At 43.7% G+C, this 115,343-nt stretch carries 115 protein-coding genes, 11 tRNA genes, 2 rRNA genes and 1 riboswitch; of the genes, 20 read left to right on the top strand and 108 right to left on the bottom strand.

Features of this window, described 5'->3' with window-relative positions; all coding sequences use genetic code 11:
* Positions 1-333 precede the first annotated feature (333 nt).
* Both cydB and G400_RS0113665 read right to left on the bottom strand, forming a co-directional pair.
* A complete protein-coding gene (gene cydB, locus G400_RS0113670) occupies positions 334-1,332 on the bottom strand; it encodes a cytochrome d ubiquinol oxidase subunit II (RefSeq protein WP_017262696.1) in 999 nt (332 codons plus the stop codon).
* A complete protein-coding gene (locus tag G400_RS0113665; RefSeq protein WP_017262695.1) occupies positions 1,325-2,803 on the bottom strand; it encodes a cytochrome ubiquinol oxidase subunit I in 1,479 nt (492 codons plus the stop codon). Before G400_RS0113665 ends, cydB begins: the two co-directional genes overlap by 8 nt.
* 358 nt (positions 2,804-3,161) lie before the next feature.
* On the opposite strand from G400_RS0113665, the gene G400_RS0113660 reads away from it, so the two are divergent.
* Entirely contained in the window at positions 3,162-4,115 is a 954-nt protein-coding gene (locus tag G400_RS0113660; RefSeq protein ID WP_017262694.1) for an NAD(P)-dependent oxidoreductase, read from the top strand.
* An 81-nt stretch (positions 4,116-4,196) separates the two neighbouring features.
* Here G400_RS0113660 and G400_RS0113655 read toward each other — a convergent pair whose 3' ends face one another.
* A complete protein-coding gene (locus G400_RS0113655) occupies positions 4,197-5,609 on the bottom strand; it encodes an amino acid permease (RefSeq protein ID WP_017262693.1) in 1,413 nt (470 codons plus the stop codon).
* 153 nt (positions 5,610-5,762) lie between these two features.
* Here G400_RS0113655 and G400_RS0113650 point away from each other — a divergent pair, with 153 nt between their 5' ends.
* Entirely contained in the window at positions 5,763-6,464 is a 702-nt protein-coding gene (locus G400_RS0113650; RefSeq protein WP_017262692.1) for an ABC transporter ATP-binding protein, read from the top strand.
* A 6-nt stretch (positions 6,465-6,470) separates the two neighbouring features.
* Positions 6,471-9,083, top strand: coding sequence for an ABC transporter permease (locus G400_RS0113645; RefSeq protein ID WP_017262691.1), 2,613 nt, complete (start codon positions 6,471-6,473; stop codon positions 9,081-9,083).
* Positions 9,084-9,302: 219 nt separating this feature from the next.
* On the opposite strand, the gene G400_RS0113640 is transcribed toward G400_RS0113645, so the two are convergent.
* From G400_RS0113640 to rpsJ, 45 genes are all read right to left on the bottom strand, one after another.
* A complete protein-coding gene (locus G400_RS0113640) occupies positions 9,303-10,220 on the bottom strand; it encodes a hypothetical protein (protein ID WP_017262690.1) in 918 nt (305 codons plus the stop codon).
* Positions 10,221-10,359: 139 nt separating this feature from the next.
* Positions 10,360-11,874, bottom strand: a complete 1,515-nt coding sequence (gene gltX, locus G400_RS0113635; RefSeq protein ID WP_017262689.1) for a glutamate--tRNA ligase — start codon at positions 11,872-11,874, stop codon at positions 10,360-10,362.
* A 69-nt stretch (positions 11,875-11,943) separates the two neighbouring features.
* A complete protein-coding gene (locus G400_RS0113630; protein ID WP_017262688.1) occupies positions 11,944-13,359 on the bottom strand; it encodes a glutamate decarboxylase in 1,416 nt (471 codons plus the stop codon).
* Between the two features lie 54 nt (positions 13,360-13,413).
* Positions 13,414-14,937 (bottom strand): amino acid permease, encoded by a 1,524-nt coding sequence (locus G400_RS0113625; RefSeq protein WP_017262687.1) that lies wholly within the window; start codon positions 14,935-14,937, stop codon positions 13,414-13,416.
* A 164-nt stretch (positions 14,938-15,101) separates the two neighbouring features.
* Positions 15,102-15,680 (bottom strand): TetR/AcrR family transcriptional regulator C-terminal domain-containing protein, encoded by a 579-nt coding sequence (locus G400_RS15500; protein WP_017262686.1) that lies wholly within the window; start codon positions 15,678-15,680, stop codon positions 15,102-15,104.
* 171 nt (positions 15,681-15,851) lie between these two features.
* Positions 15,852-15,923 (bottom strand) — tRNA-Gln (locus tag G400_RS0113615).
* Positions 15,924-15,929: 6 nt separating this feature from the next.
* Positions 15,930-16,002: transfer RNA gene (locus G400_RS0113610), tRNA-Glu, on the bottom strand.
* A gap of 276 nt (positions 16,003-16,278) precedes the next feature.
* On the bottom strand, positions 16,279-18,792 hold the full coding sequence (locus G400_RS0113605; protein WP_017262685.1) for an AAA family ATPase: 2,514 nt from the start codon (positions 18,790-18,792) through the stop codon (positions 16,279-16,281).
* A gap of 26 nt (positions 18,793-18,818) precedes the next feature.
* Complete coding sequence (locus G400_RS0113600; protein ID WP_017262684.1) at positions 18,819-19,346, bottom strand: hypothetical protein; 528 nt, start codon at positions 19,344-19,346, stop codon at positions 18,819-18,821.
* A gap of 212 nt (positions 19,347-19,558) precedes the next feature.
* Entirely contained in the window at positions 19,559-19,951 is a 393-nt protein-coding gene (gene rpsI / locus G400_RS0113595; RefSeq protein ID WP_017262683.1) for a 30S ribosomal protein S9, read from the bottom strand.
* 13 nt (positions 19,952-19,964) lie between these two features.
* The gene (gene rplM / locus G400_RS0113590; RefSeq protein ID WP_017262682.1) at positions 19,965-20,408 is read right to left on the bottom strand and encodes a 50S ribosomal protein L13; all 444 of its coding nucleotides are present in this window, start codon (positions 20,406-20,408) and stop codon (positions 19,965-19,967) included.
* A gap of 108 nt (positions 20,409-20,516) precedes the next feature.
* Positions 20,517-21,299, bottom strand: coding sequence for a tRNA pseudouridine(38-40) synthase TruA (truA, locus tag G400_RS0113585; RefSeq protein ID WP_017262681.1), 783 nt, complete (start codon positions 21,297-21,299; stop codon positions 20,517-20,519).
* Positions 21,300-21,330: 31 nt separating this feature from the next.
* Positions 21,331-22,131, bottom strand: coding sequence for an energy-coupling factor transporter transmembrane component T family protein (locus tag G400_RS0113580; protein ID WP_017262680.1), 801 nt, complete (start codon positions 22,129-22,131; stop codon positions 21,331-21,333).
* Complete coding sequence (locus tag G400_RS0113575) at positions 22,131-22,994, bottom strand: energy-coupling factor ABC transporter ATP-binding protein (RefSeq protein ID WP_017262679.1); 864 nt, start codon at positions 22,992-22,994, stop codon at positions 22,131-22,133. Before G400_RS0113575 ends, G400_RS0113580 begins: the two co-directional genes overlap by 1 nt.
* Positions 22,970-23,812 (bottom strand): energy-coupling factor ABC transporter ATP-binding protein, encoded by an 843-nt coding sequence (locus tag G400_RS0113570; RefSeq protein ID WP_081495883.1) that lies wholly within the window; start codon positions 23,810-23,812, stop codon positions 22,970-22,972. The genes G400_RS0113575 and G400_RS0113570 overlap by 25 nt, the downstream gene beginning before the upstream one ends.
* Positions 23,806-24,330, bottom strand: a complete 525-nt coding sequence (locus G400_RS0113565; protein ID WP_017262677.1) for a hypothetical protein — start codon at positions 24,328-24,330, stop codon at positions 23,806-23,808. The genes G400_RS0113570 and G400_RS0113565 overlap by 7 nt, the downstream gene beginning before the upstream one ends.
* Positions 24,331-24,634: 304 nt before the next feature.
* Positions 24,635-25,018 (bottom strand): 50S ribosomal protein L17, encoded by a 384-nt coding sequence (rplQ, locus tag G400_RS0113560; protein WP_017262676.1) that lies wholly within the window; start codon positions 25,016-25,018, stop codon positions 24,635-24,637.
* A gap of 31 nt (positions 25,019-25,049) precedes the next feature.
* A complete protein-coding gene (locus G400_RS0113555) occupies positions 25,050-25,994 on the bottom strand; it encodes a DNA-directed RNA polymerase subunit alpha (RefSeq protein WP_017262675.1) in 945 nt (314 codons plus the stop codon).
* A 76-nt stretch (positions 25,995-26,070) separates the two neighbouring features.
* Positions 26,071-26,460: a 30S ribosomal protein S11 gene (gene rpsK, locus G400_RS0113550; RefSeq protein ID WP_017262674.1), complete on the bottom strand. Its 390-nt coding sequence runs from the start codon at positions 26,458-26,460 to the stop codon at positions 26,071-26,073.
* Positions 26,461-26,488: 28 nt separating this feature from the next.
* Positions 26,489-26,854 carry a 30S ribosomal protein S13 gene (rpsM, locus tag G400_RS0113545; RefSeq protein ID WP_017262673.1) on the bottom strand — a complete coding sequence of 122 codons (366 nt, stop codon included), beginning with the start codon at positions 26,852-26,854 and terminating at the stop codon, positions 26,489-26,491.
* A gap of 24 nt (positions 26,855-26,878) precedes the next feature.
* A complete protein-coding gene (rpmJ, locus tag G400_RS16200; RefSeq protein ID WP_081495882.1) occupies positions 26,879-26,998 on the bottom strand; it encodes a 50S ribosomal protein L36 in 120 nt (39 codons plus the stop codon).
* A gap of 33 nt (positions 26,999-27,031) precedes the next feature.
* Positions 27,032-27,247 (bottom strand): translation initiation factor IF-1, encoded by a 216-nt coding sequence (infA, locus tag G400_RS0113540; protein WP_017262672.1) that lies wholly within the window; start codon positions 27,245-27,247, stop codon positions 27,032-27,034.
* 161 nt (positions 27,248-27,408) lie between these two features.
* Positions 27,409-28,074 carry an adenylate kinase gene (locus G400_RS0113535; RefSeq protein WP_017262671.1) on the bottom strand — a complete coding sequence of 222 codons (666 nt, stop codon included), beginning with the start codon at positions 28,072-28,074 and terminating at the stop codon, positions 27,409-27,411.
* Between the two features lie 2 nt (positions 28,075-28,076).
* The gene (secY, locus tag G400_RS0113530) at positions 28,077-29,414 is read right to left on the bottom strand and encodes a preprotein translocase subunit SecY (protein ID WP_017262670.1); all 1,338 of its coding nucleotides are present in this window, start codon (positions 29,412-29,414) and stop codon (positions 28,077-28,079) included.
* Complete coding sequence (gene rplO / locus G400_RS0113525) at positions 29,415-29,849, bottom strand: 50S ribosomal protein L15 (protein ID WP_017262669.1); 435 nt, start codon at positions 29,847-29,849, stop codon at positions 29,415-29,417.
* A gap of 32 nt (positions 29,850-29,881) precedes the next feature.
* Positions 29,882-30,067, bottom strand: a complete 186-nt coding sequence (rpmD, locus tag G400_RS0113520; protein WP_017262668.1) for a 50S ribosomal protein L30 — start codon at positions 30,065-30,067, stop codon at positions 29,882-29,884.
* Between the two features lie 13 nt (positions 30,068-30,080).
* Positions 30,081-30,581: a 30S ribosomal protein S5 gene (gene rpsE / locus G400_RS0113515; RefSeq protein ID WP_017262667.1), complete on the bottom strand. Its 501-nt coding sequence runs from the start codon at positions 30,579-30,581 to the stop codon at positions 30,081-30,083.
* A gap of 18 nt (positions 30,582-30,599) precedes the next feature.
* Positions 30,600-30,956, bottom strand: coding sequence for a 50S ribosomal protein L18 (rplR, locus tag G400_RS0113510; RefSeq protein WP_017262666.1), 357 nt, complete (start codon positions 30,954-30,956; stop codon positions 30,600-30,602).
* A gap of 80 nt (positions 30,957-31,036) precedes the next feature.
* Positions 31,037-31,573, bottom strand: coding sequence for a 50S ribosomal protein L6 (gene rplF, locus G400_RS0113505; protein WP_017262665.1), 537 nt, complete (start codon positions 31,571-31,573; stop codon positions 31,037-31,039).
* A gap of 29 nt (positions 31,574-31,602) precedes the next feature.
* Positions 31,603-32,001: a 30S ribosomal protein S8 gene (gene rpsH / locus G400_RS0113500; protein ID WP_017262664.1), complete on the bottom strand. Its 399-nt coding sequence runs from the start codon at positions 31,999-32,001 to the stop codon at positions 31,603-31,605.
* 87 nt (positions 32,002-32,088) lie between these two features.
* Positions 32,089-32,274 carry a type Z 30S ribosomal protein S14 gene (locus tag G400_RS0113495; protein WP_017262663.1) on the bottom strand — a complete coding sequence of 62 codons (186 nt, stop codon included), beginning with the start codon at positions 32,272-32,274 and terminating at the stop codon, positions 32,089-32,091.
* 17 nt (positions 32,275-32,291) lie between these two features.
* Positions 32,292-32,834: a 50S ribosomal protein L5 gene (gene rplE, locus G400_RS0113490; RefSeq protein ID WP_017262662.1), complete on the bottom strand. Its 543-nt coding sequence runs from the start codon at positions 32,832-32,834 to the stop codon at positions 32,292-32,294.
* A gap of 27 nt (positions 32,835-32,861) precedes the next feature.
* Entirely contained in the window at positions 32,862-33,170 is a 309-nt protein-coding gene (gene rplX, locus G400_RS0113485; protein ID WP_017262661.1) for a 50S ribosomal protein L24, read from the bottom strand.
* A gap of 50 nt (positions 33,171-33,220) precedes the next feature.
* Entirely contained in the window at positions 33,221-33,589 is a 369-nt protein-coding gene (rplN, locus tag G400_RS0113480; protein ID WP_017262660.1) for a 50S ribosomal protein L14, read from the bottom strand.
* 46 nt (positions 33,590-33,635) lie between these two features.
* A complete protein-coding gene (rpsQ, locus tag G400_RS0113475) occupies positions 33,636-33,899 on the bottom strand; it encodes a 30S ribosomal protein S17 (RefSeq protein WP_017262659.1) in 264 nt (87 codons plus the stop codon).
* A 27-nt stretch (positions 33,900-33,926) separates the two neighbouring features.
* The gene (gene rpmC, locus G400_RS0113470; protein ID WP_017262658.1) at positions 33,927-34,127 is read right to left on the bottom strand and encodes a 50S ribosomal protein L29; all 201 of its coding nucleotides are present in this window, start codon (positions 34,125-34,127) and stop codon (positions 33,927-33,929) included.
* A 2-nt stretch (positions 34,128-34,129) separates the two neighbouring features.
* Entirely contained in the window at positions 34,130-34,564 is a 435-nt protein-coding gene (rplP, locus tag G400_RS0113465) for a 50S ribosomal protein L16 (RefSeq protein ID WP_017262657.1), read from the bottom strand.
* A gap of 2 nt (positions 34,565-34,566) precedes the next feature.
* A complete protein-coding gene (gene rpsC / locus G400_RS0113460; protein WP_017262656.1) occupies positions 34,567-35,229 on the bottom strand; it encodes a 30S ribosomal protein S3 in 663 nt (220 codons plus the stop codon).
* 12 nt (positions 35,230-35,241) lie between these two features.
* Positions 35,242-35,589 carry a 50S ribosomal protein L22 gene (gene rplV / locus G400_RS0113455; protein WP_017262655.1) on the bottom strand — a complete coding sequence of 116 codons (348 nt, stop codon included), beginning with the start codon at positions 35,587-35,589 and terminating at the stop codon, positions 35,242-35,244.
* Positions 35,590-35,605: 16 nt separating this feature from the next.
* Positions 35,606-35,884: a 30S ribosomal protein S19 gene (gene rpsS, locus G400_RS0113450; protein ID WP_017262654.1), complete on the bottom strand. Its 279-nt coding sequence runs from the start codon at positions 35,882-35,884 to the stop codon at positions 35,606-35,608.
* An 85-nt stretch (positions 35,885-35,969) separates the two neighbouring features.
* The gene (gene rplB, locus G400_RS0113445; RefSeq protein ID WP_017262653.1) at positions 35,970-36,803 is read right to left on the bottom strand and encodes a 50S ribosomal protein L2; all 834 of its coding nucleotides are present in this window, start codon (positions 36,801-36,803) and stop codon (positions 35,970-35,972) included.
* Positions 36,804-36,888: 85 nt separating this feature from the next.
* Positions 36,889-37,176, bottom strand: coding sequence for a 50S ribosomal protein L23 (gene rplW, locus G400_RS0113440; RefSeq protein WP_017262652.1), 288 nt, complete (start codon positions 37,174-37,176; stop codon positions 36,889-36,891).
* On the bottom strand, positions 37,176-37,802 hold the full coding sequence (rplD, locus tag G400_RS0113435; RefSeq protein ID WP_017262651.1) for a 50S ribosomal protein L4: 627 nt from the start codon (positions 37,800-37,802) through the stop codon (positions 37,176-37,178). Before rplD ends, rplW begins: the two co-directional genes overlap by 1 nt.
* A gap of 26 nt (positions 37,803-37,828) precedes the next feature.
* On the bottom strand, positions 37,829-38,488 hold the full coding sequence (rplC, locus tag G400_RS0113430) for a 50S ribosomal protein L3 (RefSeq protein ID WP_017262650.1): 660 nt from the start codon (positions 38,486-38,488) through the stop codon (positions 37,829-37,831).
* A gap of 68 nt (positions 38,489-38,556) precedes the next feature.
* Positions 38,557-38,865 carry a 30S ribosomal protein S10 gene (rpsJ, locus tag G400_RS0113425; protein WP_017262649.1) on the bottom strand — a complete coding sequence of 103 codons (309 nt, stop codon included), beginning with the start codon at positions 38,863-38,865 and terminating at the stop codon, positions 38,557-38,559.
* A 340-nt stretch (positions 38,866-39,205) separates the two neighbouring features.
* On the opposite strand from rpsJ, the gene G400_RS0113420 reads away from it, so the two are divergent.
* Both G400_RS0113420 and G400_RS0113415 read left to right on the top strand, forming a co-directional pair.
* Positions 39,206-39,772, top strand: coding sequence for a cysteine hydrolase family protein (locus tag G400_RS0113420; protein ID WP_017262648.1), 567 nt, complete (start codon positions 39,206-39,208; stop codon positions 39,770-39,772).
* Between the two features lie 161 nt (positions 39,773-39,933).
* Positions 39,934-41,355, top strand: coding sequence for a C69 family dipeptidase (locus G400_RS0113415; protein ID WP_017262647.1), 1,422 nt, complete (start codon positions 39,934-39,936; stop codon positions 41,353-41,355).
* 86 nt (positions 41,356-41,441) lie between these two features.
* Here the strand turns inward: G400_RS0113415 and fusA are convergent, their stop codons facing one another.
* The 3 genes from fusA to rpsL form a co-directional block, all read right to left on the bottom strand.
* Positions 41,442-43,547, bottom strand: a complete 2,106-nt coding sequence (fusA, locus tag G400_RS0113410) for an elongation factor G (RefSeq protein ID WP_017262646.1) — start codon at positions 43,545-43,547, stop codon at positions 41,442-41,444.
* 103 nt (positions 43,548-43,650) lie between these two features.
* Complete coding sequence (gene rpsG / locus G400_RS0113405; protein WP_017262645.1) at positions 43,651-44,121, bottom strand: 30S ribosomal protein S7; 471 nt, start codon at positions 44,119-44,121, stop codon at positions 43,651-43,653.
* Positions 44,122-44,141: 20 nt separating this feature from the next.
* Entirely contained in the window at positions 44,142-44,555 is a 414-nt protein-coding gene (gene rpsL, locus G400_RS0113400) for a 30S ribosomal protein S12 (protein WP_017262644.1), read from the bottom strand.
* A 308-nt stretch (positions 44,556-44,863) separates the two neighbouring features.
* On the opposite strand from rpsL, the gene G400_RS16705 reads away from it, so the two are divergent.
* The 3 genes from G400_RS16705 (at position 44,864) to G400_RS0113390 (ending at position 47,705) form a co-directional block, all read left to right on the top strand.
* Positions 44,864-45,397, top strand: coding sequence for a prepilin peptidase (locus tag G400_RS16705; RefSeq protein ID WP_081495881.1), 534 nt, complete (start codon positions 44,864-44,866; stop codon positions 45,395-45,397).
* Between the two features lie 268 nt (positions 45,398-45,665).
* Positions 45,666-46,019: an ArsR/SmtB family transcription factor gene (locus tag G400_RS0113395; RefSeq protein WP_017262643.1), complete on the top strand. Its 354-nt coding sequence runs from the start codon at positions 45,666-45,668 to the stop codon at positions 46,017-46,019.
* 6 nt (positions 46,020-46,025) lie between these two features.
* Positions 46,026-47,705, top strand: coding sequence for an oleate hydratase (locus tag G400_RS0113390; RefSeq protein WP_017262642.1), 1,680 nt, complete (start codon positions 46,026-46,028; stop codon positions 47,703-47,705).
* A gap of 253 nt (positions 47,706-47,958) precedes the next feature.
* Here G400_RS0113390 and rpoC read toward each other — a convergent pair whose 3' ends face one another.
* The 7 genes from rpoC to G400_RS0113355 all read right to left on the bottom strand — a co-directional run bounded on the left by rpoC (position 47,959) and on the right by G400_RS0113355 (position 61,483).
* A complete protein-coding gene (rpoC, locus tag G400_RS0113385; protein WP_017262641.1) occupies positions 47,959-51,615 on the bottom strand; it encodes a DNA-directed RNA polymerase subunit beta' in 3,657 nt (1,218 codons plus the stop codon).
* 41 nt (positions 51,616-51,656) lie between these two features.
* The gene (gene rpoB / locus G400_RS0113380; protein WP_017262640.1) at positions 51,657-55,289 is read right to left on the bottom strand and encodes a DNA-directed RNA polymerase subunit beta; all 3,633 of its coding nucleotides are present in this window, start codon (positions 55,287-55,289) and stop codon (positions 51,657-51,659) included.
* Between the two features lie 265 nt (positions 55,290-55,554).
* On the bottom strand, positions 55,555-56,145 hold the full coding sequence (locus G400_RS0113375; protein WP_017262639.1) for a TetR/AcrR family transcriptional regulator: 591 nt from the start codon (positions 56,143-56,145) through the stop codon (positions 55,555-55,557).
* A 201-nt stretch (positions 56,146-56,346) separates the two neighbouring features.
* The gene (locus G400_RS0113370; RefSeq protein WP_017262638.1) at positions 56,347-58,845 is read right to left on the bottom strand and encodes an ATP-dependent Clp protease ATP-binding subunit; all 2,499 of its coding nucleotides are present in this window, start codon (positions 58,843-58,845) and stop codon (positions 56,347-56,349) included.
* Between the two features lie 76 nt (positions 58,846-58,921).
* Positions 58,922-59,395, bottom strand: coding sequence for a CtsR family transcriptional regulator (locus G400_RS0113365; RefSeq protein ID WP_017262637.1), 474 nt, complete (start codon positions 59,393-59,395; stop codon positions 58,922-58,924).
* Between the two features lie 116 nt (positions 59,396-59,511).
* A complete protein-coding gene (gene tenA / locus G400_RS0113360) occupies positions 59,512-60,174 on the bottom strand; it encodes a thiaminase II (protein WP_035144078.1) in 663 nt (220 codons plus the stop codon).
* A 310-nt stretch (positions 60,175-60,484) separates the two neighbouring features.
* Positions 60,485-61,483 carry a D-2-hydroxyacid dehydrogenase gene (locus G400_RS0113355; protein ID WP_017262635.1) on the bottom strand — a complete coding sequence of 333 codons (999 nt, stop codon included), beginning with the start codon at positions 61,481-61,483 and terminating at the stop codon, positions 60,485-60,487.
* A gap of 222 nt (positions 61,484-61,705) precedes the next feature.
* Between G400_RS0113355 and G400_RS0113350 the strand changes: the two genes are divergently transcribed.
* Positions 61,706-62,092 carry a hypothetical protein gene (locus tag G400_RS0113350; protein ID WP_017262634.1) on the top strand — a complete coding sequence of 129 codons (387 nt, stop codon included), beginning with the start codon at positions 61,706-61,708 and terminating at the stop codon, positions 62,090-62,092.
* Between the two features lie 104 nt (positions 62,093-62,196).
* Here the strand turns inward: G400_RS0113350 and G400_RS0113345 are convergent, their stop codons facing one another.
* The 14 genes from G400_RS0113345 to G400_RS0113275 all read right to left on the bottom strand — a co-directional run bounded on the left by G400_RS0113345 (position 62,197) and on the right by G400_RS0113275 (position 72,370).
* Positions 62,197-63,114 (bottom strand): DMT family transporter, encoded by a 918-nt coding sequence (locus tag G400_RS0113345; RefSeq protein ID WP_017262633.1) that lies wholly within the window; start codon positions 63,112-63,114, stop codon positions 62,197-62,199.
* A 38-nt stretch (positions 63,115-63,152) separates the two neighbouring features.
* Positions 63,153-63,542, bottom strand: a complete 390-nt coding sequence (locus G400_RS0113340) for a hypothetical protein (RefSeq protein ID WP_017262632.1) — start codon at positions 63,540-63,542, stop codon at positions 63,153-63,155.
* Positions 63,543-63,744: 202 nt separating this feature from the next.
* Entirely contained in the window at positions 63,745-64,314 is a 570-nt protein-coding gene (locus G400_RS0113335; RefSeq protein WP_017262631.1) for a hypothetical protein, read from the bottom strand.
* A gap of 135 nt (positions 64,315-64,449) precedes the next feature.
* Positions 64,450-65,406, bottom strand: a complete 957-nt coding sequence (locus tag G400_RS0113330) for a DHH family phosphoesterase (protein WP_017262630.1) — start codon at positions 65,404-65,406, stop codon at positions 64,450-64,452.
* A 231-nt stretch (positions 65,407-65,637) separates the two neighbouring features.
* Positions 65,638-65,711 (bottom strand) — tRNA-Pro (locus G400_RS0113325).
* A 45-nt stretch (positions 65,712-65,756) separates the two neighbouring features.
* Positions 65,757-65,830, bottom strand: a tRNA-Arg gene (locus tag G400_RS0113320).
* A 23-nt stretch (positions 65,831-65,853) separates the two neighbouring features.
* Positions 65,854-65,925, bottom strand: a tRNA-Gly gene (locus G400_RS0113315).
* A 25-nt stretch (positions 65,926-65,950) separates the two neighbouring features.
* Positions 65,951-66,024 (bottom strand) — tRNA-Thr (locus tag G400_RS0113310).
* Positions 66,025-66,031: 7 nt separating this feature from the next.
* Positions 66,032-66,113: transfer RNA gene (locus G400_RS0113305), tRNA-Leu, on the bottom strand.
* A gap of 452 nt (positions 66,114-66,565) precedes the next feature.
* Complete coding sequence (gene serS / locus G400_RS0113300; protein WP_017262629.1) at positions 66,566-67,867, bottom strand: serine--tRNA ligase; 1,302 nt, start codon at positions 67,865-67,867, stop codon at positions 66,566-66,568.
* Between the two features lie 301 nt (positions 67,868-68,168).
* The gene (locus G400_RS0113295) at positions 68,169-68,816 is read right to left on the bottom strand and encodes a deoxynucleoside kinase (protein WP_017262628.1); all 648 of its coding nucleotides are present in this window, start codon (positions 68,814-68,816) and stop codon (positions 68,169-68,171) included.
* A 360-nt stretch (positions 68,817-69,176) separates the two neighbouring features.
* Positions 69,177-70,787 carry an amino acid permease gene (locus G400_RS15495; protein ID WP_017262627.1) on the bottom strand — a complete coding sequence of 537 codons (1,611 nt, stop codon included), beginning with the start codon at positions 70,785-70,787 and terminating at the stop codon, positions 69,177-69,179.
* 123 nt (positions 70,788-70,910) lie between these two features.
* A riboswitch (Lysine riboswitch) is annotated at positions 70,911-71,094 on the bottom strand.
* Between the two features lie 98 nt (positions 71,095-71,192).
* Entirely contained in the window at positions 71,193-71,717 is a 525-nt protein-coding gene (locus G400_RS15490) for an Rrf2 family transcriptional regulator (RefSeq protein ID WP_017262625.1), read from the bottom strand.
* 107 nt (positions 71,718-71,824) lie between these two features.
* On the bottom strand, positions 71,825-72,370 hold the full coding sequence (locus G400_RS0113275; protein WP_017262624.1) for a GNAT family N-acetyltransferase: 546 nt from the start codon (positions 72,368-72,370) through the stop codon (positions 71,825-71,827).
* 93 nt (positions 72,371-72,463) lie between these two features.
* Between G400_RS0113275 and G400_RS0113270 the strand changes: the two genes are divergently transcribed.
* On the top strand, positions 72,464-73,261 hold the full coding sequence (locus tag G400_RS0113270) for an alpha/beta hydrolase (protein WP_017262623.1): 798 nt from the start codon (positions 72,464-72,466) through the stop codon (positions 73,259-73,261).
* A 258-nt stretch (positions 73,262-73,519) separates the two neighbouring features.
* Here G400_RS0113270 and G400_RS15935 read toward each other — a convergent pair whose 3' ends face one another.
* Entirely contained in the window at positions 73,520-73,978 is a 459-nt protein-coding gene (locus G400_RS15935; protein WP_017262622.1) for a MarR family winged helix-turn-helix transcriptional regulator, read from the bottom strand.
* A 591-nt stretch (positions 73,979-74,569) separates the two neighbouring features.
* On the opposite strand from G400_RS15935, the gene G400_RS16365 reads away from it, so the two are divergent.
* The 6 genes from G400_RS16365 to G400_RS0113240 all read left to right on the top strand — a co-directional run bounded on the left by G400_RS16365 (position 74,570) and on the right by G400_RS0113240 (position 79,493).
* Positions 74,570-74,707: a hypothetical protein gene (locus G400_RS16365; protein ID WP_155817618.1), complete on the top strand. Its 138-nt coding sequence runs from the start codon at positions 74,570-74,572 to the stop codon at positions 74,705-74,707.
* Positions 74,708-74,780: 73 nt separating this feature from the next.
* Entirely contained in the window at positions 74,781-75,335 is a 555-nt protein-coding gene (locus G400_RS0113260; protein WP_017262621.1) for a hypothetical protein, read from the top strand.
* 229 nt (positions 75,336-75,564) lie between these two features.
* A complete protein-coding gene (locus G400_RS0113255; RefSeq protein ID WP_404825512.1) occupies positions 75,565-76,887 on the top strand; it encodes a C1 family peptidase in 1,323 nt (440 codons plus the stop codon).
* A 192-nt stretch (positions 76,888-77,079) separates the two neighbouring features.
* Positions 77,080-77,373: a hypothetical protein gene (locus tag G400_RS15930; protein WP_017262619.1), complete on the top strand. Its 294-nt coding sequence runs from the start codon at positions 77,080-77,082 to the stop codon at positions 77,371-77,373.
* Positions 77,374-77,454: 81 nt separating this feature from the next.
* Positions 77,455-78,141 carry a response regulator transcription factor gene (locus G400_RS0113245; RefSeq protein ID WP_017262618.1) on the top strand — a complete coding sequence of 229 codons (687 nt, stop codon included), beginning with the start codon at positions 77,455-77,457 and terminating at the stop codon, positions 78,139-78,141.
* The gene (locus tag G400_RS0113240; protein WP_017262617.1) at positions 78,138-79,493 is read left to right on the top strand and encodes a sensor histidine kinase; all 1,356 of its coding nucleotides are present in this window, start codon (positions 78,138-78,140) and stop codon (positions 79,491-79,493) included. The genes G400_RS0113245 and G400_RS0113240 overlap by 4 nt, the downstream gene beginning before the upstream one ends.
* Before the next feature lie 58 nt (positions 79,494-79,551).
* Here the strand turns inward: G400_RS0113240 and G400_RS0113235 are convergent, their stop codons facing one another.
* The 10 genes from G400_RS0113235 to G400_RS0113190 form a co-directional block, all read right to left on the bottom strand.
* Positions 79,552-80,229, bottom strand: a complete 678-nt coding sequence (locus G400_RS0113235) for a 2,3-bisphosphoglycerate-dependent phosphoglycerate mutase (RefSeq protein WP_017262616.1) — start codon at positions 80,227-80,229, stop codon at positions 79,552-79,554.
* A 150-nt stretch (positions 80,230-80,379) separates the two neighbouring features.
* Positions 80,380-81,489, bottom strand: coding sequence for a LysM peptidoglycan-binding domain-containing protein (locus G400_RS15925; RefSeq protein WP_017262615.1), 1,110 nt, complete (start codon positions 81,487-81,489; stop codon positions 80,380-80,382).
* Between the two features lie 243 nt (positions 81,490-81,732).
* Positions 81,733-82,680 carry an AEC family transporter gene (locus G400_RS0113225; RefSeq protein WP_017262614.1) on the bottom strand — a complete coding sequence of 316 codons (948 nt, stop codon included), beginning with the start codon at positions 82,678-82,680 and terminating at the stop codon, positions 81,733-81,735.
* A gap of 144 nt (positions 82,681-82,824) precedes the next feature.
* Positions 82,825-83,226, bottom strand: coding sequence for a DUF956 family protein (locus tag G400_RS0113220; RefSeq protein ID WP_017262613.1), 402 nt, complete (start codon positions 83,224-83,226; stop codon positions 82,825-82,827).
* A 155-nt stretch (positions 83,227-83,381) separates the two neighbouring features.
* Positions 83,382-84,317, bottom strand: coding sequence for a PTS system mannose/fructose/sorbose family transporter subunit IID (locus G400_RS0113215; RefSeq protein WP_017262612.1), 936 nt, complete (start codon positions 84,315-84,317; stop codon positions 83,382-83,384).
* Positions 84,318-84,338: 21 nt separating this feature from the next.
* Entirely contained in the window at positions 84,339-85,148 is an 810-nt protein-coding gene (locus G400_RS0113210; protein ID WP_017262611.1) for a PTS mannose/fructose/sorbose transporter subunit IIC, read from the bottom strand.
* A 30-nt stretch (positions 85,149-85,178) separates the two neighbouring features.
* Positions 85,179-86,171, bottom strand: a complete 993-nt coding sequence (locus tag G400_RS0113205; protein WP_017262610.1) for a PTS sugar transporter subunit IIB — start codon at positions 86,169-86,171, stop codon at positions 85,179-85,181.
* Between the two features lie 84 nt (positions 86,172-86,255).
* Positions 86,256-86,750, bottom strand: coding sequence for a PTS system mannose/fructose/N-acetylgalactosamine-transporter subunit IIB (locus G400_RS0113200; RefSeq protein ID WP_017262609.1), 495 nt, complete (start codon positions 86,748-86,750; stop codon positions 86,256-86,258).
* Positions 86,750-87,163, bottom strand: a complete 414-nt coding sequence (locus tag G400_RS0113195; protein ID WP_017262608.1) for a PTS sugar transporter subunit IIA — start codon at positions 87,161-87,163, stop codon at positions 86,750-86,752. The genes G400_RS0113200 and G400_RS0113195 overlap by 1 nt, the downstream gene beginning before the upstream one ends.
* A gap of 538 nt (positions 87,164-87,701) precedes the next feature.
* A complete protein-coding gene (locus G400_RS0113190; RefSeq protein ID WP_017262607.1) occupies positions 87,702-88,385 on the bottom strand; it encodes a Crp/Fnr family transcriptional regulator in 684 nt (227 codons plus the stop codon).
* Between the two features lie 195 nt (positions 88,386-88,580).
* Between G400_RS0113190 and rpsN the strand changes: the two genes are divergently transcribed.
* The gene (gene rpsN / locus G400_RS0113185; protein ID WP_017262606.1) at positions 88,581-88,850 is read left to right on the top strand and encodes a 30S ribosomal protein S14; all 270 of its coding nucleotides are present in this window, start codon (positions 88,581-88,583) and stop codon (positions 88,848-88,850) included.
* Between the two features lie 104 nt (positions 88,851-88,954).
* Here the strand turns inward: rpsN and G400_RS0113180 are convergent, their stop codons facing one another.
* The 4 genes from G400_RS0113180 to G400_RS15470 all read right to left on the bottom strand — a co-directional run bounded on the left by G400_RS0113180 (position 88,955) and on the right by G400_RS15470 (position 93,357).
* Positions 88,955-89,974, bottom strand: coding sequence for an LCP family protein (locus G400_RS0113180; protein WP_017262605.1), 1,020 nt, complete (start codon positions 89,972-89,974; stop codon positions 88,955-88,957).
* Positions 89,975-90,730: 756 nt separating this feature from the next.
* A complete protein-coding gene (locus tag G400_RS0113175; RefSeq protein WP_017262604.1) occupies positions 90,731-91,471 on the bottom strand; it encodes an SDR family oxidoreductase in 741 nt (246 codons plus the stop codon).
* Between the two features lie 60 nt (positions 91,472-91,531).
* The gene (locus G400_RS0113170) at positions 91,532-91,963 is read right to left on the bottom strand and encodes an HIT family protein (RefSeq protein WP_017262603.1); all 432 of its coding nucleotides are present in this window, start codon (positions 91,961-91,963) and stop codon (positions 91,532-91,534) included.
* A 35-nt stretch (positions 91,964-91,998) separates the two neighbouring features.
* Positions 91,999-93,357: an MFS transporter gene (locus G400_RS15470; protein ID WP_017262602.1), complete on the bottom strand. Its 1,359-nt coding sequence runs from the start codon at positions 93,355-93,357 to the stop codon at positions 91,999-92,001.
* Between the two features lie 172 nt (positions 93,358-93,529).
* On the opposite strand from G400_RS15470, the gene G400_RS0113160 reads away from it, so the two are divergent.
* Genes G400_RS0113160 through G400_RS0113150 form a run of 3 tightly spaced genes read left to right on the top strand, consistent with a single transcriptional unit; the run spans position 93,530 to position 96,157 of the window.
* The gene (locus tag G400_RS0113160; RefSeq protein WP_017262601.1) at positions 93,530-94,438 is read left to right on the top strand and encodes an AraC family transcriptional regulator; all 909 of its coding nucleotides are present in this window, start codon (positions 93,530-93,532) and stop codon (positions 94,436-94,438) included.
* 23 nt (positions 94,439-94,461) lie between these two features.
* Complete coding sequence (locus tag G400_RS0113155) at positions 94,462-95,691, top strand: multidrug efflux MFS transporter (protein ID WP_017262600.1); 1,230 nt, start codon at positions 94,462-94,464, stop codon at positions 95,689-95,691.
* 22 nt (positions 95,692-95,713) lie between these two features.
* Complete coding sequence (locus tag G400_RS0113150; RefSeq protein ID WP_017262599.1) at positions 95,714-96,157, top strand: hypothetical protein; 444 nt, start codon at positions 95,714-95,716, stop codon at positions 96,155-96,157.
* A gap of 92 nt (positions 96,158-96,249) precedes the next feature.
* On the opposite strand, the gene G400_RS0113145 is transcribed toward G400_RS0113150, so the two are convergent.
* The 21 genes from G400_RS0113145 to G400_RS0113040 all read right to left on the bottom strand — a co-directional run.
* Positions 96,250-96,334 (bottom strand) — tRNA-Leu (locus tag G400_RS0113145).
* Positions 96,335-96,416: 82 nt separating this feature from the next.
* A complete protein-coding gene (locus G400_RS0113140) occupies positions 96,417-97,463 on the bottom strand; it encodes an AI-2E family transporter (protein ID WP_017262598.1) in 1,047 nt (348 codons plus the stop codon).
* Positions 97,464-97,568: 105 nt separating this feature from the next.
* Positions 97,569-98,054 (bottom strand): SprT family protein, encoded by a 486-nt coding sequence (locus tag G400_RS0113135; RefSeq protein ID WP_017262597.1) that lies wholly within the window; start codon positions 98,052-98,054, stop codon positions 97,569-97,571.
* Between the two features lie 137 nt (positions 98,055-98,191).
* Positions 98,192-98,626, bottom strand: a complete 435-nt coding sequence (locus G400_RS0113130) for a hypothetical protein (protein WP_017262596.1) — start codon at positions 98,624-98,626, stop codon at positions 98,192-98,194.
* A gap of 125 nt (positions 98,627-98,751) precedes the next feature.
* Complete coding sequence (locus tag G400_RS16595) at positions 98,752-98,880, bottom strand: hypothetical protein (RefSeq protein ID WP_017262595.1); 129 nt, start codon at positions 98,878-98,880, stop codon at positions 98,752-98,754.
* Positions 98,881-99,037: 157 nt separating this feature from the next.
* Positions 99,038-101,665 carry a cation-translocating P-type ATPase gene (locus G400_RS0113120; RefSeq protein WP_042655446.1) on the bottom strand — a complete coding sequence of 876 codons (2,628 nt, stop codon included), beginning with the start codon at positions 101,663-101,665 and terminating at the stop codon, positions 99,038-99,040.
* 311 nt (positions 101,666-101,976) lie between these two features.
* Entirely contained in the window at positions 101,977-102,804 is an 828-nt protein-coding gene (gene nadE / locus G400_RS0113115) for an ammonia-dependent NAD(+) synthetase (protein ID WP_017262593.1), read from the bottom strand.
* A 47-nt stretch (positions 102,805-102,851) separates the two neighbouring features.
* Positions 102,852-104,330, bottom strand: a complete 1,479-nt coding sequence (locus G400_RS0113110) for a nicotinate phosphoribosyltransferase (protein WP_017262592.1) — start codon at positions 104,328-104,330, stop codon at positions 102,852-102,854.
* Positions 104,331-104,546: 216 nt separating this feature from the next.
* On the bottom strand, positions 104,547-105,248 hold the full coding sequence (locus G400_RS0113105; RefSeq protein WP_017262591.1) for a GntR family transcriptional regulator: 702 nt from the start codon (positions 105,246-105,248) through the stop codon (positions 104,547-104,549).
* Positions 105,249-105,306: 58 nt separating this feature from the next.
* On the bottom strand, positions 105,307-106,440 hold the full coding sequence (gene nagA / locus G400_RS0113100; protein WP_017262590.1) for an N-acetylglucosamine-6-phosphate deacetylase: 1,134 nt from the start codon (positions 106,438-106,440) through the stop codon (positions 105,307-105,309).
* Between the two features lie 126 nt (positions 106,441-106,566).
* On the bottom strand, positions 106,567-107,361 hold the full coding sequence (gene proC, locus G400_RS0113095) for a pyrroline-5-carboxylate reductase (protein WP_017262589.1): 795 nt from the start codon (positions 107,359-107,361) through the stop codon (positions 106,567-106,569).
* Positions 107,362-107,693: 332 nt separating this feature from the next.
* Positions 107,694-108,203, bottom strand: a complete 510-nt coding sequence (locus G400_RS0113090; RefSeq protein ID WP_017262588.1) for a methylated-DNA--[protein]-cysteine S-methyltransferase — start codon at positions 108,201-108,203, stop codon at positions 107,694-107,696.
* A gap of 15 nt (positions 108,204-108,218) precedes the next feature.
* The gene (locus tag G400_RS0113085; RefSeq protein ID WP_017262587.1) at positions 108,219-110,210 is read right to left on the bottom strand and encodes an alpha/beta hydrolase family protein; all 1,992 of its coding nucleotides are present in this window, start codon (positions 110,208-110,210) and stop codon (positions 108,219-108,221) included.
* Between the two features lie 107 nt (positions 110,211-110,317).
* Entirely contained in the window at positions 110,318-111,655 is a 1,338-nt protein-coding gene (locus G400_RS0113080) for a replication-associated recombination protein A (protein ID WP_017262586.1), read from the bottom strand.
* Positions 111,656-111,769: 114 nt separating this feature from the next.
* A tRNA-Gln gene (locus G400_RS0113075) sits at positions 111,770-111,841 on the bottom strand.
* A 5-nt stretch (positions 111,842-111,846) separates the two neighbouring features.
* Positions 111,847-111,927: transfer RNA gene (locus G400_RS0113070), tRNA-Tyr, on the bottom strand.
* 60 nt (positions 111,928-111,987) lie between these two features.
* Positions 111,988-112,818 carry a metallophosphoesterase gene (locus G400_RS0113065; protein WP_017262585.1) on the bottom strand — a complete coding sequence of 277 codons (831 nt, stop codon included), beginning with the start codon at positions 112,816-112,818 and terminating at the stop codon, positions 111,988-111,990.
* 87 nt (positions 112,819-112,905) lie between these two features.
* Positions 112,906-114,387 (bottom strand): peptide MFS transporter, encoded by a 1,482-nt coding sequence (locus G400_RS0113060; protein ID WP_017262584.1) that lies wholly within the window; start codon positions 114,385-114,387, stop codon positions 112,906-112,908.
* Between the two features lie 397 nt (positions 114,388-114,784).
* A tRNA-Thr gene (locus tag G400_RS0113050) sits at positions 114,785-114,857 on the bottom strand.
* 152 nt (positions 114,858-115,009) lie between these two features.
* Positions 115,010-115,126, bottom strand: a 5S ribosomal RNA gene (gene rrf / locus G400_RS0113045).
* A gap of 64 nt (positions 115,127-115,190) precedes the next feature.
* A 23S ribosomal RNA gene (locus G400_RS0113040) occupies positions 115,191-115,343 on the bottom strand; the annotation flags it as partial.

Genomic DNA, 115,343 nt, shown 5'->3' with positions numbered 1-115,343 from the left:
AACATCTCGGTCAGTTTCTACAATATTTCATCTATTACTATTAGTTTGGTTTGGATAAGATTACGCTCAAGTGATGGTACTGCCGTTTCGCTGGTGAGGGACGCCGTTTCATGGGACCGGTCTCAGCCTCCGAAAACCACGGAGTCTTCTACCTCGACTTCGAGCCCCCAAACCAGGTCTCGAAGGTCGTCCCGCAATATTCAGTGGCCTTCGCCACCGAATATTGCTTTCACGAAACTCTGTCCCTCACCCGCTACACTTCAGCACAGTTCAAGTTAAATAAGCAGTCGCCTCAAACTAAACAATAATGTTTTATTCACACCTTGCCTAAAACTAATTTGCCTTAATTCGTTTGTAAAAGACCCAGTAGCTCCAAATCTGGTAGGCCAAGACAAATGGCAAAATGCATAATGCAATCCACGTCATCAAGTTCAAAGTGTACGCTGAACTTGACGCGTTTTTAATCAGAATACTGTTAGCCGCATTGTTGGCTACCATGACGCGTGGGAACAAGCCCACGAATAGCAGCATGACAACAGCCGGTAGTGTCAACCCGCCACTGATGAAAGACGTTACTTCCCAATCTTTCAACGTTGCCACGTAAGCCAGAACACTCAACAATACAATGGCAGCTAAAATCAATAACGTTGAAATTGGTTTCTTCGTGAAGAAATCCGTGTAGACGTAAACCAAAATTGCAAAGACGACTTCGCCAGCGAATAGAACAGGATATAAAATCTTGCCCCATGCACGCGCCCGCTCACGCAACGTTCCTTCAGTCTTCAAACGGACAAAGTTTAATCCGTGAAGGTAACAGAGTAAGGCAACAGCAACGCCACCCACGATAGAGAACCAGTTGACGTAATCAGTGAAGTGACCGATGACATCACCCTGTGCATCGATTGGCATCCCCTTTACCATATCAGTAAAGATCATGCCAAGTAAGAACGGTGCAGCAAGCGATGAAATCGTCAGTGACCATTCCCAGAACCGACGCCAGAAATCAGTGCGCATTTCGTTTCGGAATTCAAATGAAACACCACGCATGATTAACGCGACCAACACTAGCAGAAACATCACGTAGAAACCGGAAAATAAGGAAGCGTACCAAGCACCAAAGGATGCAAACATCGCACCACCAGCGGTGATCAGGTAAACCTCATTTCCGTCCCAATGTGGTCCGATGGAACGGACTAACGCATTACGTTCGCTCTCATTGTTTGCCAAGGTGTTCACCGACATACCAACCCCGAAGTCGAATCCTTCGAGGAAGAAGAAGATGGCGAACAGCAGGCCAATGAGCAAGAACCAAACAAATTGTAAGCTACTCATGGTTGAAGGCCCCCTTTGCGTACGGATCAACACTCTCATCCGTATCCTGTTTGTCTTCGTCATTGACGCCATAACCACTTTGCAAATCAGCATCTGGTCCAGCGACTAGAACACGGTGGCTCAGAACAATCATGACCGCGCCCATGCCGGCAAACAGTAAGAAGTAAATAATATTACTAAAGAGCAATGAGCCAACCGTAACGTGCGGCGATACCGCATCGGCAATGGTCAATAATCCATAAACGACCCATGGATAACGACCCAACTCGGTGACAAACCAACCAGCCGTGTTAGCAATGAATGGTAGCCATAGAGATAATCCCAAAATGTACAAGAACCAACGATACCGCACAATTTGGTCAGACTTCTTGCGGTTCCAATACAATCCTAAGATGGCTAACAGAGCAAAGACCCCTGCAGAAACGGCCATGATCCGGAAGCTGTAGAACAAAGTATGCATCGGAACAAAGTAATTCATATTCTTGCCAAATTTCTTGTCATACTGTTTGTGCAACTGCTTGTTCAACGGATTAGCACCAGTAACGGCACCACTCGGCTTGTGATAGGACAACATACTCAAAACATAAGGAATCTCAATGCTCCAGGTAACTTTATGATCCTTGTTGTCCATCCCTTCAACAATGGCCCATGAAGCGTGGTCACCCGTCGTTTTATACAAACCTTCGGTAGCCGCAAACTTCATTGGTTGGTTCTTAATGATGTACTGCGTTTGCTGATCCCCAACGGCAGTGACACCGATAGCAGCAACTAAACCTACAATCAAGCTAATCTTGATACTCTTGCGCCAGAATTCGATATTCTTGCCTTTTAAGATCCGCCAAGCTGATGACCCAGCAATGACAAAGGCAGCTGTTAAAAATGCGCCAAACAGCACGTGAGGCAATTCTAGCCATAATTGTGGGTTCTTAACCACGTCAGCAAAACTAACCATGACAGCCTTAGTGTTACCATTAACCGTCTTCAATGCATATCCAACGGGATCCTGCATGAATGAGTTGGCGGCCAAGATCCAAACTGCTGATAGCATCGAACCAATGGACGTCAGCCAAATAAACAAACAGTGCCAAACTGGCTTAAACCGGTCCCAGGTAAACATCCACAGTCCAATGAATGTCGATTCCAGGAAGAATGCAGCCAAGGCTTCAATGGCCAGTGGTGCACCAAAAATATCACCCATAAAACGTGAGTACTGTGACCAGTTCATCCCGAACTGGAATTCTTGAATGATCCCAGTCACAACCCCAACCGCGAAGGACAGTAAGAAGATTTTGCCCCAAAACTGAGACATCTTCTTATAAATGTCCTTCTTTTGAATAACATAGTTCGTTTCCATGATGGCAACCACGAATCCTAAACCGATTGAAAACGGTACGAAGAAAAAGTGGAAGACGGTTGTCATCGCGAATTGAAAGCGAGCTAGCGAAAGAATGCTAAGACCTAATATTGACATCGCACTTCGCCCCTTTATGAAGAATAATTGCGAGTAACTTCACAAAATAAACTGAACCCACATCTCGGTGGACTAGCCAAAACGCTGTCAGCATTATCATGTGGCGGCCAATTCAATTGTAAGCAAGACATTATGTAAAAATACCATTGAATGAAACCGCTCTCTACAACAAATTATATCGACTGATAAATAAGTTTTCAAATTTAAGGACGATTTACTTTCATTTTCACATCTAATTTTCAGCATTTAAACAACGATACTGTTAAGTGACTTAACGAGCGTTTAAACTAACTTATCTTTGTTCAGTCACGTTATAATAAATTCGTGTAAGTCGCAGATTAAGAGGAGGACGGCATCGATGGAACAATTATTAGCAATAATGCCATTATCAGAACAACAACGCTCAACGGTTAGAAACATGGGTGTAAATATTGTCACTGCAGATGACATCGCCCGTAAACAAGTCGCACCGGACGATATCACCATTATGTACGGGTGGAATGCCGAAATCAGTCTGCCTGTTTTAAAAGCACCGCACAGTCATTTGAAGTGGATTCAGACGTTTTCTGCTGGTGTTGACTACCTACCACTGTCAGAAATTGCGCAACATCACATCGTAGTGACTAACGCCAGTGGGATTCATGGTCCAGCAATTGCCCAGGCCATCTTGGGATATATCTTCTACTTCACCCGTGGTCTCTGGACGGCTGAACAACGACGGCCTGAGCGTTTCTGGGAACAGTCCGCAGACGACTTGTTAGTAGCCGACGAAACCTCAGCCATTATTTTTAGCACTGGCCACATTGCCGTCGAAACTGCGCGTTTGCTACACCAAATGAATGTTTATGTCGCCGGTGTCAACCGAACCGGCCACCCAGCGGATAATTTTGACGAAACGTACGCAATCGATGACTATCAAAAAGGCTTGGCAAAAGCTGACATCATCATCAACGTGATGCCTGGGACGCCTGCCACAACCGGCTTCTTTAACCAACAGTTCTTTGATCAGCTAGACCATAAGCTTTTGTTTATCAACGTTGGTCGAGGATCTTCTGTCGTCAATGATGCGTTGCTGAATGCCCTAAAGCAGGGCCGTGTTAAGTACGCCGCGCTGGATGTTGTGGACCCAGAACCGTTGCCAAAGGATTCACCACTGTGGGCTAATGATCACATTCTGCTAACGCCGCATGTTTCCGGCGTTGTTGATCACTTAGATACACGTCTTTTTCCGATTTTGTATGACAATCTCAAAACGTTTGTCAGCACCGGATTGGTCAGTCGCAACCAAGTGGACCTGTCAGCTGGTTACTAATTAAATCGTGCATACAAAAAATGAGCTTATGTAAGATACATAGGCTCATTTTTTGTATGCACGATTATTATTCAGATAAAATCATTTATATAATCGTTGCCGCGCTAAACTATGCCGGTAACCATAGATCGCATAAATCGTTAGCCCAACTGCCTGCCAAATCACAAATGCAATCCATGTAAAGACTTGCAGCATCAGCATTAAGCCAATACAGAGAATGAATGACAAAATCGGCAAATATGGATATAACGGCACATGGAAAGCTGCCTTAACGTGGGCAAAATCAGGATTGCGTCGCAGGAACACGACCCCTAACGAAACCAGCGCAAAAGCGAATAGCGTCCCAATGTTAACCAGCTCTGACACTAAACTGATAGGAATAAAAGCGGCAAATACGGCAGCAAACAAACCAAACAGAATGGTGTTTGATACTGGCACATGTGTTTTCGGGCTCAGCTTGTGCAATCGCTGTGGCAACAGACCATCGCGAGAAATCGCAAAGATCAGTCGTGTGCCACCATAGGACATGACTAGCAAGACTGTCGTCATCCCCACAATCGCACCCAGTGAAATAATGCCAGACAAGTTTGTTAAGTGAAGGTACTGTAAAGCGAAAGCGACAGGATCAGCCACATTCAGTTTGGTATACTTCACGATGCCGACCAATACCGTCGCCAACGCAATGTACAAAATAGACGCAATTACCAATGACATGCTAATGCCGATGGGCATGTCGCGTTGAGGACGTTTAACTTCTTCAGCTGCTGAAGACACAGCGTCAAAGCCAACGTACGCGTAAAAGGCTAGCGCTGCCCCTTTAAAGACCCCACCAACACCGAACGGCATAAAGGGATGATAGTTTGCTGGCTTCACGTAGAAAACTGCAACGCCGATAAAAAGCAAAATAACCGCAATTTTCAGCACGACCATCGCCGTGTTGACACGTGCCGATTCATGCACGCCGCCCAGTAACAACACGGAAATAATCATGACAATTAAAAAGGCGATTAAATCAAAACGACCACCTGGTACACTGGCAGTCCCTGGAGCAGCCCGTAAAAAGACTGGTAACCGCCAGCCAAAGCCAGCCAGAATGTTTTGAAAGTACGCTGACCAACTCGTTGCCACTGAGGAAACAGAAAACATATATTCTGACACCAGTGACCAGCCCAGCACCCACGCGACCAACTCACCAAATACTGTATAAACATAGGTGTAAGCACTGCCGGCCAACGGAATGGTTGATGAAAATTCCGAATAGCACAGCGCCGCTAAGGCACAGACAAACGCCGCCAGCACAAATGACAGCATTCCCGCAGGTCCAGCGTGAAGTGATGCGATGACTCCGGGCGTAATAAAAATCCCGGCCCCAACAATGGCGCCTACTCCCATGGTCGTGAGGTTAAAAGCCGATAACGTTTTTTCCAAACCAGATTGTTTTAAAATATCATTGCTCGTATCTTTTTTGACGAACAAATCGCGAATCTGTGCCATTATTGGCGCCCCCTCTCATGAGTCACTGTAATAAACTCATTAGTAAAATGCAATTAGTAAAGTGTATCAATTTAAACAAACAATGGCAAAGCTTATTCTTGTCTCTATTTTATGACATCGGCATAATAAAGGTAATCATTACAGGAGGCACTTATGGCATATATTGATGTAAGACACGAATTCAAAACCTATCAAATGGGCGAAACGACCATTGACGCCAACCACGATTTGAATTTCACCTGTGAACAAGGCCAGCTTACTGTGATTCTAGGCCCAAGTGGCGCTGGTAAATCGACAGTCCTCAACATTCTTGGCGGCATGGATTCGCCAACTTCAGGTGAGGTCCTCATTGATGGTGTGAATATTGCTGGCTTCACCGATCAGCAATTAACACAATATCGACGCGACCAAGTTGGCTTTGTGTTTCAGTTTTATAACCTTGTGCCTAATCTTACGACTAAAGAAAACGTTGAGTTAGCAAATTCCATCGTGCCCGATGCGCTAGATGCTGAGACTACCCTGCAAAAGGTCGGCCTGGACAAACGTTTGGACAATTTTCCTGCGCAGCTCTCCGGTGGTGAACAACAACGGGTCGCCATTGCACGCGCATTGGCCAAAAATCCTAAACTCTTATTATGTGATGAACCAACAGGTGCACTAGATTTTCAAACTGGTAAGCAGGTGTTACAACTTCTACAAGACGCTTCTCGGCGTGACAATAAGACAGTCCTGATTATTACCCATAATGCAGCAATCGCCGCCATGGCTGACCGCGTCATCCACATTAACGATGCCCGCGTGCGCGAAGTGATTAACAATCCTGCACCGACACCAATTGCTAAGATTGAGTGGTGAGGGACGATGAAACCACTGACTAAAAACCTATTTCGTGAAGTAAAGGCCTCGCGTGGCCGTTTTATCGCCATCATCTTAATCATTTTGCTAGGTAGTCTCATCTTTGTCGGCGTTCGTGCTACCGGTCCCGTATTAAACGAGTCGATGACCACCACAGTGCAACGTAACCATTTGAGCGACGTCCAGCTGTTATCTAATACTGGTTTTACAAACGCTGATGTGCGTGCTGCTAACACCATATCTGATGCAACTGCTGAAGCCGCCAAGTTCACATACGCTACTGGTGGTCCCAACGACGCTGCCGTTGCGCTATACGGATATTCTGCCAAGACAAACCTTAATCGCCTTGTGCTTCGCGCCGGCCATCTACCAGAACAGGCCAACCAGATTGTGCTTGATAACAAGGCCAAGACGGATTATGGCTATCGACTTGGTCAGCACTTTACCTTCAGTAAAAACAAAGTCCTCCCGCACCGGACATTTACCATTGTTGGGTTCGTCGACTCACCTCAATACATTGATAATGGCCTTCGCGGCGTCACCAATGTCGGTGATGGCACAGTCCGTTTTTTTGCAGCCGTACCAAGTAGCCAATTAAAAATGCCGGCTAGTCTGCTATCCGTCCGGTTCAAAACCTTACAAGGCACCGACACTTATTCAAACCATTACGTCACTGCTCGTAACCGCAAGTTGAAGCAACTCAAAACAGTTTTAAATCCTCGAGCTAAACAGCGAAGCCATGCACTCTATGTTGATGGTACGAAACAACTTAATGATCAATTAACTAAGCTCACGACGGCTAAGATCCGTTTGCAAGCCGCTCAACAAGAAGTGACACGAACAAGTGGTGGCACAATGACCTCAACTCCTGAATTAACCACTCAACTAGCCTCGATTAATGCTGCCCAGAGCAAACTGACAAACGCTCGAAATAAAATCAAGCAGCAAACAAAAACCCATTATACCTGGCAGGACCGTTCAGATTTGCCGGGGTTCTCGTCGTATGGCGAATCCAGTGACCGAATTGCTGCAATCGCTAATGTCTTTCCCGTTTTCTTCTTTTTAATCGCGGCCCTCATTACCTTTACGACTATCACACGCATGGTTGAAGAAGCGCGTGCCCAGATTGGCACCTTTAAAGCATTGGGGTACGGCAAGTGGGCCATTGCACGGAATTATCTCGCTTATGCCTTAATGGCAGGTGCGATTGGTGGTGTCATCGGTTCCATACTGGGGAATGAAACGATTCCACGCTTCGTGTTGGCATTGTACAGCTCAACGATTTCCATGTCTGCAATAGTCCGTTTGGAATGGTCGTCAATTCTTTTAGCACTGTGTTTCTCCCTGGTTGCCACAGTTGGTGCAGCCGGTTTCGTTGTTTGGCGCGAACTGCAAGAGGGACCTGCCGCTTTGATGTTGCCTAAGCCGCCTAAGTCTGCCAAACGGATTTTACTTGAGCGCATTACACCACTGTGGCAACGGCTAAACTTTAATCAAAAAGTGTCCTATCGCAATTTGTTCCGCTATAAGAGTCGCATGGTAATGTCGGTCGTCGGTATCGCGGGGGGCTGCGCGCTCATCCTATGTGGCTTTGGCATTCGCGATTCAATCACAGCTGCAGGCGCCCGCCAATATCGTGATATCGTTCGTTATCAAGCTGTTGTATCGCTTCACGGTGCAGATACTGACATTAATAAGACACAACGTTTGTTGCAACAAAGTGAATCCTACCAAAAGAGCACCCCCATCGCAGCCACTACAGCTAGAATTCGCCATGGAGATGAAAGTGTCTCCTCAGTTAATGTCTTCATCCCCCAAACAGCTGACTTCGCAGATTATGTCCGTCTCGCAACACCAGGAGGCAGTAACATTGCGCTGCCGCAACGTGGTGCTGTATTATCACAGAAAACGGCGACTCTACTTGGAGCTCACGTAGGCGACAGTATCAACGTAAACCTTACGTCAGCTACCAATCGGTCGATAAAGGTGGCGGCCATTACAAAGAATTATATCGGCGACTACCTTTACCTAAGCCCCGCTGCCTATCAACGTGTCTGGCATAAAACCACCAACAGCAATGCGCTTCTTGTCAAACTGAATGCACAGTCGAGCAAACAACGAAATCGCCTTGCGCACCAACTGTTACAATCTGGTGCGGTTCGTGGCACAAGTTTCGTTGCGGATCAAAGAACCACAATTGATAACATGTCAGCCACGCTGGATCCTGTGGTCGTCATTTTCATTGTGATGTCAGGACTATTATCGTTTGTCGTGATGTATAACCTAACAAACATTAATGTTTCAGAACGAATTCGTGAGTTATCAACAGTAAAGGTTTTAGGCTTTTATGATCGAGAGGTCACGATGTACGTTGCCCGTGAAAACATTGTCCTCACGATTGTGGGTGTCATTTTAGGCTACGGCATCGGAAATGCCCTAACTTGGTATATTTTAAAACAGGCGACGACGGCCCAGGTGATGTTCCCACTAGTCATCCATTGGCCAGGTTATATCATTGCTGCCGTTCTAATGGCGCTTTTCACAGCAATCGTCATCTGGTTCACCCACCGACGCTTGAAGCACGTGGACATGGTATCGGCGTTGAAGGCTACGGACTGATTGCTAAACATTTAAACTTTAGAGATTGCATTGAGTCTATTCTGATTACAGCAAAGGGAACTTGCCAAGACGGCAAATTCCCTTTTTGTTTGTAAATATGCAGTTCTAAACTGATTTAGGAAAGAATGAAGTGAAATTCTTCTGTTCAAGAAAGAAGATCGAAACATCACCATATTAAGTGGCTCATTCATTTAACGGTGACGTAAAAACGTGGCATCATCAGTTTTCTTTTTCTTCTGCCTGCAACATTTGAGTCCAACCCTTTAACTCTTTCAAAGCATCCTTTCGATTTACCATTGCCCAAGTGTATGGGAAATATTCCTTCCACACCCCGGCATCAAATGCCTGTTGATACCTCTCTAATTGTGGCGTAACGGTGCGGTTTGGTCTCAATATGTCTGCCATCAACTCTAAACCTACTGTTGAAAATAAAGTTATAGTGACATTTTGAGTGTCCGATGCAGTCGTGTCTGTACCCAAAAAAGAAAATACATCTTTCTCAATTTCATGTAAGGCTCTTCTTTGTTTCATAACATATAACTGCCACTCATTTTGAGAAGGCAAATAAAGTGAGAAATAGTAATCTTGTAAAAACTTCGGGAATGTTCCAGCGTAGTCAATTGCCTGATAATAACTTTCATTCCCCGGCCGCGAATAAATAGATGTTTCAGTGATTCTATCTCGCAACAGAGGAAATGGATTAGGATCTTTTGTAAAAAGTGACAAATATTCCATCTGCCGTTTATATTTTTCAACCGCGTCGTTTCTAGTGACAGATTTTACCGTGGTCAAATCTAGAGATCTATCAACCTTATCTATAAATCGTACTCGACGATTTGACACCTGCCCACTTAACCGAAGACTATTCACTTCGCTCTCAAATTGCTTAAATAACTGCTTTCTTGTTTTTATTTCCGGCAATATATTCCTAGGATATCGATGAGAGTAGACAAACATTTCTCCTATGTCTTCATTCCAGGGGAGGCGTACACGACGGTATTCACGTATGGCATCCTCAGCAGACTTTGGATAACGTACTTCAGTCTGGTTCTTTTGTTCGAGCGATCCGGTCCTCTCAATACCCTGATAGACAAAAAGATAATAACCGATACCGGCAGCTAAAATTAATCCGTACATTTGTACCTCCTCCTTCTCTTAGAATTTAAAATAGAGTATCCATGCCTAAAACCACAGCACTCATTTAATACTAATCTATATAGTAATACTTAAACGTAAGAAAGCCAGATCTTTACCATCCGGCTTTGTCTGAGCTGTATTAAAGGCTTGACAGCCCCTTGTCAATTAATTGCTTAATTGTATTAAATGAATACAATTGTAAAATTTCATCAATTTGAGGAGCCGATTGAAAACCAGTAAAAACAACATTCAGCGGCATATATAGAGCACGCCCAGATACACCCGTTGTTAACCTTACCTTTTTTATCAATTCGTTATAATCAATTTCTGCGGGCATCGAAGATGTTGAAGTCAGCTTGTCTAATTCGAAACTAAATCCCTTAAGAACTTTTTCAACTTCTTCCTTATCAAAAAAATTCAATTGAGTGTAATCAATACTTTCATTTTGAATATTAGCATAAAAGTAGACCTTGCTGAGCAGCTCAGTTAACTTATGCAAATCATGCTGATATATTTTACCAACTTGTTTCACGAATTCCTTCAGGTTTGGCAATGCAAGAGACTGAACTCTTTTAGCAATCTCGCTTTGCCCTTCGCTGATTAACGACATTGATCTATTAGTCAAATCTTCGATACTAAGCGCTTTAATATATTCTGCATTCATCCAATCTAATTTCTGTTGATCAAAATAAGCAGGCGATTTAGACATTCTTGTTGGATCATATAATTTAATCAACTCTTCTTTACTAAAAATTTCTTTCTCTCCAACTGGGGACCAACCGAGAAATGTTATAAAGTTAAAAATTGCCTCACTCAAGTATCCTTCATTTTTATATTGGCTAATAAACTGTAGCGTTTCTTTGTCACGCTTACTCAGCTTTTTACGTGTCTTAGGATTGTAAATCAAAGTAATATGACCAAAGTTTGGATGTTCAATTCCTAAGGCTTCGTAAACGGCAATTTGCTTAGGCGTATTAGCAATGTGATCGTCGCCGCGCAGCACATCAGTGATGTCCATCAAATAGTCATCAATAACAACGGCAAAATTATACGTCGGTATGCCATTGCTTTTTTCAATGATAAAGTCACCACCCATGTTGTCCGAGTTAAATTCAACATGGCCTTTAACGATATCCTCCCACTCATAAACATGATTAGCTGGCAGATGTAATCTAATCGCCGGCTTTAACCCCTTGGCTTCAGCCTCTTTTTGATCCTCAACGCTGCGATTGTACCATCGACCGTCATAATGTGGTGCAATATTATGTGCTCGTTGATCATCGCGAAGAGTTGTTAACTCTTCTTCAGTTGTGTAATCCTTATATGCTGCCCCAGATTTTAACAGCTTTTCTATATATTTATGGTATAAATCGATGCGTTCCGTTTGGTGGTATGGCGCATATTTTGGATTGGGCTTATCCGGTCCTTCATCCCAATCAATTCCAAGCCAGTGTAAGTTGTCGATTTGACTGTCTTCACCGTGTGGAACATTCCTTTTTACATCAGTATCCTCAATACGTAGTACCATCGTTCCATTAAAGTGACGCGCATAAAGAAAGTTGAATAAGGCAGATTGCGCATTCCCAATGTGCAAAAATCCAGTAGGACTCGGTGCATATCTCACTCTGACATTTCTATGTGTTTCTTTTGGCATATTAAAGCCCCTTTCCTCATTTATGTATTGGACCTCTCATTTAGAGAGGCCGCTATTTAACTTAAGTGACTAATGTGACGCCACTGTATCAGTCATCTTAACTGTTTCTGGATCAGAATGAACCAATTTGGCTTTGTTAAGATTGTTGATAGCCAATTTCAAATCATCGATAAAATCATCCGCGATTGTCATGGTCATGGAAGGACGGACAACAATTCGGCTAATGATAACATCATCACGGTCCTTAGGAAGTGGATATGCCGGCACTTGCCAACCGTACTTAGCCAATGCGTCTTCCAAATCGTATAAGTCCCAATTTTGATCTAAGCCATCCTTTAACTTCCAACAATTAATTGGTAATTGGGAACCATCATTTAAAATTTCGAAAATTCCAAACTTTTTCAGTTCGTCAGTCAGCTTTAGGGAAACCTTGCGAACATTGTTCATGATTGCCTTGTATCCGGTTAGACCAAACCGAATGAAATTATAGTATTGACCGGTAATATGTGCGCCACTATGGGAGAAGTTGATTGCAATCGAGTCGACTTTATCACCTAAATATGCAACTTCAAATCGCATTTCTTTAGGCAAAACATCAGTGGTGTTTTCACGCCATACGACCCAACCAATACCAGGATAAACCATGCCATACTTGTGTCCTGAGACATTGATTGAGACAACATTCTTCAAACGAAAATCCCATGGTTTAAACCCATCAACAAATGGTGCGAACAAGCCCCCAAAAGCGGCGTCAACGTGAATTCGAACTGGAAGTGTAGCCGTTTTATTATATTCAGTAACCAATTGGTCCAACTTTTCAATGTCATCAACGGCCCCTGTGTACGTGATGCCTTGAATTCCGATAATTCCAATTGTGTTGTCATCAACGTAATCCATAACGTGATCTGTATCTAGTGACATGTGGTTTTGATCAATCGGTACCTGACGCATGTCTACATTCCAGTAAGTACAGAACTTTTCCCAAACAACTTGATAGCCAGACATAATAACCAAGTTAGGCTTGTGAACATGCAAGTCTTCAATATCAAAACCAGCAGCCTTGGCACGGTTTTTCCATGACATCAGTAAAGCCAATCCCCCAAGCATGCATCCTTCTGAGGAACCAACGGTTGATGTACCAATAAAGTCTTTATACATCTTCTTGCCTTCGCCGACATGCCATAAATGCGCAATCATGCTAACACAGTAACTCTCCATAGCCGCTGTCTTAGGATATTCTGATTTGTCAATTGCATTAGTATTGAGTGCATCAGTCATCAGTCTGTCTGCTTGTGGTTCCATCTGTGTAGTACAAAAGGTCGCCAAGTTTTGATTAGCCTTTGCTTCGTTCAAACGATAATGTTGAACCAATTGTTCGGCAATATCTGCATCCATCGGTTCTTCAGGTAATGTATCCGTTGGCAATGACTTTCCTGCTTCTACGCTACCTAAAAAGGATTCTTCAAGTTCAATGTTTTTATCCATAATTTGTCACCATCATATCTATTCAAGATATGATTTTCTCCTTTTCTTTTAAATCTAGTTGTTATGTTGTTCTGAAGTACCTGCGTGTTCGGTTTCCGTTGCTGTTGCCTTTGCGGATTGATTTTCAATATCAATACCAAGCTCTGATGCCCATCGTTTGTGATAAGCGTATAAAATGAACGGAATAAAGAACACAACGACAAACGCGCTTAGTAGCAACACCATGTACGTATGTTTCGAAGCCGCAGACAATGCTGCTGGTGGAAAGAACGTAACGACAAAACCAAATGCTGAAAGGACAAATCCTAAAGTTCCATAAATAAGGCGTAATGTCTTACTTCTAGAGGCAAAGAATGTTCGGTGTAAATCGTCATGTTTAAGCTGTAAGACGATGTAGCTGACAAACATCAACATATACATCAACGTATAGAGAGCAACCGTGAGACTCATAGCAGTTTGAAATGACAGGTTAGCTTTGTTGCCCCCAGCACCAAATGTCAACAAGGCTCCCATGATTGAAACAATGACTCCCTGTAAAATCATGACATTGGTTTCGATACCATATTTGTTAGCTTTTGAAAAACGCGGTGGTAGGAAGCCAGCTTTTGCGGCTTCAAACATCCCTGCATTGGGACCAACAACCCAACTACTAATTTCTCCAGTTACCCCTATGGCTAGTAGCAAACCAGTTAGCTTTTCAATAAACACAACACCAAAGCCGAAGCGTTTAACCAGCGCACCATAAGCGTAAACAATACCTGTACTTAATTGAATTTGCTTATTCGGAATGGTGCCCGCAATCGCCATAGATCCAATAATATCTGAAAGAATGGCTGCAAATGCTAAGGCAAGCATTACCTTGGGGTACACTTTTGGCTTATTTAGATCCTTAACATGCGGTGCAGAGCCTTCAGCACCGGCGAAGGCCAAAATAAATGGCACAAATCCAACTAATACGCTACCTGTCCAACTCTTAGGCAAAATGGTAGAAAAATTAATCCGAATCAACATTGGGTTTCCTTGCACCAAATAAGTTACAAACAAAATCAAAAGGAAGAATACTGGAATAATAACACCCAAGGAAAAACACCATTGCGCAATTTTCCCAGTCACCTTTGTCCCCCTTTGTTGCAATAGAATAAGGCCCCAAAGTAAAATCATCATTAAAATAAATTTAACTGCTGGATTATTATTGATAATCGGTAAATCTAAGGTTATTGATAAACATCCAATGATAAAGTACATCATGGTGTTCATGCCAACAGTGATATGAATCCATTGATAAAATAAAGCGGCCCAGCCTGTTTTCTCGCCCAACATTGTTCGAGACCAAGTAAAGATTCCTCCTTTACTCCATCCATCAATCGACGCCATTTCTCCGGCAGCTCTTGTAACTGGTAAAAACCACAAAATACCGGCAAGAAACAGGAAAAACAATGCTGTCGGCCCTTGCTTAGCGAAGGCCGCAAAACCGTAGACGGTCATAACCATCGACGTTGTCATCGAGAAAAGTTGAAAACCAGTTATCTGATTTGCCTTAGCAGTATCAACTGGCGTAACTTTTTCCTTACTTTCCACTTTAAGAACATCCTTTCTGTGTTTGTTTAAATATCCGGATAAATGTTGCTCCTTATCAACTGCCGAATATTTCAAAAGCACGTTAGATTGATTTCGTGCCCTTATTACACAGTGAGCATATTTCTGAAAGCGAATTCATAACATAGACATATCCGCATTTATGACTAACATCCAGACACTTTGTCGGATTTGTCTACACATTGACTATCACGCAACAGAATTTCCAATTGTTCTTCTGTAAAATTAGCCGCACCATCAATCAATAGCGTCGGATTTTCCCGAAGCCCATCTCTAAACCAATTCATGATGACGCCTTGGAGTCCATATTCTAATACTGATAAGTCCTTCCCTGATCCAAAAGAATCTGCGGCATTAACAGATACTTTTCTAGTCATTCCTTGTACGATTAAGTTAATACAATCTAGGACAAAATCTGAAAGTTGAGAATATCCTGACGAAACTTCAACATGTCTACAAAAATTATGATTAACATCTAAGTATCTAAATACACTTAAATATCTTGCTTTCCACTCACTTAGTAATATTTGTTCTGGAATTAAATCTCTGGCCTCGTTAAAGAAAAGATATTGTAAACAATCAAATTTATCTTGAAAATGATAGTAAAAAGTCTGTCGATTAACGCCACTGTCTAAAACAATTTGTTTTACCGCAATTTCATCAAATGACCGAGTTTGTAGCAATGTTTTTAATGATTTCGCAAGCGCTTCCTTAGCTGTTTTCATGCCTTGTCTCCCATCTTTTAAAATCTAATTACATGATGTTCCACAAACTCATTTTTCTGTATAGACATAACGCGAGATATGTATAAACAAAGACAGAAAGAAAAAAACATACCAACGACGCCCCATTAAAACTCAAAAATCTTAACAAGGCGTATTAGTATGTTTGCAAACTTGGGATAGCTGGATTCGAACCAGCGCATGACGGAGTCAAAGTCCGTTGCCTTACCACTTGGCTATATCCCAATAAAATGACCCGTATGGGACTCGAACCCATGTCACCGCCGTGAAAGGGCGGTGTCTTAAACCGCTTGACTAACGGGTCTTATTTAAATCATATTGTTAATATAAAACACATTATTGGGATGAACCATAGACAAATTAGTCAAACTGACAAAAAGAAGAGCTATTACTAATCGTGTCTTTCGACATACATAATCAACAACAAATATGATTAAAGCCTAACTTCATCGGCAATGGGGCTGATAGTGCCAATTCAATTGATTACCATTCTGCACAAAAAGAACCCGCCAATTGGCAGGTTCTTTTTGAATCGAATTCAACTGCCACATTATCTAGCAGTTTACCCAACAAAATCAGTTCAAGAAATGCATTCGACCAATATACTATCAACAATGTTCGTGGGATCGGCTACTGAAAGATTTTTTGAGAGCCAAATCTTATGATGTGTAATAATCTTATCAGTTAAATTTCTTGCCCAACGTCCATTTGATTTTTCATTTGAAGGTAATCCTGAATAAGCTTTCTCCACGAGCGACTGCAAAAGTGGTTTATTAAACTTCCAATTTTTTGATAAACGAATTTTAACTATTTCTGCTATTTCCGATGCTGAATAATCTTGAAAATTCAAATTCAATGGAATTCTGGATTTCAAGCCAGGATTGGTATTCAAAAAATCATTCATTTGCTGAGTGTAACCAGCAAAAATGACAATAAAATTCTCTCTATTATTCTCCAACTCTGTAATCAGAGTTTCAACAACTTGTTTGCCAAAATCATTACCTGATCCCGAAGATGTTAACTGATAGGCTTCATCAATAAATAGGACACCACCCATTGCATCCCTTACTGCCTTTTTAGTTAATTCCTCACTTTGACCGATATATCGGCCCACTAAGTCGGCACGACTCACCTCTAAAACAGTATCCTTGGGCAAAATTCCTAAATCATAAAACAATCTTGCTATCAATCTAGCAACTGTTGTTTTACCTGTACCTGGATTTCCCGAAAACACCATATGATATGTGGGCTTTTCTTCAACAATTTTCCCTGAAAGGCTTTTGTTGGTTACAATTGTAGCCGTGAGGTTGGCTACATAACTTTTCACACTTTCAAGCCCAACCATTTCATTCAACTGTTCCAGAATTACGTCTGTTTCATTTGCTTTATCTTTATCACTTCCACCAGTCAACTCATCTATATCAGAGTTTAAAATTTGTGAAATACCGTGACTTTTGTTTTTTATAGAATTTTTGGCCATCACGCGAATTAATTTGTCGTTAAAGTTTCTCACCCAACGTCCATTTGAAGAAGCATTTTCTCTTTTATATGACTTAATAACTGCAGCGCTATAATAGACTTTGTCAAAATCAAATGATTTGTCCAATAATTGTTTTACACCTATCTCGCTTATTTCTTCCGGTGTATAGTCCTCAAAATCAAATAGATTTGGAGCTCTAGATGAAAGACCAGGGTTCATGTTGATAAAATCCTTCATTTGCTTTGTATAACCTGCAAATATTATCATCAATTCATCACGATGATCTTCCATGTATTTTAATATGGTGTCAATAGCCTCTTGACCCCAATTAGTTCCACCTTCTTGATACAATGTATAGGCTTCATCTATAAATAGAACACCACCTGTTGCCTCTTCCAAAATTGATTGCGTTTGTATTGCTGTCCCACCGACATGCTGTGCAACTAAATTTTGCCTACTTGTTTCAACATAATTATCAGATGGCATTACTCCTTCTTCAAACATAGCCCTTGCTACAAGCCTTGCAACGGTCGTTTTACCTGTACCCGGATTACCAAGAAAAAGAGAGTGATATGACTGACTTATAGGCTCAAGACCTTGTTGAGCCCTTTGTTTATTAAATACAGCCATATCAATAAAGTCGTGGACTGTCTTTTTTACACTGCGGAGCCCTACCATCTTGTCAATTTCATCTATTGCTCGTTCATTTTTATGATTCTGTTTCTCAAAGGAATTATTTTCTTTATTTTCATCTTTTTCGGCAGGTTGAAACTTCGCTCGTGCTTTAGGCACTATCTTAGCATTCTGAGTTTCTTGTTGTTTTTCAGTTTTCTTATATTCAATGCCCCAAACTTCAACAATGGCTTTTTCAGACGAATCGCAGGCTAAACGATGCTTATCATCAATATTATTCCTTTTTACATCCAATTTAGACGAAACGACACGAACTATAGAGTAGCCGCTTGGCAAAATCAGATTAGAAATAGAACCTATCGAATTAGATAATACGGATAGTATATAAATGTTTTCTTCTGTATTTTGCGTATACAAATAGTCCGCTTGCATCTCACTATTTTTACTCAATATGGTCCAAACACGTATTTGCGACTTTTCTATATTGATTTCTGAATGACTAGCTCTAAGAGAATCCATATCAACTTGTTTAACAGTCACAACACTCTTTTCCGAAGCAAAAATAGACGGTGTTTTTCTAGTGTCACGATGTATAAAGCGTGAACTGTCACTTTGAAGCTCTGCCGATTTCAAATAAACCGATGGATAATTTTTAACAACACTTTCTATAATTACGTTACTCAGTTTGATTTTTGAAAAATTGCCAGCATAAATACAATTGCGCTTTTCAGATTCTGTAAGAACCTTTACATTATTTAGTTCAAACGTAGAACTATCCCTGAGAACAAACGATGTCTTAAGAACCACATCGGCTGGTCCATCACCTTTTCCGATAATTTTTAACGAGCCAACTTCAAACCAGTCAGGTAATGTATATACACCTGGATCAACAAGAATGACATCCCCATCGGAGCACTTAATAACGGCATCCTCAAACGTGTGCTTCCTAAACCCCATTCCAACACTATATGCATGCTTCATACTAAACTCCTAAATTAATTTTCTAACTATAAATCCATTTTTTTTGCTTGAACAAGCATATAAGCCAACCCAATGATTCCCAAAATAAAGCTCAAACCAAACCGAATGCTAAAGAAAAACAGCCATAGTAACCAATAAACTATAACCCCAAAACCACTGCCACTAAGAAAAACGGAACCATTTGTACCGACGATAAGTGAGTAAAGAATATTTTCCTTTAATCCCATCATTTTAACTGTTTCACCCAGAATTGTTACTGTAATTGGATAGAAAATAAAATCAAGAGGAACTGACCATAGTGGAACCATTCCTGCGTAGAAGAACACGGCCAAAAGGGAGAGCAGATAATTCGTTATCCAAAAACTGCGAGATTGCAGCTTGAAAATTTCAATAAACCAATGAAATGAACCATTCTTTTTTCTACCCTGATTGTCATGAACCCCAATCTTTACTTCTTGTTCTGCCTCTGCAATTGGTTCACTTTGAACTTCTTTATTTACTTTTTCTTTGTTGGCTGCACTTGTACGTGGTCCAAAATGAGGTTTGTTTTCCAAAATGAATCTCCTTAAAATGACATTTGTCGATTATTCTAATACATTTATACATTTTACTTAAAAAATAACGTGAGTGCATCATTAATACAAAAAAGAAATCAAGTGTAATGTATTTGACATTTTTCCATTCACAAGTCCCCTTAAATATCCAATACAAAAAGAACCCGCCAATTGGCAGGTTCTTTTTGAATCCAAAGTCGATAATGATAAGATTAACGCTTTGAGAATTGTGAAGCTTTACGGGCCTTTTTAAGACCGGGCTTCTTCCGTTCCTTCATCCGAGCATCACGAGTCAAAAGACCTGCGCTCTTCAGAGCTGAACGGAAATCAGGGTCAACCGTCAGTAAAGCACGGGCAATACCGTGACGAGTGGCACCGGCTTGACCGGAGAAGCCACCACCATTGACGTTAACCATAACATCGTAATTACCAGTCGTTTCTGTTGCAGCAAATGGTTGAACAACCACTTCACGCAAGTTAGCGAATGGAATGTAGTCTTCAATATCCTTACCATTCATGGTAATTTTACCAGTGCCGGGAACTAAGCGAACCCGAGCAACTGAGTTTTTCCGACGACCTGTGCCGGCGTATTGAACAGTAGCCAATGTGATTTCCCCCTTAGATTAATTTAGTAATATCCAAAACTTCTGGCTGTTGTGCAGCTTGATCATGTTGGTCACCTGCATAAACGTGAAGCTTAAGCAGTTGTTTGTGACCAAGCGTACCTGCTGGCAACATGCCCTTAACGGAAGTTTCAATCAACCGAATTGGGTTTTCATCACGAAAGTTACCTGCAGTGCGTGACTTCAAACCACCTGGATGGTTTGAGTGGTGATAGTAAATCTTGTTTGTGGCTTTCTTACCAGTCAAGCCCACTTTTGAAGCATTAAGAACAATGACAAAGTCACCCGTATCCACATTAGGGGTAAATGTTGGCTTGTTCTTGCCTCGAAGAATAGAAGCAACGACTGAACTTAAGCGTCCCAAAGGAACGTCTGTGGCGTCAACCACGTACCATTTACGGTCTACTTCACCTGGTTTTGCTAAATATGTTGTACGCACGGTATTTTCCTCCAATTTCTTGTCTGTTTGACACTCGATAAAACTTTCCGGGGCTTATCGTGGGGCAAACAATACCAAGTAATAGTGTACTGTCCTGCCCCTCATAAGTCAATTGTTATTTTCATCTGAAACGTGTTTGTCATACAGCACAGATTCCAGATACAAACCGCTAGCCGGTGCCGTTTCACGCGCTTCCTCACGGTCTTTAGCCGCCAGCACCCGTGGAATGTCATTAACCGGACGACGCCCATTACCAATTTGTAACAACAACGCTACCATAATACGAACTTGATTATAGAGAAAACCACTACCGTAAAAATCAAACACAAACTCATGATCTTCAGGACGCTCGTGAACTTGAACATCATAAATCATTCGTATATTTGACTTGGCTTGGCTACCTGAGGCCACGAAACTGGTGAAATCATGCTCACCAATCAAATCACGGCTCGCCGTCTGCATCCTGTCGAGGTTTAACGGATATTTATAGTGTCCAGTATAGTTCCGTTTGAATGGATCGACAAACGGCGTATTGGAAACGATGTAACGATAACGTTTGCCATGCGTTGAAAAACGGGCATGAAACGTATCATCAACCTCTTCAACACTCACCACTGCCATATCAAGCGGAAACATACTATTGAGCGCTAACCGTAAATTAGGAGCCGGAATCGGCTTTGGCAAATCAAAGTGGATCACCTGCCCGTGAGCATGTACCCCAGCATCTGTTCTCCCCGATCCAAAAACCTGAATGGCTGGTTGAGGATTTTTCGCAATCTGATTTACCACTTTCGTTAAAACAGATTCAACGGTCCGCTGATGAGGCTGAACCTGAAAGCCGGCAAAATCAGTACCGTCATATTCAATAACAACTTTGTAGCGTTGACTCATTACCGACCTCCCTAGTTTTCTAGAAACGTTTTTACATGTGACGCAACACAACGAGAACAACATTTAACACAAGAATGACAACAACTGCTATCGTGTCGGCGTTATGCCACTTCAGTACCCGGTAACGCGTGCGGTTAGTGGCGCCTTGATAACCACGTGACTCCATGGCCGTCGCTAAATCGTCGGCTCGTCCAATGGCCCCGACAAAAAGCGGAATCAACAATGGGACAATTGCCCTCAAACGCTTGATTAAACCACCATTATTAAACTCCACTCCACGTGCACGCTGCGCATTCATAATTGTCTGCGCTTCATCCAACAATGTCGGTACAAACCGAAGCGCCACAGAGAGCATGAGAGCCGTTTGGGCCACTGGGAAGTGAATAACCCGCAACGGTCGCAAAAGCGCTTCTACGCCGTCCGCAATCGCCAATGGCGCCGTCGTCAACGTGAGCACCGTTGCCATCGTTATAATTAACAGAAAACGTAAGAAAACTGCTGTGGACGTTTGAATCCCCGTGGAGGTAATCATTAAAATACCCCAATGCCAGTAAATATGCCCGCCTGGCGTAAACAGTAATTGCAAAATTGCCGTGAACACAATCAACCAAATCAGTGGACCAATACCACGCACAAAATAGCTGAAACTCAGTCCTGTTAAAAAGATAACGCCGCCAATAAAGGCAAACATCAACACATAAGTTAACCAATTTGTGGTTAAAAAGGCGATCACAATAAAATAACAAGCCAACACCAACTTAGCTCGTGGATCTAACCGATGTAACCATGAATGGCCGGGAATATAACGTCCGAGCGTCAGTTGCTCAAGCATTAACGTCCCTCCTTCGGTAACTGACCACGCAACTGTATTGCCAGCTGTTCAGCCGTTAACGGCAACGAGTCAAATTCAAAACCACGAGTCACTAAGTGTTGCGCAAAATTAGCAGCTGTTGGTAATGCCAATTGCTGTGCTTTTACCCATTCAGGATTGGCAAAAATTTCAGCAGGTGTGCCTGCCTTAATCAAATTACTATGTGCCATCACTAGCGCCTGATCCGCATAGTCAGCAACATCATCCATTTGGTGCGTCACTAAGATAACCGTCAGTTGTTGGTCAGCTTTCAACTTAGCAAACATGGCCATCATTTCAGCTCGTCCGCGTGGGTCTAACCCGGCCGTTGGCTCATCTAAAACAAGCACGCGCGGTTGACTGGCTAAAACGCCAGCAATGGCAACGCGCCGCATCTGTCCACCAGACAACTCAAATGGTGAACGGTTTAGCAACTCATCCGGTAACCCAACGTCATGAGCCGCCTGATGTGCCAAACTCATTGCCTCTTCATTAGTGAAGCCAAAGTTAAGGGGACCAAACGCGATGTCACGCTCCACCGTTTGGTCAAATAACTGATTTTCAGGGAATTGAAACACCATCCCAACATGTTGATGAAGTGACTTCAGGTGTTTATTTGTTGTTTTAGCAGTTAACTGAAAATCATCCACTGTAACCGTGCCACTTGTAGGCTTAAGTAAACCATTCAAGTGCTGAACAAGTGTACTTTTGCCACTCCCTGTATGACCAATAATCGCAGTAAACGATTCACTAGGAACAGTGAAACTAACATCGCTTAGCCCGACTGCCTCAAACGGCGAGTTGGGCTGGTACATATAGTTTACATGGTCAAATGTAATTGCCATAACCAATCCTCCAACTCGTCGTCTGTTAAGTAATGTTTCGGGGCGATTAGTCCTTGTTTAGCCAATTGTTGGCTCAATTTTGTGCTAAACGGTAAGTCTAGCCCCGTGGACTCAAGTAATTGTTCGTCACTGAAAATAGCGCGCGGTGTCCCTTCACTAATCAACTGGCCGTTATCCATAACTAGCAGTCGTTGCGCTTGTGCGGCCTCACTTAAATCATGAGTGATTGATAAAATGGTCGGTGCTTGATTAGAACGACGAAGATGTTGCAATACAGACAACACCGTCTGCCGCCCGTGAGGATCCAGCATACTAGTTGCCTCATCCAATACAATAATACTGGGGTTCATCGCAATGATTCCTGCTAGGGCCACCCGTTGCTTTTGCCCGCCTGACAACCGGCTGGGCTCACGTTCTGCAAACTGCCACATATCGACAGCTTCTAGAGCGTCTTGAACACGTTGTTGCATCTCAGGACGCGGTACCCCCGCATTTTCCAAGCCGAAGGCCACATCATCGGCCACCGTGGCGCCAACAAACTGATTGTCCGGGTTCTGAAACACCATGCCTATGTGTTCACGTACCAACCAAACTGATTCTGGTGACAACTTTGTTCCAGCTACAGTAACTGTTCCTGATTTAAAATCAATAAGTCCATCCAAAGCACGAACTAAAGTACTCTTACCACTGCCGTTATGACCAACGATAGCCACCCACTCTCCGGCATTCACCTCAAAGGAAATATGATTTAATGTAGGCCGGTCTGCATCGGGATATTGATAAGATAAATCGTTAACTGAAATGATCTTTGTCACGATGTTCCCTCACTTCCTGCCGTATTGGCATGGTTGTTAATTTTAAACTGGTGTTGTTCGCCGGTATGTGCAGCGTGAATCAAACGCCCCATATAATTTTGATATAACTGAAAACACTGTTTATTACCGTGTTTTAAAGACAGTTTTGCGACATTAGGTTCTTTAAGCAGTGCCGTATTCCAGCGGGTAATATCGGTTGCAGTCGCTGGATTATTCAATCCAAATTGATCAAGTTGATTAAAAGCGACATTGACAAGTTGTCCATGTTCATCAACGTTAACAACAGCGAACACGCGGTAGCCGTCAACGTAATGACTTTCACTCAACGTATATGCGCCAGGTTTAAATGCTTCTTTAGGTAATACCTTGGCCGCTCGCTCACTTAGCCGACGTAAACGTGATTCATGTTCTTCGTGACGTCGTTGAGCGTTAATAGTTGTAATAGCGGTTGCCCCGAGTGCAAGCACTGCCAGTAGGACAACTACAAGACCTGTAATTAACTTCGCATGTTTGGTTTGCACTCAGTCTTCACCTCACTATAAAACGAATAATACCGCACTATTTTAGCGAAAACTAGACCAATACGCAAGCAACGCTGAAACCACTAGTAAACTCGTGTAATCAATTAATTCTATGTACAAAAAAATCACTTAGCATCACGGCACGAGCAAAAAACTCATTCAAGCTAGACTGGGCGAACGCGATCGCCATCATCATAACGCTTTATACCATTGACACTAGTGATTATTTTGAATATTCAAATACTAAATATATCCGTCGATATATTTAGGGTAGCTATTCAGACTACCATTGAACAGATAATGATTAGTCGACGAATTCCAAGATAACCATTTGCGCAGCATCGCCACGACGAGGCATAGTCTTGTACATCCGAGTGTAACCACCATTACGTTCAGCAAACTTAGGTGCTAAGTCATCAAATAACTTTTGCAATGCAGTTTGCGCTTTAACGTTGTCACCGTCTTCTTTGACATCTGCAACAACATCACGAACGAAAGCAGCTGCTTCACGACGAGCATGCAAGTCGCCTTGCTTACCCCAAGTAATCATTTGATCTGTGGTCTTACGAACTTCCTTGGCGCGTGCTTCGGTTGTTTCGATCCGGCCATTAACAATCAAACTGGTTGTTAAATCGCGTAACAAAGCCTTACGTTGTGAACTAGTACGTTGTAATTTACGGTAGCCCATGCTTGAACCCTCCTTTTGTTGATAAGTCCGACTAGTCTTCTTGTTTCAAAGAAAGACCTAAGCCAGCCAATTTTGCCTTAACTTCTTCAAGTGACTTACGACCAAGGTTACGAACCTTCATCATGTCGGCTTCAGTACGATCCGTCAGCTCTTGAACCGTGTTGATACCAGCACGTTTCAAACAGTTATACGAACGAACAGACAAGTCTAACTCTTCGATGGTCATTTCGAGCATCTTTTCCTTGTGTGTTTCTTCCTTTTCGACCATGATTTCGGCATTCTTAGCCGTATCTGTCAAATCAACAAACATTGCAAGGTGTTCAGTTAGAATCTTCGCAGCAAGACTAATTGCTTCACTAGGCGTAATTGAACCATCAGTCCAAACGTCTAATGTCAGCTTGTCATAGTCATCACGTTGACCAACACGTGTGTTTTCAACCTGGTAGTTGACACGTTCGATTGGGGTATAAATGGAATCGATTGGTAATACACCAATTGGCATATCATCCTGACGAGCTTTGTTTTCATCAGCTGAAACGTATCCACGGCCCTTGTTTGCAGTTAAGTGCATGTGGAAAGTGGCACCGTCTGCTACCGTGCAGATGTAAAGATCAGGGTTCATAACTTCAACATCAGCATCCGTTTGAATATCACCAGCAGTGACAGTCGCAGGACCCTTAACGTCGATGTCCATTCCCTTTTCTTCATCGGTCGCCATCTTCAAAGAAACCTTTTTCATATTCAAGATGATTTGTGTAACATCTTCAACGACACCCTCAACAGTTGAGAACTCGTGAAGTACACCATCGATTTGAATACTGGTGACAGCAGCACCAGGCAAAGATGAAAGCAAAATCCGACGTAACGAATTTCCTAATGTTGTTCCGTAACCACGTTCAAGTGGTTCAACGATGAACTTCCCATAGTTGTTACTTTCATCGATTTTGTGAATATTTGGCTTTTCAAATTCGATCATTCTTTTGTTTACCCCTTTCAAAACTCGTCTTGTTAATTAATGAATGTTCATCACTCCAAATAAGTGATGTCATCAATTAAACACGACGACGCTTTGGAGGACGAGATCCGTTATGCGGCACTGGTGTGACGTCACGAATTGCCGTAACTTCTAGACCAGTTGACTGCAGAGCACGGATAGCTGCTTCACGACCGGAACCTGGACCTTTAACGGCAACTTCAACCGTCTTCATACCATGTTCCATAGAGCCTTTAGCTGCGGCTTCAGCGGCCATTTGTGCAGCGAAAGGAGTGGATTTACGACTACCACGGAAACCAAGGGCACCAGCTGAAGACCAAGCAACAGCGTTCCCTTGAACGTCAGTAATCATAACTAAAGTGTTGTTAAACGTTGAGTGAATATGTGCAACACCTGACTCGATGTTCTTTTTTACACGACGCTTACGCGATGTTTTTCTACCTGCCATAAGAAATGCTAACCTCCTTTATCTTGAATTACTTCTTCTTACCAGCAATTGATTTAGCTGGGCCTTTGCGAGTCCGTGCGTTGTTCTTAGTGTGTTGTCCACGCACTGGTAAACCACGACGGTGACGCATGCCTCGGTATGAACCAATTTCTTGTAAGTTCTTGATGTTTAAGCTAACTTCACGGCGAAGATCTCCTTCAACCTTGTAGTTATCAACAATTGCACGAATCTTATCTTCGTCTTCTGGAGCCAAGTCCCGAACACGAACGTCTTCGCTAACACCAGCTTCAGCCAAAATCTTTTGAGCTGAAGTATTACCGATTCCGAAAATGTAAGTTAAACCGATCACGATCCGTTTGTCACGTGGTAAGTCAACACCTGCAATACGAGCCATAACAATTACCTCCTTTTATATGAATTATTTACCTTGACGTTGCTTGTGCTTTGGGTTTGCTGAGCAAATCACCATAACACGGCCGTTACGTTTGATAACACGGCAGTGTTCGCACATTGGTTTAACTGATGGTCTTACTTTCATGATATTTCCTCCAGAATTATGAGGCCTTAGGTATTACTTGAAACGGTACGTAATCCGACCCTTTGTTAAGTCATAAGGTGACATTTCAACAGTTACCTTATCACCAGGTAAAATACGAATGTAATGCATCCGAATCTTACCCGACACATGAGCCAAGATTTCGTGACCGTTTTCAAGTTCTACTTTAAACATTGCATTAGGCAACGTTTCTTTAACAGTACCTTCGATTTCAATTACGTCACTAGCCAAGCAGGTTTACCTCCCTTTTAAAAAAGTATTTTATAAATACGGTGGCGTCGAACGACGGAAAAACGGCGAAAACCACCGTTTCCACCCTCTTTACAAAAACATTGCGCAAACCATACCAAGAGAGTTTATCACATTCTTAAAGGGACTGCAAACACTACACTCTAGTCGTTAACTGACTGAAGCACGTCAGCAACGTCTTTGAAGACGAGGTCAATGTCCCGTTCGCCGTTAATGGTGTGCAGAACATTTTGATTCTTATAGTAATCAACCAATGGCGTGTTCATCTTGATGTTCACCGCCAAACGATTCTTAACCGTTTCAGGCTTGTCATCGTCACGTTGATAAAAATCATGCGACCCACAAACGTCACACGTTCCTTCAACTTTGGTCGGGTTACTAATACGGTTATAGGTTGCACCACATACACGGCAAATGTACCGTGCAGATAATCGGTCAACCAATACCGATGGTTCAACGTCGATATTAATCACGGCGTCCAAGTGACGATCAGAGTCAGCCAACATTTTATCTAAAGCGGCCGCTTGATCTAAGTTCCGTGGATACCCATCCAACATGAAGCCATTCGTTAAAACGTCCTGTTGGCTGAGGCGGTCACGAACAATACCGTTCGTGACTTCATCGGGAACCAATTCACCCTTATCAATGTAAGCTTTAGCAGCAAGTCCCATTTCAGTCTTGTTAGCCATTGCCTCGCGGAAAATATCCCCCGTCGAAATATGCGGTACTTGATATTTTTCGTCGATCTTTTGTGCTTGCGTACCTTTACCAGCACCAGGCAAGCCCATCAGAATCAAATTGAATGCCATGATTAATCCTCCTGTTTTTCTGCTTCATGTGCTTCAAGCGCATCATCTTGGATGAAACCAACGTATTGTCGTTTCATCATTAAGCCGTCCAATTGACGAATAATGTCAATGGCAACCCCAACAACGATTAATAATGACGTGCCACCAAGACCAATGGATTCGTCTAGGCCCCAAATATCACTGGCCAACAGCGGTACTAAGGCAACTAATCCAAGGAACAGTGAACCGACAGTACTTAAACGCATGAGCAAATGAGAAACATAGCTTTGTGTGTCTTTACCAGGCCAAACACTTGGAATATAACTGCCCTGCTTTTGTAAGTTCTCGGACAATTTCTCAGGATTAACCTGAACAAAAGCATAGAAGAAAGTAAACAAGACAATTAATACAGTGTAAAGAATGGCACCTTCAGTCGTTTGCATATTGAAGATACGAGACATCACTTGGTACCAGTTATCCGCACCATGACTCTTTTGGAACGCCAACAGAATTGACTGAGGCGTCGAAATCAAAGAACTAGCGAAGATAACCGGAATAACACCGGCAACGTTAACTTTCAAAGGCAGATAACTACCTGATCCAGACGTAGTTGCGCGACGCGTATATTGAATTGGAATCCGCCGTTCAGCTTGTTGCACCCACGTTACAGCAACGATAATTACGATAACTAGAACGAGAACAGCAACGATGAACAGAATACCCTGCCACATTTGGCCCTTGGAGGCATCAGTGACGTTTTCTTGCCATAATTGACGAACACCAACTGGTGTGCGCGCAATGATTCCGGCAAAAATGATCATCGAAACACCATTTCCTAAACCTCGCTGAGTAATCATATCCCCCAGCCAAGTAGCAAACATTGTTCCAGCCGTGAGCAAAATTCCAATCATGATAAAAGTCTGTGCATTTGGTGTCTTAATCAAATGCATGGAAGCTAAGACGTTAAAACCAGCTGTGATACCGATTGATTGAACAAAGGCTAACACAATCGTTAGATAGCGTGTCGCCTGGTTCAACTTACGCCGACCTACATCACCTTGTTTACTCCATTCAACAAACCGCGGCACAATATCCATCTGGAGTAATTGAACAACAATTTGAGCAGTAACAAACGGGGAAACCCCCATTGCAAACAAGGAATAGTTCGTCAAACCACCACCGGAAAAGATGTTCATTACATTAACAAGCCCGGAGCTTGCCACTGCTTGTAAAGCATGCGCATTAACTCCGGGAACGGTAATATAACAGCCTAACCGATAGACAATTAAGACAAACAAGGTAAAGAAGATCTTATTTCGGATTTCACGACTCTTAAAAGCATTCGAAATCGTCGAGATCAACTAGATCACCTCAGTCTTACCGCCGGCTGCTTCAATTGCAGCTACAGCTGCGTTTGAGAATTTGTTAGCGTGGACAGTCAACTTCTTAGTAACTTCACCGTTACCAAGAACCTTAACACCACTCTTTTCGTTCTTCACTAAACCTGCTTCAACTAAGGTAGTTGGTGTAACATCAGCACCTTCATCAAAACTGTTTAAGGAAGCCAAGTTAACGATGGCGTATTCCTTACGGTTAATGTTAGTGAAACCGCGTTTTGGAATGCGACGGTACAGAGGCATTTGACCCCCTTCAAAACCGACACGTGTCTTACTACGAGCCTTTTGACCCTTTTGACCACGACCGGAAGTTTTACCGTTCCCGGCTGATGTACCGCGACCGCGGCGCATACGTGCTTTACGAGAACCTTCGCTTGGTTGTAATTCGTTCAACTTCATTAGGTTGGCACCTCCTTACACTAGAAATGTGATTACTTAACTTCTTCAACTGTGACTAAGTGCGCGATCTTAGCGATGGCACCGCGTGTTGCTTCGTTGTTAGGACGTACGACCGTGCTGTTAACACGACCTAGTCCTAAACCATACGCAACATTACGAACCTTGGGCTTCTGGTGAACGGCACTTTTCACTAAAGTAACTTTTACTTGATTAGCCATGAGTTTCGTCCTCCTATTCAGCTAAGTGTTCTACAGACACACCACGCAAGGCAGCAACGTCTTCTGCACGCTTTAATTCCTTAAGTCCTTCAAAGGTGGCACGCACAACGTTAATCGGTGTGCTTTCACCAAGAGACTTACTTGTAACGTCGGCAACACCGGCAAGTTCCATGACGGCACGAACAGCACCACCAGCAGCAACACCAGAACCTTCAACGGCTGGCTTAAGCATAACCTTTGATCCTGAGTAAATACCCAGCACTTCGTGAGGCAATGTTGAACCAACAACAGGAACTTTAATTAAGTTCTTGTGAGCAGCTTCGACAGCCTTACGAATAGCTTCTGGAACTTCTTGAGCCTTACCAGTACCAAAGCCAACATGACCATTGTGGTCACCAACAACGACTAAGGCAGCAAAACGAAGACGACGACCACCCTTAACAACTTTCGTAATCCGGTTGATGGAAACGACGTTATCTTCTAAATCTAACTTACTTGGGTCGATAAAAGCCATTTGGTTATTCCTCCTTCTCTAGAATTTAAGTCCGTTTTCACGAGCGGCTTCAGCCAAAGCTTCTACCCGACCATGATATAAGTAACCGCCACGATCGAAGACAACATCAGTAATCTTCTTTTCGTTAGCGCGTTTAGCAACTAGTTCACCAACAGAAGCAGCTTTTTCTGTTTTGCTAGTTCCCTTAACATCTTTATCTAGTGTTGAGGCACTTGCCAGCGTCACACCCGCTACGTCATCAATTACTTGCGCGTAGATGTTTGAATTAGAACGATAAACGTTCAAGCGTGGGCGCTGCGCAGTACCAGAAATCTTGCCACGAACGCGCGCATGGCGGCGTTGACGTGTTTTATTCTTATCTGGTTTAGAAATCACAACAATTCACCTCATATTTTATTCGCAGTGAATGCGTGCACTGCGACACGATAGTGGCAAACAAAGAAGTAGACAAAAGTCTACTTACCAGTTTTACCTTCCTTACGACGAACATATTCGCCTTCGTAACGAATACCTTTACCTTTATAAGGCTCTGGTGGACGGATACCACGGATTTCAGCAGCAAAGTCACCGACTTGTTGCTTAGAAATACCTGATAAAACAACAGTAGTGTTGTCAGGAACTTCAACCGTAACACCTTTACGGCCATCGAATTCAACAGGGTTTGAGTAACCAACACTCATGATCAGCTTAGTGCCTTGCAATTGTGCACGGTACCCAACACCGACTAACTTCAATGTCTTCTTGAAACCATCTGTAACACCTTCAACCATGTTGGCGAAGTTGGCACGAGTAGTTCCGTGAACGGCCTTTGTTTTGTTGTTGTCGTCAGGACGATCAAACGAAACTTCAGTACCGTCTACTTTCATTGTGATCATGTCAGAGAACGTCCGGGTTAACTCACCTTTAGGTCCTTTAACAGTCACATCGTTACCGTTTTGTTTAACTTCTACCCCAGCGGGTAAAGTTACAACTTTATAACCAATACGACTCACGTTTTACACCTCCGATCGATTCTAAATGATTACCAAACGTAAGCGAGCACTTCGCCGCCCACGTCTTTTTGACGTGCTTCTTTATCGGTGATCACACCTTCAGACGTAGAGATGATTGCAATCCCTAAACCGTTCAAAACCTTAGGAACTGAATCGGCCTTTACGTATGAACGTAAACCAGGCTTGGAAATCCGCTTTAAGCCAGAGATGACACGTTCGCCATCCTTGCCGTACTTAAGAAATACACGGATAATACCTTGCTTGTCGTCGTCAATGTATTCAACATCGCGAATGAAACCTTCATTTTTCAAGATTTCCGCAATGTCATGTTTAATCTTTGATGCAGGAACTTCAACTGAATCGTGACGAACCATGTTGGCGTTACGAATCCGAGTTAAAAAGTCTGCAATCGGGTCAGTCATAGACATCGATATTTGCCTCCTTTTAGTATCGATAAAATCAATAAAACGACTTGAAAGGAATCCAAATCGAATTTACTCAGTAAAGACCGAAGTCTACCAACTAGCTTTCTTCATGCCAGGAATTTGACCCTTGTGGGCTAATTCACGCATGCAAAGGCGGCATAGATGGAACTTACGATAAACTGAGTGCGGACGTCCACAACGTTCACAACGTGTGTAAGCTTGCGTTGAAAACTTAGCTGGGCGTTGGCTTTTTACAACCATTGATTTCTTTGCCATGTTTGTGGAACCTCCTATTATTTAGTAAATGGCATCCCAAGTTGGGCAAGCAACTCGTGGGATTCCTCATCAGTGTTAGCAGTGGTTACGATAACAATATCCATACCACGAACCCGGTTAACGTTGTCGTAATTGATTTCAGGGAAGATCAGTTGTTCACGAACACCCAAAGTGTAGTTCCCACGTCCATCAAATGAACGGTTAGAAACACCATGGAAGTCACGAACACGTGGCAATGACACATTGATCAACTTGTCTAAAAAGTCATACATCCGTTCACCGCGCAAAGTTACCTTAGCACCAATGGACATTCCTTCACGAAGACGGAAACCGGCAATTGACTTCTTGGCCTTTGTAATAACTGGCTTTTGCCCAGCAATAAGGGTCATTTCATTAACGGCTTCGTCCAAGTTCTTTGAGTTAGTGGTTGCATCACCAACCCCCATGTTCAGCACAATCTTGTCGATGTGTGGGGCTTGCATGCTTGAACTGTAGTTGAATTTTTCGATTAAGGAAGGTTTGATTTCCTTTTCGTATCGTTCTTTCAAACGGTTAGTCATTCTAAGATATTCCTCCTTTCCCTAAAATTAAGCGATTGTATTGCCAGTCTTCTTGGCAACGCGAACCTTTTTACCATCTTCAACTTTAAAACCAACACGCGTTGGCTTCTTAGTTGATGGGTCAATTAACATTACGTTAGATACGTGGATTGGCGCTTCAACATCAACGATTCCACCTTGTGGGTATTCGTTGTTTGGCTTCTGGTGTTTCTTCACCATGTTGATGCCTTCCACGACGACGCGGTCTGACTTGGCTAAGGTTGCCTTTACGGCACCTTCCTTACCCTTATCCTTACCGGCGATTACGCGAACTTGATCTCCAGTTTTTAAGAACATTCTGCTGTGCACCTCCCGTTCAACTTATGCATCCAGCTTGATTACTTTGATTACAGAACTTCAGGTGCTAACGAAACGATCCGCATGAAGTTACCTTCACGAAGTTCACGCGCAACTGGTCCAAAGATACGAGTACCACGAGGGCTCTTGTCATCTGAGATAATAACAGCTGCGTTGTCGTCAAACTTAATGTATGAGCCATCAGTACGGTGCATACCGGATACAGTCCGAACGATAACAGCTTTAACAACGTCACCCTTTTTTACAACGCCACCTGGTGTTGCTTGTTTAACAGTAGCAACAATAATGTCACCGATGTTGGCTGACTTACGAGTGGAACCACCCAAGATCTTGATTGTCAAGATTTCACGGGCACCAGAGTTATCAGCGACCTTTAAACGACTTTCTTGTTGAATCACGGTTTTATCCTCCTTCCGCAGCTAATTAGAATACGTAGAAATGGTGTTACAGGATGACAGCCTTTTCAACGACATTCAATAGGCGGAAGTGCTTGGTCTTTGACAAAGGCCGAGTTTCCATAATCCGTACGATATCGCCAGTCTTGGCTTCGTTGTTGTCATCTTGCGCAACGAACTTCTTGGTGTATTTAACCCGCTTACCATAAACTGGGTGGGTCTTGTAAGTATCGATTGCGACGATAATCGTCTTGTCGTTCTTGTCAGAAACCACGTGGCCTTGGTAAACCTTACGTGCGTTACGTTCAGTCATAGGTTAAGTTCTCCTTTCGTATTCTAATTATTTGCTTTGGCTTAATTCTTGTTGACGGAGAGCCGTCTTCAACCGGGCGATGTTCTTACGAACCTGCTTTAAACGAGCAGTGTTTTCTAATTGACCAGTAGCCAATTGGAAACGTAAGTTGAACAATTCGTCCTTGTAGCCCTTTTCTTTATCAATCATTTCAGCAGTGGTTAATTTACTAATATCAGTCATTTTCATAATTATTCGCCACCTACTTCTGCTTCTGCTTCTTCTCGTGAGACGATTTTCGTCTTAACGGGCAGTTTGTGGCTAGCTAAACGTAAAGCTTCGTGCGCAACTTCAGAAGAAACGCCACCTACTTCAAACATAACCTTGCCACGCTTTACAGGAGATACCCAACCTTCAGGTGCCCCTTTCCCGTTACCCATACGAACACCAACACCTTTAGAAGTGTAGGACTTATGAGGGAAAATCTTGATCCAAACTTTACCACCACGCTTCATGTAACGGTTCATGGCAACACGAGCCGCTTCAATCTGGCGGTTAGAAACCCATGATGAAGTAATAGCTTGCAAACCGTAGTCGCCAAATGCAACTGTCTTGCCGCCCTTGGCTTCACCACGCATGTGACCGCGGAATTCCCGACGGTGCTTTACACGTTTAGGTACCAGCATGATTATTTCCCTCCTCGTTGAGTATTTGCTGACTTCTTGGCAGGAAGAACTTCACCACGGTAGATCCAGGTTTTAACACCTAGCATACCGTAAGTAGTCCGTGCTTCGTCCCAAGAATAGTCAATGTCCGCACGCAATGTATGCAACGGAACAGTTCCTTCTGAGTAACGTTCTTTACGGGCAATGTCAGCACCGTTTAAACGGCCTGAAACCATTGCTTTGATTCCGTGTGCACCAGAACGCATAGTACGTTGGATAGCACCACGCATAGCGCGACGGAAAGCAACACGTTGCTCTAATTGCTTGGCAATTGAATCCCCAACTAAATGAGCATCCAAGTCAGGCTTCTTGATTTCAATGATGTTGATGTGTACTTGCTTGCCAGTTAAGCTGTTAAGTTCCTTACGGAGCTTTTCAACTTCTGACCCACCTTTACCGATAACCATCCCAGGCTTAGCAGTGTGAATGGATAATACCACTCGGCCAGCAGCCCGTTCGATTTCAACGGTTGAAACAGATGCGTCGGCAAGTCTTTGATCGATAAACTTACGGATTTTAACGTCTTCGATTAACCAAGTTGCGTAATCTTTATCAGCATACCACTTGGCTTCCCAATCGCGGATAACTCCGACACGAAATCCGTTTGGATTTACTTTTTGACCCACGCTTGTTCCCTCCTACTTTTCAGATACGACTACTGTGATATGACTAGTCCGCTTGTTAATTGGTGATGCGGAACCCTTAGCCCGAGGACGGAACCGCTTAAGGGTTGGTCCTTCATTAGCAAATGCTTCAGATACAACTAAGTCAGCTCGATCTAAGTCGAAGTTGTTTTCAGCATTAGCAACAGCAGACTTCAATACTTTTTCTACGTCTTCGGCAGCACCGCGAGGCGTGAATTTTAAAATGGCAAATGCTTCGTTAACGCTCTTGCCGCGAATAAGGTCAACAACTAGGCGAACCTTACGAGCAGCGACACGAACAGTCTTTGCAGTTGCTTTTGCAGATGTAACTTGTTCAGCCATTGTTCAGTCCTCCTAATTATTTACTAGTAACCTTGTCGGCACCAGCGTGTCCGCGGAAAGTCCGCGTTGGAACAAATTCGCCAAGCTTGTGACCAACCATGTCATCAGAGATGAACACTGGGACATGCTTCCGTCCGTCATAAACAGCGATAGTGTACCCGATGAAGCTAGGGAAAATCGTTGAACGGCGTGACCAAGTTTTGATCACTGTCTTCTTTTCAGAATCAGCTTGTGCAGCGATTTTCTTCAGCAGATGTTCATCGGCGAAAGGTCCTTTTTTAAGACTACGACCCATCGTGTGGCCTCCTCTCTTGTTAGCTATTAGCTAACGCGTTCGTGTGTTTAACAACTAATGTCGTATATGCATTGAATAAGAAAGATTACTTCTTCCGACGGTCACGCACAATAAGCTTGTTAGAACGAGCCTTGTGGTTACGAGTCTTCTTACCAGCAGTCTTCTTACCCCATGGTGACATTGGCGATGGACGGCCGACTGGGGCTTTACCTTCACCACCACCATGTGGGTGATCGTTAGGGTTCATAACTGACCCACGAACATGTGGACGTTGACCAGCATAACGCTTACGACCCGCTTTACCTAAGTTGATCAGTTCGTGTTGTTCGTTACCAACCGCACCAACAGTAGCACGACCAGCAGCAAGAACCATGCGAACTTCACCAGAGGCCAAACGAACTAAGGCATACTTGCCTTCCTTACCCAACAACTGAGCAGATGCACCAGCTGAACGAGCAATTTGGCCACCTTTACCAGGCTTTAATTCAATGTTATGGATAACAGTACCAACTGGAATGTTAGTTAATGGCAATGCATTACCAACTTTGATATCTGCTTCAGGGCCTGATTCAACAACAGTGCCAACTTCTAGCCCCTTAGGTGCTAAGATGTATGACTTTGTTCCATCCTCATAAACTAGTAAAGCAATGTTAGCGGTCCGGTTTGGATCGTATTCAATAGCTTTAACAGTTGCCTTGTAATCGTCTTTAATACGCTTAAAGTCGATAATCCGGTAAGCACGCTTTGTACCACCACCACGATGACGAACAGTCATGTGGCCTTGGTTGTTACGGCCTGCACGGTGACTTTGTGATTCCAATAACGACTTTTCAGGGGTCGTTTTAGTGATTTCACTAAAGTCGGAACCGGTCATGTTACGACGACCGTTAGTGGTTGGTTTATAACTCTTAATACCCACTATACTTTCCTCCTAATTTTTCGTGCCGTGATTGGTTGTCCCTTGTGAGGAGCCGTATCATCATCGGCGCATAGATTGAAGAAGACTATTCTTCGTTAAATAACTTGATTTCCTTTGAGTCTGCACTCAAAGTAACGATTGCCTTACGACGCTTCTTAGTGTAACCACTGTAACGTCCTTGGCGCTTAAGGTGTCCCTTAACGTTCATTACGTTAAGTTTGATTACCTTAACATCGAAGATTTCTTCGATGGCGCTCTTGATTTGCGTCTTGGTTGCGCGAGTATCAACATCAAACGTATAACGCTTGTCATCGATATCAGCCATTGAAGACTCAGTCACAACTGGGCGTAAAATCACATCACGTGCTTCCATTATGCGAGCACCTCCTCTACCTGAGAAAGAGCAGATTGCGTAATCACCATCTTGTCGTTGTTAACAACATCCAAAACATTAACGCCCTTAGCAGTCAAAACAGTGACATTAGCTAAGTTACGTGCAGACAATGCTGCGTTTTCGTTGTCATCTTCAACCACAACAAGGGTCTTTTCAGCAACTTTCAGGTTGTCTAAAACAGTGGCAAATTCAGCAGTCTTTGGTGCTTTAAAATCTAAGGCATCAACGACAACCAAGGCTTTGTCCAAGACCTTTTGTGATAAGACAGACTTCATGGCAAGCTGACGCGCTTTTTGTGGCAACTTGTAAGCGTATGAACGTGGAGTTGGTCCGAAGACAACACCACCGCCACGCCATTGTGGTGAACGGATCGACCCTTGACGAGCACGACCAGTACCTTTTTGACGCCATGGTTTCTTACCACCACCGCGTACAGCACTACGGTTTTTAACCGCGTGAGTACCCTGACGCATTGAAGCGCGTTGCATCAATACGGCATCGGTGATGACATTATTGTTAGGTTCGATACCAAACACAGCATCGTTTAAATCAACTGTGCCTGACTTCTTACCATCTTGTTTGAATAAATCAACGCTGGTAGTCATAGCTATTAATCCTCCCTTCCCTTATATTATTTTTCGCTGTGGCGGTTGTTCTTCTTTAAACCTGCCTTAACAGAACTTTTAATTGTAACAAATGACTTGTTTGCACCTGGCACATTACCCTTGATCAACAATACATTGTTGTCTAAGTCTGCGCGGACAATCTTCAAGTTTTGCATGGTTACCTTATGGTTACCCATACGTCCTGGAAGTGGCTTGCCTTTGAAGACACGGTTAATGATGGCACCCATTGAACCTGGGCGACGGTGGTAACGAGACCCATGGGCCATTGGTCCACGTGATTGGCCATCCTTATGAATGTTACCTTGATACCCATGCCCTTTTGTGATTCCGGTAACATCGACTGCTTCACCTTCTGCGAAGACGTCTGCTTTAAGCTCGTCACCGACTTTCGTCTCTCCAAGCTCAACATTCCGAATTTCACGAACGAAGCGCTTAGGAGCCGTTTTTGCTGCTGCTACATGACCTTGCTCGGGCTTGTTAGACAAAACTTCACGTTTGTCATCGAAACCTAACTGAATTGCGTTGTAACCATCGTTTTCAACGGTCTTAACTTGCAATACTACGTTAGGTGTTACATCGATAACTGAAACAGCGACTAATTCGCCGTTTTCAGTGAAGACTTGCGTCATCCCGACCTTTTTCCCTAAGATTCCTTTAGTGGTCATGAGTACACCTCCGATATAATGTATTTTTACCGTCAAATTAATGACCGGCTTAGAACGAGGAAACCAAATTATAACTTGATTTCGATATCAACACCGCTTGGCAATTCAAGCTTAGTCAATGAATCAACTGTTTTAGCAGTTGGGTTGACAATGTCGATTAAACGCTTATGAGTCCGAATTTCGAACTGTTCACGTGATTTCTTAAACTTATGTGGTGAACGTAACACCGTGAAAAGTGTCCGTTCAGTTGGTAACGGAATTGGACCTGAAATTTCAGCACCAGTCCGTTTTGCCGTTTCCACGATCTTGTCAGCTGACTGATCAAGGATACGGTGCTCATAAGCCTTTAAGCGAATCCGAATTTTCTTACTTGCCATATTTGTTCCCTCCTAACGTCTATTTTTTAGAAATAGGCTAGCTCCGTGAAAATTACCGCCACACCTCCGTGGCAAAGCGGCCGGGTGTGTCGCAACCTTTCACATCAATGCTCGCTTGTTGCCGCGCGATCTAAAGGGCAAAATTGTCCCTTGTCTCGCACAAGCACCTATCTACTATACCAACCTAAGCCCGTAATGGCAAGGTTTTATTTACGTTTGTTAATTTCGTTTTGATTACAAAACGAAATTTTCTGTTTAATCTGCGCATAAATTTTATCAAAACTACATCTTTTTATCTATAATATACTCAATCGCGCTTACTTAAATTTGGAGGCAAACCATGAAACAAATGGATTTCGGTAAACAGGCATTACTGATTATTGATTACACAAATGACTTCGTCGCTACTAAAGGCGCCCTCACTACTGGTAAACCCGGTCAAAAAATTGAATCTAATATTTTAACGCTCTCTGAACAATTTTTTCAAAACGGTAACTACGTCATTCTTCCAACTGATTTGCATGATGGTGTAGACCCTTACCATCCAGAAACTAAACTATTCCCACCCCATAACTTAAAGGATACGTGGGGGCGGGAGTTGTACGGTGAATTGGAATCATGGTATCAGTCACATAAGGATGAGGACCACGTCTACTATTTCGACAAGAATCGCTATAGTGCGTTTGCCAACACTAATTTAGATAACTTTTTACGCAGCCGTCGCATCACCAATCTTCACCTTACCGGTGTCTGTACGGATATCTGTGTATTACACACAGCTGTCGATGCCTACAACTTGGATTACCAGCTGACTGTTCATAAAGACGCTGTTGCCTCTTTCGATCCCATTGGCCACTCTTGGGCCTTGAAACACTTTGAAAACACGCTTGGTGCGACGATTGTTTAGCAATAAAAACATACGTGGATGATCTTGTTTCTACTATAGTATGCGAATCCATTGGCGACACTATCCGATCCAACACCGCGGATTAAATTTGCAAGTGTTATAGTGAAAGAGAAAGTCAGCCAAATATAATCAAGCTGATAATTAACCATGGAGGTTTTATTATGTCGCTTTCTGAATTAAGTACGTGTACTACTATTCTAGTTGGTAAGAATGCCAGTTACGATGGCTCAACATTGATTGCTCGTAACGAAGATACCGGTACGGCCGCCGACCCTAAAAAATTCGTTGTCGTCAAACCTGAAAATCAACCTCACGAATACAAAGCTAAGATGAGTCAGTTTAGCATCACGCTACCTGACAACCCGTTACGCTACACCGCTATTCCTAACGCAGTGGATAAACAGGGCATTTGGGGTGAAGCTGGTATCAACAGTGCCAATGTCGCGATGAGCGCTACTGAAACCATTACCACAAACGAGCGCATCCTAGGGGCCGACCCGCTAACTAAAGCTGGTGTAGGCGAAGAGGATCTGCTAACTGTCACCCTCCCTTATATTCACAGCGCACGTGAAGGTGTTGAGCGTGTCGGTGAAATTTTGAAAACGCACGGCACTTACGAATCAAACGGCATTATTTTCTCTGACGCAAACGAAATTTGGTATATGGAAACTGCTGGTGGTCATCACTGGGTTGCGCAGCGGATCCCAGATGACGCTTACGTTGTTGCCCCTAACCAAACAGGTATTCAAGAAGTTAACTTTGCAGATTCAACCAACTTCATGTTTGCGGATGATTTACAAACCTTCGTTGAGGAAAACCACCTTAACCTGGGTGATCATTTCAACTTCCGTGAAATTTTCGGATCACATTCTCAACTTGATCATCACTACAATACGCCACGGGCATGGTATGCACAGCGATACTTTAACCGCGCTGCATCGCAGGACAAAACACCAATGAGTGACGACCTCCCGTTTATTACTCATGCTGACCATAAAATAACTATCGAAGACATCAAGTTTGTGCTCAGCTCACATTATCAGGATACCCCTTACGATCCGTTCGCTCTGGGTGCAACTAAAGAAACAGCTCCTTACCGACCAATTGGGATCAACCGGACACAAGAATTAAGTGTTCTTCAAATTCGGCCAAACGTGCCTACTGAGCGCGCCGCAATCCAATGGGTAGCTTTATCCGCCAATCCATTTAACACACTGGTTCCGTTTTTCACAAATGTTAATGATACGCCAGCAAGCTATCGTGATACGACCGCCGTGGTCGACAGTAAAAATGCCTATTGGGCAAATCGACTAATTGCTGTTCTAGCTGCCGATCACTTTCAGGCCATGATAAGTGATGTTGAAAGTTATCAGGAGAAAACATTAGGTTACGGTCACCAACGTGTGCACGAAATCGATACAGCTAATGCTCAATTAAGCGATGCCGCATTGACAGACGCGCTAACGACGGCTAACGAAAAAACTGCCGACCATATTATGGCGCAAACATCCGAGTTACTAAGTGAGGTTATTGGAACTGCTGGTAATCTGGTTCCCGGCACATTTACGAGGGATAACTATTAGTTATCGTTTAGAAAATTGAACTAACTAAAAAAGCGACACCTAGCAAATTTGCTAGATGTCGCTTTTTAATGTCAACTAAATGACAATTAGTCTTCAGGATGACTGTTGTTACCGCCATTCTTCTTAATAATTTCTTCTTGAACTGACTTAGGAACAGCTGAGTAGTGGTCAAATGTCATAGTAAATGTCCCACGACCTTGTGTTGCTGAACGCAAGGTTGTCGCATAACCAAACATTTCAGCCAATGGAACAAATGCATGAACTTCTTGTGCATTCCCACGAGCTTCCATCCCATCAACAGTACCACGACGAGCAGTTACGTGACCCATAACATCACCAAGGTTGTCTTCTGGTGCAACAATATCAACCTTCATGATTGGTTCCAAGATAACTGGGGCAGCCTTCTTAGCAGCTTCACGCAATGCCAGAGAAGCGGCAATCTTAAATGCAGCTTCTGAAGAATCGACATCATGGTAACTACCATCGTAAAGCTTAGCCTTAACGTCGACTACTGGGTAACCTGCAACCATACCATTGGCCATGGATTCTTGTAACCCTTTGTCAACTGAAGGAATGTATTCACGAGGAACAACCCCACCGACAATGGCGTCTTCAAATTCGTAACCCTTACCAGTTTCGTTAGGTGTGAATTCAATCCAAACATCACCATATTGACCTTTACCACCAGACTGGCGAATGAAACGACCTTCAACCTGAGCAGACTTCGTAATCGTTTCACGGTAAGCAACTTGAGGTGCACCAACAGTGGCTTCAACCTTAAATTCACGCTTCATCCGGTCAACTAAGATATCCAATTGAAGTTCACCCATACCAGAAATCAAAGTTTCACCAGTTTCTGAGTTGGTTTCAGCACGGAAACTTGGGTCTTCTTCAGAAAGCTTTTGCAAGGCGTTGTTCATCTTGTCTTGGTCAGCCTTAGTCTTAGGTTCAACGGCAACCTGAATAACTGGTTCAGGGAAGACCATTGATTCAAGATGCAATGGGTGATCAACATCAGTCAAAGAGTCACCAGTTGTGGTGTTCTTCAAACCGATGGCAGCAGCGATGTCACCAGAGAAAACTTCTGGGATTTCGTTTTGCTGGTTTGAATGCATTTGTAGCAAACGACCAACACGTTCACGCTTATCCTTAGTAGCGTTCAAAACGTATGAACCGGATTCCAAAGTACCCGTGTAAACACGAATGAATGTTAAACGACCAACGTAAGGGTCAGTAGCAACCTTAAATGCTAAGGCAGCGAAGTTTTTGTCATCGCCGGCAATAAGGTCTTCTTCTTCATCAGTATCTGGGTTAACCGCTGTGTAAGGCTTAACATCAAGTGGTGATGGCAAGTAGTCCACAACAGCATCCATTAACATCTGAACACCCTTGTTCTTGTAAGCAGAACCCGCAAGAACTGGGAAGAATTCGTTTGCCAAAGTGGCACGACGAATACCAGCTTTCAATTCGTCTTTACTGATTTCTTCACCGTTAAGGTATTTTTCCATCAGTTCATCATCAGATTCAGCAACGGCTTCAACTAATGAATCACGACGTTTTTGAGCTTCTTCAACATACTGTTCAGGAATATCAACAGTATCCCATTCAGTTCCAAGAGCATCTTCATCGTACAAGTCTGCTTTCATTTCGATCAGGTCAATAACCCCTTCGAAATCATCTTCAGCACCGATTGGCATCTGAACGGCGTGAGCGTTAGCTTGTAAACGGTCACCTAATGAGTCAACAGAAAAGTCAAAGTCAGCACCTAACTTATCCATCTTATTAACGAACACGATACGGGGAACGTTATAAGTGGAAGCCTGACGCCAAACAGTTTCAGTCTGTGGTTCAACACCAGCCTGAGCATCAAGAACAGCGATCGCACCATCTAGCACACGTAAGGAACGTTCAACTTCCATTGTGAAGTCCACGTGTCCTGGAGTATCGATAATGTTGATCCGGTGGTTCTTCCACTGCGCTGTTGTAGCAGCAGACGTAATGGTAATCCCACGTTCTTGTTCTTGAGCCATCCAGTCCATTTGTGAAGCACCATCATGGGTTTCACCAATTTTGTGAATTTTACCAGTATAGTAAAGAATCCGTTCAGTTAACGTGGTTTTACCGGCATCGATATGGGCCATGATCCCGATATTACGTGTTTTTTCGAGTGGAAATTCACGTTTGTTAGCCATTATTTTCTCCTTTAAATTAGCTTATGCAATGCTTAAATCCCAAAAATGACACCACATGTAGATGGGTGTCAAAGGGAGCCACCGGCTAAATAGTCGGTTGTTTTTACCAACGGTAATGTGCGAAGGCACGGTTAGCTTCAGCCATCCGGTGAGTGTCTTCACGCTTCTTAACAGAAGCACCAGTGTTGTTGGCAGCATCCATGATTTCACGAGCTAAACGTTCAGTCATGGTGTGTTCCCCACGTAACCGTGAGTATTGAACTAACCAACGTAAGCCCAAAGTACTACGACGTTCTGGACGAACTTCGATTGGCACCTGGTAGTTAGACCCACCAACACGGCGAGCCTTAACTTCCATAACAGGCATGATGTTGTTCATTGCTTCTTCAAATACTTCCAATGGTTCATTACCAGTTGTTTCTTTAATTTGATCAAAGGCATCATATAAAATCGTTGATGCAGTTCCCCGCTTACCGTCTAACATCAAGCGGTTGATTAAACGGGTAACCAGCTTTGAGTTGTAAATTGGATCAGGTAGCACTTCACGTGCTGGGATATGTCCTTTACGAGCCATCGTTTATCTTCCTTTCTTGATTAAGCCTTAGGCTTCTTAGTACCGTACTTAGAACGGCTTTGTTTCCGGTCAGTAACACCGGCAGTATCCAGAGCACCACGAATAATGTGGTAACGAACCCCAGGTAAATCCTTAACACGACCACCACGGATAAGAACAACACTATGTTCTTGCAGGTTATGACCAATACCAGGAATGTATGCGGTAACTTCAATCAAGTTGGACAAACGCACACGGGCGTATTTCCGCAAAGCTGAGTTAGGCTTCTTTGGTGTCATAGTACCGACACGAGTTGCAACCCCACGTTTTTGAGGAGCAGCGTTGTTAGTTTGTTCTTTCTTGTAACTGTTGTACCCGAAGTTTAATGCTGGGGCATCTGATTTTGACGTTTTAGACTTACGACCACTACGAACGAGTTGGTTAATCGTTGGCATCTAAATGTCCTCCTTCCGATTCTTTGTTTTAGTTTAAGTCCACACATCCAGGCGGTTCTTTTTAAGTTATAAAAAAAATCGAAACCTAAATCTGTTTTCCAGTATGATTGCTGTTTTAGCTCCAGCCGCCATGGATGGCAGACACTTTCACAAAAAAGCACCTTTAATAGAATATCATCCCCGTCCATATGCGTCAAGGTTTCAACACGAAAAAAGCTAGTTCGAACAAAGTTTTTGCGTAATGGACGAACATCACGAATCTTTTTACGTATGTTAAGACAAAACCAATAAAGGACGGTGTTTTTATTATGCCATACATCATCTTCTGCATCAGTTTCATTTACATTACGCTTTTTGTCTCTTCCATCATGTGTATCAGCACTAGGCTTGCTAATAACTGCCCCGTCACCTTTTCGCGATCACAGTGTGATCAATGTGCTCAACGCCTTCGTTGGTGGCAACTCATTCCCTGCCTTGGCTGGCTTCTTCAGTTAGGACGGTGTCCCGACTGTCATCAGCCAGTGTCTTTCATCTACCCACTCGCAGAAAGTTCAGTCGGTCTACTTGGCGCGCTCATCATCCATTCCAATCCTTTTAACGCAGCTATCAGTCTAATTGTTTTTAATTTAATCCTGCTGGCCTTGGCTTGTCAGGACGCTACACACCTAGCCATCTCTGCGTGGCCAATCGTGGCTTTATTAGTATTAGCACTGATTCGTCATCAGTTTAGCTGGTCAAAATTGCTGATGGTAACAACAATATATTTGGTATCGCTTTATTTTATCCACCGTTTCAATTTATGGGCAATGGAGATGTTGACTGCATCGCCGTGCTGTCTTTAATGTTTCCAATACAAGTGGCTATTGCCAGTATCCTGTTTGCATCATTAATCGCCTTAACTCACTTCTATCTGAACCATCAACGCTCAAATCGACTCCCTTTTATTCCGTACCTTTTTAGTGGTCTAGTTATCGTCCAACTGTACGCTTTTATTTGATAATTGGCTGTTTAACCGGATCAAACAGACGTTTTGTAAGCGGTTGCAATAGTAACTTATTCGCGTTACTATATTCATGTAGTTAAATGTATCGATAGAGTGAGGTGATCTTCATGAGTGAAACGACATTACCACAGGGTCAGCAAAAAGCACTGGATGAGTTCATTAGTAATCTTGACTTGTTGAACACACTGGCCGATCAAAATCGGCAACGGTTAATCATTTTATTAGGTGCTCATTTGAACACCGGTTTGACTGTTACTGAGTTGACCTCACACATGAGTCTTTCACAGCCAGCAGTATCGCATCATCTCAAAATTTTGCGACAAGCTGGCCTTGTGTCCACCACCCATGAAGGCCTTAATCATCGGTATCACCTGACCGTAAATGACGCGTTGGATCAAGTTGGCCACTTGTTAGATACGATTAGGAACAGTAATAACTCGGTTCAACAAACAAAGGAGTGAGCGAATATGGCACAGCATGCATACATGATTGGTACAGGCATTGGTAACTTAGCAGCAGGAATTTACCTCATTCGCGATGGTGGTTGGCACGGTGACCAGATCACCATGTACGGTCTTGAAACCCACGGTGCAAACGATGGTGACACAGTAACTGGCTACGAAAATGAGTACGGTAACCAAGCTCTTAAAAACAGTCAAGGTTACCTTGCCAAAGGTGGTCGGATGCTCAACGAGGAAACGTATGAAAACTTATGGGATCTCATGCGCTCCGTTCCATCACTAGATCACCCTGATCAATCTGTGACTGATGAGATTTTAGCCTTCGACCACGCACACCCAACTCACGATGTTGCCCGGTTGATGGATAAAGTAAACGGCATTCGCAACAAAGGCGACGAAAATGATTACCGCCACATGCAGTTTGACAACCGTGACCGCTACCTTCTGACAAAACTAATGTTGATGCCGGAAAGCAAAGAAGAACGCCTGAATGATATCGGGATTGATGAATGGTTTGCCAGTTCACCACACTTCTTCACCACTAACTTCTGGTACATGTGGCAAACAACTTTTGCATTCAAACGTCAAAGTTCAGCGATGGAACTGCGTCGCTACATGAACCGTATGATCCTTGAATTTAGTCGTATTAACACACTCGAGGGTGTTACTCGCACACCTTACAACCAGTACGAAAGTCTCATTTTGCCGATGCGCAAGTTCTTAGAGGATCATGGTGTAACTTTCATTAATAATCGTAAAGTTACGGCGCTCACCTTCAAGGACACGCCAATGCGCGACGATATTATCGTAACCGGTTTCGATTACGAAGAAGTTGATGGCGATCATCAAGCTGGCCACGTTGACGTTAATGACGATGATTTTGTCTTCGACACTAATGGCTCTATCACCGACAGTTCTTCGTTTGGGGACATGGATACCCCACTGAAGGAAAACCACGAATATGCGCCAAGTGCAGCTCTATGGAAACAAGCTTCCGAGCACTTCTATGACCTTGGTCATCCAGATAAATTCTTTAATGACCGGGAACAAAGTGAGTGGATGAGTTTCACGGTCACAAACAATGATCACAAACTACTTAATGAAATCACCCGAATCACTCAACAACAACCTGGTAATGCATTGAATACTTGGATCGACAGTACTGGATTAATGTCAATCGTTGTTCATCATCAACCTCATTTTCACGCACAAAAGGAAAACGAAACCGTCTTCTGGGGATACATTATGTACCCTCGACGGCATGGTGATTACGTCAATAAACCATTCATTGAAATGACTGGTCGTGAAATTCTCACCGAACTTATTGGTCACTTGAACGAAGTTGATGATAGCCGCGACAAGATTGGTGACCACATTGACGATATTATGGCATCAACCGTCAATGTCATTCCTGTTTACATGCCTTATGCCAGCGCCCTCTTCAACCGACGGGCAGTTGGTGACCGTCCATTAGTGGTTCCAAAGCACAGTCACAACCTCGCCTTTATCAGTCAATTTGCTGAAATGCCATTTGACATGGTATTTACAGAACAATATTCATTCCGCTGCGCGCAGCGTGCTGTATACACGTTCTTGGGCATTCCATTGAGCAAACTAACACCGCTTCACCACTATGAAAAAGATCCGAAAGTCATGGCCCGTGCAACCAAGACAATGTTCAGATAGTTAACCTTGTATCAAACAAATCAGTTCACAGCCTCTATGATTTGGAGGTTGCGAACTGTTTTTGTTTGTTCTTGTGGAGCCGTTACGTCGACCAGAAACGCCGTTCCACAGGACCGGTCCCACGGGTGGCATTCAGTTTTGACAACCGTAAGCGTCAGTTAATTACTATGTACAAAAAAAGGCCTGCTAGACAAATTGTCCGGCAGACCTTTTTCACGATTCAAGAATCAGTAATTACACGGATAGCAACCAATTACTTGGTGCTTGTGTTCTTAGCATCCTCTTCACGCATTTTCTTTTCTAAGTCACTAATGGAATAAACGCCCTCGGTACCAGTTACTTCAGCCTCTTTTGGCTGAATCTTCCGGTAATCTGGCATCCCAGTACCAGCTGGAATGATCTTCCCGATAATAACGTTTTCCTTCAACCCAACAAGTGGGTCGTTCTTCCCACGGATAGCAGCGTCGGTAAGAACCCGCGTTGTTTCCTGGAACGAAGCAGCAGACAAGAAACTGTTTGTTTCCAAAGCAGCCTTAGTAATACCTAAGATCACTGGACGACTAGTTGCAGGAATACCACCAGCAACTAACGTCTTCGTGTTAGCATCCTTAAAGTCAGCAATGTCCATCAATGTTCCTGGCAACATATCAGTGTCACCTGGATCCATGACACGAACTTTCCGCATCATCTGACGAACCATGATTTCAATATGCTTGTCGGCAATACCAACACCTTGCATCCGGTAAACACGTTGAACTTCACGTAACAGGTAGTTTTCGGTTGACAGAACGTCACGAACTTTCAGCAATTCCTTAGGATCAATTGACCCTTCGTTCAATGCGGAACCACGGTGGATAAAGTCACCTTCAGCAACACGCATCCGCGCCCGTAATGGCAACGTGTATGAACGTGTTTCGGCTTCACCTTTAACCGTAACTTCTTTCGTCCGTTCAGCTGGGTTTTCTTCGATTGAGACGATTGTCCCAGTCACTTCAGTAATCTCAGCTTTACCTTTAGGGTTCCGAGCTTCAACAATTTCCTGAACACGAGGAAGCCCTTGGGTAATATCGTCACCGGCAACACCACCAGTATGGAAGTTACGCATGGTCAATTGAGTACCAGGTTCACCGATTGATTGGGCAGCAACAGTACCAACTGCTTCACCAACTTCAACCCGGTCACCAGTGGCCATGTTACGACCGTAACAACGTTCACAAACACCATGTTTCGTGTTGCAAGTGAAGGCTGAACGAATCACAACTTCTGTTACGCCAGCATCAACGATGGATTGAGCAACGTCTTCATCGATCATCTGGTTAGCCTTAACTAAGGTTTCACCAGTCTTAGGATGTTTAACTGACTTCATTGCATAACGACCAAGAATCCGTTCGTACAAGGATTCGATCATTTCATTACCGTTAGTAATGGCATGAATCGTCAAACCACGGTCAGTACCACAGTCCTTTTCACGAATGATAACGTCTTGCGCAACATCAACCAGACGACGAGTCAAGTAACCAGAGTTGGCAGTCTTCAAAGCCGTATCAGTCATACCTTTACGGGCACCATGAGTGGAAATAAACATTTCCAACACAGAGAGACCTTCACGGAAGTTTGAAACGATTGGCAATTCCATTGTTTGACCGTTAGGCGCAGCCATCAAACCACGCATACCAGCTAGTTGAGTAAAGTTTGAAATGTTACCACGAGCACCGGAATCACTCATCATAAAGATTGGGTTATTCCACTCCATGGAGTCAACCAGTTGTTCTTGAATGTCATCCTTAGCAGTGTTCCAAACGTCAATAACACGTTGGTAACGCTCGTCATCAGTAATTAAACCACGACGGAACTGCTTAGAAATCGTAGCAACTTGCTTACGTGCATCAGCAACGACATCATTCTTCGTCTTCAACGTTGAAATATCAGCGATCCCAACCGTCAAACCAGAGTTAGTAGATTCGTAGTAACCCAAATCCTTCATCCGGTCCAATAGCAATGAAGTAGCTGTTACCTTGTAACGCTTGTAGACTTCAGCAATGATATCAGCCAAGAAGCCTTTCTTGAATGGATCATTCAGCGGTTGATTACTCAATACTGACTTCAAGTCAGTACCAGGTTCCAAGAAGAACCGGTCATCGATGCCGTCTGTCAAGTTGTCACTCGTTGGTTCGTTCAAGTATGGGAATTCGTCAGGCAAGATGGCATTAAAAATCATCTTCCCAACAGTCGTAATCAAGATACGGCTCTTTTGTTCATCAGTAAATGGTTTAGTTGGCATTGATGAAGTTTGCACACCAACACGGCTGTGTAAGTGAACATAACCATTTTGGTAGGCCACGCGGGCTTCGTTCAAATCTTTAAAGATCATGCCTTCGCCTTCACGACCAGCTTCCTCAGTAGTCAGGTAGTAGTTACCGATAACCATATCCTGAGAAGGTGTAACCACTGGACGACCATTGGCAGGTGCCAAGATGTGTCCGGCAGCCAGCATCAGCAAACGTGCTTCAGCTTGCGCTTCGTCTGATAACGGAACGTGAATGGCCATTTGGTCACCATCGAAGTCGGCGTTGTAGGCTTCACACACAAGTGGGTGCACACGCATCGCTTTACCAGAAACAAGCACTGGTTCAAATGCCTGAATCCCAAGACGGTGCAAAGTAGGGGCCCGGTTCAACAGAACTGGGTGTTCCTTGATAACATCTTCAAGAACATCGTAAACATCGTTATCCTGACGGTCGATCTTACGACGGGCATTCTTGATGTTAGAAGCAAGATCACGCTTAACCAACTCTTTCATGATGAATGGCTTGAAGAGTTCCATGGCCATTGGCACAGGTAACCCCATTTGGTTCATCTTCAAAGTTGGGCCAACATCAATAACAGAACGGCCAGAGTAGTCAACACGTTTACCAAGTAAGTTTTGACGGAACCGTCCTTGCTTACCCTTCAACATATGAGATAGTGACTTCAACGGACGGTTACCAGGACCGGCGACAGGACGGCCACGACGACCGTTATCAATTAACGCGTCAACAGCTTCCTGCAACATCCGCTTTTCGTTTTGCACGATGATACCAGGTGCATTCAAGTCTAACAACCGCTTCAAACGGTTGTTACGGTTGATAACACGACGGTATAAGTCGTTCAAGTCAGAAGTGGCAAAACGACCACCTTCCAATTGAACCATTGGCCGTAAGTCCGGTGGAATAACCGGAACAACGTCCATAACCATCCAGTCAGGACGGTTACCGGATTGAATGAAGGCTTCCAAGATATCTAGACGACGAACGGCACGAGTCCGTTTTTGACCAGATGCATCCTTTAATTCTTCCTTCAATTCGCTGGCTTCTTTATCCAAGTCAACAGCTGCCAGCAATTTACGAATTGCTTCGGCACCCATTTCAGCTTGGAATTCGTTACCATATTGGGCTTTCTTTTCACGGTATTCACGTTCAGATAACAACTGCTTGCGTTCCAAAGGTGTGTTACCTGATTCCAACACAACGTATGAAGCAAAGTAGATGATTTCTTCAAGTGCCCGTGGGCTCATGTCAAGAACCAACCCCATACGACTAGGAATACCCTTGAAGTACCAAATGTGGGTAACAGGAGCAGCTAATTCAATATGCCCCATCCGTTCACGACGAACCTTAGAACGTGTAACTTCAACACCACAACGGTCACAAACAACACCCTTATAGCGAATCCGTTTGTACTTACCACACGCACATTCCCAGTCTTTTGTTGGTCCAAAAATCCGTTCATCGAACAAGCCATCACGTTCAGGCTTTAATGTCCGATAATTGATGGTCTCAGGCTTCTTAACTTCACCATATGACCAGCTGCGGATTTTGTCGGGCGACGCAAGCCCAATCTGCATGCTTTCAAATTTGTTGACATCAATCAAAGGATTGACCTCCTTATTAGTTTCAATGGTGACAGTTCACACTACTCGTTTGTGGTGTTTCCTGACTCATTAGCCGGTGTTGTTGCTGGCTGTGCAGGGGTTGAAGCTGAGTTCGTGTTTGCACTAGCATCGTCTGACTTATCGTCAACTGGATGTTCAGCAGCGTACTTACTCAATGCATCAACATTCACAACGTCATCTTCATCATCGTCCATGTCACGCAGTTCAATTTCCTGTTTGTTGCTGTCAAGAACCTTCATGTCCAACCCAAGTGCTTGTAATTCCTTAACCAACACACGGAAGGATTCAGGAACACCAGGCTTAGGAATTGGTTCGCCCTTAACAATGGCTTCATAAGTCTTAACACGGCCAACCACGTCATCTGACTTGTAGGTCAGAATTTCTTGCAACGTGTAAGCAGCACCATAAGCTTCCAAAGCCCAAACTTCCATTTCACCGAAACGCTGACCACCAAATTGCGCTTTACCACCAAGTGGCTGTTGCGTAACCAGTGAGTAAGGTCCGATAGAACGTGCGTGAATCTTGTCGTCGACCATGTGGGCCAACTTCAGATAGTGCATAACACCAACGGCAATTCGGTTGTCGAATGGTTCACCAGTACGGCCATCGTACAGAACGTACTTGGCATCAGCTGGCATCCCAGCTTCTTGAACGGCATCCCAGATATCCTTATCCTGCGCACCATCGAAGACAGGCGTAGCAACATGGATGCCTAATTTACGAGCAGCCATTCCCAAATGCAATTCCAGCACTTGACCAATGTTCATACGAGAAGGCACACCCATTGGTGAAAGCATGATGTCAATTGGAGTTCCATCAGGCATGTAAGGCATGTCCTCTTCAGGAATAACAATTGAAACAGTCCCTTTGTTACCATGACGACCGGACATCTTGTCACCGACCTGAATCTTACGTTTCTGGGCGATGTAGACACGAACCATCATGTTAACACCAGGTGATAATTCATCCCCGTTTTCACGAGTGAAGATCTTAACATCCTGGATAATACCGCCACCACCATGCGGAACATGGAGTGAAGTATCACGAACTTCACGGGCTTTTTCACCAAAGATAGCATGTAGCAAACGTTCTTCAGCAGATAATTCTGTCACACCCTTAGGCGTAACCTTACCAACCAAAATGTCACCATCATGAACTTCAGCACCAATCCGGATAATCCCTTGTTCATCAAGATCCTTCAAAGAATCTTCACCAACGTTAGGAATTTCACGGGTCATTTCTTCCGGTCCAAGTTTCGTGTCACGTGCTTCTGATTCGTATTCTTCAATATGAATCGAAGTGTAAACATCATCCTTAACCAACCGTTCGGAAATCGCAATGGCATCTTCGAAGTTGTAACCGTTCCAAGTCATAAAGGCAATCAATGGGTTTTGCCCAAGAGCAAGTTCCCCACCTTCCATGGAAGGACCATCAGCCAAAATTTCGTCGGCATCAACCTTGTCACCAACCTTAACGATTGGACGTTGGTTGTAGTTCTTACCACCGTTTGAACGACGGAACTTCATTAACTTGTACGTATCCAAAGTGCTGTCTTCACGACGAACACGGATTTGCGTAGCATCAACAAATTCAACGGTTCCGGCAGCCTTACTGATTAAAGCAACACCAGAGTCATGGGCCGCCTTATATTCAATCCCAGTACCAACAAGTGGTGCATGAGGATCCAACAAAGGAACAGCCTGACGTTGCATGTTGGCACCCATCAGAGCACGGTTAGAGTCATCGTTTTCCAAGAATGGAATACATGCAGTCGCAACGGCAACTACTTGCTTAGGCGAAACATCCATGTAGTCGACGTTGTCGATGGAAGTTTCAATGTTTTCATCTTTTGAACGAGCCAAGACTGTGTCATCAACGAATGAACCATCGTCATTCAATGGCGAGTTGGCCTGGGCAATAACAAAGTTATCTTCTTCGTCGGCAGTTAAGTAGTCGATTCGGTCAGTAACCTTGTGGTTGTCCCATGAAACACGACGATATGGTGTTTCAATAAAGCCATAACGGTTAACCTTCGCATAACTAGACAGTGAGTTGATCAACCCAATGTTTGGTCCTTCAGGCGTTTCAATTGGACACATCCGACCATAGTGAGTGTAGTGAACATCCCGGACTTCATATCCGGCACGGTCACGCGTCAAACCACCAGGTCCAAGGGCAGACAAACGACGCTTATGCGTTAATTCACCAAGTGGGTTAGTCTGATCCATGAATTGTGACAGTTGTGAACTACCAAAGAACTCTTTGATTGAAGCAACAACTGGACGAATGTTAATTAATTGTTGTGGCGTTACTGTGGCAGAGTCCTGAATGGACATCCGTTCACGAACAACACGTTCCATCCGTGATAAACCGATCCGGAATTGGTTCTGCAGTAATTCACCCACAGAACGAATCCGACGGTTACCCAAGTGATCGATATCATCTGTTGAACCAATACCTTCTTGCAAGTTGAAGAAGTAATTGATAGAAGCAATGATGTCGGCAGGTTGAATGGTGTGGTTCTTTAAGTCGATATGGCCGTTACCAATCATGTTCACAACTTGTTCAGGATCTTTCTTAGAGAAGACCTTGATCATTTGAACATTCATTGGTTCTGTCACAACAGCTTCATCAGAAGGTGTGAACGTTACCGACTTGAAGTCTTCCTGATCCAGGTATGGTGCCAACTTAGCCATAACGGTCTTGTCGATCACAGTACCCTTTTCAGCAATGATTTCACCTGAGTCAGGGTCAGCCAACGTTTCCGCTAACGTCAAACCCAACAAACGGGTGTGTAAGTCTAACTTCTTGTTTAACTTGTAACGACCAACTGGTGCAGTGTCGTAACGTTTTGGATCGAAGAAGCGCGCCGTCAACAGGCTCCGTGAAGAGTCGGCTGTCTTAGGTTCACCAGGCCGTAACCGTTCGTAAATATCCTTCAAGGATTCTTCGACACGTGAATCGTCGGAATTCTTGTGAATATCCTTTTCCAAGGTCGACATGATGCCGTCGCTATCACCCAAGATTGAGATGATCTCGTCGTCAGAGCCATAACCCAAGGCACGAACTAATTCGGTCATTGGAATCTTACGAGTCCGGTCAATCCGAACGTAAGAAATTTCTTTAGCATCGGTTTCGTATTCCAACCAAGCACCACGGTTAGGAATGACAGTTGCGCCGTAAACTTCACGACCATTCTTGTCTTCGTCTTCCGTATAGTACACACCAGGAGAACGAACCAATTGAGAAACGATAACCCGTTCAGCACCATTGATAATGAACGTCCCCTGATCAGTCATCAGTGGGAAGTCACCAAAGAACACGTCTTGACTCTTGATTTCGCCAGTCTCATGGTTGGTCAAACGTAAAGTAACGTGCAGTGGTGCAGAATAGTTGGCATCGTGTTCACGTGCTTCATCCACGGTGTACTTTGGTTCGAGTAACTGGTAGTCAACGAATTCCAATGATAAGTTTCCTTGGAAATCATCGATTGGCATGATGTCGTCGAACATGTCACGCAAGCCTTCGTCCAGGAACCATTGATAAGAGTCCGTTTGGATTTCAATCAGGTTCGGTAAATCAAGAACTTCCTTGATTCGTGCGTAACTTCTGCGGGTACGGTGTTTGCCGTATTTAACTAAATGCCCTGCCAAGTTCTTCACTCCTTCGAAATGATTTTCCAGTGAATAAGTCCTCATTTTAGTGTTACAGTTTCATTACAAATGACCTGTAACCCTGTTTTTGGGCATAAAAAAGGCAAAAGCACCATTTCTTTTAAAGTTTAAATGAAAGCTGCTTTTGCTTCTCTATAAAGGCCTTGACGGACAATAGATCGCCAAGACGATTTTTATTCACAGTGATATACGATTAAAAATATACTCGGTTTTGCTAAATGTGTCAACGAGAAACGCTCAACTTTTATTTCTCTGCCACGCCAAACAAAATGAGACGTAGCAGCACTTGGATGTGCTCACGTTGACTCAAGTTTGCGCCACCCAGTTGGTGAAACTTAGCGAATAGTGGCGCCAAACTAGTGAGGTAAAAGTTGGCCGCTGTTGCCGGATCAACCCCATCACGCAAAACCACTTTATCAGACTTAAAAAAGCGCATGATGGGTTGCAAATAATCCTGTGCGAATAATCGGCCAAGCTGAGCCTGATTCTCGGGACGTAAATATTGAAAGCTACCATGAATCAAGCTAAATGCGTCACGCGGATGAATGGCGACCATCGCCGCTGACATATCTGTCAGGAGTTCAAGCCCAGTTCCCTTGTTAGCATCTAAAATCTGATTCATGTTTGTTGCTAACTCACCACCAACAGTTTCAATCACCTGCACAAAAATCAGTTCCTTGTCAGCAAAGTGATGATACAGCGCTGGCTGGGTAACGCCCGCAGCTGTCGCAATGTCACGCGTGGAGGTATCCGCATAGCCTTTTATCAAGAATTGTTCACGAGCTGCCTCCAGGATTTTTTCTCGAGTGGCAGCCAACTGCGCCTCACGACTCATATTTTCACCTCATTAAGCCGCCCATCAACAACTACACACGGCTCGCCTTTCTCTAATCTCCATCAGTGTGCCTGTTCTCCGCATAAAATGCAATTTTTACCGACACGTTTAGAACATAAAAACGCTTATCAAGCTTTCAGCTCAACAAACGTTTTTAACACCGTTCAATAACACTCACTAATAACTGTTAGTTCGCCAAGACTACTTAGAACCAACTGTCGGTTTCTTGGCAGGTTGTTCCTTAGTTGTGACCGTAATCTTACCAGCTTTAGCACCAACAGTAACAGCGTCATTTGTTTTAATTTGACCAGCAATCAATGCCTCACTCAACTGGTCTTCAACTTGAGTCTGTAATGCGCGTCGAATTGGACGAGCACCATACTCAGGATCAAAGCCAGCATCTGCAACTACATCAATGGCAGCCGGCGTAATTTTAACTTTAATGCCTTGTTCGGCGATTCGTGCCAACACATTGCCAGCCATGATCTTCACGATTTCATGCAATTCTGGCTTCGTCAATGAGTGGAAGACCACTGTTTCATCAATTCGGTTCAAGAACTCTGGACGGAATGTCTGACGCAGGGCCTGCCGAATCTTGTCTGACATTGCAGCGTAGTTGTCTGTCGCGCTGGTTGCACCGAAACCAACTTCTTTATCGTCACGAACAGCTGTAGCGCCCAAATTAGAGGTCATGATCAAAATCGTGTTGCGGAAGTCAACCTTGCGGCCCTTAGAATCGGTTAAGAAACCATCATCAAGAACTTGTAACAACAAGTTAAAGACTTCAGTATCAGCCTTTTCAGCTTCATCCAAGAGGACAACTGAGTACGGTTTGTTACGAACTTGTTCGGTCAGTTGACCACCTTCATCGTAACCAACGTAACCAGGTGCAGCACCAATCAAACGACTTGAGCTAAAACGTTCTTGATATTCAGACATATCCACACGAATCATGTTATCTTCTGAACCAAACATTGCTTCAGCTAATGCTTTAGCGAGTTCCGTCTTCCCGACCCCAGTTGGTCCAAGGAACATGAACGAACCAATTGGCCGGTTAGGATCTTTCAGACCGGAACGGGCACGACGGATGGCACGAGAAACAGCTGAAATAGCCTCGTCTTGACCAACCACGCGTTTGTGGAGCACCTTTTCAAGATTCAGCAAACGTGCTTCTTCATTCTTCTGCAACTGTGTTAACGGAACACCCGTCCATTCGGAGACGACTTCAGCCACATCTTCCTCGCCGACTTTTAATTCATAATGTGGCTGACCAGACAACGCTTCATTATCTTGATCATCCATCATCTTGTCGACACGTTTGCGCAAGGCCATTTCCTTTTCACGCAATGCTGCAGCGCCATCGAAATCTTGGTTCTCAATAGCAGCTTCCTTCTGTTGACGCAAGTCGTCCAACTTGTCTTCTTGTTTAGCCAACTTGGTCTTATGACCAGATGCATCAATGCGAACTTTAGCAGCTGCTTCGTCCATTAAATCAATTGCCTTATCAGGTAGGAAACGTTCCGTAATGTACCGAGAGGACAGCTTAACTGCTGCTTCAACCGCATCATCAGTGATTTCAACCTGGTGGTGCTCCTCATAACGGCTCTTCAACCCCTTTAAGATTTCCGTTGCTTCATCTTCCGTTGGCTCGTCAACCTGAACAGTCGCAAACCGACGTTCCAAAGCAGCATCTGATTCAATGTACTTTTGGTATTCGTTAAGTGTAGTGGCCCCAATGGTTTGAAGCTCGCCACGAGCTAACGCTGGCTTCAAGATGTTGGAAGCATCAATCGCACCTTCAGCACCCCCGGCACCAATCAACGTGTGCAACTCATCAATGAACAGCACAACGTGACCATCGTTGTAAATTTCTTCAATAACTTTCTTCAAACGGTCTTCAAATTCACCACGATATTTAGTGCCGGCAACCAGTGAGCCCATGTCCAGCATCATCAGCCGTTTGTCGGCCAAATCATCAGGCACATCACCAGCAACGATCTTCTGTGCTAATCCTTCAGCAATCGCCGTTTTACCAACCCCAGGTTCACCAATCAAGACTGGGTTATTCTTGGTCCGACGACTGAGAATTTGAATCACCCGTTTGACCTCTTTTGCACGACCAACCACCGGATCCATTTGCTTGTCAGCAGCTAAGGCCGTCAAGTCACGTGCTAATGAATCAAGTGTTGGCGTACCCTCTTGCTTATTTGCGTTGTTGTTAGCCTTTGCCATTTGTTGACGACGACGTGGTGTGTCAGCAACACCTAACTTGCGCAAAATCACTTTGCGTGTTTGTGCCAAATCAAGGTTTAATGTCATTAAAATGCGTGATGACAGGATACTCTCGTCAGACAACAACGCTAAGAGTAAATGTTCAGTCCCAATTTTAGTGGATCCCAAACGTTTTGCCTCATCCCCGGCCAATGTCAAAATGTCCTTGGCCTTCGGAGAATATGGTAAATACGTATCCTTGTCAGCGTTCGTCAGTGTACCATAACCAGTAAACCGTTCGATTTCTTCACGAACATCTTCTTCTGTCACACTGAATTGCTGCAGGACTTTGTTAGCAATCCCATTTTGTTCAATGGTCAGGGCCAGCAATAAGTGTTCAGTACCCACAGCTTGGTGTTTAAAATACTTCGCTTGTTCCTGTGCCAATACCAATACATCTTTAGCACTAGGTGTGAATAAATTGTCCATCTTCTGTCCTGCCTTTCATTAAATGCAGGCCTTAATTAACCCCTGCAAATCGTCGTTAATTCGATATTAATAAGCATTAGTCTTCAAAACGAAGGCGGTTGAGCACGCCGATCAGAATCCGAGCGCGCAATGTATTTTCAACTTCGCGGTCAGCAACATTGAGAGTATCTTTGTCAATTGCCGAAAGAATAATGTTGGCCTCACGTTCCTTTAACACCCCATCATTAAATAGGGAATTAACTATAGCATATGCATCATGTTGATTGATTGAATCACCAACCACATCGTTCAGTAAATTATCCAACACATCGGCGTCAGCCAGTAAGTTGACCTTTTCAATACGAATATAACCACCGCCACCACGCTTACTCTCAACGATATAACCATTTTGAATGGTAAACCGTGTCTTAATGACGTAGTTAATCTGAGAAGGAACGACGTTAAACTGGTCGGCAATATCCGAACGTCTAATTTCTACCTGCTCAGCATCCTCCAGGATTCCCTTCAGATACTTTTCGATGACATCCGAAATATTTGTTGGTCCTTCCATCATCGCTCACCCCAATCTTTGACTAATATTGACTATATTATACGAAGATTGACGACGATTGCAATTAAAAAGTTTTTTAGTCCGCCAGTAGCAACGTCAGCACCCCAAATTAAATTTTATTGCCAATCTTGATGATCCAAAGCCATCTGCCAAAAATCACGTTCATAATAGGTGCTCCGTTCAAAAGCCTTGGCCATTGCATCACGATCGGCTGCATCTGTTTGACGTGCAACTTGGTCTGTTAACTTAATTTGTTTTGCCACTGGTCCCGTATAGTCGTCAGACTGATAACTGTCAATCCACGCTTGAAAAATTGGGACTGGCGAAGTGACTCCTTGTAAGGACGCACCAACATCTGCATATAGCCACGCACACGGTAACAATCCGGCAATGGCCGCCGGTGCACCGGCCTGTGTTAGCGTGCGATACATATGTGACGTGTAGGCATATGTCGTCGGTGCAATTGGTGTATTGACCACATCTTGTTGAGAAATACCTAATTCTTTAAAGAACGTCTTGCGCGTCGCGATTTCACCATCGTGCAGACTATTCGCTAGCTCCTGCAATAATGTCTTAACCGCCTGATCCTGGCTTGCATCCGCTGCCAATTCATGAATCCGTGCAAAATCACGTAAATAATAATGATCCTGAATTAAATAATAACGAAATGTTGGCAACGTCATGCTGCCATCGCTTAACTGTTTTATAAACGGATGATGAATGCTTTCCTGCCACACCGTTTGATTTTGCTGATAAACTTGCTGACTAAAATCCATCATAATGACTCCTTGTATTCCGTACTGTATTAATGCTTACCGACAGACTCAATCTATCAAAACCATTATCCTCTTGCAGACTAAAACAGTGAACATTTACATTGTTTTAATGAGAGATTCGTTGCGATATTTTTCTACATATTAAGTGTGTAAACAATCCGCTGCCGATTTAAGTAATAAGCAAAACCTCTCGTAAACCTATTCGACACTCACTTTTTATGTTTGTTAGTGAATTCAAAAAAACAACACGCCCAATTTATTATTGAGCGTGTTGCCTATGTTTCTATCGTCTAAAAAATATCAGACTCATTGTCTAGTTAAAGGCCACAACATTGTCAGCCTTGCCAGTTTCAATCAATTGTTTGTTGTTGTTCAAAGCAAATTGAACCATGTTCCGAACAGCGGTGGTGGTGTAGAACGCGATGTGAGGACTTACCAAAACGTTTTCGCGTTTCATCAAGTTCTTCAAACGATCGTCAGGAATAGCATCAAAGCTACCGAAGTCTGTGTTGAAAATACCAACTTCGTTTTCGTAAACATCAAGTGCAGCGCCGGCAACTTTGCCGCTGTCCAAAGCCTTGATCAAGTCATCAGTATCAACCAGATCACCACGGGCAGGGTTCAAGATGTAGACACCATCCTTCATCTTGTTAAAGGCATCAGCATTCAACATGTGCATATTTTCCTTCGTTGCAGGAGCATGAAGGGAAATAACATCTGCTTGCTTATATAATTCATCCAATGAATCAACGTAGATGCCTTCCTTTTCCAATTCAGGATTGTGGAAAACATCGTAGGCAACAATTTTAGCACCAAAGCCACGGTAGATTTGGATAGCAGCACGGCCGATCCGACCAGTAGCAATAACACCAACCGTTAAGCTGTTCAATTCAGTTGCAATGTCTGGAGTCCACTTTAAGTCACCTTTGGCCTGACGGTGCTCGTACTGGGTCGTGTGACGAAGTAACCGCATCAATTCAGTAACCGTAAATTCAGCAATTGCTGCTGGTGAGTAAGCAGGAACGTTGGTAACCTTGATGTCGTTACGTTTAACAGCATCAGCGTCAACGTTATCAACACCGACGTTACGTAATGACAGGTTCTTAACTCCCAATTCTGCCAAACGATCCAAAACTGAGGCCGTGTAAGGCTTTTGTTGGTAAACAACTGCCCCGTCAAAGCCTTTTGCCTGATCAACTGTGTCGTCAGTCAATAAATCCTTAACGATTTTAACCTCAATATTTTGATCCTTGGACCATTCTTCTACATATGGACGTTCGTCATCGCGAATGCCGTAAGCAATAATTTTCAATGCAGACACCTCCATGTATATTTAAACTACATCATTAGTATAGCATTAAAAACCGCGTAGTGGCGGCGTTTTCAGGCTTGTGAACCTCACTTTTTGAAAGTAATTTTCATTAATTGTTGGTATCAGTGGCTTCAATCCAATTTTTTATTTTACGATATTATAAGTTTGTTACCTATATCACAACTAAACGCGTTAGAATATAGGTGAAATGAAGGTGATCAAATGCAACAGCTATCTGTTTCCCAACTTGCAGCTTTAAAGCAAGAATTGCGGACACAAAATCTGCAACAGCGATTTATCATCATCCATCTACGTGATCAGCAACATGGCGCCTTTTATCTTATTACTGATTATCAACGCGTCATTGCCCTCAAAACCAAACATAAGCATGTGCAAATTAACATTGTCCAAGATATTGTGCCCATCACCAATCGGCTGGCCTACTGGGCCGTTGCTCAACAGGCCTTTACCGCTAGACCATGGGATCTTGCCCTGCAGCAACAGCTGCTCCAGTGCACTAACGCTGTTTTGCAAGAAAATCATCATCCTTCTAATACCGATTTTCCGTGGAACGCGTCAGATACATTTGATCATCCAGTTGAGCAATAATCCCGACACATCCTCGCTATTCAAAAGTAACGACAAAAACACGTCAACAGATCTCTTTGAGAATCCATTGACGTGTTTTTGAATTTATACACATGACTGAGCATTTATTCCTCATCACGCCTTGGCGCACGATAACTGATGGAAAGCATTACCACTGCTAGAATAATCAATCCACCACCAAGCGCATCAGCCCAAGTAAAGACCGTGTGAAGCACCAGGATTGAAATGACTGTTGCTGCCAGTGGTTCAAAAGCATCCATTAGGCTCGCCGTTGTTGGGGTAATGTATAGCAAACTGACCGAATACATAACAAACGCAATCAATGTACCAAACAATACGACAGTGCCAATCGACAAGACCGTCTTGGCTGTCAACGTTGGCACACCAACCCACATTGGTTGAATAAAGTTCATTGCGATCCCGCCAATCAGCAAACCCCAACCATTTACGTTGACTGAGCCAAACGTTGGTAGCAGCGGTCGCGGCAATAACGTGCTGGTCGCCACGGCAACCGCCGACATTAGCCCCCAGAACAATAACGCTGGTGAAACAGCTAAATGCGTAATGTGACCATGAGTAACGACAAAAAAAGCGCCTAGCAATGCTAATACCATCCCAATACTTTCTGAACGTGATGGTAGTTGATGATGAAAGATCACATAATACACCGTGATTACGATTGGCCCTAAGAACTGCAAGATGGTTGCAATCGCAGCGTTGCCATAATGAACTGCTAAAAAATAAAAGTATTGGATAGGAATTAATCCCACCAAACCAAAAATAATTTGTTGCCTGGCCGTTTTCCATGACCGCCAAACAGCAAAAATATCTTGATGGCGCATAACGTTGAAAAGCAGAAGTAGAATCCCAGCCAGTGTCATCCGAATTGTCGTCAGCCATGCAGGGGTAACGACATTATTTTCAAACAACGTTTGGGCAATCACGCCGGAGACACCCCACAGCATTGAACCACCACTGGCTAGCAATATTCCCGTTAAAATATGTCCATTACGTGTTTCCACAATTTTTCCCCCAACGACTGGTCATCGGGGCACAGAAGTTAAGCATCCCAATGGCGATTTTTCAGTCGGTTACGACGTTCGTACACAACCGAATACCAGACAATGCCGGCAATGATTTCAAGCAGTGCAATGAGACCAACAAAGTAACGGACTAGCCCCTCTTCAGCAAAAAGTGCCACTAGTAGCACAAATAGCCCAAAAACCACAGCTAAAGCGACCGTAATCGATAAAATAAAGCGACCAGCACGCTGGTTTCGTTTGTGCCACCCAATACCAAAGGCCACGCTATAAACTGCGACAGCTAGCCACCACCGCCATAAACTAGCAACCGTAATGTAGTGAATGGCCGGCCAAATCGTCAATAAAATCACACACAAGATCATCAGTAACCAAACAGCAACGGTTGCACGTTTCGCCTTCTGATTCATTCTGACCATCCCCTTTTTAACATAATAACTTATTATAACCATGAATTAACGGTGAACACAAAGTGATGGGCTCCCAAGTCCATGAAACGTCACCCGTCGTCCACATGAAAGAGCCATGATATCAATCACATCGATTGCCGATGACTAATTAATAACACAGCTCGTCTAGTTGAAACTTTTTTACATTTGCCAACTCATGTAATCAAATTTGTCGCGGATCATTAACCGGTTCAATCTGGCCGTGCAAATGAAGACGGTGATCATGCTGGTGACCGATTGCACGTTGACTCTCTGAGAGCCTTGGCTGTTTTTTTGCACTAGCTAGCTGACTGATTACTGTTAGTAGCTGATCGTTAGATAATTCAGCTAACTGGTGAGCAGTCGCAATTGTGGTTGAGTCCCATTGTTGGACTGAGTGACCAGCCTCTTCATCCAAGACAATTTCCATTAGTAATCCAATATTACTGAATAGATGACTGTGTGCAGTTTTTTCGACATGATCAAACCACGCTAACACGTCTTCGCCATCACCGGTCAATACCTGACGCCGATAAGGTAATTTCATGAGACATTGCAAAAACTCTGAATTATCCAATTGACTAACCGCTTGAGCCGCCGCCAAGTCTTCAACCGCCGGCGACGCACCTTCGCCTGTCATTATCCAATCTAAGTATGCTAAGTGGCGAATCAAACGAAAATGACGACGGTCTTTTCGTTTGATCATCAACCACTCCTCAAAAACGGTTACCGCATGTTCATGTTTAATATCCACAGCCATCACTTCCTAGGATGCTTTAACCCTAAAGTAACATGGCATCAATTTTCAACCAACTAATCAGTTCCTAAATATACGGTCATCAAGAAAATGATAATTATAAATTATTAGGATGCTTAACAAGGCAACTGTTTAGTGCGTCTGTTGCCATTGCTGCATCAACTTGCTCAAAGACGCAATCATGTCGTCAACTTCCTGTTGATCTGCAGCATTGGCACCACTGGCTAAATCGTGACCACCACCATGGTGGGCCTTTGCCAATTCGTTTATCGCCGGTCCTTTGGAACGTAAATGAACCCGGTAACTACCGTCAGGATTTTCTACAAATAATAACCAAGCGCGAACATCTGCCAAGCGGCCCGGCGTCGATACCAGCGGCTGAACCTCACTTGTTGCTAACGACAGAGAGGCTAGCTGAGCTTGTGATATCACATAATGAGCGGCGCCAAATTTGTCAATTTCAATGTTAGCTAAAACATCGCCCATCAAACGGCCAAGGCCACGGCTTAACTCATTTTCATGGCGCCCCACTTCAGCGGCGTCAATTCCTGTTGCCAACAATTCACTGGCAACGGCGAATGTGTGTGCACTGGTGGCCGGGTACAAGAAACGACCAGTGTCACCAACAATTCCCGCGTAAAACAGCAAGGCTGCATCACGTGTCAAGCTCAGAGCATCTTGATGTGCATCGATAAAATCAACAATTAACTCCGAAGTACTGGATGCGTCCGGCAGCACCCATGATAAGTCACCATAATTATCATCATTAGGATGGTGGTCAATTTTAACGAGTTGCCGGCCCTGATTGAACCGGTCATCGTCAATGCGCTCCGTGTTAGCCGTATCAACCGTTATTACTAATGCGTCTGTGTACTGGTCATCTGAAACAGTGTCTGACTGACCTAACCAGCCAAGATCATTTGGAACTGTCCCGACCGCAAATATACGCTTATCCGGAAACGCATGCTGTAAAGTAAGCTTAAGGCCAAACTGAGATCCTAATGCGTCTGGATCAGGTCGTTGATGACGGTGAATAATAATTGTCTGCGCCTGCTCAATGGCGTTAAAAATTGCTGTTGTGTCACTCATAATAACTGAACTCCCTCTAATTACCGATATCCTGCAATAATTATTGCAATTGCCAACACAGTTGAATGATAGATCTTCAAACGTTCGATCTGTCTATAAGTTTATCATGCCATATTTTTCGCAACTTGACGACTAAATCGATAGCTTGTTTTGTGTTGTGGACAACAAAAACAGTCAAAAAAAACAGCCGCTAGTCAACATTGACTAACGACTGTTCGTTTTAAAGAATGATCGGGACAACAAGATTTGAACTTGCGACCCCTGCGTCCCGAACGCAGTGCTCTACCAAGCTGAGCTATGTCCCGATAAATAAAATGACCGCCACCAGCACCTGGCAGCGGTCATCGTGATGCACCCAGTAGGAGTCGAACCTACAACCTTCTGATTCGTAGTCAGACACTCTATCCAGTTGCGCTATGGGTGCATTCTCATAACAGCGTTATGAAAAGCGGAAGACGGGATTCGAACCCGCGACCCCCACCATGGCAAGGTGATGTTCTACCACTGAACTACTTCCGCATAACTTATAAAACAAATGGAACCATGCCGACTAGAGGATTCGAACCTCCGACCCCCGCTTTACTAGAGCGGTGCTCTGACCAACTGAGCTAAGTCGGCAACATGATGCGGATGAGAGGACTCGAACCTCCATGTCAAAAGACACTAGAACCTAAATCTAGCGCGTCTGCCAATTCCGCCACATCCGCAGCATCTGATTCTGTTCCCTCATCAGACAACTATTAGATAATATCATTTACGCTCAAAAACTGTCAACACTGTTCCGCATTTTTCTTCAATTTTTGCCATTTATTTTTCATTAACCGTGGTTAACTGTAGTTCTTACTATTCAAATTCTGCTTACAGAAAAACTTCCGCGTTCGGTTGTCATGGTTGAAATCATTGTAGGACCAGTTCAAGCCCCAAAACCGGTCTTTCACTTCGACTTGAAGCCTTAAAGAACAAGTCTTCAAGCTCGTCCGTGTTGTAAATACGGCAACTCCACCGAATTAACAACGCCTTCACTATAGATTTCAACCCTTCCGCTCATACTTTAACAGCCGTGCAACCAACGAAATAACAACACTAATAAAAAAACGAACCATGCTAGCCACCATAATGGTAGTCATCACATGATTCGTTTGTTTAAATTGCCGAGCAATTAGTCTTCAACGTGCTTTGCGTGAGCGTTCTCTTTAGTAATCTTAGTCACACCATGCATGTAAGGAACCAACACATCCGGAATGGTAACTGAGCCATCTTCATTTTGGTAATTTTCCAAAATAGCTGCGACCGTCCGACCAACAGCTAAACCGGAACCGTTCAACGTGTGAACCAAGTGAACTTTACCATCTGCATCACGGTAACGGATCTGTGCTCGACGCGCCTGGAAGTCTTCACAGTTAGAACAACTGGAAATTTCACGGTAAGTTTCTTGATGTGGAATCCAAACTTCAAGGTCATGCGTTTCAGCTGCAGTAAAGCTCATGTCACCTGTTGCTAAAGTAATGACGTGATATGGCAAGCCTAGTTTTTGCAGAATATTTTCAGCATTACCGGTCATCTTTTCCAATTCTTTGTATGATTCTTCTGGCTTAACGTACTTAACCATTTCAACCTTGTTGAATTGATGCATCCGAATTAAACCACGAGTGTCACGACCAGCGGAACCTGCTTCAGAACGGAAACTTGGTGACAATGCAGTCACATAAACTGGTAATTGTGCTTCATCCAGCACTTCATCACGGTAGTAGTTTGTCAATGGCACTTCCGCAGTAGGAATTAATGTCAAATCTTGATCCTGAATTTGGAAAACGTCTTCTTTGAACTTTGGAAATTGGCCAGTACCATACATTGAAGCACTGTTGACCATATAAGGTGGAATAACTTCTTCGTAACCCTCTTCTCCATGTTGATCCAACATGAAGTTGTAAACGGCACGTTCAAGCTTGGCACCCATCCCCATGTAGTACACAAACCGAGCGCCAGAGACCTTAGCTGCACGTTTGAAGTCTAAGATACCTAAGTCTTCACCAATATCCCAGTGTGCTTTCGGTTCAAAATCAAAGTGAGGAATAGCGCCCACTTTACGGTCTTCACGAGAATAATTTTCGTCCGGGCCAATAGGGTCCGTATCATGTGGGAAGTTGGGTAAGCGTGCCATCTTATCGTTGAACTCGTCCAATACATCGGCCAACTTGGTGTCTAATGCCTTAATATCAGCACCGACTTCACGCATTTCAGCAATCTGTTTATCGGCGTCTTCATGATTTCGCTTGGCAACACTGATGGCATCCGAAACCGTGTTCCGTTTAGCCTTTAATTGTTCCGTCTGCTTGAGTAAATCACGGCGTTGTTCATCCAACGCGATTACGTCGTCAATTTGCTCAGGCTTAATTGCCCGCGTTGCCAACTTTTCCTTAGCTTCATCTGGATTATTACGAATCCGTTTAATGTCTAACATTTTACTACCTCCAATTTTTTCACAAAAAAACGCCACTCATCCCATCACAATTGGGACGAATGACGTTAATTCGCGGTACCACCCAAGTTCACCATTACTGATGCTCTCGAACATGCTAACGACTTTCGCCGTGCGGGATTAACCGCCCACTTTAATCGTTGCTGGAATTGATTGCGATCCGGTTCTCATCAACCACCGGCTCTCTTAATCGCAATACTAAATGCAACTGTGTTTAATATCTGTTTATGTCTATTGACAGCTTATAGCAACTAAATCGTTGGTGCAACCCCATTAATGCAAATTAAGCAGTCGCCAATTGAAGTGTGCTCAATTTTGCATCAATTTGTGCAAGAACGGCATTTGCTGCATCTGGATCTTCAACAAAGTCATACTTATCACCATCGATCCGCATTTTAGGACCATGATCATAATTGTTATACCAAGCCGTATAACGATCGTTCAATTGTTTGTAGTATTCATACAATGAAGGATCGTTATCAATTTGCTCGTATTCACGACCACGTTTTTGAATTCTTTGTAACATGGTGTCAAACGAAATGTCGATGTGGATCAAAAGATCAGGGTTCTTTTCATGTGGTGCATCTGGCAATTCCTGCATCATGTTCTCTAATAAAGAGTCATAGATGTCAACTTCTGTTTCCGTTGAACGACCTAAGTCAGCATTCAAATGAAAAAGCAATGAATCTTCATAAATTGACCGATCCATAACACTTTCATCATCGGCAAAAGAAGCTTTGATAGAATCCATCCGCTTGTTTAAGAAGTAGATTTGAAGCAAAAATGCGTACTTTTTTGGGTCCTTGTAAAATAATGGCAGAATTGGATTATCTTCCACTGATTCATAAAAGGCCTGTGTATGTAAGTGACTTGCCAATAAATCAGTTAAGCTCGTTTTTCCTGCACCAATCGTTCCTGCTAAAACAATCATGTCTTTATCTCCCCTGATCTCTATCAACCGCACCACAATGCGTGGTCAACCGTGACAGAACGTGTTTATCCTTTAACTACCTACATATTGTATCACGCTCGTAGAATCTCGCCATATATTGTAGCTTACAAATTAAAACGTAATCTTTCTGTCATAACTGAATTTACGACCTCTTTTTTTATCAAAACGAGCCATACTAACAAAGATAGCCTTTTCATATTGTGCCCGACCAAAATTAAATATATTTATTTGATGACATTTAGCTTTGAATATAATAAAAAACTCGCTGGTACAAATTTTTGTATTTGTACCAAGCGAGTTCTATTTGGTTTCATAGTTAATCAAGATAAAACTGTTCAACTATTTATTCGAATCATTTTTAGGGGCTATCGATTTGTCATTCGTCAAATCGTGAACCGCCGAAGTTGCGCTTGTGGTCTTTTTGCCCGTTTGTGCAACCGTTTCAACCGTTGCACTGCTTTCAATATCACCTGAGGCAGCCGAAGCATCAGCAGCAGTGTAACTTTCGCCATTTGTTTTTGGCGTCAAGTCAACCTTGTCCAGTGGAATGATATGAGTGCGGTGACGAATCTTGTAATAACCCCACAGGATCAAGAACAATGGCACACTCATGTACGTTACCAGAATAGCTTGCAAATCGAGTTGTGCAAACGACTTCAAGTTTTGACCAACAATAACAACGATGCCCAGCACGAATGCCAAAATCGGGCCGAATGGGAACCCCTTTGCATGGTAACGGAGTTCGCTTAACTGATGTCCCTGCTTAATGAAGGCGCGGCGGAAGCGGTAATGGCTAATCGCAATCCCCAACCAAGCAATGAACCCGGTCAGGCCAGAAGCAGCAACCAGGTACATATACAACTTAGGTCCAAAGATACTGGTCAAGAAAGTTAATAATCCGATAACTGTAGTTCCAACCAACGAAGCCATAGGAATACCGCGCTTGTTCGTTTTACCAAAGAAGCTTGGTGCATAGCCTTCGTTCGCTAAGGAGTACAACATCCGCGTGGAAGCGTACATCCCTGAGTTAGCTGATGAAATAACAGACGTTAGGATAACCGCATTCATCACACTAGCGGCCGCAGCTAATCCTGCCCGACGAAAGACCAGCGTAAATGGACTAATGGCAATGTCTGTGGCACTTGAGCCCAACAGATCCTTACTTGTATAAGGAATGATGCAGGCAATAACAAAGATTGCCAAAATGTAGAATAACAGAATCCGCCAGAACACTTGGCGAATCGCCTTGGGAATACTCTTTTCAGGTGTTTCACTTTCACCTGCTTCAATCCCAATTAATTCAGTCCCTTGGAATGAGAAGCCAGCTACGACGAACACGGAGAGCAATGCCGGCACACCGCCAACAAATGGGGCCTTTTTATAAGTTAAGTTTGAAAAACCAGTTGCGTGACCGCCCATGATACCAAAAATCGTTAAGGTCCCAATAACTAAGAAAATCAGGACCGTGACCACTTTGATAATGGACATCCAGTACTCTGTTTCACCAAACGAACGAACCGATAATGCGTTGATAGTGAAAATAATTGCTAATGCGATCATGCTAAAGATCCATGCCGGTACGTTTGGTAACCAAAATTGCATAACTAAGGCCGCCGTCGAAACATCCACGGCTAACGTAATCGCCCAGTTAAACCAGTAATTCCACCCCATCGCGAATCCCAAAGCGGGATCCACAAACTTGGTTGAATATGCGGCAAACGAACCAGTCAGCGGCATGTAAGTTGCCATCTCACCCAAACTGGTCATTAAGAAGTAGACCATGATCCCAATTGCCACATAAGCAACCAAAGCACCACCAGGGCCAGCTGCAGAAATTGCGGAACCGGATGCAACGAACAACCCTGTTCCAATACTGCCACCTAACGCAATCATTGATAAATGTCGCGTCTTCAATTCGCGGCGAACCGCGCGATTCTCATTTTCTGCCATATCGAGTTCCTCCCATTTTCTAAAGAGAAGCACTTGATGTAATCTGAATAAATAAAAGGCCGGTCTGTTTATCATGCACAAAGACACGCTAAACAAACCGACCGTCAAATTCATCCTGGTCAATCGTTAGATAGCGCTCCGTGGCGTTTTTATTTACCACGACAGTTCGTTGATTATTCATCAACGTCCCAACAAGATACTGATACAGCAGTAACTCATTTCGGCGACGCACCCTTTAACCAAGCGTTACAGAACCTGTACGTTCTCGACCTGGCGACTCATGATTGTCGCAACCTCTTCATTCGATATAAACAGAGTATAAAAAGAAGCCCCACAAATTGCAAGGCTTTCAGCGAAAATGAAAACGTATTCATCAAATCAATCACCCATTTACCCGAGAAAACGCTAATTTTCTCCATGGAGAAGTGCCTTTAGTTTGGCAGTAAAATTCGGATAGTTAACCGTACTTTCATTCCAATCAACAGTCGGGATAATTTGTGACTGAAAAATATGGACTAAAATCCGATGAACCGATGTTTCTTGTAATACATGTTTATACTGTTGATCTGCAGCAACAAAAATGTCTGTCAACACCTGCGTGCCACGGTTAGCCAGTGGTTCAACATCATCGAATACCCGATCAATCAAGCCATTGTTGGGATATGTTTGAATATCGCCCTCTGTCGCCACCACCGCATCCCAAACAGTAATTTGACGTGAATTACGCCCCAACGTAAATCCACCTTGATTACCAGACACGGATCTAACTAGACCAGCAACGACCAATTTGCGAATGATTTTTCGCATATATGTTTGTGAACCACCCAATCTAGTGTGAATGACTTCAGATGTGATGGGTACATTCGTATCTTGGGTTGCGAGTAACGCTAAAATACATGCGGCCTGCTCAAAGCCCCTCGTTAATTGCATAATTTCTTCCTAACCTAATTATCACGATAGAGATAACTTACCATTGCCATCATAGCATACCAAACAGTAATGATAAACGTAGCTCAACCATTAACCTCGATCACATTTCACTGATGCAATGCAAAATCATTTGGTGTTAACCGAAAAAAGCGCTCTGTTTTTCCTGGCGCAAAAAAATCAGTTGCAGAATGCTGAATCTCATGATCAAATTGAAACCCAAATCGCTCAAAAATACGCGCCGAGCGTTCATTATCTGAAAAGTAAGATCCCCACACCGCTTGCAACCCTTGATCAAAGCCATATGTTAAGACCGCCATCACCGCCTCAGGCATATATCCGTGACCCCAAAAATGTTCGTTAAGCATGTAGCCAATATCTCTTTCACCGTGCACCAATGCGCCATCATGTCCTGTTCTACCGTATAGCCCAACAGTACCAATAATTTGGTCCTCTGTCTGACGGGCAACACCCCAAATCCAGCGTTGCCCTAATGTTTGGCGCATTAAAAAACGCGCTTCAAATTCGTTATGAACTGGTTGGAAACCCGCCGGCATCGCAACACGTGGATTACCGACAATTTGAGTGAAAGCCGATAAATCAGATTCTCGAATACTTCGTAGCTCTAAACGTGCCGTTTTTAATGCTATTGCCATCCTCATTACCTTCCAAATCAATTTTACCGTTACATCACGAATTAGTTGCACTCCGTCACCCTTGGGCTCTATCATAAACACGAGGTGAAAGTCATGCAAATTGTCAAAAAAATGTTAAACCAGCACAGTTATTATAAAGGTTTTATGCAAGATCGACCCGGTCAACAAGGTCAAACCACTTTTCCAACTATTGTAGTTGTTCCTGGTGGTTCGTACACTCATATTCCTGAAGCACAAGCCGAAAGTGTCGCCTTAGCCTTCTTTGCCAAGGGGTTCAATGCCGTCTACTTACGGTACTCCTTCGTCGGCGAAGTCACACCCCTACTACCAGCACCGATAGTTGAACTCGGTCAAACAATTAGTCAACTCAAGCAAAATCCTGATTTGCCAATCGACAATAACGCTGTTATTCCATTTGGGATGTCGGTGGGTGGTCACATTGTGGCACTCTACAATGATTACTGGTCCTCATCCTGGTTAAGTGAGGCCACCGGCGCTACCGCCAGTGTGTTGGAACCAGCCGGCGCCATCCTTGGTTATCCCGTCATCAGCCCAGTATTAGGCTTCCCCAAGGATGAAAAAACCATTGCCCAATGGACTGACGATCCAACTAAATATGCCGCTGAACAACACGTCACCGTGAAAAACAAGCCCGTTTTCGTTTGGGTTACCAATGAAGATCAAGCAGTTCCTGTAACAAACACACTATCGTACGTTCAGGAAAGTTATAATCACAATTTACCACTTGAACTCCATGTCTTTAACCACGGACCACACGGTTTGGCACTTGCCAACAACGTTACGGCGTGGAAACCCGGGACAGATTTACCACACGTGGCCCACTGGTTAACTTTGGCCATCGAATGGGTAAACGATTTACTCAGCAAATAAGTTGTCTTCACATTAAGTTAATAGCTTATTTTTGACAAGTTATTTACAAACAGTAAATACAATTTGCACCGCAAATAAACAGTAAAACGGACATTCAGATTTCCCCTTGAATGTCCGTTTTACTGTCTGAAACCGATTTTGCTTAATGTTAAATCGGTGAATCAATAAATAAGTACTACTTTTGTCCCTAATAAAGATGACATGACACAATACGAAATGATCAACTGAAATGAAATCGTAATCGGTCACACAATATTTTTAGTCTTCTACATTTTGATCTAACACAGCTACAAAGTGTTCAAAGTATTGACTCAACTGTGTGATTTCTGTGAGACTCATTTCTTCAAGGATTGCCGCGACTGTTTTCTTTTCGTGAACATCTAATTCTTTGATCACCCGTTTTCCCTTGAGTGTAAGGTGAATAAAATGCTGACGCCGATCACCCGGACTAACCTCAACTTCAATTAGACCAAATTGCAACAACGTCTTTATTTGTGTAGAAATAGCACCCTTGGTAATATGATTTTGTTTTGCCAACACGTCTAAAGTAATTCGATCATTTTTTGCAATCTGATTAAGCAAGGATAATCCACGCCAGCCAACACCAAGATTTTTTCCAATGCATTTTAAATGTTGCTCAACTTTGAGAAAATCACGTAGATAACTTTCATCCATCATTTCAATTACAATTTGTGTAGCCGTCTGCTGTTTTGCCATATTTAAACTTCCTAATAATGTGTCTAGAGTGGTTTGCGTCTGTAAGCTAGTGCCTAAAAATTCATGCGATTCAAACATTACCTCAGCTCATTATTTTTGCTCAATTCACTCATCCCTAAATCAATGTCATCAACCCCGCATAAACCTCTTCTTTTGAGAAACGAGGCTAAAGAGTTACGCAATATAAAGCGTTCTCTGCTTTAAGTGGGCAGCAAACATGTATGAGCCAATCATTTACGATGTATTAAGCAATAATGAGTTATTGTACTGTTTGTTTCAGTACCTAAAATATTACTTCTCCTGTGCGGTTATTTTTATCAAATATTTCAATCCCAACAAGATTGTTGACAACGTCTTAGCAGATTGCACCCTTTTTAACAGTTCCATATTTCGACTAGCCAATTCATTTGCAAACTTTGCAGTAGCGTCTGATTAAATTTTTATGTGCACTATTGTGAAAGTTTCACATATGCTGATTTAACAGGTTTTTGGAGCTCTTTTTATAATTGAAATTATGAGTTAAAAATTAATGTTCAAAACACTAGCCTTTTGTAAGTAAACCGTGTAAAATGCTTTTTCGTGGTCGACAAAATGACCTTTTCATCAGGCAGTGACCAGCCAATGAAAAGTGTAACTGATGAGGAGTTACCCACCCATAATATGGTCACTGTCATGATTCCTCGTGAATCAACCTGGCTGTTTCTAAACAGCACATTGCGCGTGCCATAACACTGATAAGTCACTGAACGTAACGTTTACTGAATAGTCTCTGTTATGTCACCAATAAAAAGGAGCGAGTCTCATGACAACATCAACGCTTAACGTAACTCTACACTTCGCAGAAATGAACGACCTACCAGCAATTAAAGACATCATTACTGATGCCCGTGACTTCTTGGCAGAACAAGGAATCAACCAGTGGCAAGATGGTTATCCAGAAGACAGCGTCATCGCTGGCGATATTGATCGCGGCGAAACCGTTGCTTTAAAAGACGACGAAGGCACAATTCTAGCAATTGCTTCTCTCGTGAAGGGTATCGATCACCCATACGAAGCAATCACGGATGGCACATGGCGTGTAACTGGCACAGAAACAAATTACGTGTCTATCCACCGGGTTGCCATGGCAAAAGCATCTCGTGGTCATCACTTAACACATGATTTCTTTGATCTCATGTTGGAACAGATCCGTCTTGACCCAGAAGTTGAGAGTGTACGGATTGACACTCATCCGCAAAACTTCGGCATGCAACATGTGATCGAAACGAATGGTTTTTCATACATCGGTTTGGTGCCCGTCACGGGCGGCCAACCAGACGAACGGAATGTCGCTTATGACATGGTCTTGGACCGTTAATTGAATATTCATGAAAAAAGACAATCAGCAAAATTGCTGATTGTCTTTTTTCATTATTACCTATGCGGCGCCAACAACGTGAAACCTCATGAACCCCTCTCGTTTAGTAACTTCACACATTGTGGAAGCACAAATCTAGTTTGCCCCTACTCACCTCTTTTTAATGTTCTTCTAATGCAGTATACTGTTTTCATGCATATAAAAAGGAGTGATCCATTTGAGTACTGAAATTACACCTGATCAAATTCGCCGTTACGAAAACGAATTATCAGAACGCAAGGACGCCTCTGTTTTGGAACGAGCCGTTAAGAAGAACGGTATCCTGGCAACTGCCCAAGACGACATTGCTAACGTCAACATGACACCAATTTTCTCCATTGACTTGGATACTGGTCATGTTGCCAACCAGAAGCAAAGTGGTCGTTGTTGGATGTTTGCCGCACTAAACACTATGCGCCACGCTATGAAGGATACCTTCAACCTGCCTGGTGACTTTGAATTATCCCAAAACTACACCTACTTCTGGGACAAGTTCGAAAAGGCTAACTACTTTTACGAAAACGTCATCAATACAGCTGACAAACCATTAGATGACCGTAAAGTCGCCTTTTTGATGGAAACACCTCAACAAGACGGCGGCCAATGGGACATGATTTGCGCCATCATTGAAAAATATGGAGTCGTGCCACAATCTGCAATGCCAGAAACCTTTAACTCATCTGCTTCTGGTCAGATCAATAGTTTGTTAAACCTGAAGTTACGTAAAGATGCCGTTGAATTCCGTGAACTAGTCGCTAACAAGGCCAGCCGCGCAGAAATTGACGAAATGAAAGACCGTAAGTTACAAGAAGTCTATCGCATCCTGTCTTACAGTTTCGGTGAACCTGTCACTAAGTTTGATTTCGAATACCGTGACAGTAACAAGGAATACCATATTGATCGCGGTTTAACGCCTAAAACATTCTACGACAAGTATGTTAAGTGGGATCTGTCTCAATACGTTTCTATCATCAATGCGCCAACTGATGACAAGGAATATAACAAGACCTACACCGTTGAAATGTTAGGTAACGTGGTCGGTGGCCGTGAAGTTAAACATTTGAACGTTTCAATGGAAGACTTCAAACAAATGGCCATTGCACAATTACAAGCCGGCCAAAGTGTTTGGTTCGGTTGTGATGTTGGTCAAAGTTCTGACCGTAAGAACGGCATCATGGATACTAAGGTTTACGCTAAGGATGAATTATTCGACGTTGACTTCTCCATGAGCAAAGCTGAACGATTGGACTACGGCGAAAGTCTGATGACTCACGCCATGGTATTGACTGGTGTTGATCTTGTCGATGGCAAGCCAACTAAGTGGAAGGTTGAAAACTCTTGGGGCGATAAAGTTGGTGACAAAGGTTACTTTGTCATGAGTGATGCTTGGATGGATGAATATTGTTACCAAGTTGTTGTTAACAAGAACTTCATGCCTGAAAACCTGCAAAAGGCTCAGGAACAAGAACCTAAAATGTTACAGCCTTGGGATCCAATGGGTGCCTTAGCTTAATAAGTGCACATTTAGTGCATGATAAAAACTGTGAGTTAACGCTCACAGTTTTTTTATTTGCCATTTTCCACGGCCCTTTACTTTTTCTTTTCTAGCTTTTAAGCTCCCTTTATGTTGCATTCAATATGATTAATCATGTTCCAAAGTAATCGGAACGAACTAAACATCTTGTGTTCGAATGGAGTGATCGATATGTTAAAAGATTCTCGTGATTTAATTTCAGCAAAAGTTATTGTGGCACAATGCCCTACCCTTGTGGCCGAAACAGAAACTGGTCAAAAGTTTGAAGTGAACGTCACACGCCAACAAAAGCGTGATCCATTATTTTGGACCACCATCGCTGACATTTTACGTGAAGGAATCTGGGTACCTGTTACCAAGACTTATCACCAACTCTGTGACAACGGTTGGCTAGTTAATCCATCCAATCGTTTAGTTCCAGCAGTCGCATCGGAAGGCATTTTCGACTACAATAATCAAAAGTAAACCAATGCCAAACTAAATTTACATTTTGATAAAACAAGTTTAACAACTAGGGAATTCTTATCTTCGAGGGGGAGACAAATTATGCAACAACTTGCACGAGGCTTAATTGTTGAAGATGACCACACTGTGTCAGACAGCATCAAGGAACTGCTTACCGACGTGATTGCTTGTGACCAGGCATTTGACGGTGAAGACGGTGAATTCATGGCCACTCAGGGAATTTACGATCTCATCATTCTCGATTGGATGTTGCCACTGGAAAGTGGTCTGGATGTACTCAAGGCCATTCGCGAACAACACTTAGATGTACCTGTTTTATTTTTAACCGCTAAGGACGGTTTGGATGACAAAATTCGTGGCTTTAACTTAGGTGCAGATGACTATCTCACTAAGCCTTTCCATCGTGAAGAACTTCTGTTAAGGGTGCGAGCACTGCTAAAACGTAGTGGTAGCTTTCTAAACGAAAATATTCTAACTATGGGTAGCATCAGTATCAATTTACAAAACCATGCCGTTACTGTTAATGACAACCCTGTGCAATTGAACGGCAAAGAATTCGATTTACTGGTGTACTTTATTCAGAATCAGGGAACGATTGTGACCAAAGATCAAATCTTTGATCGCCTCTGGGGATTTGATTCTGAAACATCCATTACAGTAGTCGAAGTTTACGTTTCAAACCTCAGAAAGAAACTCAAGCCAACCGGTGCGGACGCATACATCAAAACATTGCGTAACGCTGGTTACCTTGTGGGAGCAGAGCAGTGAAAACGAAACAAGCACAACACGCCTTCGGCAAACAACAATGGTGGCTATTCGTCAGTGAACTCATCAGTTTCGCCGTCATCTTTCTTACATTAGGCACTATCTTGTGGCAGGTTTTTCAGCCGTCTATTTATCAAAGTGTTACTCGTGGAATTAAAGTGCAACGGCAAATATTGCTTGGCCAACGTGTCACTGGCGGTCCGGCTAGCCAGGACGCATACCGGGCCATTGCTTTTCGAACGTCACTGCTGGTGTTTGACTCAGACGGTACACTCATCAATGGCAATCCGATGGCTGGCACACCAAACGCAAATAACTCAGCTAACCAGCCGAAAAAGAAGAAAAAGACGGGTTCTCAAAACGATTATGTTAATGTGCTTCAGCAAATCAAACTCAATCCACATCATTTGAATGAACTGCGCGACATCCGCGTGAACGGCCAAAACAACTTTCGCACGATGACAATCAAAGTTCCGGCTGCTAACAATGCGTTGGGTTATGGCGGCTACTACGTGATGATTGTGACTAACACCGATTCTGAACACGTTTCTGTCGATGTATTCAAACGCACGCTATTGTGGACGATGGTGACCTTCTGGTTAATTTCAATCTTACTGAGTTATGTGCTGGCGCGTCTCAATATGCGGCCAATTCTCCGATCTTGGCAACGACAGCGCGAATTCGTAGCCAATGCTGCCCATGAATTACGGACACCACTGACTGTCATCCAAAATAAACTCGAAATGATGTTAACCCGCCCAAATGATAAGGTCATGGATCAAACCGAACAAATCACCATGTCCCTGTCTGAAGTAAGACGTTTGAATTCGCTAACCAGTGACTTACTGTTACTAGCGCGTTCAGATTCGGATATGACACAGATTCGAACCGAGTCTGTCGCGATGGCGCCATTTTTGGAAACGGTCATTCAACCGTACTCAGAAATTGCGGACAGCCAGGATAAACACTTTGAGGAGAACATTCAGCTTGACCGCGATTTAGTGATTGACAAGCAACGAATCCATCAATTGATTGTCATTTTCTTGGATAACGCGCTGAAATACACCGAGGCAGGTGCAACAATCAGTTTCTCGGCTCGAGTCGTTAACAATCGTTGGGAACTTCAAGTAAAAGACACGGGTATAGGCATCAAAGACCAAGATAAAGCGCACGTTTTTGACCGCTTCTATCGTGTTGATAAATCAAGAAGTCGCGCCACCGGCGGCAACGGTCTCGGTCTCTCTATTGCTAAGTGGATCATTGACAGTCACCGTGGTAAAGTCACTGTCAATGATAATCATCCACAAGGAACCATTTTTACCATTAGCTTCCCACTAACAAAGCCAAAAAAATAAGGGGTTTCCGACATGTGCTCACGCAAATGTTGGCAATCCCTTTTGTTATAGTTAAAAATCACAAAATCTGTTTATTAATTACATTTAAATGTTCATCAAACGTATAGTGGATTGGCTCTGCATTGGGTACCTCGACCTTACTAATGTCTGCGTCGCTAACATGGTCCAAATACTTGATTAACGCTCTCAGGGTGCTGCCATGAGCCACAACCAGTTGATTGTGACCATCAAGGAGACGTGGTGCGATTTCGTCCACCCAATATGGTATCAAACGGTCATAGGCCATGGCTAAACTTTCACCACGCGTCAAAATCGTCTTTGGAAAACTAGCGTATCGCCTGTCGTCCAAATGATCTGGCTGGTCCAAAAGCGGCGGCACAACGTTGAAACTTCTGCGCCACTTGGCCACCTGGTCTGCACCGAACTGAATTCGTGTTTGATCTTTATTAAGTCCACGTAAGGCGCCATAATGACGCTCGTTTAAACGCCAACTTTTGTGTTCAGGAATCCAAAGTTGATGAATTTCGTCCAGTACTAGGTGGGTTGTTTGTATTGCACGTTGTAGCAAAGAAGTATGCACATCTGTAAATTGTAACCCAGTTGATGCCAGAACTTTGCCAGCCTGCTGTGCCTGCTCGATTCCCTTAGGTGTCAACGGAACGTCGGTCCACCCTGTATAAATATTGTCACGATTTGCCGTACTCTCACCATGACGAATAATAACCAACTCTACCATTTCTCTCATCCCAACTCGTCTTAATCCTTCTACTTAGCCTGACGTGTTATTAGTTCACACTAATTATCGTACCATGCCAGTAAGGTGAAGTGAAACTAGTTCAAACAAAAAAGAATCGCCACAAGGACGATTCTCGTAATAAAATTCAATTTAGAAGTGGATGTATCCAGCAGCTTCGCTAGCAGAGATAGTCCGTGCGTTGTAGGCTTGACCATTGAAGTTACCTTCGATGATGTTAACCGTACCGTTACCGTTAACGCCAGTAACATAAGCAACGTGCATGTAGCCAAAGAATGCAACTGAACCGGCAGTCGGTGTTTGGTTAACTGCAACGCCACGAGCAGCAGCGTTAGCACCCCAAGCATTACCATTACCAAGGTAAGCCCACTTAGAACTAGAAATACCTTCAGCCTGTAAGATACCAGCTACAAAGGCAGTACATTGGCCAGCTGGGTAACCTTGAACACCGCTGTAGAAGCCGGCAGTACCGGCTGCCTGAGCACCACCAAAGGCAGTTGAGGCTGCAGCAGGTGCTGGCGTGTTGACATTAGTCGCTGTAGTGTCATTGTTTGTAGCAGGTGCGGCTTGTGAAGTCTGAGCTTGTGAGGCTTGGGAAGCTGGTGCTTGGGAAGCAGCCTGACTAGCAACACTAGTTGCCTGTGAAGCCTGATATGCAGGTGCTTGGCTAGCTTGTGATGCTTGGCTTGCCTGTGAAGCAGGTGCTTGGCTAGCTTGCGATGCTTGACTAGCTTGTGAAGCAGGAGCTTGGCTAGCAGCTTGTGAAGCAGTACCAGTTGTGTGCAGTACTTGACCAACCATCAAAACGTTAACGTTTGAGATACCGTTCAATGAAGCTAAGTCAGAAACTGACTTACCTGTTTTAGAAGCGATGGCGTTTAACGTGTCACCAGCAACAACTGTATAGTCTCCGTTAGCATCAGCACTGGTAGCTGATGTTGCAGCTTGACTTGTGGCCTGACTAGCAGTTGGCGCAGCTTGACTAGCTTGTGATGATGACGTCTTGCTGTCATTATCATCAGGAATAATCAAGTCCTGGTCAACATAGATTAAGTTGGCATCAGTCAAATGGTTCGCCTGCACAATGGCATCAACAGTGGTGTGGTTTTTTTGTGCGAAGGCCCACACAGTGTCACCTTTAATTGATTTTACAGTTGAAGCATTAGCTGATAATTGAACACCAGCCAAGACGCTGGCAGCACCAGCAGTTGTTAATAATACATTTTTAATAGACTTTTTCACGTTATTCACTCCTAAACAATTCATCCCGTTTGAACGACTCTATGTAGCAATTACTGTGATTAATACTAGTCTTCGCGTGTAACAGGTCCATACCAGCCATATAACACTTTGTTACGAATGTTACAGCAGTGTTACATTGTGCCATGAAAAGTTCTTGAAAACGCGGTTTAACGCAACTTATTGTCAAACATGCGGGCACAAAAAAATTAAGAAAAAGTGAAGTTATTACGAATTTCCTAAGGATCAAACCACTTTTTGAATTAAAACCATCATGATTGGGACCACGATAAGTGACATTAGTGTCGTTTCTGTAACCATAATTGATGCAAAATCAGCGTCTGCATGATACAACTTAGCAACCACAGGTGCGTTTGTCATTACCGGCATACAGGACTGCAGAATGAAAACTTGCTTCATCAGTGTCGGCATGTCTGCATGCATAACAAGTAATATCATCAAAACCGGCGCAAAGATGAACCGCCCAGACAAGACACCCAAGCTGCTTCGATTCAACCGCATATTCTTAAGGCCTGCATTGTACACGGAAACACCTATGAAGAGCATGGATAACGGTATCGTCAAACCACCCAGATACGTGAACGTTTGGTTCAAGAACTTTGGCAAATGCACATTGATCAAGACAAGAACAACCCCAATCATGAACCCAATCAGTGGCGCAGAGAAAATTTTACGCAAAATCATGCCAAACGTAAGATGCTCTCCCACTGAGCCATCACGTTGAATAAAGTAAACGCCGATCGTCCAAAAGATCGTCGTATTGGCCATGTAATATACCAAAACGTATGGCAAGCTCTTAGTGCCAAAGATGGCCATGTTAATTGGTAGCCCGACAAACACCGTGTTGGAATTAAAAAACATGGAGGTAAAAAGCCCCCTGCGGCTGGGATCGATTCGCAACACGTACACCAGTCCCCACGCAAGAATCATCAGCAGCATCATTGAAATGACAGGGAAACGTAAATCGGGCAATAAGGCATACAATTCGCGTTTGGAAAAATCCCGTGTAATAGAAATAATCATGTATGGGGGCAAAGCTATCTGGGTGACCAACTTAGCCAACAATCTCGTTGAGTTCTCATTGAACCACCCTTTGCCTGCGAGGACATATCCCACAGCCACCATCAGAATAATAATTAAAACACCCTGTGCACTTTCAAAAAAGATTCCCATGAATTTACAGTCATTCTTTCTATTAGTTAATATTTTAGTTAATGATTTCTAGTATAGCACTCCCTTTTAACGTGATTAAAAAGCAAAAACACCACATACTGCCAGCAAGTGACAGTACGTGGCGTTTACAATTTTGACGGTTAATTACTGTTGCTTTTGTTTCCTTGATCGTGGGCGCCGGGTGAACAGTGCCTTTAGATTACGGCGCATAACCTGAAAGAACGTCAACGAACGAACAATATGATCCGCATCAACGTGATTACGAATGGCACGAAGCACAGCTTTAGGATGTCGTGAGGAAAACTTATAAGTTCCGTTCCGAGTTGTTTGAAGCGCATAACGAGGAATCACTTTACCCTTGAACATCACAGAGGCGATCACTAAATCGACATCCTCCCATGGAATCTGGATAAACTTATTGCTGTCACGATCGTTGTAAAACTCAAAGGCCTTATCACCGACCATAATCTTGCCGTAGTCGCCCAGCCCCATATAGGAAGTACCATCGATAACCATTTCAACCTTTGTATTCAGTGATTCAACCATGTTCTTCTCTCCTAACCTGTATTCAAACGCCTATCCGCATCATACTACGTTAATCACGATTTTCAAACGCAGCAACAATAACTTATTTATAATGCCAAGGGCACTTACTTTCGGTTGTCCGAAAATGAGTGCCCCTAACAAACCGTAACTTTTGGTTAAAGCCAACCAACCACGTGAAGTAAAATACCAAAGATGAAAATACCAAGAATGATGATGATTGGTGAAACTTTCTTCTTTAATAACCACATACATAAGAAGGTCAGTAACAGAGCAGCTAAACCAGGAATTAATTGATCCAAGTTATCTTGCAATGTCGTCACTTTAACTTTGTCTAATGACAAACCCTTACCTAAGTTATACTCAGTCAAGGCCTTGTGGATACCGGCAGCCCCACTTGGGAGATGGTTCCAGTCAATGAAGGCACCTTTTTGTTGGGTGATCCGTGAAACAACAGGCTTAAAGTCAATCTTAACCCAACGCTGAATCAGGGCTCCAATTACAAACATCCCCATCATGGAAGCGCCACGAGTAACTTTCTGTAATAAACCACCAGATAAGTCATCGGTAATCCGTGAACCGGCACGGTAACCAAATTCTTGGGTGTACCACATAAATGCCCAACGGATCAAGTTCCAAAGAACGAAGAACAGAATTGGTCCGACAATGTTACCGGCAATCGCCAATGATGCACCTAAGGCACCAACAATAGGACGAACGGTGTACCAGAAGACTGGGTCACCAACACCGGCTAACGGACCCATCATCCCAACTTTAACCCCTTGAATGGCAACATCGTCAACGGGCGCACCATTGGCACGATCTTCTTCTAAGGCTAGCGTAACACCAATAATTGGTGAAGCTAAGTATGGGTGAGTATTGAAGAATTCCAAATGACGTTTGTAAGCGGCAATTCGGTCTTCTTTTTTTGTATATAACTTGTTCAGGGCAGGCATGAGTGAATATAGCCAACCACCGTTTTGCATACGTTCATAGTTCCAAGAACCTTGAATGAACGTTGACCGCCAAGCAACCTTTAAACGGTCGTTTCTTGTTAAACTAATCTTTTTAGTATCAGTTTTATTATCAGCCATTTTCGTTTCCCTCCCCTAATTTTAATAGTCGTCCAAAATGTCGCCTAACGGATCACCGGTGTTATTGTTGCCACCGCCTCCGTTACCGCCATTTGAACCATGTTCATCGAGCTTCAAGTACATCAGAGCCATGGAAAGGCCGATAGTACCAATAGCAATTAGAGTCAGGTCAGTCAATGCAGCAAGTGCAAAACCAATTGCGAAGAAAGGCCAAACTTCGGAAGAAGCCATCATGTTGATAACCATGGCGTACCCAACGGCAACAACCATGCCACCACCAATGGCCATCCCATCTGATAACCATGCAGGCATTGCTTCAAGCATTGCCCGAACTTGTGAAGCTGGGATAATCAGCAGTAACGCTGCTGGAATCGCAATCCGCAAACCTTGTAAACAAATACAAATTACTTGCCACATATCAATCGTGCGGTAGTTACCTTTTTCAGCCGCTGCATCCATAATGTGGATGATAGCAACCGTGATGGTACGAACAATCATGGTTAAGAACAAACCGGCAACGGCCAGTGGAATCGCAATCGCGATAGCTGAACCAATACCCTTAGTTCCTTGACCACCTTGAACCAAAATAATAGCAGATGCGACTGATGCCAATGCGGCATCGGGTGCAACAGCGGCACCAATGTTTGCCCAACCTAAGGCAATCATTTGAAGGGAACCACCCAAAATAAGTCCGGCTGTCAATTGACCTGTAACTAAGCCAATTAACGTACAAGCGATTAAGGGTTGATGAAATTCAAATTCATCCAAGATTCCTTCCATGCCGGCAAAGAATGCAACGATTACAACAAGAATCATTGATATAGCAGACATTTGAAAATCCTCCTATCTATGTGGTAAAAATTATGAATTTTGTAGTTCTTTACGAGCCTTTTCAACGATGTCGTCCATGTTGGCTGATGAATCATCCGGCACTTTCCGAACGTCGAACTTAATGCCCGCTTGCTTAAGTTTATCGAAGGTCTCAACGTCTTCTTTACCAAGTGACAGAACCTTGCTGACAGCAACTTTGCCAGCTGAGTGAGCCATTGAACCGATATTCAACGTCTTGATATCCACACCACCCTGAATGGCACGTAATGCGTCTTCTGGTGTTTCAAACAAAACCAACGCCTTTGTGGCACCAAAACGAGGATCCTTGGCAACCTCAATCATCTTGTCGACTGGGATAACGTTGGCTTTAACACCCGGTGGTGTTGCCTCAACGATCATGTTCTTACGTAGCTTATCCTTGGCAACATTATCTGAAACAACGATAATGCGGTCTGGATTAACAGAACGGGTCCATGCAGTGGCAACTTGCCCGTGAAGTAGACGTGAGTCGACACGTACCAATCCAAACTTAATGTGCCCATCGCCTAAGACTGTTCCTGGCGCAATTGCGGCTTTTGGCTGGTTACTGCCAGTGTCAGCCTTGGATGCTTCTTCCTTTGGCTGTAACGACTCTGGCTTGATGCGTACACCATCTTTTGCCGTTTGTAGGATATGCGCAGCAATTTCATGTGCGTTATCCATTGTCATCCGGGAACCGTAAGCTTCAATGACCATTGGCAAGTTCATGCCGGTCACAATAGCCCACTTATCCTTGTGTTCTTCAAACAGGCTGTTTGCCTGATTAAATGGTGTTCCACCCCAAAGGTCGATCAGAATCAACACTTGATCTTGATCATCAAACGTTGATACTGCTTTTTCGAACTTGGCGTGGACATCATCTGGGCCTTCACTTGGCAGCAAGGTGACCGTTTGCACGTTCTCCTGTTTGCCGAAGATCATTTCACCTGATTGGTAAATACCTTCAGCAAAGCCGCCATGACTGGCTAAGATAATCCCTACCATGTGTGTCCCTCCTAAATTAATAAAATGTGAAGCCATTAATCATTCGCAACATTTAGTTTTAACTAAAGGCTACTGGAAATCAAATCAGATGCCTTCCTGCGCCAACAACGCCATTAAATCACGTTTTTTATCCGTTGGCACCTTTCGTACTTCCAATTCGACGCCCGCATTATGCAATTCGCGGAAAGTTTGTGCATCATCTCCACCAATTGCAACGGCATCCGTAACCATCTTTTTGCCATCCGTAAAGCTCAGGCTACCGATGTTAACGGATTTAATCTCAACGCCGCTTTTAACAACGCGTAGCACATCGCGCGGAGTTTCGAACAACAAGAACGCCTTGACTTGGTCAAACCGTGGATCTTGATAAACTGAAATCAATTTATCAACCGGAATCACATTGACCTCTACACCAGCTGGTGCAGCCTGCGTGATCAACGTTTTCCTCAAGTTATCCTTAGCAACGCCATCTGACACAACCAGGATGCGATCTGGAGAGATTGCCTTTGTCCAAACCGTAGCCACCTGACCATGCAATAATCGTGAATCAATTCTTACCAACCGAATGTCCATGCTCATTAGTTGACCTCCTCGTCAGGTGTCGTTAAATCCAAATGTTTAACGCCCGCCTTAGCGATTTCCTCTAAGTGCGGGACCACCTGATCCAATGTTTGGTTGCGAACGGTATACGCCTCAATCAGCATTGCCAGATTCAAACCAGTGATTAGACCCATCCGGTCCGTGTGCTCGGCAACGATACGACTAGCAACGTTGAACGGTGACCCTCCCCACAAATCAACGAGGAACAACACCTGATCATCTTCGTCAAAACTTGCCAGTGTTTGGTCAAACTTCTTTTTCAAGTCATCTGGACCTTCATCTGGCATGAACGTCACGGTAGCCACTTTCTGCTGATCGCCGAAGATCATCGTGGCCGATTGCTTGATGCCGTCCGCAAAACTACCATGACTGGCTAAAACAATTGCTAGCATTTCGCGTGCACCTCCCTTCACGACTTAATCAGGAACAATGTCAATTATATGGCACAAGATTGACTTTTTCACTACATACGTATTATAACCGTTAAATGATTGTCAGTAAAGCGCTTACAATCCCGTTTAAAAAAATCCGTTGAAACCATCTTGATATGTACGTGAAAGCTTGTCCCTAATATCTTAAGCACGTGACTAGCATACCGTAGTGAAGCGCTTACATCAAGTACAAATCACCCCCTAAGTGTCCGAAAAGTTTCAAAATGGACTAGACAGGTTGATAGACGGGCATTTTCTGTTTTTAAAAAATTTTTGATTTTTTTGATAAGTTATCTGCCTTTTTATATGGGTTCCATTCAGGGTGTTTAAAAGATGGTGTCGAGTGCTCTCGCTTTCATTCCTTTTGTGGTCTATTTACGGTACAAGATGCAGTGTATTCGTTCATTAAAGGAGACAACGCCTTGAATCATCATAAGACGCTATCTCCTTTAGTTTTGTCGCCTGTTCTAACTGAAAATTAGGGGTAATTTTTCCGAAATTACTCTTGTAATACAAGTTGATCCGCATCTAAAATCGCAATTTGATTGCCGCGACCCTTCTTTAACCAACCAGCAGTCTGAAATTCATTTAATTTACGACTAATCGTTTCCGGCGTAGTACCAAGGTATACCGCAATTTCCTTCTTTTGAAGCGGCAAAGTGAACATTGTCTGCGCTGGAAAACTTGCAGCCGTTTCAACTAAATAGTCAGCAAGACGACCACCAATTGAACTCGTGGTCACACTTGTTGCCTTACCCTCTAGTTGACTGATTCGTTTGCCAAATTCATTAAGGATACCAAGCGCTAGTTGCTGTGCCTTTGCCAACAACGCCTGAAAGTCCGACCGCTGAATTGAGCACACCTGAGTTGGCACCAGTGCTTCCGCATAACTTGTCCGTGCAACTGGATTGAAAAGCGCTGCCTCGCCATCGAAATCTCCCGACTGAAGTAAGTATAATAATTGTTCACGTCCGTTGGCGGCCAGCTGATAAACTTTGGCCTGACCAGCGGCAATAATAGTCAACTGGTCAGCCTCGTCGCCAGCGTTAAACAGCGTTGCGCCCTTTTCATAAACATGTTCATGAACAATGGCACTCACCTGCTGTAATTCAATCGCTGTCAATTGCTTAAAAATTGGTACCAGTTGAATACAATCATGTGTCCCCAGTTTCTGTTCCCGCATCTTGGCACCTCCTTATATACAAGATATTGTAACAGGTAAATCCCAAAGTAAACTTGATTTGGATCAAGCGTATAAAATGCTTTGTTTTAGTAAGCATATCTGTTAAACTAAACAGTAATCGTTACAGTTTTTGGAAACAAGCATTGTTATCGTCATTATGAAGTTAGTCAATTTTAGGAGGAATGAATTCAGTTTATGGCAAAAAAATCTAAGATCATTAAAGAACAACGCATTGAAGCTACCGTTGCGAAGTACGCTGATCAACGTGCTCAAATGAAAGCGGCTCATGACTACGCTGGGCTCGCCACCCTGCCGAAAAATGCTTCACCCGTACGCATTCACCGTCGTGATAAGATCGATGGTCGTCCGCATGCTTACTTGCGCCAGTTTGGCCTATCACGGCTCAACTTCCGTCAGCTCGCCTTGCAAGGCAAAATTCCTGGTGTACGTAAAGCTAGCTGGTAATGCGTTAGTTCAGCCCTTTTATATAAATGCGTTTTGACTAAAAACTGCCAGAATGATGAGTTTGCTCATCACTCTGGCAGTTTTGTTTTGTCTTTTATAGTAATTTATTCATCCGTTTTTGCTGAAAGGTCCAAACTCTTACGGATTTCATTGGTAACCCGTTGTTTCTCGCTTGAACTAACCACTTCAAACGACTGGCCATTAATCATCTGACCTTGTCCTTGCATGTGATCAGTGGTCATGTCCTTCGTGGAAGACCGATAGCTAGATGCAAGTTTAACCAAGTCAGAGCTGGTTAAATCTGTTTGTGACTCATTAGCAATCGAGTTTAAGAAGCTAGGATTCAAAACCGTCTGAACAGAAATGGACTTTCTAAACAGCGCTTGGACAACTAACCGTTGACGTGTTTGACGCCCATAATCGTTTTGAGGATCATCATAACGCATCCGTGAGAACTTCAAGGCAGTTGAACCGTTCATGTGGTAGGTTTGTCCCTTTACGAAAGAGGCACCCTCATAGTTGAACGTTAACGGTGATGTAACCGTCACACCACCCACTTCATTAATCGCTTTTTCCAAACCACCCATGTTCAACAACGCATAGTAGTCAATTGGAATATTTAACAGATTCTGAACTGTCTTAATGGTTGTCCCAACACCACCATATGAGTACGCAGCGTTGATTTTAGCCGGTGAATCCTGAGGATAACCGGCAATATCTGTCATCGTGTCACGAGGTAAGCTGACAAGCAGCATCTTCTTAGTCCGTGGGTTGATGGTAGCAATCATGATCGTGTCGGTTCGACCTTTATCGGTTCGTCCCAAAGCACCGGTATCAGTTCCCAAGAACATAATTGAAATTGGCTTCTTACTCTTTAGCACTGACTGTGTGTCACGCGCCTTAGTAATTCCTGCCGATTTATAAGCTTTGTTGCTGGCTGAATTGATGTTGTGATAAGCCATTGCCCCAAAACCGACAATTGCTAACACTAAGACAATGACAATGCCCCAGAACCAGCGCCAAGGATGAAAGCGGCGACGGCCATTGCCACCCTTTTTACCACTCGTTGGTTGTTCATTATGGCGTTGCATTCTTGATGGTTCTTGATTTGGTTCGTTATCCATATTCGGGTCCCCCAAGGAATTAATTCTTCCTAATTACTCACGCCTACAGATTGTAAACCAAGTTTGTCCACAAGGCGAGAAATAACGGTAAACATTTACCGTTTATACCGCGATTTTAATTTTTTCTTATGAACACTTGCATACTTAGTTGCGCAAACGCACTTTCAACCTTTTGTTTCGAATTATCTGGTTAGTCTGTTTGTGATTCCGTTACGTCGACCAGAAGCTCCGTTCCACTGGGACCGGTCTCAGCCTGCTCCGCAGTCTTCCACCTCGACTTTAAGCCTTCATAACCCGAAGTCTCAAAGCTCGTCCTGCCTGACTAAGCGGACCCAAAACGCCCACTAAGTCAGGATTTCACGGAACTCCGTTTCTGGTCGACTTCGCTCATGTACAAAGTGCTTAGTGAAAATGCTACATCAAATAACCTGCGGATTATCGCATGCTTCTGTTGATTAAGAACAAAATTACAAACTGAGCTGGAGGGCGTCAAAATTGAATGTAAGCCGTGAAAGTGGTGTTGATTCGGCGATTTTTCCGAATTTACAGCACAGGACGGCCGTGGAGACTCGGGGGCTCACGAGGCTTCGCGGCGAGGTGAAAGACTGTGGTCTACAGGCTTGAACCGGTCCCACGACTACGTTCAATTTTGACAACCGTAAGCATCGCTTAACCACTATGTTTACCAACGATAAAAATATCCGCTACCAAATAGACAAAGTGCTAGGCAGCGGATATTTTCAATTAAAGTACAAATTAGTTTTCTTGAACAGTTGGGCGTAACAGAATTTCATCGATACCAACATTTTCAGGTTGGTCAATGGCATAAAGAACTGCGTTTGCCAAATCTTCTGGGTCCAAGCCGATTTCTTCTTCACGAGCACGGGCCTTCTTTTGTAATTCAGGATCGCCAACAGTCTTCCATAGTGCGGTGTTAACGTTACCTGGTGATACGATGGTTGAGCGAATCATGTTAGGACCTTCCTCTTGGCGAAGAGCATCCATGATGGCACGAAGCGCAAACTTAGTCCCTGAGTAAATGGCAGCGTTAGGGTTGATAACGTGACCGGCATTTGAGTCAGTTGCGATAAAGTGACCAAAACCTTGTTCCTTCATGATTGGCAATGCGGCAGCAATCCCGTACAGAACACCCATAACGTTAATTTGGAAAGCGCGTTCCCAATCTTCAACCTTCAAATCACGTAATGGTGAGTTAGGCATAACACCGGCATTGTTGTACATAACATCGATCTTGCCATACTTGTCGTGAGCTGCCTTAACAAAGTCAGCAACAGAACTCTTGTCGGTTACGTCAACAGTCTTATAAGCTGCTTCGCCACCATCTGCTTCAATATCTTCAACTTGTTTCTTCAACAGGTCTTCACGGCGAGCACCGATGAATAACTTGGCACCATGTGCAGCTAACTTCTTAGCAGTAGCAGCACCAATACCAGATGAAGCACCTGCAATAACAACAACTTTTCCTTTAACAGTCATAACTAAAATCGCTCCTTTTTTAATTATATGCTAAGCCCGTTCCCGGACGTCGGCATCACTCTATAGATTTTCCTTGATCTTGTTGATAATATCTTCGTATTCTGAATCGGTTAACTTCTTAGGGTTTTCAGGGTTATTAACGAAGGCATCGTTCCAATCACTGTCGCCAGGCTTCTTTGGCACAACGTGAACGTGCAAGTGAGAAACCGTGTCGCCATAAGTTCCGTAGTTAATTTTACCAGGGTTAACGGCTTTCTCAACAGCCTCGGCTGCGTGTGCAACGTCATCGTAGAATTCGTGACGTTCAACATCAGTCAATTGGAATGGTTCGTCAACGTGCCAGTTCAAAACAACCGCGACACGACCAAGGTGTGTTTGGTCACGTGCTAAATAAACTGTGGCAACATGCAATGATTCGATTTCAATGTAGTTTGCATCAAGCTTTTCAGTATGAGCACAATACATACAATCTTTTTGGAAACGTTCAACCATGATAAAAACCTCTCTTTATTTAAAATATTTGATCACTAGTTAATTGGGTGGCTCTGTGTTTCTGCATCGGCAGTAACTTCTTCATCCGAAGTCTTTGCCGTTTGAGTCGCACTCTTACTTGAGTGCAAACTGAGAACGATCAAGCCGGTAATAATCAACGCACCAGCTAAGAAGTACATCCCCACCGTTGTGCTACCAGTGGCGCTCTTCAACCAACCAATTGCATATGGTCCAAAGAAACCACCAAAGTTACCAACAGCGTTCACAATCCCTAATCCAACGGCAGCAATCCGAGGATCAACCGTCGTGGTGATTGCCCAGTAAGGACCGGAGTATGCGTAAACCCCAATGGCAGACAGGCAAATGAAACCAACGGACATAACAGGAACAGATGTGGTTAATGCGGCACCGATAAATCCAAGGCCACCAAGCAATGCACCACCGGCAGTATGCCAGATTCGTTCACCACTACGGTCAGACCACTGACCGTTGATAACCAACGCAACTGCACCAAGCAGGTAAGGAATAGCACTAATCAAACCAACTTGCATTGTAGTCAAGCTGCTTGATAAGGACTTAACCATTTGTGGCATCCAGAATGTAATCCCGTACAAACCGATACAGTAGAAGAAGTTAATCCCAGTCATCTTCCAAATCTTAGCGTCCTTGAAGGCGTCAACAAATGGTGCCTTGATGACTTTCTTTTCACTTTCCTGCTTAACATCATCGGCAAGTGCTTTTTCCAACCAGCTCTTTTCGCCGGCTGTCAGCCACTTAGCAGTATTAGGTTTGTCAGCCAAGAAGAAGACGGTGTAAACACCCATTAAAATGGCAGGAATCCCAATGATAATGAATAACCAACGCCAGCCTTCAAGGTTTAACACCATGTGAACCTGAGTGATAATCCAAGTTGCAACTGGCGCACCAATTGAGTTTGCCACTGGCGGCGCAACCATGAATGCTGCAATGGCCCGTGCACGATCTTTACTGCGAATCCAGTACGTAATGTAAAGGGTCATGCCTGGGAACAAACCAGCTTCGGAAACACCGAGTAGGAACCGTAGCACAATCAGCATTGGTACGCTGGCAACAAACCCAGTTACCAAGGTAACAGTTCCCCAGAAAACCAAGATAAATGCCATCCAACGACGAGCACCAATTTTTTCCAGCATCATGTTGCCAGGAATTCCAAACAGGAAGTAACCAATGAAGAAGATTCCGGCGATAAACCCATATGTGGTTGCAGTCAAACCTAAATCTTTATCCATCCCTCCAATGGAAGCGTACGTGATACTACTTCGATCCAAAAAGGCAATAAAGTAAATGATAAAAAGATATGGTAGTATATGCCATGTTACCTTTTTAAGAGCGCTTTGCTTAGCCTCTGTCATCATTAACACATCCTCACGCATGTAATATTTTATATTCTTGTGAAAACTTTTTCATGAAGTCGCTAGCTATCCTTCGCTTTCATAAAACATTATAGGGTAGCTTAAGCGCTTACATTTTGCCCTAATTTGCTCAATTTATGGAATTTATCACACTAAACTCATCAGGAGGAAAACCATGTCAGAAGTTCGTGACCTTCAGCTCAAAGTCTTATGGCTCAGCGGTCGCCTGTATCATCGCCATGAAATCGTCGAACCACACCAGCATGATTTTGCACAAGTCCAGTTAGTCCTTAGTGGACAGGAGTATACCGATCTAACACAGTCTAACGGGGACGATTCAGTTTCGGTAAGTGTGTTTGCAAACCAACTTGTCTTTATTCCGCCATACACAACACATTCATTTCACTTCGAACACGAAACAGTTGTTCTCGACGTTAAGTTTGACCTTCAGGCCGACATTGCCGGATTAATTGAAAAAAACGCCAGCCAACATATTTTCGATGTTGAGGACGTTTCTCCCTTTTATGCACTTTTAAACGAAGCCATTCCAGCAGAACAAAAACGATTTCCTGCTGCCGCTTTGCAACTAGATGTTGATTTCAAACAACTCTTACTGTCAACAATTTTCAAACAGCAACCGGCGGAGTCCAGCACGCACAACTTGGACCGACTTATTGATATCAATACTGATTTTCCACTATTAAAGTATCTACAAGATCATTATGCAGAGCCAATTCAGTTGCCTGAGCTAGCCGCCCACTTTAACTACAGCAAGAATTACCTTATCCGGATCTGCAAACGCGAAACTGGTCTCACACCAATGAATCTATTGCAGCACATCCGTTTGAAACACGCCCAAAATTACTTGGAGTATACTGATTTAAGCGTGAACGATATTGCGATCAAAGTCGGGCTAGACGCCAATTACCTCACTAAGTCTTTCACTAAAACAATTGGTACCCACCCCATTGCCTATCGCAAACAGAGCCGCCAGGAACACGAACGTAACATCACATTGATGAACACGTTCAACCGGCAGTCACAGCCACAAATCAAAAATTCAGTTCAACATCCAATGGATTAACCATATTAAGGAGGCGGTTTTATTTGAAAGATCAAAATGGATGGCGTCGAAACCTAGCTGTACTCTGGCTGGGAACATTTATTGCCGGTATGGGTTTCAGTGAAATCATGCCGTTTTTATCACTGTACGTTGACCAGCTTGGCACTTTCACAAAGGGGCAGCTGACCATCTACAGTGGTGTTACATATGCGGTCACGTTTTTCGTTATTGCCATAGTCTCACCATTATGGGGACAACTAGCTGACCGTAAAGGACGAAAACTGATGCTTCTGCGTTCAAGTGCAGGAATGGCGATCGTCATTGCCCTAATGGGGCTAGTTCATAATATCTGGATGTTGATTTTGCTGCGTTTCTTGCAAGGTCTCTGCGCAGGTTACATTCCTAACGCGAGTGCGCTGATTGCTACCGAAACACCAAAGGCAAAAAGCGGTAGTGCTCTTGGCATTTTAACTACCGGATATGTCAGTGGAAATTTGATTGGTCCAATTCTTGGTGGTGCACTAGCCGCCATCTTCTCTATTCGGATGACCTTCTTTATAACCGGTTTTCTGCTTGCAGTTGTCTTTTTTCTTAGTCTCTTTTTGGTTCATGAACATTTCACACCAATTCCACGAGCCAAGATGCAGTCAACCAAAGAAGTCTTTGCATCTTTCAAATCTGCTAGAGCAATCATCATACTGTTGATTTCTACCATGCTGATCCAAATGGGTAATAACTCAATCACACCGATTCTTAGTTTGTACGTTCGCGAATTAATGTCGCATACAGCTAATCTGACAATAGTTGCTGGTATTATCGCCGCTCTGCCTGGCATTTCAACTCTTGTATCAGCGCCGCAACTTGGGCGTTTAGGTGACCGCATCGGGACAGAAAAAGTCCTGATGGGTGGCTTTATCTTCGCCGTACTAATGTACTTCCCTCAAGGCTTTGTCAGCACCGTTGGCATGCTGGGCGTCCTGCGCTTTATGATTGGGATTTCGGATGGTGCCTTATTCCCTACCGTACAAACGTTGTTGGTCAAAAACTCTCCTGTTAACGTCACTGGGCGAGTGTTCAGTTGGAATCAATCATTTCAGGCACTTGGCAGTATGTTAGGTTCACTGCTTGGTGGCTTTGTTTCAAACTTATTTGATTACCGCGGTGTCTTTATCTTCACTGCCATCGCGCTTGCAGCGGATTTCTTACTTGTCTACATCGGTATTCCATCCACCCGCTTTCATTTTCACGCCTCAAATTCGGAAAGTTCAAACTAGTTTTTTAAAAGGAGTTTTAATCATGGATAAACAAGACATCGAATTACTGCAGCAGGTTTACGCAACAGCAGACAAACTCGCACTAAGTACGTCATTAAATGATACTGCTGACGTTAAAGTAATTAATTTTGTCTGGTATGCCGATCAGCCAGATACACTGTATTTTTCCTCCGTTCGTGGCAGTAACGCGTTAGCAATTTACGCCAAGCACGCAGACGCGGCTCTGATTACCATTCCTCACGAAAGTGAAACCACAAATCCGTTTGTTCGCGCCCATCACGTTACCATCACCCCATCTGACAAAACGATGGCTGATGACTTACTTCCCCGCTACTTAGAGTTGGTGCCTAACTACCAGCACGTATGGGACGCCATTGGACCGCAACTTGTCGCATATGAAATCAAACTTCACGATGTTCACGTGGATGCCGGTTTAGGCCAGCGAAAAATCAATCTCGTTTTTTAAAAACTCATCCACGACAAAAAAAGATCCTCGTAGTGAAATCATCACTACGAGGATCTTTTTAGACTGGTCAGCCTAGTTAACCAATCTGATTATGCGGCCACCGAGACTTGAACTCGGATGATCGAAGGGATCACAAGATCCTTAATCTTGCGCGTCTGCCAATTCCGCCATGGCCGCATCAACGAAAATAATTCTACCAGACATTCGCAGACTTGGCAATTACTCTTTGACATTCTCCCCGCATATTTCCGTTCAGCACCTATTTATCACCACGAAGCTGCTGCATAATTGGACCATCATTTGGCTGGGGATGCACGCCAAACAGATCGAGGAAGAATGCCACAATTGGCAACCCAACAATCAGTCCCCAAACACCGAATATTTCTTCACTCACAATCAAGGTCATGAATGTCACAAAAATCGGTAAATCAGTAGCCGTAGCCATAAGACGTGGGTGCAAGAAGTAAGATTCAAAGAAGTGAATCACGATAACTAAGATAATCACTTCCACTACCCGCCAGATACCGCCACTAGCAAACGCAATCAACGTTAACGGCACCATTGAAATGAGCACCCCGGCAACAGGCACCAATCCAAGAATGAAGACAATGACGGCTAACACCATTAAACTTGGCATCTTTAGGAAAAATAAGCCGATGGTCATCAAAACCGTGTTAATTGAACAGATAATTAATTGTGTATCCACAACTGTTCCCAAAATAGTGACAAACTTGCGAACCAAGAAATAAACATTGGTGAAGAACTTTTTAAAACGGCTGTGTAAAAAGGCATCCCCAAAGCGCTTCATGCGGCCGTAAGACGCGGTAAAAATCAAGCTCAAGAAAATGGCAACACCCACATGTGAGAAGGCTGTGCCGACGCTTTCCAGTCCACGTAGCCCTGTTTCCAAAGCCGTTTGACCGTGTTTCATAATTTCACTACTATTGAGTGCTTTATTCACCCATGTGTCTAATTGCTTATCCCAAACTGGATGATCATTGATTGCTTTCATAATCAAATGCGGGATGCCAGAAAACTGGCTAGCCAAAGATGGTGCGGCGTAGGAGATAGCCAGTACAACTAAGCCAATCACCACCACATACACAATCAAAGTCGCCAGCACCTGACCGATGGGTAACCATTGTCGTAAACGAGTCGTCACTTTTAATGCTAAGAAAGAAAAAATCGTAATTAGCAAAATAATGGAGAGAAAGTGACGAAAACAAAACAACACAAAGATCAAAAACGCCAAGGTTAAATAAAGTTGAACGTCCTCTTTCTTAAGCCACTGATAAATTCGTTCCATACCCTACCCCCACATTCATCGATACGGCTATCATAGCGTATTCTGCCATACAGTGTACAATAGCCATTACGACATTCGAATTCTACAGACGAGTTTCACGGTTTCTTAAGATTCTTGAGTATAGGCTTCTGCCAAATTCAACCGGCCACCACAAATCCCGCATGCAAACCGCCGCGTATTGATTCGTCGACGCCGCGTGTATCGCTGACCGCACTTTTCACACTCATAAATATAGATGTACCGTGATCGTGAGTGGACCGCCTGTCCTTGCCGATGTTTAGGTGCTGGTGCAAAACGACTGCCACCCACCTGTGCCAGCAAGGTTCGAAATTCCCGACTGCGGTGATTAAATGGCAATCCTGCCATCGATAAGTGATAGTGAACCAGCTCGTGCTTAATCACCCCTTCAAGGGTTTCCTCACCGAAATCAGTTAACATCTTCGGATTTATATCAATATGATGATCCCGAAGGTGGTAGCGGCCCCCCGTCGTTTGCAGTCGTGAATTGAACACGGCTTGATGTTTAAACGGCTTACCAAACTCCCGTGTGGAAATTTGCATGACCAACCGTTGCAACTCATCATTTGTCATTCATTTTCCTCCACAATTTCATCGCTCAATGAAAAACCACTCATCCCGATGTTCAGAATGAGCGGTTCATTTCTGTTAGCGTCATGTGCTACATTCTATACCCTTTACATACGTAAAAGAATTCAGATGTAACGTCACTAAGCGTTAGTTGACATGATTGTCTGAATGAGACGAATGATTCGATCCATGGCTTCATTTTGGTCAGCTTCTGCCTGAGCAAACTTCTTCGTGTCGACCGTGTGTTCCTTAACATTCAAACTGTCCGTCATCGTCTGGCAGGCATTGGCATAGGTATCATAAGCATGCTTAAGTGTCTGGTGCTTCCCCATGAAACGTGCAGGTGCTTGTAATTTTTTCAATTTATCGTTGTAGCTCAGATAACGGTCCGTGCCATCCTGAAATTCTGACTGAATATCAGCGAAATCAGCATCACTAAGGTCACTCAACTTATCAGCATCCATCGCCGTTTTTAGCTTCGTGTAATAAGGTTCCAAATCCTTTTGGACATCTTCTGTATCCGCAATTGTTCTGGACAATGTTTGCCCGTACACCATCATTAAGTTCTTTTTCACAATTAATCTCCTTGTCCGTTATTGCTCGGGCATTACCGAGCTTCGGCATCACTCTTCTAAACGTGCACTCAACTTCTGAATTCTGTGCATAAGTCCTGAGTCAAAGCATTCGGAAATGCACCGAATCATTCGACTCGTTTCTTATTGCTCGAATTCAACCAAAGTTGAGCATCACTCTTCCAAACGTGCACCTGTCGCTCAATTCCCTGTGCATAACCCAAAGCTGCCTGCCCACAAGCAAACTGCGCTTGCATGCCGCCACCTTTACGTTATTGCTCGGGCATTACCGAGCTTCGGCATCACTCTTCTAAACGTGCACCTGTCGCTCAATTCCCTGTGCATAACCCAAAGCTGCCTGCCCACAAGCAAACTGCGCTTGCATGCCGCCACCTTTACGTTATTGCTCGGGCATTACCGAGCTTCGGCATCACTCTTTCTTAGACGTTGCACTAATTTTACCACTTCCACGATTAAAATCATCGTCACACCTGCACCAATAACGATTAACCACTGGAACCAATCCAATGTTGTGACGTGGAAGAGTGTGTTAAACCCAGGCACAAGGATGGTCGCGGCCAACAGCACAAACGCCACCAGAATGGCCCAGTTAAACGCACGGTTCTTAAAGAGTTGCTTTGTAAAAATTGTTCCATGAATTGATTTTGAATTAAATGCATGGAACAACTGAATCAATCCAAGCGTTGCAAACGCCATGGTCAAAGCATCCGCATGAATTTGTTCTGCACCGGCATGAACGGGGAATGTCAGGGCTAGCCAGTAAACCAAAAGTGTCAGCCCACCTTCCAACAATCCCTGATAGATAATGTTGCCAAACACGCCGCCGGATAAGAAGTTTGACGTGCGACCACGTGGCTTCTGTTTCATTATATTCTTTTCAGCTGGTTCCAGTCCTAACGCAATCGCTGGGAACGTGTCGGTCACCAAATTGATCCACAAAATATGCACAGGTGCCAAAATCTGCCACCCCATCATGGTCATTACAAAAAGGGTCAACACTTCACCTAAGTTTGCAGATAACAAGTATTGAATGGCCTTTTGGATGTTAGCAAACACTTTACGACCTTCACGAACTGCCACCACGATTGTGGAGAAGTTGTCATCAGCAAGAACCATGTCGGATGCGCCTTTAGACACTTCTGTCCCTGTGATTCCCATCCCCACACCGATATCAGCTGCTTTCAACGCTGGGGCATCGTTCACACCGTCACCAGTCATAGCGACAACTTTGCCACGTTTCTGCCAGGCATTCACAATCCGAACTTTATGCTCCGGGGCCACCCGCGCGTAAACAGAATATTGCGATACCCGTTTTTCAAAATCGGCATCACTCAGTTCGTCTAGTTGAGCACCAGTGATTACGCCAGCGTCATCGTCGGCCTTAATAATGCCGAGCCGAACCGCAATTGCCTTAGCAGTATCCGCGTGGTCCCCCGTAATCATTAGAGGCCGAATACCCGCGCTTTTAGCTTCGGCAACTGCACCAGCCACTTCTGGCCGCTCCGGATCGATCATTCCAACAAATCCAGCAAAGATGAGCTCTTGCTCAACCTTTTCAGAAGTCATGGTTGCTGGAACTGTTTCAACGGGGCGGTAAGCAAACGCCAATACTCGCAATGCCTGCACGGCCAGTTGATGATTGATCGTCAACAACTGTTTCCGAAGCTCATCCGTCAATGGCACTACTTGCCCATTTAGCTGAACCCGTGTGACCCGTTTTAGCAATTCATCCGGCGCCCCTTTAACGGTAATCCACAATGCGCCAGTATCATCCATTTTATTAACAGTCGTCATCAATTTACGTTCTGAATCAAACGGAATTTCAGCTTGTCGGGGATGTGCCGTTAAAAATTTGTCAGCAGTCACGTTATGATCCATGTTGTACTGAATCAAGGCCGTTTCCGTGGGATCTCCAACTAAGCCATCGGCCGTTAGTTTAGTATCATTATTCAACATCAACAGGGTTGCTAAAGTTCCCTCGTCACTGTCGGTTGTTGCCCCGACACCAACCTTAGCATCACGAACTTCGCCATTAACCACTAGTTTTTCAACCGTCATCTTGTTTTGGGTCAATGTCCCGGTCTTATCTGAAGCGATAATGTCCGTACTCCCCAACGTTTCAACAGCGGGCAAACGGCGAACCAGTGCATTCAGTTTGGCCATACGCGTCGTTCCGAGAGCTAATGTGATGGTCACAATGGCAGGTAACCCTTCTGGAATAGCCGCTACCGCCAATGAAATAGCTGTCAGTAGCATGTTAATCAATGTTTCATTCCCACGAATCATGCCGACCGCAAAGACGATTACCGCAACCACCAGAATCAATGCCGTTAACACTTTACCTAAATGGGCCAGATTTTCCTGCAAGGGTGTTTTGCGTTCCTTAGTGTTGTCTAGCATGCCAGCGATGCGACCAACCTGCGTTTGCATCCCCGTAGCTGTAACAACCCCCACACCACGGCCATAAGTCACGTTACTATTCATAAAGGCTAAGTCGCTCATGTCCCCTAACCCCACGTTTGTGGCCGCCACTGGATCGAGTTGCTTAGTCACTGGGACTGACTCACCGGTAAGCGCAGACTCCTCAATTTTAAGCGAAGCACTTTCCAATAGCCGCATATCCGCTGGCACAATATCACCAGCTTCCAGAAGCACAATATCACCAGGCACTAATTCGTCGCTCTTTACCGTAACTGTTTCGCCATTACGACGAACGTGTGCATTTGGTGCCGACATTTCTTGAAGCGCATTAATGGCCTGCTCCGCCTTTGCCTCTTGGAAAACACCAAACACGGCGTTAAGCACCACTACCAGTAAGATGATGATGGCATCCACCACTTCGCCTGTCATCGCAGCAATGATGGCGGCCACAATCAGCACTACAATCATTAAATCTTTAAACTGAGCAATAAACTTTTCCAATAAGGTTGTTTGCCGCTTAGCCGCTAACGCGTTCGGACCGTGCTCATCGCGTCTCGTCGACACCATTTGGTCAGTCAACCCATCTCTACTTGATTTCATTTGCTGAAGGGATTCATCAACGGTCCATTGCGCTGCCTGCGGTAATTTACTTTGCTTCACTTAACATCTCTCCTTTAAATTATCGGCTGTGTACATCGCTCATGGGACGAAAAAAGACCCATGGACGCACACTAAATGTGCAGACCATGAGTCTCACTATTTAAGACAAAACCAGAACGAATCTTGTTGGTGGCGTTGTCACGGTGTCACGACACAAAATCTGTGTGCGATAACACCATTAGTTACTCCCTCATTTATCTTAAGCAAAAGTATATCGAAATGATTAGTTAAACACAAGTAATAAGTTTGAACTAACGCCAAAAATTATCAAAAATTGTAATCGGCATATGGCGTTTGTGCATCGTCTTGTTATACCAATTTTCAATCTTTTCAGCGTCAGCGTCCTTAATCGTTTTGCCTTCCAGATAATTATCAATGTCGTCATATGTGACGCCAAGGGCCACCTCATCAGGTAACGCCGGACGATCGTCCTCCAGGTCAGCAGTCGGAACCTTCAAGTATAAATGTTCCGGTGCGTTTAAGACCTTCAGCATCGCTTTTCCTTGCCGTTTGTCCAACCGATACAAAGGATCAATGTCCGTGCCGCCATCGCCGTACTTCGTGTAAAATCCGGTAACGGCTTCGGCTGCATGATCCGTTCCTACAACAGCACCGTGAACTTCACCAGCAATCGTATACTGAGCCACCATGCGCTCACGTGCCTTGATATTGCCCTTGTTAAAGTCGGACACCGTCAGCCCATTAGTTTCAACCGCGGCAACACCAGCGTCAACCGCCGCCTGAACATTCACCCGCATTACCTTATCGGCTTCCATAAACGTGATGGCATCCATCGCGTCACTTTCATCCGCCTGTTCACCATATGGCAAACGAACCGCAATGAATTGATACTGATCATCGCCGGTTTCCTGACGCATCTCTGCAATCGCCATCTGTGATAGTTTGCCAGCAAGTGTAGAGTCTTGACCACCAGAGATACCTAGAACGAGTGCCTTTAAGAACGTGTTCTTTTTCAAATAGTCCTTTAAAAATTCGACACTTTTTCGAATTTCGTGTTCCGCATCAAAGTCAGCGCTAACACCGAGTGCCTTAATAATTTCTGCCTGTTTTTCTCTCATGTACGAAGGCCTCCATAACTTAATTACTACTGAAATAGATGGATAGCCTAGGACTGTCCGTCAAATTTCAATTCACTGACATAACTGTGAACTTGCTTAATAATATTTTGCTTGTGATCCCAAAGCTTTTGCGATAAATCAACGGGATAAATTTGTGGATTCAGATCTCGTTTGTACTCATCCCACAACGATGCTAACTGATCTGCAGCAAACTGTTTAATCGTTTGTAACTCAGGTAACTCGTAAACTTGCTTGCCATTTTCAAAAATCGTCACCAGTACGGGACGGGCGTCAAAGTCGGTCACATCCTTATTGATATACGTATAGCTTGGATGGAACATATGCAAGCGTGACGCTTCGTCTGGCCGTTCGTCAGATAACGCAACATAATCACCTTCAGATTTACCGTCTGCTTTCTTGGTGATCCGCCAAACCTGCTTTTTACCAGGTGTTGATACTTTTTCAGCGTTACTTGATAACTTAATCGTATCAACCATTTTACCCCGTTCATTTTCAACGGAGACCAGTTTGTACACAGCCCCGAGCGCGGGCTGGTCGAACGCCGTAATTAACTTTGTTCCCACGCCCCAAACGTCAATCTTAGCGCCCTGCATTTTAAGGTTGGTAATCGTCTTCTCATCCAAGTCATTCGACGCATAAATTTTAGCATTCGGAAAACCGGCTTCATCAAGCTGTTCGCGCACACGTTTTGAAATATATGCCATGTCACCAGAGTCGATACGAACACCCAAAAAGTTAATCTTGTCGCCCATCTCTTTGGCCACACGAATGGCGTTTGGCACACCTGAACGCAGTGTGTCATAGGTGTCTACAAGAAAAACACAGTCCCTGTGAGAACGGGCGTAAGCCATGAAAGCGTCATAGTCGTTACGGTACGTTTGCACCAAGCTGTGGGCATGAGTACCGCTAATTGGAATTCCAAAAATTTTACCAGCGCGCATATTACTAGTGGCATCAAACCCACCAATGTAAGCAGCACGAGTTCCCCAAATAGCGGCGTCCATTTCTTGTGCCCGCCGCGTACCAAATTCCAAGATACCGTCATTGCCAGCTACTGAGCGAATGCGGGCAGCTTTCGTAGCAATTAAAGTCTGATAGTTAACAATGTTCAACAAAGCCGTTTCAACGAGTTGACAATCCGCTAACGTTCCCTCAACTTGAACTAATGGTTCGTTATTAAAAACCAGGTCGCCTTCTTTTGCAGCACGAATCGTCCCCGTGAACTTAAAATTCCGCAGATAGTTTAAAAACTTCTCAGAATATTGTTTCGTAGATGCCAAATACTCTAAGTCAGAATCAGTGAACTGCAGTTGATTAATGTAGTCGACAACCCGCTCTAAGCCTGCAAATACCGCATAACCATTGTGAAATGGTAGGTCACGAAAATATAATTCGAACACGGCGTGCCGATCAGCCACTCCATCCTCAAAGTAAGTTTGGACCATATTAACTTCGTATGCATCTGTATGAAGCGTCAGGCTGTCATCTGGATAACGCGTAACCATCGCAATTATTCCCTTTCTGTTTAGACTAATTTTTCTTAACTCTCATATTTTACCATATCTTGTGAATTTCTTTGTTAAATGCCCTCATTGCATTAAAAAACGTGTGTCCACATGGTCATTCCCCACAATTTCAACATACAAAAGAACTACTTTGCTTGTCGCAATTATGGAAAACAGTCACACAGACACACGTTTAATCATTGTTTTATTACTCAACTAACGTTCTAGGTAAAACTCAAATCGGTTACCGACATACTGGGTCCGCACATATTCAAACGGCGTACCATCATCAAGGAATGAAACCTGACGTAAACGCAATAATGGATCACTACGCTTAACATTCAAGTATTCAGCTACCCGTTCACTGGCTGTCATTGCCGACACTGTTTGCTGAGCGTGACCAACTTTAAGGCCAGCCTCGTCTTCCAGCACGCGATACAGTGAGTTAGTAACATCTTCCTTGCTAAAACGCCGAATCAATCGTTCAGGCACAGTGGCCACTTCAAAACAGATAGGTTCATCGTTGCCGAAACGAATTCGTTCCATTCGCAAAATCTGTTCATTAGGTGCGAGTTGTAATTTTTCACTTTCTGAAAGCGATGGTGTTGTGATGTGATAGGACACAGTTCGTGAAGATGGCACCTTACCAGCCTGTTCCATCAACTCAGTGAAACTAGTTACACCAGAAACACGCTCTTGCACCTTACGATTAGCTACATATGTGCCCGCGCCAACACGTCGTTCTAACAGGCCTTCCTCCACTAACGTCTGAACGGCTTGTCGTAAGGTCATTCGACTCACGCCAAACTGAATGGCAAGTTCACGTTCTGAGGGGATTTTATCCCCAACTTGCCACTGACCATCTTCCACGGCTTTCCGTAAACGATTATGAATTTGAATGTAAATTGGTGAGGCCATTTTTTTTCATCCCTTAGTTTTAGTCAACCTGGCTGGAACTCAAGTAATTGAAAACTAGCTAGTCATCAAAACGACGACCATAACTGTAAGTCCGTTCCAAGTTTTGATTACGATCCATGATGTTAAAGTCAGCGTCTTTACCAGCCTGTAAGCCACCCTTGCTGGTTAAACCAAATTCGGTAGCTTGGTTAACAGAAGACATTTGAACAGCTTCTTCGATACCACAACCAGTAAAGTATTGAATGTTACGGAATGCATCGTCATAACGGAGTACCGATCCGGCCAAGTTGCCAGATTCCAGACGTGCCTGTTTGTCCTTAACAATAACCTTTTGACCACCAAGTTCACTGATTCCTTCAGGCATCCCCTTGGCGCGCATTGAATCAGTAACTAGATCAATGCGTTCAGCACCTTTTTGTTCATAGGCCAACTTGATCATATCTGGCACAATGTGGAATCCATCACAGATCAATTCACAGTACATGTTATCTTCCAACATCGCATGGCCAGTGACACCAGGTTCACGGTGCTTAAATTCACGTTGTGCGTTGTACAAATGCGTAACGTGCGTTGCCTTAGAAGCGAGCATTTGCTCACGGGTAGCATTACTGTGACCAACAGATGGCACAATGTTATGACTCAGACAGTATTTTTCGAATTCACGCGAACCAGGATCTTCTGGTGCGTATGTAATCAAGCGAACACGGTTTCCCGAAAGTTTGTTCCAATTATCGAGCAAATCAATGTTAGGATCTGAAATATACTTTTCAGGTTGGGCACCCTTATAAGTTGCGGAAATAAATGGCCCTTCAAGATGGATTCCTTGGATAACTGGGTTCTCTTCAGCAGCCTTGGCAATTCCTTCCATCGCGTGATTTAAATGTTCGGTAGACTGCGTCATCGTAGTTGGAAACAGTGTTGTGATTCCTTCGTGAACCATATCGTTGACCATCTCGTTGATTTGGTCAGGATCGCCGTCCATTGAATCAAAACTATAACCACCATGACTGTGAACATCGATAAATCCGGGAACAATTACTTTACCCGTCACAAATTCTACGTCGTCGTCTGGTTCAGCAACGTAATCACTCATCGGTCCGACTGCTTCGATCGTTTTACCAAACCGCAAATAACCATCATCAATCTTTTCTTCACCCGTGTAGATGATCGCATGTTTCAAAACCGTACTCATTGAATCTTCCTCCTCATAAATGTGCCGCTACACCTTAAACACTGGGGTAGTTAACACGCTCCATTGAAAAAGCTCATTTGGTTACGCTTTCCAGTATAGCTGGTATAGACCACTTTTTCAACGCGTTTATTCTTGATCACGCTTAATTGTGGCATCGATCCCTTTTACTACAGCAGTCATGAACCCGGCTTCTTCCATTGCTAGCAACCCAGCAACAGTTGAACCACCTGGTGAAGAAACTTGATCAATTAAATCAAACGGAATCTTGTCAGATTGAAGCACCATTTTAGCTGAACCTTCCGTTACGGCTGCAGCAATCCGCGTCGCCTCTTTTTTGTTAAGACCATGCTTAACACCAGCACGCGAGAGTGCGTCAATGAAGAAATAGATATAAGCTGGAGAACTACCTGCCAAGGCAGAAAAGGTGCTGAAATCCGCTTCCGGCAATACAGTGGTACTTCCAATTGCATCGAACAGCCCCTTAGCATCTGCTAACTTGGCACCCGTTAAATTTTCATTAACAGCTAAAGCTGTCATCCCTGCATCAATGGCTACATTAACGTTTGGCAAGGTCCGCAGAATTGGCATATCGTATCCCGCCAGTTCTTCCATTGTTTGTAAAGATAGACCTGCAACAATCGAAATTAATACTTTAGGTCCCTGGTTTAACTCGTCACGTGTCTCTTTTAAAACATCGGGTGCGATATTCGGCGTTACTGCTAACACGACAAAATCGCTGTCTTGAACGACTGCCGCATTGCTATCTGCCATCCGCACACCTGTTGAGGATGCAAACGCTTGATAGTGCTCCTTATGAGCGCTGTGCACAATGATATCTGAAGGTGCCAGTGCATCTGCGGCAATCAATCCTTTGATAATCGCCTGGGCCATACCGCCAACACCAATAAATCCGAGTTGCATGAACCGTCTCTCCCCGCATCTGTTTTTAACATGCCACATCTTTATAACCACTGTCACAAAAAATGCAGATAATGTCATATCTGATTAGAATGTAACTGATATAGACCAATAATGCAACTACGAGTCACTAAAAATAATTTCCGGTCTAAGCGAGTGGTCAAAAAGAACGTAGTCAAAATTGGCTTTCCAATCTAAAGACTGCGTTCCTTGTAACTAACAACATAAGTGCCCATTGCCTAACAGCTTAATTAAATCCATTCAGCGGTGAATGAAGAACAATTATGTTGCTTAAATAATTTTTTAAACATTAGGTTAACGTTACACGCCTTAAACTATACAGTACGTTCAAGTGCTAATAGTTGCCGTTTCATCGTTAGACCACCGCGATAACCGCCCAATCCGCCATCCTTACGCAAAACCCGATGGCATGGCGTTACAATCAGTATCGGATTTTTCGCAATTGCTGTCGCAACCGCCCTAATTGCTGAAGGCTGGCCGATATTAGCGGCAATGGTTGTATAATCACAAGTCATCCCATACGGAATCAGTACCAATGCATCCCAAACAGCTTGTTGAAGACGTGTACCAGTGCCAAAATGGTCAATCGGCAAATCAAAATCACGACGTTTGCCTTCGAAGTAATCGCTAATTTGCTGTCGATACTTCGACGTTTTTTGGTCATCGGTAATTGCCTGATCAACAGCATCCACATTGTTTAAATAACCCTTTGCCTCACTTAACGTAGCATTGGGCGAACCAACAAAAACCAAGCCTTTGTCTGAAACTAATAACTGTAACTGACCAACGCTGGTATCAACGACATCATGATATAACTGGGCCATAGTTATCCTCCTAGTTTATTGATGAGTAGCAAACCAATCGTGAATTCGTTGCATGCGTTCAATTCGAAAACGTGGCTTACCTATTCGCGACAGATCGTGGTTTTCACCAGGAAAACGAACCATCTTCGTTTCAACACCATTCAATTTCAATGATGTGTACCACTCTTCACCCTGACCAATTGGACAGCGAAAATCCTGTTCGCTGTGAAGAATTAAAGTGGGTGTCGACACATTGGCCACATACTTCAATGGCGAAGCATTCCACAACGGCTTTAAATCAGTCGCTTTCATCGTTCGCTCACCGGTAAGTTCCCACGGCAGGAAATAATATCCGATATCACTCGTCCCATACATACTGATCCAATCAGCAATGGAACGCGCTGTTACCGCTGCTTTAAAACGATTCGTGTGACTCTCAATCCAGTTGGTCATAAACCCACCGTATGAACCACCAGTAACGTACAATCGATCTTGATCAATTTTAGGATCCAGTTCTAGCACGTGATCTAAGCCATTCATTAAGTCAGCATAATCGCCCTCGCCGTAATGACCAATGACGCCAAGTTGGAATTCCTGTCCATAGCTGGTCGAACCACGTGGATTAATGGCAATCACACCATAGCCTTCACTGGCATGAAATTGTAATTCATGAAAGAAGGTTTCCCCGTAATTAGCACCGGGTCCACCGTGAATATAGAGAATCACTGGATAATTTGTTTTTGCCTGCGCATCAATTGGCGGCAAATACCAGCCTGGTACTTCCACATCGTCATCACTGGTAAATATAAACCGAAGCGGCTCTACTAATTGGTGAGTCGTTTCATAATGATGATTAGGATCAGTCAGGTCTCGTTCCTTGCCATCCTTCAATGCAATCGCTGAAAGTTTAGCAACTGTCGTCCAAGCAGACTGAGTGAAGAAAACCTCGCCATGATCTGCAGAAATTGTAAAGTCAGTGACATGTCGCGGCCCTGATACGAGTTTTTGATGATCACTGAGTGAATCACCCAACGTGGCCATCATGAGCCGTAACGTCCCCTGTGATAACTGGGTATAAACGTACTGTTGATCACTAACGAACGCTGCTACCCGACCACTAAGGTTTTGTTGGAAATCAGCATTCATAATCATGTCGCCGACCACAACATCCTTATCCGGTGTTAGATCAGTTAGCTGTCGATCTGCGAAATGGTAATTGTACAAATGTGAGGCAGAGATATTAGGAATCTCGTTTGTCGTTCCCCAAAGCAATAAATCGGTGTCACTATCATTGAATCCTACTGGACTAAGTGAAGCTGCCATTAAGCTGCCAGTCAAAACAGTTTTTGCACCGGTTTCAGTGTCTAACGCATATGTCAGTTCGCTAAAATCATTGTCATCTTCTGGCTTTCCGGCCGTTGAATAGGTCAACAACCGCCCATCGTGAGATAGTGGGCCCATGGAAAACTTTTCCGGATTTTCAAAGATTTCTGTTGCTGTTTTGTGACCGATGATCTGCTTCTTGATAACATAGCGTTCATCCTCAGCAAAATAACCGAGATCATTATCCTTATAAATTGTTTTGGTGTAGCTGATTGTCTGTGGTCGTTTAGGATCTGCTTTAGCTGGTCGTTTGCCATCTTTCTTAGGTGCGCTTTGATAGTATACGATTTGATGTTTGGCATCCCAGTCATAAGCACTGACACCAAACTCATCAAACGTTATTTGAACTGGCGAACCACCAGTTAATGATTGTGCAAACACCTGCCGCTGATGATTCGGATCTTCGCTGGTAAACGTCAGTACGCGCTGATCATCACTGATTGCTAGCGCATTATCCTTGCCAGACAACGTTCCCCAAGTTGTCGTTGCGTGCGTATGTAAATCAAACCGTTGGATAGATGTTGCATAATCGTCTTCCTGTTCGCGCATCTGCGTTTGCAAGAAAAAGACTGCATCTGATGTCGCAACGGGTTGTGCAAGTGAAACTAACTTATACAAATCTGTGACCGCCACTGGTTGAACCATATAATCGCCTCATTTTTTATTGGTTACACTTGCAGTTATTATAGTGCTTTTAAGTCATTAACCAAACAATTAGATTACTTAAACTGTGAATCATTAATATCATCTAGCTAACCATTTAGATGATCATCGTGTTCGGCATGCCACTCACGAATCTGCGCCAAACGCTCTGCAAACCTCTTTTCAGAACCTTGGGTAGTGGGCTGATAATAAACGTGACCAATCAAATTGTCTGGCATCGTTTGTAGTGTTGTCAGCTTATCCTTCGTATCGTGAGCATACTGATAACCCTCGCCATAATGCAAGTCAGCCATTAACTTGGTTGGAGCATTGCGAATCTGTAAAGGAACTGGTTCAGCCATAGAATGCAACGCATCATGTTTGGCGGCTGAATAAGCCGTATAAATCGCATTGGATTTCGGTGCCATCGACAAATAAACCACCGCCTGAGCCAAATTAACGGTACACTCTGGCATTCCGATTAGATGAGACGCCTGATAGGCTGCCACCGCAATTTCTAAAGCTCGTGAATCGGCTAAGCCAATGTCTTCACTAGCAAATCGAATTAACCGACGGGCCACGTACAGCGGATCTTCGCCACCCTCCAACATGCGTGACAGCCAGTAAAGTGCAGCATCCGCATCAGAGTTTCGCATTGATTTATGCAATGCGGAGATAATGTTGTAGTGTTCATCACCCTTTTTGTCATACATTAGGGATTTTCGGGATACTAACTGGGCGACATCGTCTTGATCGACCGTTGTTACCTCACCCACTTGCTGTCCATTCAACACAGCCATTTCTAGCGTGTTTAAGGCCACCCGGGCATCTCCGTTGGCAAAGTCCGCAATTGCCCCAATCGTTTGATCACTAATATGAATTTTTTGTTTGCCAAAGCCGCGATCGTCATGAAGCGCCTGATTTAGCAACTGAATTAAATCGTCATGCGTTAACGGCTGAAGCACAAAAACCTTGGTTCGAGACAATAGCGCCGAATTAATTTCAAATGATGGATTTTCTGTCGTAGCACCAATCAAGGTGATGCTTCCTTTTTCAACAAATGGTAAGAAAGCGTCTTGTTGCGCCTTGTTAAATCGATGAATTTCATCTACAAACACAATTGTGCGTTCGCCAATTTGTCGATTGCCTTCCGCTTCTTCCATAACCTGACGGATTTCTTTGATACCACTGGTGACTGCACTGAAGTTTATGAAACGGGCCTGCGTTTTATTCGCAATAATCCGGGCTAAAGTCGTTTTCCCCACACCCGGTGGTCCCCAAAAAATCAGTGAAGAAACCGCGTCGTCATCAATAAGTTGACGCAACACTTTGCCATGTCCAAGTAACTGTTGTTGCCCAACAAACTCTGCTAGCGTTTGAGGGCGCATTCTGCTTGCTAATGGTTGATTTGCGTCATTTTGATCAAAAAGTGATGTTTGTTCTGTCATAATTTATCCTTTTTCAAACGTATGTTCGCATATAAGAATACCATAGTTATCCCTATAACGTAAAGAAGCAGGTATCACCTTTAACGGTAATACCTGCTTCTTTACGCTATATAATTGGGATAGCTGGATTCGAACCAGCGCATGACGGAGTCAAAGTCCGTTGCCTTACCACTTGGCTATATCCCAATAAATGGCGGAAGTTGGATTCGAACCAACGAACCTTTCGGGGCGGTTTTACAGACCGCTGCGTTTAGCCACTTCGCTATTCCGCCGTTCCTGACAACTTTTTTATTCTAACGAAAATTTCCATTGAATTCAAGCGTAATCAGGAATTATTGTAAGTTCAAAATTCTTAGTCGGGTTTGCCATTCACTCATAAAATCAGCATGGCGCCATTCTTGCAAACGGTGCGTGTTGTAGCCAACAGACTGATTAAAGTAGGTCACATGGTCAAACGTTCGTGGTTCAGGTTTAATATGCAGATGACCAAACTGCGCGTAAACAACGCGTCCCTTGGTCAAGACATCGCCGAGGCGACGACTACCATACATTGCATTTGCCATGTTCCAAAAACGATCATCATCAGTAATCCGCGTATATTCAGCCCGTGGCACGAAATGCGTGACGTACAAAACACGTTTGCTAGCCACTGTGGCATCCAAAAGTTGATTAGTCGTCTGCTGTAAGACCACATCTTCTCTTTCTGGATCCGTCATTGGCTGTTCAATGACACCATCAAACCAATAAGCGCGTTTCCACTGAGCAAAGTCAGCGACAGAGCGTTCGTTAAACAACTGGCTGGCAAAGGTATAGTCATACCACCCATTATTACCGACAATCCGCCAATCAGTCCCTGGAATATCAACAAACTGATTGTGCAGATAATGTGCGTTAATTCTGGTTTCAAGCTCGGCATACGTCACTCCGGCAGCCATATCATGATTACCAGCCAAAAAGTAAACTTCCGTTTGACTGCCCAGTTCATGTTGTAATACATCAACATAGTGCACGGTCTTCGTAAAATCATTAAACGTGTCGCCTGCAATAATATAATACTTTACCTTTAAATCGGCTAATACTTGAGCCTGATGTTTCAATAGTTCATTGCTATCCAGTTGATTAACATCGAAGTGATTATCACTGGTCAGGGCCACACGTACCATCGTTTATCTTCACCTTCTAAAAAAATGTGCTCAACAGCTGTTGAGCACATTTTAGCACAAACTTATTTATGATTACGTTTTAGACTCTTAATCCTGGGCAATCTCGACATCTTTCATAAGGCCAAAGATTGGCTTACGGAAGGCAAACAGTACAAGTCCCAAAACAACGCTGACGGCCCCTATAATCAAAAAGTAGGAAACTTCAGTATCGCTCGTGTAGAAACGAACGATTTGTGCGTTGACGGCTTGACCAGCAGCATCAGCCAAGAACCACATACTCATCATCTGTGAACGGAAGGCGTTTGGTGCAAGGCGAGTTGTAACAGACAGTCCGATTGGTGAAATCAGCAGTTCAGCGATTTCAACAATCGCCCAACTTCCGATCAACCACAAGATGGAAACACGACCAGAAGTGCCTTCAAGCCATCCAGGTAAAGCCATGAACAGGTATGAAATACCGGCAATTACCAATCCATATGCAAACTTAGTTGTGGTGTTAGGCTGACGTTTGCCCAACTTTGTCCATAAAATGGCAAAGAATGGTGTATATAACATGATAAATGCAGGGTTAAGTGACTGGAAGTACGCAGCTGGCATTGTCCAACCACCAATCTGCAAGTTAGTCCGTTGTTGTGCAAACAGTGCCAAGACAACAGAGCCTTGTTCTTCAATAGCCCAGAACAACATTGCAGCAATGAACAGCGGAATGTACGCAACCACGTGACGACGTTCGTTCTTCGTCACCTTGCGACTCGACAACATGATAATGAAGTAAACCACTGGCGTTGCAACGGCAATAATACTAATCAACAAAATGACGTTCTTAAGGTTCAATGCATCCATTAACTTCATTAAAACAAGCACTAGAATCAATGCAACGACGCCGAGTCCCCAACGAACAGCTAATGGCTTGATGTCATCACGTTCGATTGGATCTGATGGATACAAACCATCTTTGCTTAGATACTTACGACCATCAATCCAGTACTGCATCAGTCCAAAGAACATCCCAATAGCAGCCAAGGAGAAACCGAGGTGGAAGTTAACCTTTTCACCCAAGGTCCCAACAATATATGGTGAGAATAAACTCCCCATGTTGATTCCGAAGACGAAAATGTTAAATCCAGCATCACGACGACGATCTTCAGTCGTGTATAAAGCACCGACCATTTCCGATACGTTTGGCTTTAACAGCCCAGTACCAACAACAATCAACGCAATGGATGCAAACAATGCCGTTGCACCAGCCGGAATGGCCAGCGCAATGTGCCCAAACATAATCAGGACACCACCCATGAACACAGTGCGACGTGGTCCAAAGACACGGTCACTCAAAAATCCACCAAGTACACTGGATAAATAAACAAGTGATCCATAAATAGCCATGATTGAACTTGCAGTAGCTTGGCTAAAACCTAAACCACCCTTATCAATGGCAAAGTACATGTAGAACAACAGAATGGCACGCATTCCGTAATAACTGAAACGTTCCCACATTTCTGTGAAAAACAGCGTTGCTAACCCGCGGGGTTGTCCAAAAAACGCTGTATCGTATTTCTTGTTTTCCAAAAGAATCCTCCTAATTTATCCCCCAATAGCAGCCCGAAGGCCATGACTTTTCGGGGATTCTTAATGCTCTAAATATTCAGTTGTAGTTCCCCGTTTAAAAAAACGATAAAACAATTATAGCGGTTATAAATGGCGATAGTCAAACCTTCTTTTAATTTATTCGCCATTTTTAGGCGAATAATTCTAATCTTTTAACCATCTTCAAGTGTTTTTCTCATGTTTAAGTGGCAGAATGCACAGAAGACTTGTTGTGCGCTTGTTGCACTTTTTTTTGCTTTATGACGCTGACGAACCGTTATTTAAGGCGGCGACAACACATAAACACGTATTTTCAGATTTAGTCATCAAAAAAACCGTCACATTTTGTGACGGCTTTTTTGATATTCACACGAATTTATGCCGGATAGGTGACTTGAACACCTGACCCTCGGTTTACGATACCGATGCTCTACCAACTGAGCTAATCCGGCAAATAGCACATCTGTTAGTATAACGGACTTTTTCACTGGCTTCAAGGCTTAATCAACGCATGACTATCATTTCTTACTGAAAGGCGCCGCGCCTTAATGAGGCACCTTTCACGACACAAAAAAACGCCAATCATCAGATTGACGTTTTAGTCGCATGGCGACGACCTACCCTCGCAGGGAGCGATCCCCCAACTACTCTTGGCGCGACGAAGCTTAACTTCCGTGTTCGGCATGGGAACGGGTGTATCCTTCGTGCCATCATCACCACACTCTGAGCGTTATCCACTCAAAACTGAATCATGATCTTCTTTTCTTTAACCGGACCACCACTTCGTGGTTAAGTCCTCGACCGATTAGTACTAGTCCGCTCCATGTGTCGCCACACTTCCACTTCTAGCCTATCTACCTCATCATCTCTGAGGGGTCTTACTTCCATATAGGAATGGGAAATCTCATCTCGAGGCGAGTTTCACACTTAGATGCTTT

The organism is Furfurilactobacillus rossiae DSM 15814 (genome assembly GCF_000428925.1).
Lineage (GTDB): Bacteria > Bacillota > Bacilli > Lactobacillales > Lactobacillaceae > Furfurilactobacillus > Furfurilactobacillus rossiae.
The sequence above is the reverse complement of the archived record's forward strand: the minus strand, read 5'-3'. Positions and strand labels throughout refer to the sequence as shown.

Bases quoted from the DNA above. Each gene is read 5' to 3' on its own strand.
- fusA (WP_017262646.1), bottom strand. From the start codon at position 43,547: ATGGCTAACAAACGTGAATTTCCACTCGAAAAAACACGTAATATCGGG.
- truA (WP_017262681.1), bottom strand. From the start codon at position 21,299: ATGAGTCAACGCTACAAAGTTGTTATTGAATATGACGGTACTGATTTT.
- G400_RS15930 (WP_017262619.1), top strand. From the start codon at position 77,080: ATGTTAAAAGATTCTCGTGATTTAATTTCAGCAAAAGTTATTGTGGCA.
- G400_RS15495 (WP_017262627.1), bottom strand. From the start codon at position 70,787: ATGGCAGAAAATGAGAATCGCGCGGTTCGCCGCGAATTGAAGACGCGA.
- G400_RS0113235 (WP_017262616.1), bottom strand. From the start codon at position 80,229: ATGGTAGAGTTGGTTATTATTCGTCATGGTGAGAGTACGGCAAATCGT.
- G400_RS0113200 (WP_017262609.1), bottom strand. From the start codon at position 86,750: ATGAGCATGGACATTCGGTTGGTAAGAATTGATTCACGATTATTGCAT.
- rpsM (WP_017262673.1), bottom strand. From the start codon at position 26,854: ATGGCTCGTATTGCAGGTGTTGACTTACCACGTGACAAACGGATCGTG.
- gltX (WP_017262689.1), bottom strand. From the start codon at position 11,874: ATGCCAAAAGAAACACATAGAAATGTCAGAGTGAGATATGCACCGAGT.
- rpmJ (WP_081495882.1), bottom strand. From the start codon at position 26,998: ATGAAAGTAAGACCATCAGTTAAACCAATGTGCGAACACTGCCGTGTT.
- rpsN (WP_017262606.1), top strand. From the start codon at position 88,581: ATGGCAAAAAAATCTAAGATCATTAAAGAACAACGCATTGAAGCTACC.
- G400_RS0113575 (WP_017262679.1), bottom strand. From the start codon at position 22,994: ATGGCAATTACATTTGACCATGTAAACTATATGTACCAGCCCAACTCG.
- G400_RS0113495 (WP_017262663.1), bottom strand. From the start codon at position 32,274: ATGGCAAAGAAATCAATGGTTGTAAAAAGCCAACGCCCAGCTAAGTTT.
- rplW (WP_017262652.1), bottom strand. From the start codon at position 37,176: ATGGAAGCACGTGATGTGATTTTACGCCCAGTTGTGACTGAGTCTTCA.
- G400_RS0113665 (WP_017262695.1), bottom strand. From the start codon at position 2,803: ATGTCAATATTAGGTCTTAGCATTCTTTCGCTAGCTCGCTTTCAATTC.
- rpmD (WP_017262668.1), bottom strand. From the start codon at position 30,067: ATGGCTAATCAAGTAAAAGTTACTTTAGTGAAAAGTGCCGTTCACCAG.
- G400_RS0113640 (WP_017262690.1), bottom strand. From the start codon at position 10,220: ATGTACGGATTAATTTTAGCTGCCGGTATCGGTTATTATCTTTTTGTC.
- G400_RS0113655 (WP_017262693.1), bottom strand. From the start codon at position 5,609: ATGGCACAGATTCGCGATTTGTTCGTCAAAAAAGATACGAGCAATGAT.
- G400_RS0113555 (WP_017262675.1), bottom strand. From the start codon at position 25,994: ATGATCGAATTTGAAAAGCCAAATATTCACAAAATCGATGAAAGTAAC.
- G400_RS0113110 (WP_017262592.1), bottom strand. From the start codon at position 104,330: ATGGTTACGCGTTATCCAGATGACAGCCTGACGCTTCATACAGATGCA.
- rpsJ (WP_017262649.1), bottom strand. From the start codon at position 38,865: ATGGCAAGTAAGAAAATTCGGATTCGCTTAAAGGCTTATGAGCACCGT.
- rplV (WP_017262655.1), bottom strand. From the start codon at position 35,589: ATGGCTGAACAAGTTACATCTGCAAAAGCAACTGCAAAGACTGTTCGT.
- G400_RS0113090 (WP_017262588.1), bottom strand. From the start codon at position 108,203: ATGGCCCAGTTATATCATGATGTCGTTGATACCAGCGTTGGTCAGTTA.
- G400_RS0113270 (WP_017262623.1), top strand. From the start codon at position 72,464: ATGCAAATTGTCAAAAAAATGTTAAACCAGCACAGTTATTATAAAGGT.
- serS (WP_017262629.1), bottom strand. From the start codon at position 67,867: ATGTTAGACATTAAACGGATTCGTAATAATCCAGATGAAGCTAAGGAA.
- G400_RS0113370 (WP_017262638.1), bottom strand. From the start codon at position 58,845: ATGGACAATTTATTCACACCTAGTGCTAAAGATGTATTGGTATTGGCA.
- rplO (WP_017262669.1), bottom strand. From the start codon at position 29,849: ATGAAGTTGAACGAATTACAACCAAGCGAAGGTTCTCGTAAAGCACGT.
- G400_RS0113390 (WP_017262642.1), top strand. From the start codon at position 46,026: ATGGCACAGCATGCATACATGATTGGTACAGGCATTGGTAACTTAGCA.
- G400_RS0113365 (WP_017262637.1), bottom strand. From the start codon at position 59,395: ATGGAAGGACCAACAAATATTTCGGATGTCATCGAAAAGTATCTGAAG.
- G400_RS0113630 (WP_017262688.1), bottom strand. From the start codon at position 13,359: ATGGATAAAAACATTGAACTTGAAGAATCCTTTTTAGGTAGCGTAGAA.
- G400_RS0113395 (WP_017262643.1), top strand. From the start codon at position 45,666: ATGAGTGAAACGACATTACCACAGGGTCAGCAAAAAGCACTGGATGAG.
- G400_RS0113275 (WP_017262624.1), bottom strand. From the start codon at position 72,370: ATGGCAATAGCATTAAAAACGGCACGTTTAGAGCTACGAAGTATTCGA.
- G400_RS0113080 (WP_017262586.1), bottom strand. From the start codon at position 111,655: ATGACAGAACAAACATCACTTTTTGATCAAAATGACGCAAATCAACCA.
- tenA (WP_035144078.1), bottom strand. From the start codon at position 60,174: ATGATGGATTTTAGTCAGCAAGTTTATCAGCAAAATCAAACGGTGTGG.
- G400_RS0113340 (WP_017262632.1), bottom strand. From the start codon at position 63,542: ATGAATCAGAAGGCGAAACGTGCAACCGTTGCTGTTTGGTTACTGATG.
- rplE (WP_017262662.1), bottom strand. From the start codon at position 32,834: ATGACTAACCGTTTGAAAGAACGATACGAAAAGGAAATCAAACCTTCC.
- rpsK (WP_017262674.1), bottom strand. From the start codon at position 26,460: ATGGCAGGTAGAAAAACATCGCGTAAGCGTCGTGTAAAAAAGAACATC.
- G400_RS0113175 (WP_017262604.1), bottom strand. From the start codon at position 91,471: ATGACTGTTAAAGGAAAAGTTGTTGTTATTGCAGGTGCTTCATCTGGT.
- rplX (WP_017262661.1), bottom strand. From the start codon at position 33,170: ATGTTCTTAAAAACTGGAGATCAAGTTCGCGTAATCGCCGGTAAGGAT.
- G400_RS16365 (WP_155817618.1), top strand. From the start codon at position 74,570: ATGACCTTTTCATCAGGCAGTGACCAGCCAATGAAAAGTGTAACTGAT.
- G400_RS0113330 (WP_017262630.1), bottom strand. From the start codon at position 65,406: ATGAGTGACACAACAGCAATTTTTAACGCCATTGAGCAGGCGCAGACA.
- rpmC (WP_017262658.1), bottom strand. From the start codon at position 34,127: ATGAAAATGACTGATATTAGTAAATTAACCACTGCTGAAATGATTGAT.
- G400_RS15935 (WP_017262622.1), bottom strand. From the start codon at position 73,978: ATGGCAAAACAGCAGACGGCTACACAAATTGTAATTGAAATGATGGAT.
- G400_RS16595 (WP_017262595.1), bottom strand. From the start codon at position 98,880: ATGCAAGCGCAGTTTGCTTGTGGGCAGGCAGCTTTGGGTTATGCACAG.
- rplD (WP_017262651.1), bottom strand. From the start codon at position 37,802: ATGACTACCAGCGTTGATTTATTCAAACAAGATGGTAAGAAGTCAGGC.
- rpsQ (WP_017262659.1), bottom strand. From the start codon at position 33,899: ATGACTGAACGTAACGCACGTAAGGTTTACCAAGGCCACGTGGTTTCT.
- G400_RS15470 (WP_017262602.1), bottom strand. From the start codon at position 93,357: ATGATGACAGAGGCTAAGCAAAGCGCTCTTAAAAAGGTAACATGGCAT.
- proC (WP_017262589.1), bottom strand. From the start codon at position 107,361: ATGCAACTCGGATTTATTGGTGTTGGCGGTATGGCCCAGGCGATTATC.
- G400_RS0113140 (WP_017262598.1), bottom strand. From the start codon at position 97,463: ATGGAACGAATTTATCAGTGGCTTAAGAAAGAGGACGTTCAACTTTAT.
- G400_RS0113170 (WP_017262603.1), bottom strand. From the start codon at position 91,963: ATGGTTGAACGTTTCCAAAAAGATTGTATGTATTGTGCTCATACTGAA.
- nadE (WP_017262593.1), bottom strand. From the start codon at position 102,804: ATGAGAGAAAAACAGGCAGAAATTATTAAGGCACTCGGTGTTAGCGCT.
- G400_RS0113535 (WP_017262671.1), bottom strand. From the start codon at position 28,074: ATGGCATTCAATTTGATTCTGATGGGCTTGCCTGGTGCTGGTAAAGGT.
- G400_RS0113210 (WP_017262611.1), bottom strand. From the start codon at position 85,148: ATGTCTGCTATATCAATGATTCTTGTTGTAATCGTTGCATTCTTTGCC.
- cydB (WP_017262696.1), bottom strand. From the start codon at position 1,332: ATGAGTAGCTTACAATTTGTTTGGTTCTTGCTCATTGGCCTGCTGTTC.
- rpsH (WP_017262664.1), bottom strand. From the start codon at position 32,001: ATGTCTATGACTGACCCGATTGCAGACTTTTTAACTCGGATTCGTAAC.
- rplQ (WP_017262676.1), bottom strand. From the start codon at position 25,018: ATGGGCTACCGTAAATTACAACGTACTAGTTCACAACGTAAGGCTTTG.
- G400_RS0113295 (WP_017262628.1), bottom strand. From the start codon at position 68,816: ATGATTGTTTTAGCAGGAACGATTGGTGCAGGAAAAACGAGCTTAACT.
- G400_RS0113650 (WP_017262692.1), top strand. From the start codon at position 5,763: ATGGCATATATTGATGTAAGACACGAATTCAAAACCTATCAAATGGGC.
- G400_RS0113220 (WP_017262613.1), bottom strand. From the start codon at position 83,226: ATGGTTGAATCACTGAATACAAAGGTTGAAATGGTTATCGATGGTACT.
- rplP (WP_017262657.1), bottom strand. From the start codon at position 34,564: ATGCTGGTACCTAAACGTGTAAAGCACCGTCGGGAATTCCGCGGTCAC.
- G400_RS0113160 (WP_017262601.1), top strand. From the start codon at position 93,530: ATGTCAGAAGTTCGTGACCTTCAGCTCAAAGTCTTATGGCTCAGCGGT.
- G400_RS0113260 (WP_017262621.1), top strand. From the start codon at position 74,781: ATGACAACATCAACGCTTAACGTAACTCTACACTTCGCAGAAATGAAC.
- G400_RS15500 (WP_017262686.1), bottom strand. From the start codon at position 15,680: ATGAAAACAGCTAAGGAAGCGCTTGCGAAATCATTAAAAACATTGCTA.
- G400_RS0113180 (WP_017262605.1), bottom strand. From the start codon at position 89,974: ATGGATAACGAACCAAATCAAGAACCATCAAGAATGCAACGCCATAAT.
- nagA (WP_017262590.1), bottom strand. From the start codon at position 106,440: ATGAGTACGGTTTTGAAACATGCGATCATCTACACGGGTGAAGAAAAG.
- G400_RS0113105 (WP_017262591.1), bottom strand. From the start codon at position 105,248: ATGGCCTCACCAATTTACATTCAAATTCATAATCGTTTACGGAAAGCC.
- rpsE (WP_017262667.1), bottom strand. From the start codon at position 30,581: ATGGCTTTTATCGACCCAAGTAAGTTAGATTTAGAAGATAACGTCGTT.
- G400_RS0113375 (WP_017262639.1), bottom strand. From the start codon at position 56,145: ATGAGTCGTGAGGCGCAGTTGGCTGCCACTCGAGAAAAAATCCTGGAG.
- G400_RS0113415 (WP_017262647.1), top strand. From the start codon at position 39,934: ATGTCGCTTTCTGAATTAAGTACGTGTACTACTATTCTAGTTGGTAAG.
- G400_RS0113645 (WP_017262691.1), top strand. From the start codon at position 6,471: ATGAAACCACTGACTAAAAACCTATTTCGTGAAGTAAAGGCCTCGCGT.
- G400_RS0113245 (WP_017262618.1), top strand. From the start codon at position 77,455: ATGCAACAACTTGCACGAGGCTTAATTGTTGAAGATGACCACACTGTG.
- G400_RS16705 (WP_081495881.1), top strand. From the start codon at position 44,864: ATGCCATACATCATCTTCTGCATCAGTTTCATTTACATTACGCTTTTT.
- G400_RS0113350 (WP_017262634.1), top strand. From the start codon at position 61,706: ATGCAACAGCTATCTGTTTCCCAACTTGCAGCTTTAAAGCAAGAATTG.
- G400_RS0113580 (WP_017262680.1), bottom strand. From the start codon at position 22,131: ATGCTTGAGCAACTGACGCTCGGACGTTATATTCCCGGCCATTCATGG.
- rplC (WP_017262650.1), bottom strand. From the start codon at position 38,488: ATGACCACTAAAGGAATCTTAGGGAAAAAGGTCGGGATGACGCAAGTC.
- rpsG (WP_017262645.1), bottom strand. From the start codon at position 44,121: ATGGCTCGTAAAGGACATATCCCAGCACGTGAAGTGCTACCTGATCCA.
- G400_RS0113195 (WP_017262608.1), bottom strand. From the start codon at position 87,163: ATGCTAGCAATTGTTTTAGCCAGTCATGGTAGTTTTGCGGACGGCATC.
- G400_RS0113605 (WP_017262685.1), bottom strand. From the start codon at position 18,792: ATGAAGCATGCATATAGTGTTGGAATGGGGTTTAGGAAGCACACGTTT.
- rpsS (WP_017262654.1), bottom strand. From the start codon at position 35,884: ATGGGTCGTAGTCTTAAAAAAGGACCTTTCGCCGATGAACATCTGCTG.
- rpsL (WP_017262644.1), bottom strand. From the start codon at position 44,555: ATGCCAACGATTAACCAACTCGTTCGTAGTGGTCGTAAGTCTAAAACG.
- G400_RS0113065 (WP_017262585.1), bottom strand. From the start codon at position 112,818: ATGGTACGTGTGGCCCTGACCAGTGATAATCACTTCGATGTTAATCAA.
- G400_RS0113120 (WP_042655446.1), bottom strand. From the start codon at position 101,665: ATGAAATCAAGTAGAGATGGGTTGACTGACCAAATGGTGTCGACGAGA.
- G400_RS0113135 (WP_017262597.1), bottom strand. From the start codon at position 98,054: ATGACAAATGATGAGTTGCAACGGTTGGTCATGCAAATTTCCACACGG.
- G400_RS0113205 (WP_017262610.1), bottom strand. From the start codon at position 86,171: ATGGTAGGGATTATCTTAGCCAGTCATGGCGGCTTTGCTGAAGGTATT.
- G400_RS0113085 (WP_017262587.1), bottom strand. From the start codon at position 110,210: ATGGTTCAACCAGTGGCGGTCACAGATTTGTATAAGTTAGTTTCACTT.
- G400_RS0113225 (WP_017262614.1), bottom strand. From the start codon at position 82,680: ATGGGAATCTTTTTTGAAAGTGCACAGGGTGTTTTAATTATTATTCTG.
- G400_RS0113150 (WP_017262599.1), top strand. From the start codon at position 95,714: ATGGATAAACAAGACATCGAATTACTGCAGCAGGTTTACGCAACAGCA.
- G400_RS0113660 (WP_017262694.1), top strand. From the start codon at position 3,162: ATGGAACAATTATTAGCAATAATGCCATTATCAGAACAACAACGCTCA.
- G400_RS15490 (WP_017262625.1), bottom strand. From the start codon at position 71,717: ATGCAATTAACGAGGGGCTTTGAGCAGGCCGCATGTATTTTAGCGTTA.
- G400_RS0113215 (WP_017262612.1), bottom strand. From the start codon at position 84,317: ATGGCTGATAATAAAACTGATACTAAAAAGATTAGTTTAACAAGAAAC.
- G400_RS0113190 (WP_017262607.1), bottom strand. From the start codon at position 88,385: ATGCGGGAACAGAAACTGGGGACACATGATTGTATTCAACTGGTACCA.
- G400_RS0113420 (WP_017262648.1), top strand. From the start codon at position 39,206: ATGAAACAAATGGATTTCGGTAAACAGGCATTACTGATTATTGATTAC.